Source organism: Ramlibacter paludis, assembly GCF_022012305.1.
Taxonomy (GTDB): Bacteria; Pseudomonadota; Gammaproteobacteria; order Burkholderiales; family Burkholderiaceae_C; genus Ramlibacter; species Ramlibacter paludis.
Genome location: NZ_JAKLTM010000002.1, coordinates 275,462 through 387,923, shown reverse-complemented (window position 1 = coordinate 387,923; position 112,462 = coordinate 275,462). Strand labels below are relative to the sequence as shown.

The following is a 112,462-nucleotide window of genomic DNA, read 5'->3' as shown; positions in this document are numbered from 1 at the left end:
GGCGCTGATCGGCTGCGTGCTGGGCACCGCCGTCGGCGTGCTGCCCGGCATCGGCCCGGCGACGGCGGTGGCCATGCTGCTGCCCATCACCGCCAAGGTGGACATCACCGCCTCCATGATCTTCTTCGCCGGCATCTACTACGGCGCGATGTACGGCGGCTCCACCACCTCGATCCTGCTGAACACGCCGGGCGAAACCGCGTCGATGGTGACGGCCATGGAGGGCAACAAGATGGCCAAGAGCGGCCGCGCCGGGCAGGCGCTGGCAACCGCGGCCATCGGCTCCTTCGTCGCGGGAACGATCGCGACGGTGCTGGTCACGATGTTCGCGCCGGCGGTGGCGGAGTTCGCCGTCAAGCTAGGCCCGCCCGAATATTTCCTGCTGATGGTGCTGGCCTTCACCACCGTGAGCGCGGTGCTGGGCAAGAGCACGCTGCGCGGCATGACGGCGCTGTTCATCGGCCTGGCCGTCGGCCTGATCGGCCTCGACCAGATCTCCGGCCAGGCGCGCTACACGGGCGGCGTGCCCGAGCTGCTCGATGGCATCGAGATCGTGCTGGTGGCGGTCGGCCTGTTCGCCGTGGCCGAAGTGCTGTACGCGGCCATGTACGAAGGGCGCGTGGTCGAGACGCAGAACAAGATGAGCCGCGTCTACATGTCCAAGAGGGACTGGAAGCGTTCCATCCCGGCGTGGCTGCGCGCCACCGCCATCGGCGCGCCCTTCGGCTGCATCCCGGCCGGCGGCACCGAGATCCCGACCTTCCTGTCCTATGCCGTCGAGAAGAAGCTGGCGAAGGGCGAGGACAAGGCGGAGTTCGGCACCACCGGCGCCATCGAAGGGGTGGCCGGTCCCGAGGCCGCCAACAACGCCACGGTGACCACCGCGCTGATCCCGCTGCTGACGCTGGGCATCCCGACCTCGAACACGACGGCCATCCTGCTCGGCGCGTTCCAGAACTACGGCATCCAGCCCGGCCCGCAGCTGTTCACCACCAGCGCCGCCCTGGTGTGGGCGCTGATCGCGTCGCTGTACATCGGCAACCTGATGCTGCTGATCCTGAACCTGCCGATGGTGAAGCTGTGGGTGCAGCTGCTGAAGATCCCGAAGCCGCAGCTGTACGCGGGCATCCTGATCTTCGCCACGGTGGGGGCCTACGGCATGCGCCAGAGCGCCTTCGACCTGGTGCTGCTGTGGGGCATCGGCCTGGTGGGCGTGCTGATGCGCCGCTTCGACTTCCCGACCGCGCCGGTGGTGGTGGGCATGATCCTGGGCCCGCTGGCCGAAGCGCAGATGCGCAACGCGGTGTCGATCGGAGAGGGCAGCTTCAAGATCTTCCTGCAGCGCCCGATGTCGCTGGTGCTGGTGGTGGTGATCGTGGCGGTGCTGGTGCTGCCGCGGCTTTACAAGCGGATGGCGGCGCGCCGGGAACTGGCGTCGATCTAGCAGGGTAGGGTGGGTTCGCGCTAGCGGCCCCACCGACGCGCCGCGCTAACATCCGGCGCATGAATGCTTCCCCGCAGCTGCCCCTGGACGGCCAGCGCATCCTGGAGCTCGCGGCCCGCTCCATGTTCGACCTGTTCGCCAACGCGAGCGAGGGCATGCTGCTGGTGGACCGCGCCGCGCGGGTGGTGTGGATCAACGACCAGTACAAGCGCTTCCTGCCCGCACTGGGCTTCCAGCGCGTCGAGGACTTCGTCGGCCACCCGGTCTCCGACGTGGTGCACAACACGCAGATGCACCGCGTGCTGGAAACCGGCAAGCCGATCCTGATCGACCTGCTGTCCAACAAGGCCGGCACCTTCGTCGTCAGCCGCATCCCGCTGCGCGACGAGGGCGGCAACGTGATCGGCGCGCTCGGCATCGTGCTGTTCGACCATCCCGAGACCACGCTGCAGCCGCTGATCCACAAGTTCGCCGCCCTGCAGCGCGACCTGGACGATGCGCGCCGCGAACTCGCCAGCCAGCGCAAGAGCAAGCACACCCTGGCCAGCTTCGTCGGCACCAGTCCGGCCGCGGTCGAAGTGAAACGGCAGGCGCGTCGGGCCGCCCAGTCGTCCAGCCCCGTGCTGCTGCTTGGCGAGACCGGCACCGGCAAGGAACTGCTGGCGCATGCCATCCACGCGGCCTCGGCGCGTTCGCGCGGACACTTCGTCAGCGTCAACATCGCCGCCGTGCCCGACACGCTGCTGGAAGCGGAATTCTTCGGCGTCGCACCGGGCGCCTATACCGGCGCGGACCGCAAGGGCCGCGAAGGCAAGTTCAAGCTGGCCGATGGCGGCACGCTGTTCCTCGACGAGATCGGCGACATGCCGCTCGCGCTCCAGCCCAAGCTGCTGCGCGCGCTGCAGGAAGGCGAGATCGAGCCGCTCGGCTCCAACCGGCTGGTGCCTTTCGACGCGCGCGTCATCGCCGCCACCTCGCGTGACCTGGCGGCCCTGGTGCGCGAAGGCAAGTTCCGCGAGGACCTCTACTACCGCCTGAACGTGCTGCCGATCAAGGTGCCGCCTCTGCGCGAGCGCCGCGCCGACATTCCGGCGCTGGCCGAAGTGCTGGTGGAGGACATCGCCTTTCGCAACGGCAGCGCGCCCTTCGAGCTCGGTCCCGAAGCGATGGCGATGCTGGCCGCGCAGAAGTGGCGCGGCAACACGCGCGAGCTGCGCAACGTGCTGGAGCAGGCGGCGATGCGCAGCGACAGCAACCACATCGAGGAGCACCAGCTCGCGCAGGTGCTGCGCGATGCCGGCATCGAGCGCATGCCGCCCGCGCCGCAGCCCTTGCACGCCGCAGTGGCGGGAGCGCGCGAGCCGCTACGGCCGCTGGCGGAGCAGGTCGCCGAAGTCGAGCGCCAGGCGATCGCCGCGGCGCTGGCGGCCACCAACGGCAACAAGGTGGCGGCCGCAAAGCTGCTCGGGATCTCGCGGGCCAAGCTCTACGAACGGCTGGAAATCGTCGCCTGAAAATCGGACACATGTCTGGAGTTCAGGCAAATGGTCGTGTACGATTTCCAGGCAATCCAGCCGGTTCATCCAAGGAAGAGCTTATGAATCAAGGACTTGGCGGCTGGCACGGCCCCTGCATGGCTGCACCCGGTAGTTCGAATTCAACAGGAGACAAAATGCATCGTCGCACTTGGGTTGCGGCCGCCGCCATGGCCGCCGCCACGCTCGCCTCGCCCGCCGTCTGGGCCCAGGCCAAGGAAATCCGCATCGCCCACGTCTACAGCCGCACCGGCCCGCTCGAGGCCTACGGCAAGCAGACGCAGACCGGCCTGCTGATGGGCCTGGAGTACGCCACCGGCGGCACGATGATGGTCAACGGCAAGAAGATCGTGCTGATCGAGAAGGACGACCAGGGCAAGCCGGACCTCGGCAAGTCGCTGCTCGCCACCGCCTATTCCGACGACAAGGCCGACGTCGCCATCGGCCCGTCGTCCTCCGGCGTCGCGCTGGCCATGCTGCCGGTCGCCGAGGAATACAAGAAGGTGCTGCTGGTCGAGCCCGCCGTGGCCGACTCCATCACCGGCGACAAGTGGAACAAGTACATCTTCCGCACCGGCCGCAACAGCTCGCAGGACGCGATCTCCAACGCCGTGGCGATGGACAAGCCCGGGACCGTCGTCGCCACGCTGGCGCAGGACTACGCCTTCGGCCGCGACGGCGTGAAGGCGTTCAAGGAAGCCCTGAAGAACGCGAAGATCGTCCACGAGGAATACCTGCCGCAGAACACGACCGATTTCACCGCCGGCATCCAGCGCCTGATCGACAAGATGAAGGACCAGCCGGGCCGCAAGGCGATCGAGGTGATCTGGGCCGGCGGCGTGCCCCCGTTCAACGCGCTGGCCGCGGCCAACCTGAAGCAGCGCTACGGCATCGACGTCTTCACCGGCGGCAACATCCTGCCGGCCATGGCCTCGTACAAGCAGTTCCCCGGCCTCGAGGGCGCCACGTACTACTACTTCGGCATCCCGAAGAACCCGGTCAACGAAGCCCTGGTGGCCAGCCACTACAAGCAGTTCAAGACCCCGCCGGACTTCTTCACCGCAGGCGGCTTCACCGCGGCGATGGCCATCGTCACCGCCCTGAAGAAAACGGGCGGCGACCCCAGCGCGGCGAAGCTGATTCCCGCGATGGAAGGCATGAGCTTCGACAGCCCCAAGGGCAAGATGACCTTCCGCAAGGAAGACCACCAGGCCATGCAGAGCATGTACCACTTCAAGATCAAGGTCGACCCGGCCTTCGCCTGGGGTGTGCCGGAACTGGTCCACGAGATCACGCCCGACGAAATGAACGTGCCGATCCGCAACAAGCGCTAGGTCACCACGGCGAGGCTGCATGTGCCGCCTCGCCCTCTCACTTGCAGATCGAACGACCCGGGGCTGCACCGGGCTGGATCGCTGTTGCCCGGACCGGAACCCGTCCTAGGAACGCATGAGCCTTCTTGCCACGAAAGACTTGACCATCCGCTTCGGCGGCCACGTCGCGGTCAACGGCGTCACCTGCTCCTTCGAGCCGGGGACGCTGACCGCGATCGTGGGCCCGAACGGCGCGGGCAAGACGACCTACTTCAACCTGATCTCGGGCCAGCTGAAGGCCAGCGCCGGCACGGTGTCGCTGGGCGGGCGCGACCTGTCGAACGAAAGCCCCTCGCAACGCACGCGCGCCGGCCTGGGCCGCGCGTTCCAGCTCACCAACCTGTTCCCGCGCCTGTCGGTGCTGGAGAACGTGCGGCTGGCGGTGCAGGCCACGCGCGAAGGGCCGCACCGGCGCGGCCTCAACCTGTGGAGCGTGTGGAGCGACCACGCGGCGCTGACGCAGCGCGCCGACGCGATCCTGGCCGAAGTGGCGATGAAGGACAAGGAACACGAGCTGGTCGCCAACCTTCCGCACGGCGACCAGCGCAAGCTGGAAGTGGCGCTGCTGATGGCGCTGGAACCGCAGGTCTACATGTTCGACGAGCCCACTGCCGGCATGAACCACGCCGAGGCGCCGGTCATCCTCGACCTCATCCGGCGCCTGAAAGCGGACAAGAGCAAGACCATCCTGCTGGTGGAACACAAGATGGACGTGGTGCGCGAACTGGCGGACCGCATCATCGTGCTGCACAACGGGACGCTGGTGGCGGATGGCCTGCCGGCCGAAGTCATTGCATCGCCCATCGTGCAAGAGGCTTACCTGGGCGTTGCGCCCAAGGAGGCCGCATGAACCTCCTCGAACTCCAAGGCGTCCACACGCACATCGGGGCGTACCACATCCTGCACGGCGTTGATCTCGCCGTGCCGCGCGCGCAGCTGACCATGCTGCTCGGACGCAATGGCGCCGGCAAGACGACCACGCTGCGGACCATCATGGGCCTGTGGCAGGCCTCGCAGGGCCGCGTGACCTTCAACGGCCAGGACATCACGGCCACCGCCACGCCGCAGATCGCCGGCCTGGGCGTGGCCTACGTGCCGGAGAACATGGGCATCTTCGCCGACCTCACGGTCAAGGAGAACATGCTGCTGGCCGCGCGCAGCGCCCGCAGCGCGGCCCAGATGGACACCCAGCGGCTGGAGTGGATCTTCCGCCTGTTCCCCGCGGTGGAGAAGTTCTGGAACCACCCGGCCGGCAAGCTCTCCGGCGGGCAGAAGCAGATGCTGGCGGTGTCGCGCGCGATCGTCGAGCCGCGCGAGCTGCTGATCGTCGACGAGCCGAGCAAGGGCCTGGCGCCGGCCATCATCAACAACATGATCGAAGCCTTTGCCGAACTGAAGGCGAGCGGCGTGACCATCCTGCTGGTCGAACAGAACATCAACTTCGCCAAGCGCCTGGGCGACACCGTGGCCGTGATGGACAACGGCGTGGTCGTGCATGCGGGTTCGATGAAGGAGCTCGCCGAAGACGAGGAGTTGCAGCGCTCGCTGCTGGGGCTGGCGCTATGAACTGGAAAGACTTCGACTGGAAGCCGCTGGCCCTGGTGCCGGTGCTTGCCTTGCTGGTGCTGCCCTTCATCGGCTCGGCCTCGACCTGGGTCACGCTCACCGTGGCCGGCCTGGCGATGGGCATGATCATCTTCATCATCGCCTCGGGCCTCACGCTGGTGTTCGGCCTGATGGACGTGCTGAACTTCGGCCATGGCGTCTTCATCGCGCTGGGCGCCTTCGTCGCCACCAGCGTGCTGGGAGCAATGGGCGACTACACGGCGTCCGGCAGCCTGTGGGTCAACCTGCTGGCGGTGCTGCCGGCGATGGTGGTGGCGATGCTCGTCGCGGGCGCCGTGGGCCTGGCCTTCGAACGCTTCATCGTGCGGCCGGTGTACGGCAACCACCTGAAGCAGATCCTGATCACCATGGGCGGCATGATCATCGGCGAGGAACTGATCAAGGTGGTCTGGGGCCCGCTGCAGATCCCGCTGCCGCTGCCCGAGGGCATGCGCGGCAGCCTCTACTTCGGCGACGCCGCGGTGGAGAAGTACCGCATGATCGCGGTGATCGTCGGCCTGGTCGTATTCGGCCTGCTGTTGTGGACGCTGACGCGCACCAAGATCGGCCTCCTGATCCGCGCCGGCGTGCAGGACCGCGAGATGGTGGAGTCGCTCGGCTACCGCATCCGCCGGTTGTTCGTCGGCGTCTTCATGGTCGGCAGCGCGCTCGCCGGCCTGGGCGGCGTGATGTGGGGCCTGTACCAGCAGAACGTGGTGCCGCAGATGGGCGCGCAGGTCAACGTGCTGATCTTCATCGTGCTGATCATCGGCGGCCTGGGTTCGACCACGGGCGCGCTGGTGGGCGCGCTGCTGGTGGGCTTGATGGCCAACTACACCGGCTTCCTGGTGCCCAAGATGGCACTGTTCTCCAACATCCTGCTGATGATGGCCATCCTGCTGTGGCGGCCGCAGGGCGTCTATGCGCTCAACAAGTAAAACCATGCTGAGCCGCATCCTCTCCAACGACTTCCCGCGCAGCCGCATCCTCGCGGTGATCCTGGTCGTGCTGCTCCTCGCGCTGGCCTTCACGCCATTCCTGATTCCCGGCGTCAAGGCGCTGAACGTCGCCGCCAAGGTGCTGGTGTTCATCGTGCTGGTCGCCAGCTTCGACCTGCTGCTGGGCTACACGGGCATCGTGAGCTTCGCGCACACGATGTTCTTCGGCATAGGCGCCTATGGCGTGGCGATCGCCTCCACGCGCCTGGGCGCGGGCTGGCCCGCCCTGGCCATCGGCACCGTGCTGGCGCTCGGCGTGTCTTTCGTGCTGGCGCTGGCCATTGGCCTGTTCTCGCTGCGGGTGCGGGCGATCTTCTTCTCGATGATCACGCTGGCCTTTGCCGCGGCCTTCCAGACACTCGCGTCGCAGCTGTCGGAGTTCACCGGCGGCGAGGACGGCCTGACCTTCAAGATGCCCGAAGTGCTGTCGCCCGGCTTCGAAGGCTCCTTCCTCGGCTACGCCTTCGACGGCAAGCTGGTCACCTACTACCTGCTGTTCGTGGCGACCGTGCTGCTGTTCCTGGCCCTGCTGCGCATCGTGAACTCGCCCTTCGGCCGGGTGCTGCAGGCGATCCGCGAGAACGAGTTCCGCGCCGAGGCAATCGGCTACCGCGTCGTCGTCTACCGCACGGTGTCCAGCATCCTGTCGGCGCTGTTCGCCACCCTGGCCGGCGCCATGCTCGCCATCTGGCTGCGGTACAACGGCCCGGACACCACGCTGTCCTTCGAGATCATGCTCGACGTGCTGCTGGTCGTCGTGATCGGCGGCATGGGCACCATCTACGGCGCCGCGATCGGCGCGGGCCTGTTCCTGGTGGCGCAAAGCTACCTGCAGGACCTGCTGAAGCTCGCCAGCGAGGCCGCCGCCGGGCTGCCGTGGCTGGCGGCGCTGCTTTCCCCGGACCGTTGGCTGCTGTGGCTGGGCCTGCTGTTCGTCTTGTCGGTCTATTACTTCCCAACCGGCGTCGTCGGCCGCCTGCGGTCGCTTGCGCCACCACAAAGGAGACGAGAGTGAGACAAAGCAAGAATCGCCTGCTGGCCTGGACCGCGGCCATCGCGTTGCCCCTGCTGCTTGCAGCCTGCGGCGGCGGCGGTGGCAGCGAGGACTCGCAGCTGAACCGCCAGACCCACCTGGGTGAAGTGCGCGGCTCCGCCGATCCCGCGACCCTCACGTGGTCGTGGAAAGGCATCCCTTATGCAAAGGCCCCGACCGGCGCGCTGCGCTGGCAGCCGCCGCAGGAGCCGGAAGCCTGGTCCACCGCCCGAGCGACCACCGCCTTCGGCAACGCCTGCGCGCAGTACGGCCGCATTTACGGCCCGGGCACCAACAACCGCTACGACGAGACCATCGGCACCACGCTGAACCAGGCCGTGGGCAGCGAGGACTGCCTGTACCTGAACGTCTGGCGCCCGGCCACCATCGTCGGCAACCTGCCGGTGATCGTGTTCTTCCACGGCGGCAGCAACGTGTCGGGCTACACCGCCGACCCGGTCTACGACGGCGCCGCCTTGTCCAAGGCCGCCAACGCGGTGGTGGTCACGGCCAACTTCCGGCTCGGCATCCTCGGCTTCATGAACATGCCGCAGCTGAAGACGGGCGACGCGGCCAACGACTCCGGCAACTACACGATGCTGGACAGCATCAAGGCGCTGCAGTTCGTGCGGACCAACGCCAAGGCCTTCGGCGGCAACCCGGACAACGTGACCATCATGGGCCAGTCCGCCGGCGCCATCAACGTGTGGGCGCTGCAGACCTCGCCGATGATGGTGGCCGCCAGCCCCAAGCTGTTCCACCGCAACGTGCCGCTCTCCGGCGGGATCTCGCTGGCCACCAACCTGCCGGCCGGCAGCATCCCGACGCTGTCGCCGGCGTCGACGTATCTCGCGCAGGGCAACGCGCTGCTGCAGAACCAGGTGATCGCCGACGGCCTGGCCACGGACGCGACTTCCGCCAACGCCTACATCGCAACCAAGACCAATGCGGAACTGGCGGCCTACATGCGCAGCAAGACGACGGCGCAGCTGTTCACGACGCTGCTGACACGCATGCCGGCGCTGGCAGGCTCGGGCCCGATTCCCGACGGCACGGTGGTGGCCGCCGACCCGATCAACGCGATCAAGGCGGGCAACTACGTGAAGGTGCCGGTGCTGGCCGGCAACGCGCGCGACGAAGGCAAGCTGTTCCCCTCCTTCCTGCCGCTCGTGGGCGGAACCGGCAACGCGCGCATCGTCACGGACGCGCAGCTGTTCACCAACCACTTCACGTACAACCCGAACGCTGCGCCGCAGACCACCGTGGAGCAGTGGCTTGCCGCGTCCTACCTGCCGGTCAACGCGCCCACCACGGGCTTCACCGCGCGCGCCGAGGCGCTGAACCGCGTCTTCTTCCTGAACAGCCGCGACAACGTGCTGAACGCGCTGAAGACGCAGCAGCAGGACGTCTGGTACTACCGCTTCGACTGGGACGAGCAGCCGGCGCCGTGGAACGACATCTATGGCGCGGTGCACGTCATCGACCTGCCGTTCATCTTCGGCAACTTCGGTCCCTCGCTGTTCGGCAACGTGTGGTTCAACAACGCCAACAAGCCGGGCCGCCTGGAGCTGTCGGCGGCGGTGATGCAGACGGTGGGCACCTTCGCCAACAGCGGGGATCCCAACAACACCTCGCTGGGCGTGGCCTGGCCGACCTGGCCGCGCACGCTGGTGTTCGACGCGACGCCGACGACCAAGGCGATCCGCGTCGAGTAGAGCATGCCGTCCCGCTCGAACTACGTCACCTGCGCCGGGCGCGAGATCCACTACACCGAGTGGGGCGCGCAGCATGCGCGCACCGTGATCGCCTGGCATGGCCTGGCGCGCACGGGGCGCGACATGGACGAACTGGCCGAGTCGCTGTCGGACCGCTACCGGGTGATCTGCCCCGACACGATAGGCCGGGGCCTGAGCCAATGGAGCCCGGATCCCGGCAACGAGTACCAGTTGTCCTTCTACGCGCGGATCGCGGCGGACCTGTTCGAGCAGTTGGGCGTGCAGCGCGCGCACTGGGTGGGCACCTCGATGGGAGGGGCCATCGGCATGGTGTGCGCGGGCGGTGCGCTGCAAGAGCGCATCCGCAGCCTCGTGCTGAACGACAACGCGCCGCGCCTGGCACCGGCGGCGCTGGAACGCATCAAGGCCTATGCGGGCAATCCGCCGGCCTTCGAGACGATGGCGCAGCTGGAAGGCTTCTTCCGCCAGGTCTACAAGCCTTTCGGCTGGCTGAGCGACGCGCAGTGGCGGCGCCTGGCCGAGACCTCGGCGCGCCGGCTGCCGGATGGGCGCCTGACGCCGCATTACGACCCGGCGATGGTGCGCCAGTTCATCGACCATCCCGACGACTACGCGCTGTGGTCCGACTACGACCGCATCGAGGTACCGGTGCTGCTGCTGCGGGGCGCGGATTCCGATCTCGTGCTGCGCGATGCGGCCGACGAGATGCGCACGCGCGGGCCGGGCACGAAGGGACTGCTGAAGGTGGTGGAGATCGCAGGCTGCGGGCATGCCCCGGCGCTGAACGTGCCGGAGCAGCTGGAACTGGTGCGCGCCTTCATCGACGCCGCCGACGACTAGGCCTTCGTAGCCCACCCCGCCAGGTTCTGCTCCGCGATCCCGCCCAGCGCGGCGATCCAGTCGGTCTCGTCGTTCAGGCAAGGGATGTAGTGGAACTCCTTGCCGCCGGCTTCCAGGAAGGCCTCGCGGCCTTCCTGCGCGATTTCTTCCAGCGTTTCCAGGCAATCGCTGGTGAAGCCCGGGCACACGACGTCCACGCGCTTCGTGCCCGCCTTCGCGAGCTTCTTCAAGGTCGGCTCCGTGGCCGGCTCCAGCCACTTCGCCCGGCCGAAGCGCGACTGGAAGGTCAGCGTGAACTGCGAGGGATCGAGCTGCAGCCACTCGGCCAGCAGGCGCGCCGTCTTCTGGCATTCCGCGTGGTAAGGGTCACCGAGCCGGACGGTCCGCTCGGGTACGCCGTGGAAGCTCATGACCAGGTGTTCCGCCTTGCCGTTTTCCCGCCAGTGGCGCTCGATGCGCCGCGCCAGGGCCTGCACGTAGCCGCGGTCGTCGTGGTAGCGATTGACGAAGCGCAGCTCGGGAATGCTGCGCTGGCGCGCGCTCCAGGCGTTGACCGCGTCGATGACGCTGGCCGTCGTCGTGCCCGAATACTGCGGATAGGCGCTCAGGATCACGATGCGGTTCGCGCCGGCTTGCGCCAGGGCGTCGAGGCGGCTGGCGATGGATGGCGAGCCGTAGCGCATCGCATAGCCCACCTTCACCCGGTGCCCGCGCTCGCCCAGCCAGCCTTGCAGGCGCTTGGCCTGGCGCTCGGTCCAGAACTTCAGCGGCGAGCCGTCGGGCGTCCAGATGGTGGCGTACTTGGCAGCGGACTTGGCGGCACGCAGCGGCAGGATCACCCCGTAGAGAATGGGCAGCCAGGCAAGGCGCGGGATCTCGACGACCCGCGGATCGCTGAGGAATTCCCGCAGGTAGGTGCGCACGGCGGCGGGGGTCGGCGCTTCCGGCGTGCCCAGGTTGCAAAGCAGGACGGCGGTGAAGGGCTGCGGTTCGGAGGGTTTTACGGCCATGCGGTATTCTCGCGCCCCATGCTGGACCTGGCGAAAATCAAAGCCGTCACGATCGATCTCGATGACACCCTGTGGCCGATCTGGCCCGTGATCGAGCGCGCGGAGAAGGCCTTGCATCGCTGGCTGGTGGAGCATGCGCCCATGACCGCGGCGCTCTTTTCCAACCCGCTGGCGCTGCGCGAGATCCGCGAGGCCATGACGCACCAGCGGCCGGACCTGAAGCACGACATGAGCGCCCTGCGCCGCGAATCGATCCGCTTCGCGCTCACGCGTGCCGAGGAAGATCCGGGGCTGGCCGAGCCCGCCTTCGAAGCCTTCTTTGCCGAGCGCCAGAACGTCACCCTGTTCGACGACGCACTGCCGGCGCTGGAGCACCTGGCTGCCCGCTTCCCGGTGGTGGCCCTGTCGAACGGCAACGCGGACGTGCAGCGCATCGGGCTGGGCCGCTTCTTCCGCGCAAGCATCAATGCGCGCGAATTCGGCGTCGGCAAGCCCGACCCGCGCATCTTCCTGGCCGCGGCCGGCGCGGTGGACGTGCAGCCGGAGCAGGTGCTGCACATCGGCGACGACGTCACCCTCGATGCGCTGGGTGCGCTCAATGCGGGCATGCAGGCGGCGTGGCTCAATCGCTCGGACCAGATCTGGCCGCACGAGCAGGAGCCGCATGTGACGCTGGCGAGCCTGGACGAACTGCGCGAGCTGTTTGCCTGATGGGGGATGGTGGGGTCGCTTCGCGAACCCACCTACAGGAGGCCGGCAACCGCGATGCCCGATCGCACCGCGCCTTCGATCGTCGCGGGGTAAGGGCCATCCACATAGTCCCCGCAAGCCCACAGCCGCGGCGCCACGGCTTGCGGCGGGCGCACCAGCCCCGGCACGCAGGCAAAGGTCGCGCGCTTCTCCACCACGGTCTGCAGCGGCTGCACGTGCCATCCGAGCGAGCGCGCCTGGGCCAGCACCTTCGCCTCCAGCGTTTCCTTGTCGCCTTGGCTGGCACTGACGACGAAGGCCAGCAGGCCTGCCGGCCCGCCCAGCTGCGAGCGGTCGAACACGAATTGCGCGGGCGCGTCTGGCCCGCTGCTCAAGGCCAGCATGGGGCAGGGCAGGCGCGGCCCGCCCGTGACGTAGACGGTGGCAATGGCCTCGTGGCCCAGCGCCTCGGCTTGCGCGGCCCACGCGCTGCCGGCCGGCGCCGCGCCACGCGCCAGCCGCGCGGCTTCGGGCGCGGGACAGGCCAGCACCACCGCGTCGAATCGCTCGCCGTCGACGGCGCAGCGCGCATCGGTCGCGGCCACGGCCTGCACGCGCTGGCCGAGACGCACCTCCGCGCCCTTGGCTTGCAGCCAGGCGATGGCAGCTTGGGGGAACAGGCGCCCCAGGTCCTGGCGCGGCAGCAGCAGGTTCGAGGCGCCCCAGCGGCCGTGCCCGCGCCCGAACAGGGAGTCGCGCAGCACGCGCAGGAACACCGCGCCACTGGATTGCGCGGCCGGCGTGTTGAGCGCCGAGACGCACAGCGGCTCGATCAGGTCGTCGCGCACGCGCTGCGTGAGCTTGGTGCACAGGTCCGCCACGCTGGCCTGCGGCGGGCACTGGAAGCGCGCACGCTGCCACGCCAGGGATGCGCGCAGCAGCGACCATTTGTCGGCCCAACTCCAGCCGCGCGCGGTGAGGATGCCCGCGGCCGCATCCAGCGGCGCCTGCCAAAGTGGCAGGGCCAGTCCGCTGCCATCGGGATGGCGCAGCACCAGCGGCAGGCGCAGCAAGACATCGTCGAGGCGCACGCCCACCTGCTCCATCAGCGTCAGGGTCTCGACGTAGGCGCCGATCAGGATGTGCTGGCCGTTATCGAGCAGCAGGTCGCCCACGGGCAGGGTGCGGGCGCGTCCGCCCGGCAGCCGCGCGGCCTCGAACACCGTGACCGCGTGGCCGCGCTGCGTGGCCGCGACGGCCGCCGCAAGACCGCCCCAGCCGGCGCCGACGACCGCAAGCCGCATCAGGACAGCTTGCCCAGCGCCTGCACCTTCCAGGCCAGCCAGAGCTTGCGCACCGGCGTGAGGCTGATGCGCTGGTTCAGCACCTTGAAGTCCTCGGCCTCGATCTCGCGCAGCAGCGTGCGGTAGATGCTGGACATCATCAGGCCCGGCTTCTGCGCGCGCCTGTCCTCGGGCGGCAGCAGGGCGAGCGCTTCGTCGTAGAGCGCATGCGCGCGCGCCGCCTGGAACTTCATCAACTCCACGAAACGCGGCGAATGGATGCGCCCCAGGATCTCGTGCGCCTTGACGTCGAACTGCTGCAGCTCGTTGACCGGCAGGTAGATGCGGCCGCGCAGCGCGTCCTCGCCGACGTCGCGGATGATGTTGGTCAGCTGGAAGGCCAGCCCCAGCTTGTGCGCGTAGTCGGTGGTCGCGGGTTGCGTCTGGCCGAAGATCCGCGCCGCCACCTCGCCGACCACGCCGGCCACCAGGTGGCAATAGCGCTGCAGGCCGGGGTAGTCGAGGTAGCGGGTCTGCTCCAGGTCCATCTGGCAGCCGCGGATCACCGACTGCAGGTGGTCCTGCTCGATGCCGAAGCCGGGCACGTGCGGCATCAACGCCCGCATCACCGGGTGCGAGGGCTGGCCGCGGAAGGATTGCGCCACCTCGGTCGCCCACCAGGCCAGCTTGGTCTGCGCGATCTGCGGGTCGCTCACCTCGTCGACCACGTCGTCCACCTCGCGGCAGAAGGCGTAGAAGGCCGTGATGGCCGCGCGCCGCGGCGGCGGCAGGAAGAGGAAGGCGTAGTAGAAGCTGCTGCCCGACGCGGCTGCTTTCTCTTGTACGTATTGTTCCGGCGTCATTCCCGCGATTTTCACATCCGGAGAGTGCGCCACAGCAACACCGGCATGTCGCGCGCACGCAGCTTGGGGCGCACGTGCAGCGTGTCGAAGCCGCCGGCGGCAATGCGATCGAGGATGCGCAGCCCGCCTTGCACCACCAGCCGCAGCTCCCAGCCCGCGCGTCCCGGGATGCGCTTGGCGAGCGGCGCGCCGCGCAGCATGATCGCGCGCGCCCAGTCGCATAGTTCCGCGACCATCTCGCGGGCGCGCGCGTCCTCGCCCCAGCGCTCGGGATGCGCCGGGTCCAGCCCATGCCGCAGCGCGTCTTCGGTCGGCACGTAGTAGCGGCCACGCGGAATGTCGACGCTCAGGTCCTGCCAGAAGTTAATCAATTGCAGGGCGCTGCAGACCGCGTCGCTCATTGCCAGCAAAGAATCGTCGCGTACAAGATACAGATGCAGCAGCAATCGACCCACCGGATCGGCCGAACGGCGGCAGTACGCAAGAAGTTCTCGCCGGTCCAGGTAGCCGGCGCCGGCGCGCGTCTTGGCGACGTCCTGGGCGAAGGCATCGAGCAGGTCGGCCAGGGGCTGGAAAGGCAGCTGGAAGTCCGCGATGGCGCGGCGCAGCGGCCCGAAAACAGCGGGCCAGCGGCCCGAATCAGTCGTCCCTGCAAACGCCGCCTTCAGGTCGCTTCGGTAGGCATCCAGCTCCGAAAGGCGCGTCTCGGCGGGTGCATCGCCCTCGTCGGCGATGTCGTCGGCGGTGCGCGCGAACCGGTAGATCGCCGCGATCGGCGGGCGCAGCCGGGGCGGGCACAACCACGAGGCGACCGGGAAGTTTTCGTAGTGGTCGACCCGCGCGTGCCGGTGGTCGGTGGGAGGCATCACAACAAGATTGTCGCTTGACAAGGATGAGGCATTTTTCTAGATTACTAACCGGTCAGTCATTAACTAAAACAAGAACCCCGCAAAGCTGGAAATGTTACTTGCCGTAACTCGACCGTTTTGCGAAGCTCGGACCAGCCGCCATGAAGAAACCTACCGTCCGCTCGCTGTCCTGGAGCGTCATCGCCATCTCCTCCATCCTGTTGGCCGCGTGCTCGCGCCCCGAGGCGCCGGCCGAGCCGGTGCGCGCGGTCAAGGTGATCACGGTGGGCGCCACGTCGCTGCAGGCGATGCGCGAGTTCTCCGGCGAGGTCAAGCCGCGCGTCGAATCGCGCCTGGGCTTCCGCGTGGCCGGCAAGGTGACGCGCCGCCAGGCCGAGGTGGGCCAGCGCGTGCGCGCCGGCCAGCTGCTGGCGCAGCTCGATCCGCAGGACTACCGCCTGGCCGCCGACGCGGCACGCGCGCAAGTAGCCGCAGCCACCACCAACCGTGACCTCGCCGCCGCGGACCTGAAGCGCTACCGGACCCTGAAGGAACAGAACTTCATCAGCGGCGCCGAAGTCGAGCGCCGCGAGAGCGCGCTGAAGGCGGCGCAGGCGCAACTGGAACAGGCGCAGGCGCAACTTTCGTCGCAGGGCAACCAGGCTCGCTACACCGACTTGCTGGCGGACGTCTCGGGCGTGGTCACCGCGGTGGAAGCCGAGCCGGGCCAAGTGGTGGCCGCCGGCACGCCCATCGTGCGGATCGCGCAGGACGGTCCGCGCGACGTGGTGTTCGCGGTGCCCGAGGACAAGATGGCCCTGCTGCAACCCGGCGGGCTGGTGCAGGTCAAGGTCTGGGCCGGCAATGCGACGCTCCCCGGTCGCATCCGTGAAGTCGCCGCCAGCGCCGATCCCGTCACGCGCACCTATCCCGTGAAGGTGGCGCTGGAAGGCGCGACGCAGCCCCCGCTGGGTGCGACGGTTTCGGTGATGCCGCAGGCAACCGGCCATGCGGGCCAGCAGGTGATCAAGCTGCCCACCAGCGCGTTGCGCCAGGAAGGGCAGGGCACGGCGGTGTGGGTCCTGGACAAGTCCACGATGACGGTGCGTTCGCAGCGGGTCCAGGTGGCCACCGCCGACGGCAACGAAGCCGTGATCGCCTCGGGCCTGCAGCCCGGCATGCTGGTGGTTTCCGCCGGGGTGCACGTGCTGTCGCCGGGCCAGAAGGTCACGATCTGGCAGGACAAGACCGCGGCCGTCCCGCCGCTCGCGTCGCAGCCGGTGGCCGTGCCGAAGACGGGCGTGGCGCAGACCGCGAACGTCCCCGTGACGCGCTGAGGCCGCCATGAGCGACACGACGAGCCGCGAGCGCTTCAACCTCTCGCGCTGGGCCCTCGAGCATCCCGCGCTCACGCGCTACCTGATGGTGGTGCTGCTGCTGCTGGGATTCGCTTCCTACTTCCAGCTGGGGCAGGACGAGGATCCCCCCTTCACCTTCCGCGCGATGATCCTGCGCGTGTTCTGGCCCGGTGCCACGGCGCAGCAGATGGCCGAACAGGTCACCGACAAGCTCGAACGGACGCTGCAGGAAGTGCCGTACTCGGACGTGATCCGCAGCTACTCCAAGCCGGGCGAGGCGCTGGTCGTGCTGCAGATCAAGGACTCGTCGCGCGCCGCCGAAGTGCCCAACGTCTGGTACACGGTGCGCAAGAAGGTCGGCGACATGCGCTCGACCCTGCCGCAGGGCGTGGTCGGGCCCTTCTTCAACGACGAATACGGCGACGTCTTCGGCGTGATCTACGCGCTGGAGGCCGACAACGGCTACAGCTATGCGGAGGTGAAGACCTTTGCCGACGACGTGCGCCAGCAGCTGCTGCGCGTGCCCGACGTGGCCAAGGTGGAACTGTTCGGCGTGCAGGACGAGAAGCTCTACGTCGAGATCTCGCAGAAGCGGCTGTCGCAGCTGGGCCTGGACCTGAACCAGGTGATCGCGCAGCTCGGGCAGCAGAACGCCGTGGAGGCCGCCGGCGCCATCAACACCCCGCAGGACGTCGTGCAGGTGCGCGTGGGCGGCCAGTTCGAGGCCGTCGAGCAACTGCGCGCGATGCCGATCCGCGGCGGCTCCGGCAACCAGATCCGCCTGGGCGACATCGCCGAGGTGAAGCGCGGCTACGTCGACCCGCCGCAGGTGAAGGTGCGGCACCAGGGCAAGGAAGTCGTGGCGCTGGGCGTGTCGATGGCGCGCGGCGGCGACATCATCCGCCTGGGCAAGTCGCTGCAGGCGGCCACGCACCGCATCGACGACGGCCTGCCGGCGGGCATCCGCCTGGTGCAGGTGCAGGACCAGCCGAAGGCGGTGTCGACCTCGGTCGGCGAGTTCGTGCACGTGCTGATCGAGGCCGTTGCGATCGTGCTCGCCGTGAGCTTCATCAGCCTGGGCTTCCATCGCCGCCCCGACGCCGCCACGTTGCCCGTCTGGAAGCGCTGGTACGTCGACATGCGCCCCGGTCTGGTCGTGGGCATCACCATCCCGCTGGTGCTGGCGGTCACCTTCCTGGCGATGAACTACTGGGGCATCGGCCTGCACAAGATCTCGCTGGGCTCGCTGATCATCGCGCTCGGCCTGCTGGTGGACGACGCCATCATCGCAGTGGAGATGATGGTGCGGAAGATGGAGGAGGGCTACGACAAGGTCCGCGCCGCCACCTTTGCCTACGAAGTGACGGCGATGCCGATGCTGACCGGCACGCTGATCACCGCCACCGGCTTCCTGCCGATCGGCATGGCCCGCTCCACGGTGGGCGAGTACACCTTCGCGATCTTCGCGGTGACGGTGGTCGCGCTGGTGCTGTCCTGGTTCGTCTCGGTGTACTTCGTGCCTTACCTCGGCACGCTGCTGCTCAAGGCCAAGCCGGTGGCGCCGGGGCAGGAGCACCACGAGCACTTCGACACGCCCTTCTACCGCAACTTCCGCGGCGTCGTGAACTGGTGCGTGGAGCATCGCTGGAAAACCATCGCGGCCACGCTGGCGCTGTTCGCGCTGGGCATCGTCGGCATGGGCAAGGTGCAGCAGCAGTTCTTCCCCGATTCCAGCCGGCCCGAGATCCTGGTGGACATCTGGTTTGCCGAAGGCACCTCCTTCGCCTCCAACGAGGAAACCACCAAGCGCTTCGAGGCGCGCCTGATGCGCGAGCCGGGCGTGACCGACGTCACCACCTGGGTCGGCTCCGGCGTGCCGCGCTTCTACCTGCCGCTGGACCAGATCTTTCCGCAGAGCAATGCCTCGCAGTTGATCATCCAGCCGAAGGACCTGGCCACGCGCGAAACCCTGCGCGTGAAGCTGCCGGCCCTGCTGGCCACCGAATTCCCCGAGGTGCGCGGGCGCGTCAAGCTGCTGCCCAACGGACCGCCGGTGCCTTACCCGGTGCAGTTCCGCGTGCTGGGCCCGGACCCGATCGCGCTGCGCGAGCGGGCCGACGAAGTGAAGGCCGCGATGCGGCAAAGCCCCAACACGCGCGGCGTCAACGACAACTGGAACGAAGCGGTGAAGGTGCTGCGCCTGGAGATCGACCAGGACAAGGCGCGCGCGCTGGGCGTCACCAGCCAGTCGATCGCGCAGGCCAGCAAGACCATCCTCTCGGGGACCACCATCGGCCAGTACCGCGAGGGCGACAAGCTGATCGACATCCTGCTGCGCCAGCCGCAGGAAGAGCGCAGCGCGATCACCGACATCGGCAACGCCTACCTGCCCACGGCTTCGGGCAAGTCGATTCCGCTCACGCAGATCGCCAAGCCGGTGTTCACCTGGGAGCCGGGCGTGATGTGGCGCGAGGGCCGCCAGTACGCCATCACGGTGCAGAGCGACATCATCGAAGGGATGCAGGGCGCGACCGTGACGCAGGAGTTGCTGCCGAAGCTCAAGGAGCTGGAGCGCGCCTGGCCGGCCGGCTACCGCATCACGGTGGCCGGCGCGGTGGAGGAGAGCGGCAAGGGCACGTCGTCGATCGCCGCCGGCATGCCGCTGATGCTGTTCATCACCTTCACGCTCCTCATGCTGCAATTGCACAGCTTCAGCCGCAGCGTGCTGGTGTTCCTGACCGGGTTCCTCGGCATCACCGGCGTGGCCGCTGCCTTGCTGCTGCTGAACCGGCCGTTCGGCTTCGTGGCGCTGCTGGGCGTGATCGCGCTCATGGGGATGATCCAGCGCAACTCCGTGATCCTGATCGACCAGATCGAGCAGGACCGCGCGCGCGGCGTTCCGGCCTGGGAGGCGATCGTCGAGTCGGCGGTGCGGCGCCTGCGCCCCATCGTGCTGACGGCGGCCGCCGCGGTGCTGGCGATGATCCCGCTGTCGCGGTCGGTCTTCTGGGGCCCGATGGCCGTCGCCATCATGGGCGGGCTGGTGGTTGCCACCGTGCTGACGCTGCTCGCGCTGCCGGCCATGTATGCGGCATGGTTCCGGGTGAAACGGGAACCGGCCTGAGGTTTTCTCGGGTCCCCGCCTACTCGGGGATGACCTCGTTTCGCAAGGTCAGTTAAAATCGCCTGTTGACCGGATTCGAGCGGGCGGTCGGGACTGATTCCTGGCCGTCCGCTTTCCCTTTCCAGTGACCGCGCGGGTGGCGAAATTGGTAGACGCACCAGGTTTAGGTCCTGACGCCAGCAATGGTGTGGGGGTTCGAGTCCCCCCCCGCGCACCACACACTTAGCCCTCAGAGAGATTGATCATGGCCGTGACCGTAGAAACCCTGGACAAGCTGGAACGCAAGATGACGCTGACGCTCCCCGTCACCGCCATCCAGTCCGAAGTCGATTCCCGCCTGAAGAAGCTGGCGCGCACCGTCAAGATGGACGGCTTCCGCCCCGGCAAGGTGCCGATGTCGGTCGTGGCCCAGCGCTACGGCTACTCGGTGCAGTACGAGGTGATGAACGACAAGGTCGGCGAGGCCTTTGCCGCCGCCGCCAACGAGGCCAAGCTGCGTGTCGCCGGCCAGCCGAAGATCACCGAGAAGGAAGGCGCGCCCGAGGGCGAGCTGGCCTTCGACGCCGTGTTCGAGGTCTATCCCGACGTGAAGATCGGCGACCTCGCCGGCGCCGAAGTGGAGAAGGTCTCCACCGAAGTGACCGACGCCGCCATCGACCGCACCCTGGACATCCTGCGCAAGCAGCGCCGCACCTTCGCCCAGCGCGGCGCGGCCGACACCGTGCAGGCCGGCGACCGCGTCACCGTGGACTTCGAGGGCAAGATCGACGGCGAGACCTTCGAAGGCGGCAAGGCCGAGGACTTCCAGTTCATGGTCGGCGAAGGCCAGATGCTCAAGGAATTCGACGAGTCCGTGCGCGGCATGAAGACCGGCGAGAGCAAGACCTTCCCGTTGGCCTTCCCGGCCGATTACCACGGCAAGGACGTGGCGGGCAAGACGGCCGACTTCATGGTCACCGTGAAGAAGGTGGAAGCCGCCAACCTGCCGGAAGTGAACGAAGCCTTCGCCAAGTCGCTGGGCATCGCCGACGCCTCGGTCGAGGGCCTGCGCGCCGACATCCGCAAGAACCTCGAGCGCGAAGTGAAGTTCCGCCTGCTGGCCCGCAACAAGCAGGCCGCGATGGACGCGCTGGTGGGCAAGGCCGAACTCGACCTGCCGAAGTCGATCGTGCAGAACGAGATCGACCGCCTGATCCAGGGCCAGCGCGAGGAACTGAAGCAGCGCGGCCTGAAGGACGTGGAGAAGCTGCCGATCCCCGAGGACATCGTGCGCCCGCAAGCCGAGCGCCGCGTGCGCCTGGGCCTGGTGGTCGCCGAGCTGGTGCGCGCCAACGGCCTGGAAGCCAAGCCGGACCAGATCAAGCAGCACATCGACGAGCTGGCGGCCAGCTACGAGCGCCCGGCCGACGTCGTGCGCTGGTACAACGGCGACAACCGCCGCCTGGCGGAGGTCGAGGCCATCGTGATCGAGAACAACGTCACGGACTACATCCTGTCCAAGGCGAAGACCGTCGAGAAGAGCGTCGAGTTCGACGAGCTGATGGGCCAGCAGGGCTGATTCCTGGATCCCGGCTCCAGGCCGGGATGACAAGGCTGGGGCCTGGGCGGTCTTGTGAAAGGCCGCCCAGGCCCCAACTCCATTCAGGCTAAAGTACAGCCACACAACGGAGCGATTTCCCCCATGAGCGCACTCGACACCCAAGCCCTTGGCATGGTGCCCATCGTCATCGAGCAATCCGGCCGCGGCGAGCGGTCCTACGACATCTATTCGCGCCTTCTGCGCGAGCGCGTGATCTTCCTGGTCGGCCCCGTGAACGACCAGACGGCCAACCTGGTGGTCGCCCAGCTGCTGTTCCTGGAAAGCGAGAACCCCGACAAGGACATCTCGCTGTACATCAACTCCCCGGGCGGCAGCGTCAGCGCCGGCATGGCGATCTACGACACGATGAACTTCATCAAGCCGTCGGTGTCCACCCTGTGCACGGGCATGGCGGCCTCGATGGGCGCCTTCCTGCTGGCGGCCGGCGAGAAGGGCAAGCGCTTCTCGCTGCCCAACTCGAAGATCATGATCCACCAGCCCCTGGGCGGCATGCAGGGCCAGGCGACGGACATCGAGATCCACGCCCGCGACATCCTGAAGACCAAGGCGCAGTTGAACAAGATCCTGGCGGAGCGCACGGGCCAGCCCCTCGAGAAGATCGAGCGCGACACCGATCGGGATTACTTCCTCGAAGCGGACGAGGCCAAGGCCTACGGCCTGGTCGACCAGGTCATCGCAAAACGGCCCTGAACACCACCCCGCACCGCGGTTGCAGTCCAGCAACGGCGCCTCCGGGAAACCGGGGCGCCGTTTGTTGTATGGTTATCATTGAAACAAGTTACGAAGGCACGGATCCATGGCCGACCGAAAAGGCTCCTCCAGCGAGAAAACGCTTTACTGCTCGTTCTGCGGGAAGAGCCAGCACGAGGTCAAGAAACTGATCGCGGGCCCCTCGGTCTTCATCTGCGACGAGTGCATCGACCTGTGCAACGAGATCATCCGCGACGAACTGCCCGCGGGTGACGAGCAGCGCGAGGCGCGCGGCGACCTGCCGACGCCCAACGAGATCAAGACCAACCTCGACAACTACGTGATCGGCCAGGAAGCGGCCAAGCGCACGCTGTCGGTCGCCGTCTACAACCACTACAAGCGGCTGCGCCACAAGGACAAGGCCAAGAAGGACGAAGTCGAGCTCACCAAGAGCAACATCCTCCTGATTGGCCCCACCGGCAGCGGCAAGACGCTGCTGGCGCAGACGCTGGCGCGCATGCTGGACGTGCCCTTCGTGATGGCCGACGCGACGACGCTGACCGAAGCCGGCTACGTGGGCGAGGACGTCGAGAACATCATCCAGAAGCTGCTGCAGAACTGCAACTACGAGGTGGAGCGGGCCCAGCGCGGCATCGTCTACATCGACGAGATCGACAAGATCTCGCGCAAGAGCGACAACCCCTCGATCACCCGCGACGTGTCGGGCGAGGGCGTGCAGCAGGCGCTGCTGAAGCTGATCGAAGGCACCATGGCCAGCGTGCCGCCGCAGGGCGGGCGCAAGCACCCGAACCAGGACTTCCTGCAGATCGACACGACCAACATCCTGTTCATCTGCGGCGGCGCCTTCGCCGGACTGGAGAAGGTGATCGAGCAGCGCAGCGAAGCCTCGGGCATCGGCTTCTCGGCCAAGGTGCGCAGCAAGAAGGAGCGCAGCCTCACGGACATGTTCCGCGAAGTCGAGCCGGAAGACCTGATCAAGTTCGGCCTGATCCCGGAACTCGTCGGCCGCCTGCCGGTGGTCGCCACCCTGGCGGAACTGACCGAGGACGCCCTGGTGCAGATCCTGACCGAGCCCAAGAACGCGCTGGTGAAGCAGTACGCCAAGCTGCTGGGCATGGAAGGCGTCGAGCTCGAAGTGCGGCCCAATGCGCTGAAGGCCATCGCCCGCAAGGCGCTCAACCGCAAGACCGGCGCCCGCGGCCTGCGCTCCATCCTGGAGCAGTCTCTGATCGACACCATGTTCGAACTGCCGAACATCTCCAACGTGGAGAGGGTGGTGGTCGAGGAAAGCACGATCGACGACAACAAGCCACCGCTGCTCGTGTACCGCGAAGCGGCGAAGAAAGCTTGATGAGGAAGTGGGGCCGTCGCAGCCCCATTTTTTTTGTGCCAATCCGTCCGGCCTGCCCCCGACTGGGTGCAGCCGGGTTGAAAATGGCTGCATGCCAGCCATATTCGGTTGAGTAACTTAGAGGAGCTCCATGTCCGGACATACCCCCTTGCCAGCTGAACCGATGGACCTGCCGCTTCTGCCCCTGCGCGACGTGGTGGTGTTCCCCCACATGGTCATCCCGCTGTTCGTCGGCCGCCCGAAGTCCATCAAGGCCCTGGAAGCCGCGATGGAAGCCGAGCGCCGCATCATGCTGGTGGCCCAGAAAGCCGCGGCCAAGGATGAGCCCTCGGTCGCCGACATGTTCGAAGTCGGCTGCATCTCCACCATCCTGCAGATGCTGAAGCTGCCCGACGGCACCGTGAAGGTGCTGGTCGAAGGCCAGCAGCGCGCCCGCGTGAGCCGCATCCAGGACGGCAGCGCCCATTTCACCGCCACGGTGGTGCCGGTCGAATCCGGCGACCTGGACGGCAAGAGCGCCGAGATCGAGGCCCTGCGCCGCGCGGTGCTCCAGCAGTTCGACCAGTACGTCAAGCTGAACAAGAAGATCCCGCCCGAGATCCTGACCTCGATCGCCTCGATCGACGATCCGGGCCGCCTGGCCGACACGATCGCCGCGCACCTGCCGCTGAAGCTCGACAACAAGCAGGTCGTGCTCGACCTCGCCGACGTCAAGGAGCGCCTCGACAACCTGTTCGAGCAGATCGAGCGCGAGGTCGAGATCCTCAACGTCGACAAGCGCATCCGCGGCCGCGTGAAGCGGCAGATGGAGAAGAACCAGCGCGACTTCTACCTGAACGAACAGGTCAAGGCGATCCAGAAGGAACTCGGCGAAGGCGAAGAAGGCGCCGACATCGAGGAGATCGAAAAGAAGATCAAGCAGGCCAAGATGCCCAAGGACGCCAAGAAGAAGGCGGACGCGGAGCTGAAGAAGCTGAAGCTGATGTCGCCGATGTCGGCCGAGGCGACGGTGGTGCGCAACTACATCGAGGTGCTCACCAACCTGCCCTGGGCCAAGAAGACCAAGATCAAGCACGACCTGCAGTACGCCGAAGACGTGCTGAACGAAGACCACTGGGGCCTGGAGAAGGTCAAGGACCGCATCCTGGAATATCTCGCGGTCCAGCAACGCGTCGACAAGGTCAAGGCGCCCATCCTGTGCCTGGTCGGCCCCCCGGGCGTCGGCAAGACCTCGCTGGGGCAGTCGATCGCCAAGGCGACCGGCCGCAAGTACGTCCGCCAGGCCCTGGGTGGCATGCGTGACGAGGCGGAGATCCGCGGCCACCGCCGCACCTACATCGGCGCGATGCCGGGCAAGGTGCTGCAGTCGCTCTCCAAGGTGGGGACGCGCAATCCGCTGTTCCTGCTGGACGAGATCGACAAGCTGGGGCAGGACTTCCGCGGCGATCCGGCTTCGGCGCTGCTGGAAGTGCTGGACCCGGAACAGAACCACACCTTCAGCGACCACTACGTCGAGGTCGACTTCGACCTGTCGGACGTGATGTTCGTGGCGACCTCGAACTCGATGAACATCCCGCCGGCGCTGCTGGACCGGATGGAAGTCATCCGCCTCTCGGGCTACACCGAGGACGAGAAGACCAACATCGCGATGCGCTACCTGCTGCCCAAGCAGATGAAGAACAACGGCGTGAAGGAAACGGAACTGCTGGTCGAGGAATCGGCCGTGCGCGACATCGTCCGCTACTACACGCGGGAAGCCGGCGTGCGCTCGCTGGAGCGCGAGCTGTCCAAGATCTGCCGCAAGGTGGTGAAGGGCCTGCAGCTGAAGAAGATGACGCCGCTGGTGCGCGTCAACGCTGAGAACCTCAACGACTTCCTGGGTGTGCGCAAGTTCACCTACGGCCGCGCCGAAGCGCAGAACCAGGTGGGCCAGGTGGTCGGCCTGGCGTGGACCGAAGTCGGCGGCGACCTGCTGACGATCGAGGCCGCGCTGATGCCGGGCAAGGGCGTCATCCAGCGCACCGGCTCGCTCGGCGACGTGATGAAGGAGTCGGTCGAGGCAGCCCGCACCGTGGTCCGCAGCCGCTCGCGCGCGCTGGGCATCAAGGACGAACTGTTCGAGAAGAAGGACATCCACATCCACGTGCCCGATGGCGCCACGCCGAAGGACGGCCCGAGCGCGGGCGCGGCGATGACGACGGCCCTGGTGTCGGCGCTGACCGGAATCCCGGTGCGCGCGGACGTCGCCATGACCGGCGAGATCACGCTGCGCGGCGAGGTGACGGCGATCGGCGGCCTGAAGGAAAAGCTGCTGGCGGCCTTGCGCGGCGGCATCAAGACGGTGCTGATCCCGGAGGAGAACGCCAAGGACTTGCAGGACATTCCCGAGAACGTGAAGAACGACCTCGAGATCGTGCCGGTGAAGTGGATCGACAAGGTGCTCGAGGTCGCCCTGGAGCGCTCGCCTACGGCACTGGCGGATGAAGAGCCGGCTGCCGCCGCACCGGTGGTGGAGGGCGCGCGCCCGGTCGCCATCAAGCACTGAGCGGGGTGCCGCGTGTTTTTGGGGCTCCCGTCGAGGAGCCCCAAAAACTTGGTCTATAATCTCGGCTCGATGCGGCAGTAGCTCAGTTGGTAGAGCGCAACCTTGCCAAGGTTGAGGTCGAGAGTTCGAGACTCTTCTGCCGCTCCAGATCCTTTCATGAAGGGGCACGTCCAGTGCCCCTTTTGATTAACGGTTTGGCGCGATAGCAAATCGGTTATGCAACGGATTGCAAATCCGTCTAGAGCGGTTCGACTCCGCTTCGCGCCTCCAGGAAAAGTCGATGCGGCAGTAGCTCAGTTGGTAGAGCGCAACCTTGCCAAGGTTGAGGTCGAGAGTTCGAGACTCTTCTGCCGCTCCAACGCACAAGGGGAAGCCAGCCGGCTTCCCCTTTTTGTTTGGCGCGCCTCGATGGTGAAATCGGTAGACACAGCGGACTTAAAATCCGCCGCCCCTAACAAGGCGTGCCGGTTCGATTCCGGCTCGAGGCACCATTTGGCGGACAATGAGGCACATGTCCCAATACGACGCCCCTTTTGAGATCCACGTGCACGGCGACGTGCCGCTGCGCGATGGGGTCACCTACGCCCAGCTGCAGGAAGCGCTCAAGCCGCTGTGGACCTACTCCGGCGCCAAGTCCTTGGCCGACGGCGCCGAAAGCGCCTACGAGGAAGAGCCCGGCATCAAGTTCGACGCGCAGGAGCACCTGCTGACGATGTGCTGGACGGTCGCCGGCGACGTGGACTTTCGCCAGCAGCTCGACGAGATGTGCATGTCGCTCAACGAACTGGCCGAGGAGGGCGCCGCGATCGAGGTGACCTTCTACGACGCCGAGTTCGACGAGGAAGAGGCGCCGCCGGAAGACGAGTCGCGCGACGACTTCCTGATGCTGTTCGTCGGCCCCACGCCCGCGGCCATCATGCAGGTGCAGCGCGACCTGCTGGTGCAGGACGTGGTGAACCTGATGGAACGCCACTTCGACACCAACGAACTCGATGGCGTGGTGGCGGAAGTCGACAAGCTGTTCTCGCAGCGCTTCGACGCGCTGGTGAATTCGCTCGAACTGGGCAAGCCGCCGCGCGGCAGCGGCGGCGGTTCGGGCGGCGGGCATGGAGGCGGCCGCCGGCCGCGGCACCTGCACTGAACTCAAGGGGCTAGAGGCTCGAGGCTAGAGGCTAGGGATAATGCGCCGGCGTGACGACGATTCCCCAGCCTCCAGCACCTAGCCTCCAGCCCCTATGCCACTCTTTTCCCAGGACGCCCTGAACCCCGGCGTGCGCAAGCGCGAGGTGTTCGGCTGGGCGATGTACGACTTCGCCAACTCCGGCTACACCACGGTCGTCATCACCGCCGTCTTCGCGGCGTACTTCGTCGGCGGCATCGCGCAGAAGGCGCAGTGGGCCACCTTCGCCTGGACCCTCGCGCTCAGCATCTCGTATGCGATCGTGATGCTGACCATGCCCAGCATCGGCGCCTATGCCGACCTGCGCGGCGCCAAGAAACGCGTCCTGGCCCTCGTCACGCTAGGCTGCGTGCTCGCCACCGCGGGCCTCGCATTCGCGCGGCCCGGCGAGGTCGTGTTCGCGATGCTGCTGATCATCGTCTCCAACGTGTTCTACAGCTATGGGGAGTCGCTCACGGCGGCCTTCCTGCCGGAGCTCGCGCGCGCCGAGTCCCTGGGCAAGGTGAGCGGCTGGGGCTGGTCCTTCGGTTACTTCGGCGGCATGCTCACGCTGGGCATCTGCCTGGGCTACGTGATCTGGTCGCAGGCACATGCCGTTCCCGCGGCCACCTTCGTGCCGGTGACGATGTTGATCACGGCGGTCGTCTACGGCCTCGCGTCCACGGTCACCTTCCGCCTGCTGCAGGAGCGCGCGCGTCCCAATCCGGAGGCGCTGCGCGAAGGCGGCGTCGCCGCGTCGCTGCGCCAGTTGCGCCGCACCTTCCAGGACGCGCGCCGCTACCGCGACTTCATGTGGCTGATGGCCTGCGCGGTGTTCTACCAGGGCGGCGTCTCGGTGGCGATCTCGCTGGCGGCCATCTACGCGGAGTCGGTGATCGGCTTCCAGCAGCAGGAAACGATGGTGCTGATCTTCGTGCTGAACCTCGCGGCCGCCGGCGGCGCGTTCGCCTGGGGCTACCTGCAGGACCGCATCGGCCACAAGCTGGCCCTGGGCAGCACGCTGGTGGGGTGGGTGGTCGTGTGCATCATCGCGGCGCTGTCGCAGACCAAGGGCCAGTTCTGGTGGGCCGCCACCATCGCGGGCCTGTGCATGGGATCCAGCCAGTCGGCCGGCCGGGCGCTGGCCGGCATGTTCGCGCCGCCGACGCAGCTGGCCGAGTTCTACGGCCTGTGGACCTTCGCCATCCGCCTCTCCAGCATCATCGGACCGCTCACCTACGGCGCCATCACCTGGGCCACCGGCGGCAACCAGCGCATGGCCATCATGTCGACGGCGGTGATGTTCGTGGTCGGCCTGGTGCTGCTGCTGAAGGTGGACGTGCAGCGCGGACGCGGCGCGGCGCTCGCGGGAGCCGCCGCATGATGTTCGACCCGGAACGGCACGAGCCCCTGCGCACGCTGGGCTGGGATGCCGCGGCCGCGCGCGAGATGGTGGAGCGCATCGTCGAAGGCACGGAGGAGGCCTTCCTGCCGGGGCAGGGCTGGCCCACGCACCGGCTCGACATGAAGAAGAACCCCACGCCGCTGCAAGGACTGTATTTCGGCGATGCCGGGGTGCACTGGGCGCTGCACATGCTGCAGGCGCGTGGCGCGGTGGAGCTGCACAACGACTACGCGCAGTCGATCGCCGAACTGCGCGGCCTCGACGAGAGCGAGCCGGGTTCCTACATGATGGGCGAAACGGGCGCGCTGCTCTTGCGCCAATGGTTGCAGCCCGATGCGCGCACCGCGGAGCTGCTCGCGGAGCACATCGCGGCCAACTTCGAGCACCCGGCCCGCGAGCTGATGTGGGGCGCCCCGGGCAGCCTGCTGGCGGCCCTGTTCCTCTTTCGCGCGACCGGCGATGCGCGCTGGTCGCGTCTCTTCCTGGGCGCGGCGCGCACGCTCTGGAGCCAGCTGCAATGGTCGGACAAGGAGGAGTGCCTGTACTGGACGCAGGACCTGTACGGCCGCACTTCCACCTACCTCGATGCGGTGCACGGTTTCGTCGCGACCGCGTCGCCCATCATTGCCGGGCGCGACCTGCTGCCCGCGCAGGAATGGCTCGAGTGGCAGCAGTGCATCTCCAACACCGTGGTGCGCAATGCGGAGTGGCAGGGCAGCCTCGCGAACTGGCGCGCGCAGCTGGACGCGCCGCGCGGCGGCCAGCTGCTGATGCAGTACTGCCACGGCGCTCCGGGCTTCGTGATCTGCCTGGCGGATTCCCCCGACCGCGAACTCGACGACGTGCTGCGCGCCGCCGGCGAGGCGACCTGGCAGGCCGGGCCGCTGCGCAAGGGCGCGAACCTGTGCCACGGCACGGGCGGCAACGGCTATGCGTTCCTGAAGCTCTATCGGCGCTTCGGCGAGGAAAAATGGCTGGGCCGCGCGCGGGCCTTCGCGATGCACGGCATCGCCCAGGTGGAGCAGGCGCGCGAGGAATACGGGCAGTGGCGCCATTCGCTGTGGACCGGGGACCCCGGGCTGGCGCTCTACCTGCTGGATTGCATCGAGGGGAAGGATCGCTTCCCGACGCTGGACGTGTTCTTTTCGCAGGGGTGAAGGGCAGGGCCGATCAGAGTCCCAGCCAGCGCGAAGCCGCGGCCCGCAAGGCCTCCTGCGAGCCCGTCGTCTGCCAGTGCACGGCGCCGCTGCCTTCCGGCTTCAACAGGCCCTGCGCCTCCAGCAGCCGCCGCGTCTGCCGCGCCACCGGCTCGCCCGTCTCCACCAGCTGCACCCCGGGCCCCAGCAGCTGACGGAACACCTGCGCCGCAAAGGGATAGTGCGTGCACCCCAGTACCAGCGTGTCGACCCCTTCGAGATCGCGCGTGTACTTCCGGCACAGCGAAGCGATCTGTTCCTGGTCGTCGGCCTCGATGGCTGCCGCCAGCCCGTCGCAAGGCACCAGCACGAACTCCGCCTGGTCGCGCAGCGAATCCCGCAAGGCCTGGAACTTCGCGCTGCCCAGCGTGCCGCGCGTGGCGAGCACTGCCACCTTGCCGGTCTTCGTCAGGGCCGCGGCGGGCGTGAGTGCGGGTTCGACGCCGACCACCGGCAACTGGTTGTGCCGCGCGCGCAGCAGGTGCACCGCCGCGGCCGTCGCCGTGTTGCAGGCGATCACCAGGCCCTTGATGCGATGCCGCTCCAGCAGGTCGACCGCGATGGACAGCGAGCGGTCCGACACGAACTGTTCGCCCTTCTCGCCGTAAGGGGCGTGACCGGCGTCGGAGAAGTAGACGAAGTCTTCGGCGGGCAGCTCGGCGCGCAGCGCGCGCAGCACGCTCAGGCCGCCGACGCCGCTGTCGAACACTCCGATGGGACGATCCTGATCCATCCCCGCACTGTAGAGCGTTCGGCGGCTGGTCCGGCGCCAGACAAGTTCAGGCCGATGCGACAGGAAATTTCGCCCCGCCGGCCTCAGGAGTCCTTTTTCACGCCGCTGCCGCCGATCTGCCACTTGGCGCGCTTCACCCGGCGACTCGGTACATTGTCGAGCAAGGGCTGCGCGAGGATCCCCGTCACGATCGGGTCGTTCGGCTGCAAGCCCATGGTGTCGTCCACGTACATCTCCGTGCTCCACGCGAACGAATGGACCGGCTCGATCCGGACCATCTGCTGCGAGTAGTTGATCGTCACCGGCGTCACGATGTCGATGGCGAATTGGCCCAGGACCTTGTCGGCCTCCCACTTCGACTGGCGGACGTCCCCGCAAGCTTCGAAGGCGTTGTCGAACAGGAAGCGCTTCGGCGAGGCCAGGGCCTTCAGGAGGGCCTTGTTGCGGGTTGCCTCGTCATCGCTGTTGTAGATGTTCTTCCCGATGACGCGGATCCGCGGGCTCACCTCGTCGTACTGCTTCTCGCCCCAGTTCCTGTCGACCCAGTCGTTGACCGCTTCGACGAAGACCGTGCGCGCATGCTCCAGGAGGTCGGGGTACCGCTGCTCGAACCATCGTTCGTTGCCCAGGTAGCTGGGCGCCGACTTTCCCCAGGTGGGGTGGTCCCACATCGACAGTTCGGTTCCGGTGGGGCCGGGCAGGGGCGACTCGCAGCGGCACATCGTTCCGTCGTCCAGGAACTTCGGCCTCTTGTGAAGGTTGCACAAGGGCCCTGGAATGGCACCACCCATGGCGTTCTCCTCGAACCATCCGGGGAATCGACTCTACTCCCGCCCTTCGCTGCGGCCAAGGGATAGACCCCGGCCTCTCCCCCATCAGGTTCAGGCCGCCGCGACCGGAATCTTCTTGAATTCGCCGGTCGCGATGCGCTTGGACCACTCGGCGGGGCCGGTGGTGTGCACGCTCGTACCGTGCGAGTCCACCGCCACCGTCACCGGCATGTCGACCACGTCGAATTCGTAGATCGCTTCCATGCCCAGGTCGGCGAAGCCGAGCACCCTGGACTGCTTGATCGCCTTCGAGACCAGGTAGGCCGCGCCGCCCACGGCCATCAGGTACGCCGCCTTGTGCTGCTTGATGGAAGCGATGGCTTCCGGGCCGCGCTCGGACTTGCCGATCATGCCGATCAGGCCGGTCTTCGCCAGCATCATGTCGGTGAACTTGTCCATGCGGGTCGACGTCGTCGGGCCGGCCGGGCCCACCACCTCGTCGCGCACCGGGTCGACCGGGCCGACGTAGTAGATGACGCGGTTGGTGAAGTCCACCGGCAGCTTCTCGCCCTTGGCCAGCATGTCCTGGATGCGCTTGTGCGCCGCGTCGCGGCCGGTGAGCATCTTGCCGTTCAGCAGCAGCGTCTGGCCGGCCTTCCAGGTTGCGATTTCTTCCTTGGTCAGCGTGTTCAGGTCGACGCGCTTGCTCTTCTGCGTGTCGGCCTGCCAGGCCACCTGCGGCCACAGGTCCAGGCTCGGCGGATCGAGGTAGACCGGGCCGGAACCGTCCATGGTGAAGTGCGCGTGGCGCGTCGCCGCGCAGTTGGGAATCATCGCGACCGGCTTGCCGGCGGCGTGGCAGGGGAACATCTTGATCTTGATGTCCAGCACGGTGGTGAGGCCGCCCAGGCCCTGCGCGCCGATGCCGAGGGCGTTGACCTTCTCGTACAGCTCCAGGCGCATCTCCTCGACCTGCGACAGCTTCTCGCCGCGGCCGGCCTTGGCCTGCAGCTCGTACATGTCGATGTCTTCCATCAGCGCTTCCTTGGCCAGCAGCACGGACTTCTCCGCGGTGCCGCCGATGCCGATGCCCAGCATGCCCGGAGGACACCAGCCGGCGCCCATGGTGGGCACGGTCTTGAGCACCCAGTCGACGATGGAGTCGCTGGGGTTGAGCATCATCATCTTGCTCTTGTTCTCGCTGCCGCCGCCCTTGGCCGCGACGGTCACGTCGACCCTGTTGCCGGGGACCAGTTCGACGTTGACCACCGCCGGCGCGTTGTCGTTGGTGTTCTTGCGGGCGAAGTGCGGGTCGGCCACGACCGAGGCGCGCAGGGTGTTGTCGGGGTGCAGGTAGGCGCGGCGCACGCCTTCATTGACCGCGTCTTCCAGGCTGCCGCTGAAGCCTTCCAGCTTGCAGTCCATGCCGATTTTCAGGAAGACGTTGACGATGCCGGTGTCCTGGCAGATCGGCCGGTGGCCGGTCGCGCTCATCTTGCTGTTGGTCAGGATCTGCGCGATGGCGTCCTTGGCCGCCGGGCTCTGCTCGCGCTCGTAGGCGCGGGCGAGGTGGGCGATGTAGTCGGCGGGGTGGTAGTAGGAGATGTACTGCAGCGCCGCGGCGATGGATTCGATCAGGTCGGCTGCTTTGATCAAGGTCGTCATGGTCTTCGATTATCCCAGAGCGCTGCCGAGCACCGTGGGCGACCGCGTTCGCTACCGAGCAGTCGCAGCAGCGCCCGGACGGCCGCAAGGCCAACCAGGGCGCCAAGCAGGAGGCGCGCATCGCGAAGGTCGATTGCCGGCAGGCGAACAACAAGAGCAACGCCGCCTGCCGCCATGCGCACGATTTCCGGCCGCCCTGCCGAATCCATCACGGTTAAGCGAATTCCCTCAGTAGAAACCCTAGATCGGGCTATTTGTATCCACTGGTTACAGTTGGTTTCCACTTCACCGAGGGAGGCCAGCATGAGCTTTACCGACAAATTCCGGACCCAGCACAACGAAATCCTGGTCATCGCCAAGGACATGAGCACCGAACTCAAGGGCGAGGCGGACGCCGCCGTGCTGCGCAAGCTGCTGAGCAACCTGGCGGGCAAGCTCAACTTCCACCTCGCCATGGAAGACCAGGCCCTGTATCCGCGGCTCATGGAGCGCAAGGATGCCGACGCCAAGGGCATGGCCAAGAAGTTCATGGACGAGATGGGCGGCCTCGGCAAGGTGTTCGGGACGTACAACGACAAGTGGCAGGTTTCGGCGATCCGCAAGGACCCGGCCGGTTTCGCCAGCGAGACCCAGGCCGTGTTCGCGGCGCTCACCAAGCGCATCCAGCGCGAGAACACCGAGCTCTACCCGCTGGCCGACCGCACGTCCTGACGTCCGGGCATTCCCCGCTGCCGTGAAACCGCCGGCCGCAGCCCCCACGACACCCACCCCGGCCTGTTCCAGGCGGGGCGTGGCTTGCCAGTGCGCGGGCGTGAGCTTTGCCGAGATCGAGGAAGCCGTCGCCGGCGACCCGGGCGCCAGCGTCGAATCGCTGGGGGCCGCCCTCGGCTGCGGCGTGCAATGCGGCAGCTGCCTGCCGGCGCTGCGCGAGGCGCTGGGCCAGGTGGCCTGGTTCGCGGCCACCGCGGTGGCGCGTCCCATCACCCGCTCGCGCGATCTCGCCGGCCAGGACCGGCTGATCTTCCGCGTCGACATCACGCTGGCGGGCGACGCGGCCTATCCGCGCGCGCTGCCCGGCCAGCACGTCGTCCTGCGCGCCGACACGGGGCAGGGCGTCGTCGAACGCACCTACACCGTGGTCGCCCAGGACCTGGGGGCCGGCAGGATCACGCTCGGCATCCGGCGCACGCCGGGCGGGGAGATGACGCCTTGGCTGCTCGATGCCGAGGCCGGCGCGCGCCGGATCGAAGTCTCGGTGCCTGGTGGACCGGCGCTCGGCTCGGGTGGCAAGCGCATCGACATGTTCTTTGCCGCCGGCGTGGGCATCACGCCGGCCATGGCCATGGTCAATGCGCTGCCGCCGCAGGCCGCCATGCACCTGCACTACAGCGCCAACGATGCCGACGACGCCGCGTTCCTGCCGGAGTTCGAAGCGCGCAGGAACGACCGGCCCGGCTTCACCTTCACGCTGCGCGAAACCACGACGCGCGGGCCGATCACGCAGGCCAAGATCCGCATCCTGGCCGGGCAGTACCGCGACGCGCAGTTCTACATCTGCGGGCCGGCGGGCTACGTCGAACTGGTGCACCGCACGCTCAAGCGCGCCGGCATCCCCGCGGGCCGCATCCACGTCGAGCTGTTCGCGCTGGGCAGCCAGGCGCAGGCGCACAGCTCGCGCTTCAAGGCGTGGGCGGTGGGCGCCGCGCTCGCGCTGGTTCCTTTGCTGCTGCTGTGGCCCGGGCTCGAGCAGGCGCGGCCGCATGGCCACCCGAACGTCGGCCATGCGGACCTGAAATGCATGTCCTGCCACGTCGAGTCGCCCGCCTCCACGCGGCAGGCGTTCCAGGCCAAGGTCAAGCATGCGGTCGGCCTGCGCCAGACGAGCGCCGTGCTCGGCATGCAGCCGGTGACGTCGGCCACCTGCATCCAGTGCCATGCGAATTCGGATGATCGCCACGCGCCCAACCGCTTCCTCGAGCCGCGCTTCGCGCAGGCGCGCGCGGAAACCGGCGCGCAGCAATGCGCCAGCTGCCACCGCGAGCATTCGGCCGTGCGCGTGACGGCGCCCAGCACCGGCTACTGCGTGAGCTGCCACCAGGACATGAAGGTGAAGGACGACCGCACTTCGCCCACGCACGACTTCCTCGTGCGCAACAAGCAGTGGACCACCTGCCTGCAATGCCACGACTACCACGGCAACCACAAATGGAACGCGCCGCTGCGGCTGCAGGACGGCGCGACGCTCGAAGTGCTGAACAAGTACCTGCAAGGCGGGCCTTCGCCCTTCGGCGATCCGGTCGTCAAGGCGAAGCCGGGGAGGCCCGGATGATGCGGCCCGGCAAGTCCACGCTGGTGGGCGGCGCGGTGTTCGTGCTGCTGGCGATCTACCTGTTCGTGTCGGCGCCGCCGGAGCTGCCCGACGGCGCCGCCGGCGGCAAGATGGTGCGGGCCGAAACCGTGCTGGCGCTGCTGGACGCCGAGAACGCCGCCATCCGCTCGCTCTACACCCGCGAGATCGTCGGCGAGGGCAGCAAGCAGGGGCTGGCCTTCAAGGAGGACTGGAAGAAGGACGGCGTCGCCGCCGGCCCGCTGCCGGCGCTGCTGCTGCGCGAAACCTCCAACCGGCTGCAGATGCAAGCGCCCGACATCGGCCTGTTCCTCGGCTCCGACTTTCCGCTGGTGAAGGAGAACCTGTTCAAGGGCGAACAGGCGGCGCACTACCAGGAGGTGAAGAAGACGCTGCGGCCCAAGGTCTTCTTCGATGCCGCGCTCGGGCGCACCACCGCGATGTTCCCCGACCGCGCCTCGTCGCAGGCATGCGTGACCTGCCACAACCAGCATCCGGACACGCCGAAGAAGGACTGGGTGCTCAACGAGCCGATGGGCGCGACCACCTGGTCGTATGCCGGCAAGCAGATGCCGTCCGAAACGATGCTGCGCATGGTGCGCCAGCTGCGCGGATCGGCGGTCGAGGCCTACGGTTCCTACCTGCAGAAGGTGGCGCGTTTCCCGGCCGAGGCGCGGCCCGCCGTCGGCGACAAGTGGCCGCGCGACGGCTTCTTCCTGCCGGACCTGGAGACCTTCCGCAAGGCCGTGGAAGCGCAGAACTCGGCCCGCACCTTGAACGGCCTGCTGGCCGCCGTCGAACCATGAGCGCGTTCTCGCCTTCCGCCGCCATGCCCTTGCAGGGGCTCACGCTGCCGCCGCCGGCGGCCAGGCCCGCTGCGCGTCCGCGCGCTCGCGCCGCTGCGCGGCCCCGGCAGGCGGCGCGAGCGCGCCAGCGCGCCACCCCCAGTGCGCGCCTGGCCTGGTGCGGCCTGCTGCTGGTGCTGGCGCTCGAGGTGGCGCTGCTCTTCTTCCCGCAGGCCCTGCGCCTGCATCCCGTCCAGGGCACGGGGCTTTTCAAGCAGCTCACGGGCTACACGATGTGCGCGCTGCTGGCCTTCGCGCTGGCGCTCGGCTGGCTGCGCCGCTTGCCGGGCATGGAACGGCGGGCGCGCGCGCTGACTGCATTGCACCAGGCGAGCGGGCCCGTGCTGCTGTTGCTGCTCGGCTCGCATGCCGGGCAGGCGCCCGGCGGCTTCCTGCTGTGCGTCTTCCACGGCATGGCGCTGGCCGTGGCGGCCGGCGCGCTGCGGACCGTGCTCGGCACGCGCGCGGCGCGCAAGGCGTCGGTCGCGCTGCTGGCGGTGCACATCAGCGTGTCGTGCATGGTGGCGGCCGGCGCGGTGCTGCACCTGTACTTCGTCTACGTGTACGCAGCCTGAGTTGCCGGAAACCGCGTAGCCTCGGTCCATGCGCAAGCAAGGACTGCTGGTGAGGTTCGAAGCCGCCAAGGGCCGCGACCACGAACTCGAAACCTTTCTCGTGTCGGCGCTGGATGCCGCCGCGGGCAGTTGCTTTGCGGTGCAGTTCGGGCGTTCGGAATACGGAGTATTCGCCTTTCCCTCAGCCGTCACGAGCCCCGGCACGGAGCTGCTCGCCAGCGAAGCGCGCAGCGAGACGCTGGCGGTGCTCGCGCACAAGCTGCCCAAGCTGCCCGCCCCAGCCCCCATCACCCGGGGACTGCTGCTGAAATTCTCGGCCCGGGAAGGCCGGCAATCGGAGCTCGAGCGCTTCCTGCGTTCCGCCTGCGACGTGGTGGAGCAGGAGGCCGGCACCGCCGCCTGGTACGCACTCCGGCTGGCCGGCGGCGGCTACGCCTTGTTCGCCGTGTTCCCGGACGACGCGCAGCGCTTCACGCATCTCACCGGGCCGGTGCCGCGCGCGCTGACCGAGCAGGCCCTGGCGCTGCTCGACGGCGTGCCCGACATGGACCTGCTGCAGGTGCTGGCAGCGCGTCTCGGAAGCTAGGCCGCGCCCTTCGCCGCCTGCACCATGCACTTGGACAGGCGCTCGAAATGCTTGACTGCGTCGCGCGTCAGGGCCACCTGCTTGCGCCGGGCGTCTTCGGTGTCGGCCAGGGTGATCCAGCCCTTTTCGCGCATGGACTTGAGCCGGCCGTGGATGGTGGCCGGGGCGCCGAACTCTTCCCTGGCCATCATGTCGCGCACCGACAGGCGCTCCTCGCGCTGGGCGGCGCGCGCCACCCAGGACAGGATGCGTTCTTCGAGGGGATCGAGCGGGGGCAGGCTGGGTAGGCCACGGATGGCTTCAGCCAGCTGCAGGAAGCGCAGGTAGACGTCGGGACTAGCCTTGGATTTCATGCCCGTCATTTTCATCCTTCCCGCCGATTCTCCCGGAGCTACTGCTGTGCTAGAACGCGGCCACCCGTACCGCTCCACAAAGCAGTGCAATCTTAAGCGTTACTTCATGACCCTGGCGTCCTTCCGGCTGCAACTCGCCTACGTGTTCATCACCATGGCGATGTTTGCCGCGCTGCTGGTGCTGAACGCTTGGCTGTTCGCCAGCCTGGAGTTCGTGCCGGGAATCAACTGGGTCTACCTGCCCGCCGGGATGCGGCTGCTCTGCCCGCTGCTGTTCGGCGAGGCCGGGGTGGTGGGCTTGTTGCTCGTGTCCTGGGCGGCCAGCTTCCTGTATTTCTTTCCGGGCCAGTTCGAGCGGCCGTTCTGGGGCGGCCTGATCGCCACGGCCGCCCCCTACCTCGTGTACTGCGCCGGCCGGCATGCGTGGGGCCTCGACGTCTCGCTCGCCAACCTCACGCCGCGCCGGCTGCTGTGGCTTTGCCTGGGCTGCTCGGTGGCCAGTCCGCTGCTGCACCACGTCTACTTCGCCCTGCATGGCGACACCGACCTGCTGCGCAGCTTCGTCGCGATGTTCGTCGGCGACCTGAACGGAACGCTCATCGTCCTGTACGGCGTGAAGGCGCTGCTGTCGCTCGCGCCACGCCGCGCGGCGTGATTTCCTCCTACCCCTTTGGGTGGATTGACGCTCTGCTGCTGTCCAGTTAATTTCAAAGCTCTTCTTTTCAGAGCGGTTGCGGGTCGTGCAACGGGAGTTCCAATTCATGTCTGGGTGTGACAGCTGCGGCGCACAGGTGCGGCGCGACGACAAATCCTGCCCGATCTGCGGCGCGCCGGTGCTGCCCTCCGCCGGCGCGCGGATTCCCGTGCGCCGCTTCGGCGAGGTGCCGCCCTATCCCATCGAGTACGAGCAGATGCTCGAGGAAGACGGTCCCGGCATGCCGCGGCGGTCGCGCCCCGCTTCGGCCACCTACGCGCTGTGCGCCGTGTCGGCGATCCTGCTGGCCGCCTGCGGCTACTGGCTGCGCTAGGGCCGCTCCAGCCAGGCGATCGCCTCGCCTTCATCGGTGAACACCGTCAGGTCCATCCCGGCCTGGCGCGCCGTCTTTTCGCTTGCCCGCGTGACGCGGTCGGCGGCCACCAGCGAAGCCACGCGGCGCAGGTGGCGCAGCTGGCGCGCCACCTCCTGGCCCACGGCGTAGTGCTCGGTGAAGGTGGTCAGGGTGCGGATGCCGCGCAGGTCGAACAGCACGCTGTCGCCGGGCCAGCGGGTGCTGGTGGCGCCCATTTCCTGCAGGAAGGCAATGAACTCCCCCAGTGAAGGTTCGCCGCCGGCCCGCACCACGGTGTAGCCGGGGCGATGCTCCACCTGGTGCTCCATGCTCATGGACGCAGCATACCGGGCGCCTGCGGCCGAGCAGCGGGGGCTGCCCAAAACTGCTACGGTGCGGGCATGTCCACCCGCATCGAACACGACACTTTCGGCCCCATCGCCGTCTCCGCCGACCGCCTCTGGGGCGCCCAGACCCAGCGCTCGCTGCAGAACTTCGACATCTCGGGCGAGCAGCAGCCGCGCGAGATCATCCGCGCGCTGGTCCAGGTCAAGCGCGCCTCCGCCGTCGTCAACCACCTGCTCGGATTGCTGGACCAGCAGAAGGCGGCAGCCATCGTCGCCGCGGCCGACGAAGTGCTGGACGGCAAGCTGGCGGGCGAATTCCCGCTGGTGGTCTGGCAGACCGGCTCCGGCACCCAGACCAACATGAACGTCAACGAGGTGCTGGCCAACCGCGCCAGCGAACTCCTGGGCGGGCAGCGCGGCGAAGGCCGCAAGGTCCATCCCAACGACGACGTCAACAAGAGCCAGTCTTCCAACGACGTCTACCCCACCGCCATGCACATCGCGGCGGTCGACGCCATCAGGAACCGGCTGCTGCCTTCGCTGGCGGCGCTGCGCGAGACGCTGGCGCGCAAGTCCGCGGACTTCCGCGACATCGTCAAGATCGGCCGCACCCACCTTCAGGACGCCACGCCGCTGACGCTCGGCCAGGAGTTCTCCGGCTACGTCGCCCAGCTGGAACAGGCCGACCGCCACCTGCACGCGGCGTTGCCGCACTTGTGCGAACTGGCGCTGGGCGGCACCGCGGTGGGCACCGGGCTCAACGCGCCCAAGGGTTATGCGGAACAGGTCGCGGGCGAACTGGCGCGCCTCACGGGCCTGCCGCTGGTGACGGCGGCCAACAAGTTCGAGGTGATGGCCGCTGCCGACGCGCTGGTGCACGCACACGGCGCGCTGAAGACGCTGGCCGCCAGCCTGATGAAGATCGCCAACGACGTGCGCTGGCTGGCGAGCGGCCCGCGCAGCGGCATCGGCGAGATCACCATCCCCGAGAACGAGCCCGGCTCGTCGATCATGCCGGGCAAGGTGAACCCCACGCAGTGCGAGGCGCTCACGATGCTGTGCTGCCAGGTGTTCGGCAACGACGTCGCCATCAACTTCGGCGGCGCCTCGGGCAACTTCGAACTGAACGTGTTCCGGCCGATGATCGCGCACAACTTCCTGCAAAGCGCGCGCCTGCTGGCCGACGGCATGCGCAGCTTCAACGAGCACTGCGCGGTGGGCATAGCACCGAACCGCGAGCGCATCGAGGAACTGGTGGAGCGCTCGCTGATGCTGGTGACCGCGCTCAATCCGCACATCGGCTACGACAAGGCCGCCTTCATCGCCAAGAAGGCGCACAAGGAAGGCACCAGCCTGCGCGAAGCGGCGGTCGCCTCCGGCCACCTCACGGGGGAGCAGTTCGACCAGTGGGTGCGGCCCGAGCGGATGGTCTGAACCCCTTTGTCCAGCCGGACGGTTTGTCGACGTTAGGGCCGAAACTGTTGACACTTTGAAAAGCGGGGCCCAAGATGCCCCGCAGCGGCTCGGTCGAAGCCGCGCTTCCTTTCACAGGAGACAAAGCATGTCAGGCAAGCCCGTCCTCGCCGCCCTCGCAGCCGCCGCCGCGCTGCTCGCGGCGCCCGCATTCGCCCAGGCGCCCGCGCCCTACGACGCCACGCCGCAGCTGGTCGCGGCCGCGCAGAAGGAAGGCAAGGTGGTCTGGTATTCCGCCACCGACGTCGCCGTCGCCGAGAAGCTGGCCCGCGCCTTCGAGGCCAAGTACCCCGGCATCAAGGTGCAGGTGGAGCGCTCCGGCGCCGAGCGCATCTTCCAGCGCATCAACCAGGAATACGGCAGCAGGATCTACACGGCGGACGTCGTCGAGACTTCCGACGAAGTGCACTTCCTGTACTTCAAGAAGCAGGGCTGGCTGCAGGCCGCCGTGCCCACCGACGTGGCGAAGTTCTGGCCCAAGGACGAAAAGGACCCGGACGGCCAGTTCGCGGCCTACCGCGCGCACCTCTCGGTGATCGCCTACAACACCAAGCTGGTTCCCAAGGAGCAGGCGCCCAAGTCGCACGCCGACCTGCTGGATCCCAAGTGGAACGGCAAGATGGTCAAGGCGCACCCGGGCTACAGCGGCACGATCATGACCGGCACGCAGGCCCTGAGCACCTCGCCGCTTGGCTGGAAGTACTTCGAAGCCCTGGGCAAGCAGAAGGTGATGCAGGTGCAGTCGTCCACGGAGCCGCCCAAGAAGCTCGCCGCGGGCGAGCGCGCCGTGATGGCCGACGGCAACGAATACAACGTGTTCCTGCTGAAGGAGAGCGGGGTGCCGATCGAACCGGTGTACGCGCCCGAGGGCACGCCGCTGGTGGTGGGCAACGCCGCGGTCCTGAAGAACGCGCCCAACCCCAACGGGGCGAAGCTGTTCTACCACTTCATGTTCACCCGGGAAGCGCAGCAGCTCAATAGCGACGTGGGCGGCCTGCGCTCCTTCCATCCCGAGGTGAAGGAAAAGGCCGGCCGCACGCCGCTGTCGCAGATCAAGCTGCTGCACTCCGATCCCGAGAAGCTGGATCCGGAAAACATCAAGAAGAAGTACGAAGAATTCTTCGGGACCTGAGCCCGTGACGGTCGCGCTTCCCGCTTCCGCAACGCTCGCCAAGCCCCGCCTCCGCATCGACCTGCTCAAGCCGGCGTTCGTCGCGCTGGCCGCGGTGCTGGCCGTCCTGGTGGTGCTGCCCCTGGCCTGGCTGGCCTGGTACAGCGTCGCCGACAAGAACGGCAACTTCACGCTGGGCAACTTCGCCGCGCTGCTGAACGACGCCACGCTGCGCAAGCCCTTCGTGCTGGCGATCGGCATGGCGCTGGGCGTGGGCGTGCTGTCCTGCGCGATCGCCACGCCGCTCGCCTGGCTGGTGTCGCGCACCGACCTGCCGGGCCGGCGCGCCGTGCGCATGCTGGTGCTGGCGTCCTTCGTGACGCCGCCCTTCCTGGGCGCGATCGCCTGGGAACTGCTGGCAGCGCCGAACAGCGGGATGCTCAACGTCGCGTGGCGTTCGCTGACGGGCGCGGAGCAGTACGCCCCGCCGCTCCTGAACATCTACAGCTTCGGCGGGCTGGTGTTCGCCATCGCCTGCTACACCTTTCCCTACGTGTTCACGCTGGTCGCGAACGGCCTCGATCGCGTGCCCTCCGACCTGGAAGACGCGTCGTCCATTCTCGGCGCGCGACCCTTCACCACCTTGCGCAAGATCACGCTGCCGCTGGTGCTGCCCGCCATGCTGGCCGGCTCGCTGATCGCGATCCTGCAGGCCCTGACCATGTTCGGCTCGCCGGCCATCCTGGCCTTGCCCGCCGGCTTCCACGTCATCACCACCAAGATCTGGAGCCTGTTCCAGTTCCCGCCCAAGCCGGGCCTGGCCGCCGCCGCGGCGCTGCCGCTGCTGGTGATCACGGTGCTGCTGCTGCAAGGCAAGACCTGGATCCTGGGCCGCAAGGGCTACACCGTCCTGGGCGGCAAGAGCGGCGAGCCGCGCGTGCTGCACCTGGGCGCCTGGATGCCGGTGGCCTGGCTGTTCGTGCTCGTCGTGCTGGCCCTCACCGTGCTGCTGCCTTATGCGGCGCTGCTGAAGACGGCGCTCACCAAGAGCGGCGTGGCGGGCTGGGCCGGCACCGGCCTCACGCTGCACAACTTCCACTTCGTGTTCTTCGAGTTCTCGGCGACGCGGCTGGCCATGAGCAACACCTTCCTGCTCGGCTTCGCGACCGCGACGATTGGCACCGGCATCGCGCTGCTCGCGGCCTACATGGTGTCGCGCGCGCCGGTGCGCGGCGCGTGGATCCTGGGCCTGCTGGCGACCGCGCCGGTGGCCATCCCGGGCATCGTGCTGGGCGTCGGCCTGTTCCTCACCTATTCGCACCCGCAGCTGATGCTGTACGGAACGCTGTGGATCCTGCTGGTGGCCTTCCTTACCATCGAGATGCCGGGCGGCTACCAGCAGATGTCCGCGGCCTTCCACGGCATCCATCCGGAGCTGGAAGAGGCCAGCCGCATCCTCGGCGCTTCGCGCCTGCAGACGCTGCGGCTGATCACCGCGCCGCTGCTGCGCTCCAGCGTGATCGCGACCTGGTGCTTCGTCTTCATCGGCACCATCCGCGAACTCTCCGCCACCATCCTGCTGACCACGGCCAACACCAAGCTGGTCTCCGTGATCATCTACGACCTCAACGAAAGCGGCGACATGGGCGCGATCTCCGTGCTCGGGATCATGCTGCTGGTCGTCTCGTTCTTCGTCGTCTGGCTGGCCAACCGCCTGCCGCTGCTGGGCGGCCCGCGCCTGCCCGCACTGCGCTAAGGAAACTGATGGGATTCCTCGAACTCCAGGGCCTCACCAAGCGCTATGGCGCGCAGGCGGTCGTCAAGGACGTGACGCTCTCGGTCGACAAGGGCCAGCTGGTCTGCCTGCTAGGGCCTTCGGGCTGCGGCAAGACCACCACGCTGCGCCTGATCGCCGGCTTCGCGGAGCCGGACGGCGGCGAGATCCGCGTCGGCGGCCGGCGCGTGTCCGCGCCCGGCGGCAGCGAGGCGCCCGAGCGCCGAAACATGTCGATGATCTTCCAGAGCTACGCGCTGTGGCCCCACATGACGGTGATGGAGAACGTCAGTTACGGCCTCAAGCTGCGCGGGCTCGGGAAGGCCGAAGCGCAGCAGCGCGCCGACACCATCCTGGCGGCGACCAAGCTCTCGCAGCTGGCGCAGCGCTATCCGGGCGAGCTTTCCGGCGGCCAGCAGCAGCGCGTGTCGCTCGCGCGCGCGCTGGTGGTGGAGCCCGAGACGCTGCTGCTGGACGAGCCGCTCTCCAACCTGGATGCGAACCTGCGCGAGGAGATGCGCTTCGAGATCCGCCGCCTGCACGACAAGTACCGCTACACCACGGTGTACGTCACGCACGACCAGGCCGAGGCGATGACGACCGCCGACCTGATCGTGGTGATGAACCAGGGCGTGATCGAGCAGGCCGGCTCGCCGGAAGACGTCTACCAGCGGCCGCGCACCGAGTTCGTCGCGCGCTTCATAGGTGGCACCAACATTCTCAAGGGCCGCTGGGACGGCCAGGACGGCGTGGCCTGCGGCAACGGCCTCGTCCTGCGCTGCGCCAGCGGTGACTTCTCGGCGACCGGCGAGACGGCGGTCTCGGTGCGCCACCACGACGTGCGCCTGGGCACCGCGCGGCCCGAGGGCGCGACCAACAGCGCGCAGGGCAGGGTGGCGCGCCAGATCTACCTGGGTTCGCACCGCGACTACCTGGTCGACCTGCCCGACGGCCAGAGCGTGCGCGCCGTCGCGCCGCCCGGCACCAGCGTGCCCGCGGGCGAGCAGGTGTGGCTGCACCTGCCGCCCGAGCACTGCCGCGCATTGGCCCAATGAACACGAAGGAGGAAAGTTGATGACCGACAACCTGACCCGCTACGTCGCCGAATTCATCCAGGGCACGCAGCTCAAGGACCTGCCCGCCGAGGTCGTGATCCTCGGCAAGAAGCACATCCTCGATGGCCTGGGCCTCGCGCTTTCGGGCGGCGCCAGCCATTGCGGCGAACTGGTGCGCCGGCACCTGGGCGAGCTGCACCTCGGCGCCGGCCCGGCCACCGTGATCGGCACGAGCCAGAAGATCGCGCCGCGCTTCGCCGCCTTCGCCAACGGCGTGGGCATCCACGCCGACGACTACGACGACACGCAGCTCGCGGTGGCCAAGGACCGCGTCTACGGCCTGCTCACGCACCCGACCGCGCCCGCGCTGCCGGCGGCCCTGGCGATGGCCGAAGCGACCAACGCGAGCGGCGCCGCGGCGATGCTGGCCTACCACCTCGGCGTGGAAGTGGAATGCAAGATCTCCGAAGCGATCAATCCGCGCCACTACCAGACCGGCTTCCATTCCACGGCCACCTGCGGCACCTTCGCCGCCGCCGCAGCGGCAGCGCGGCTGATGGGCCTCGACGTCGAGACCACGCAGCGTGCGCTCTCGATCGCCGGCAGCCAGTCGGCCGGCCTGCGCGAGAACTTCGGCACCATGACCAAGCCCTTCCACGCCGGCCGCTCCTCGGAGAGCGGCGTGGCGGCGGCGCAGTTCGCTTCCTACGGCTGGACCGCCACCGACAAGATCCTGGAAGCGCCGCGCGGCTTCTTCAGCGCCGCCGGGGGCGGCTACGACGCCAACGCCATCGCCGGCAAGCTGGGCAAGCCCTGGACATTCGCCGAGCCGGGCATCTCGATCAAGCCGCACCCGAGCGGCTCGCTCACGCACCCCGGCATGACCGAGATGCTGCGGCTGCTGCGCGAGAACGACATCAAGGCGAAGGACGTGGTGAAGGTGCGCGTGGGCACCAACCACAACATGCCCAATGCGCTGATCCACCACCGCCCGCGCAACGAGCTGCAGGCCAAGTTCTCCATGGAGTTCTGCATGGCGATCCTGCTGCTGGAAGGACGCGCCGGCCTCAACGAGTTCACCGACGAAGTGGTGCTGCGTCCCGACGTGCAGAAGATGATCGAGAAGGTCGACTTCGTGGTCGACGCGGAGGCCGAAGCCGCGGGCTACCACCTGATGACGACGCTGATCGACATCGAGCTGGCCAACGGCAAGCACGTGAAGGGCCGCGCCGACTTCGGCAAGGGCAGCCCCGCGATGCCGATGTCCTACGAGGACGTCGCCGGCAAGTTCCGCGAGAACGCGGAGTTCGCGAAATTCCCGTCGTCGCAGGCGGAGCAGGTCATCTCCATGGTGCGCGAGCTGGAGTCGCTGCCGCGGATTTCCACGCTCATGGGCGCGCTGGTGCGATGAAACCCGTCATCGGCCTCATGCTGGGCGATGCCACGGGCATCGGCCCCGAGATCAGCGCGAAGCTGCTCGCCAGCCGCGCGCTGGCCGATGTGGCGCGCATCGCGGTCATCGGCGACGCGCGCGTGATGGCGCAAGGCTGCCGGGACGCAGGCGTCGCCCCGGCCTGGCGCACCTATGGCAGCGTCGACGCGATCGACTGGTCGCGCGACGAGATCCCGCTGGTGGACCTGGGCAACGTCGATCCCGGGCGCATCCAGCGCGGGACCGTGTCGCCCGAATCGGGTCGGCTGACCGGCGAGACCCTGCAGCACATGACGCAGCTGGCGCATGCGGGCCAGCTCGCCGGCATCACCTTCGCGCCGCTGAACAAGGCGGCGCTGCACCAGGGCGGCTGGAAGTACCACGACGAGCACCAGATGTTCGCGGCGTTCAACGCGCACGAGGGCTTCTTCGGCGAGATGAACGTGATCCAGCAGTTCTCCACCTTCCGCGTCACTTCGCACATCGCGCTGCGGCAGGCGCTGGAACTGGTGACGCCGGAGCGCATCGCCGCGGCCGTGCGGCTGGCCGACACCACCTTGCGGGCCAACGGCCACGCGGCGCCGCGCATCGGCGTGGCGGCGCTGAACCCGCATTGCGGCGAGAACGGCCTGTTCGGCGACGAGGAGATCCGCATCATCCGGCCGACGGTGGACCGCCTGCGCGGCGAGGGCATCCACTGCACCGGACCGGTGTCGTCGGACGTGATCTTCCTGAAGGCGCTGAAGGGCGAGTTCGACGGCGTGGTCATGATGTACCACGACCAGGGCCAGATCGCGACCAAGCTGCTCGGGTTCAACAAGGGCGTGACGGTCACGGCGGGACTGCGGACGGTCTACACGACGCCCGCCCACGGCACGGCCTTCGACATCGTGGGGCAGGGCAAGGCGGACACGGGCGCGCTGGAGCAGGCGCTGCGGATCGCGGCGCGGATGGCTATTTCTCGTCCGCCGACGCCAGCAGCCGCTGCCGCCCCGCGTTGATGTGCTCCTCCGCCGCGGCCTTCGCCTTCGCGCCGTTGCCCTTCGCGATGGCCTCGTAGATGCGGCGGTGCTCGATGTTCGAGCGGCGCATGTTGCCGGGCGTGTTGAAGTTCTGCCGCCGGTACAGGTGCAGCTCCTTCACGTAGCTGTCGTACAGCTGGTGCGCCCGCGCGCTGTTGGCCAGCTGCAGGATCAGGGCGTGGAACTTCAGGTTCAGGTCGTAGTAGCGGCCGCTGTCGCCCGACTGCGAAGCCGCTTCCATGCCTTCCAGCAGGGCCTCGAACTCGCGCCGGTGGTCGTCGGTGATGTTTTCCGCCGCGCGCTGGGCCGCGAAACCGAACACCAGCGCACGCAGCTCGTAGATCTCCAGCATCTCGCGGATGGACACCTGGCGCACGAAGACGCCGCGGTTCACCACCGGCGTCACCAGCCCGGTGCCGGTGAGGATGCGGATCGCCTCGCGGATCGGGCCGCGGCTGGTGCCCATGCGGGTGGCCAGCGCGGCTTCGTTCAGGCGGTCGCCCGCCTTGAACTCACCGGCGTAGATCAGCTGCTTGAGCTGCTCCGCGATGTTGCGCGGCAGGCCTTCGACGGTGGGAATGGGGGCGAGGGACGACATGGCGGATGTCGCCAATTATAGAAATTCTGTCGACCACCCGCTCGAAATTGTCGACAGTTTCAGTGTTCGCCGTTGTGCGGCTGCGGCGTCATCAGGCGGTCGGTATAGGCGATCGCCATCGCGGACAGCAGGAAGGTGATGTGGATCGCCGTCTGCGCGATCAGCACGCGGTCGGAATAGTTGTCCGCGTTGATGAAGGTCTTGAGCAGGTGGATCGACGAGATGCCGATGATGGCCGTTGCGAGCTTCACCTTCAGCACCGAGGCGTTCACGTGGCTGAGCCACTCGGGCTGGTCGCGGTGGCCTTCGAGGTTCATCCGGCTGACGAAGGTTTCGTAGCCGCCGACGATCACCATGATCAGCAGGTTGGAGATCATCACCACGTCGATCAGCGCCAGCACCACCAGCATGATGATGGTCTCGTTCAGCCCGGTGACTTCCGCGGTGCTGCGGTAGCCGATGCTGGTGACCAGGTGCTTCAGCGCCTCCTGGCTGCCCGCGGCCGCGACCACGAGGTACCAGAGTTCCAGCAGGAAGTGGACGACGTAGACCGCCTGCGCGGCGATCAGTCCGAGGTAAAGCGGCAGCTGCAGCCAGCGGCTGGCGAAGATCAGGTTGGGCAGCGGGCGCAGCGGCGAGGCGGGGCGGAGGCCTTGTGGGTCTTGCATCGCTTCGATTGTAGATTCGGGCCCGGAGGGGTTAGATTCCCGGGGAGCTGTAAGCGCCGCGCAAGTCAGTGGCCCGTAAGTGGAAACCCGGACAGTCCACCGCAATTCAACCACCCCCGGAGACAAAATCATGAGCGCCATCGAGTCCGTCCTGGTCGAAAACCGCGTGTTCCCGCCGTCGGCGGCCACCGTGAAGGCCGCCCGCATCTCCGGCATGCCGGCGTACGAGGCGCTGTGCCGGGAAGCGGAGTCGGACTTCGAGGGCTACTGGGGCCGGCTCGCGCGCGAGAACGTGAAGTGGAGCAAGCCGTTCACGAAGACGCTCGATGAAAGCAAGGCGCCGTTCTACAAGTGGTTCGAGGACGGCGAGCTCAATGCCAGTGCCAACTGCCTCGACAAGCACGTCGGCACGCCGGTGGAGAACAAGACCGCCATCGTGTTCGAGTCCGACGACGGCGTCGTGACGCGCGTGAGCTACAAGGAGCTGCTGGCGAAGGTGAGCCGCTTCGCCAATGCGCTCAAGGCGCAAGGCATCCGGAAGGGTGACCGCGTCGTCATCTACATGCCCATGGGCGTGGAAGGCGTCGTGGCCATGCAGGCCTGCGCGCGCATCGGCGCGACGCACAGCGTGGTGTTCGGCGGTTTCTCGGCCAAGTCGCTGCAGGAACGCATCATCGACGCCGGCGCGGTGGCGGTGATCACCGCCAACTTCCAGCTGCGCGGCGGCAAGGAGCTGGGCCTGAAGTCCATCGTCGACGAAGCGCTGGACATGGGCGGCTGCGACACCATCAAGTCGGTGCTGGTCTACATGCGCACGCCGACCGCTTGCAAGATGGTGGCCGGCCGCGACAAGACCTTCGAGGAGGCGCTGCAGGGCCAGTCCGCGGAATGCGCGCCGGTGCCGGTGGGCGCGGAGCATCCGCTGTTCATCCTCTACACCTCCGGCTCCACCGGCAAGCCCAAGGGCGTGCAGCACTCCACCGGCGGCTACCTGCTGTGGGCCAAGCTCACGATGGACTGGACCTTCGACATCCGCAGCGAAGACCTGTTCTGGTGCACCGCCGACATCGGCTGGATCACCGGCCACACCTACGTGGCCTACGGGCCCCTCGCCGCCGGCGCGACGCAACTGATCTTCGAAGGCATCCCCACCTTCCCGCACGCCGGCCGCTTCTGGCAAATGATCGAGAAGCACAAGGTGACGGTGTTCTACACGGCGCCGACGGCGATCCGCTCGCTGATCAAGGCGGCCGAGACCGACGAGAAGGTGCACCCGAAGAACTGGGACCTGTCCTCGCTGCGCATCCTGGGCACCGTCGGCGAGCCGATCAACCCCGAAGCGTGGATGTGGTACCACCGGAACGTGGGTGGCGAGCGCTGCCCCATCGTCGACACTTTCTGGCAGACCGAGACCGGCGGCCACGTCATCACCCCGCTGCCGGGCGCGACGCCCACGGTGCCGGGCTCCTGCACGCTGCCGCTGCCCGGCATCATGGCGGCGATCGTCGACGAGACCGGCAAGGACGTGCCCAACGGTTCCGGCGGCATGCTGGTGATCAAGCGGCCCTGGCCCTCGATGATCCGCACCATCTGGGGCGACCCGGAGCGCTTCAAGAAGGCCTATTTCCCCGAGGAGATGGGCGGCCGCTATTACCTGGCCGGCGACGGCGCGGTGCGCAACGCGGACAACGCCTACTTCCGCATCACGGGCCGCATCGACGACGTGCTGAACGTCTCGGGCCACCGCCTGGGCACGATGGAGATCGAGTCGGCGCTGGTGTCCAAAACCGACCTGGTGGCCGAGGCCGCGGTGGTGGGCCGGCCGGACGACCTGACCGGCGAAGCGGTCTGCGCCTTCGTGGTGCTGAAGCGCTCGCGCCCGACCGGGGAGGAGGCGAAGCAGATCGCCAACGAACTGCGCAACTGGGTGGCCAAGGAGATCGGCCCGATCGCCAAGCCCAAGGACATCCGCTTCGGCGACAACCTGCCCAAGACGCGCAGCGGCAAGATCATGCGCCGGCTGCTGCGGTCCATCGCCAAGGGCGAGACCATCACGCAGGACATCACCACGCTGGAGAATCCGGCGATCCTGGAGCAGTTGGCGGAAAAGCTCTGACCCAAAGGAAAAGCCCGCCGAAGCGGGCTTTTTCCTTTCACGCGCGTTGACGCGTCACTTCTGCGTCAGCACCCAGGCGGCCAGCTTCTTGGCTTCGGCTTCGTTGACCTGCGCGTTGGCGGGCATGGGCACCGGGCCCCAGACGCCGGAGCCGCCCTTGATGATCTTGACGGCCAGCTTGTCGACGGCGTCCTTCTGGCCGGCGTACTTGGCGGCCACTTCCTTGTAGGCGGGGCCGACCAGCTTCTTGTCCACCGCATGGCAGGCCATGCAGTTCTTGGCCGTGGCCAACGCCTGGTCGGCCATCGCGGGAGCCGCCACCGCCGCCAGCGCGGCGAGCGCGAACAGGGCTCGTTTCATATCGGGGTCCTCGATTCGGTTGGGTTACAGTCCTTCAACGGCATTGTACGGACCGGCGTTGACCTCGTCCGTCGCATGAGGATTCTGGAGGACGCATGTATCTGTTGGGTATCGGCATCATCTTGCTGGCCATGAAATACCTGGAAATCGGCCCGGTCGCCATGTGGGACTGGTGGGTCGTCCTGGCCCCCTTCGGCCTGGCGGTGGCCTGGTGGACCTGGGCCGACATGTCCGGCTACACCAAGAAGAAGGCCGTGGAGCGCGAAAACGTCCGCAAGCAGGCCCGCATCGACAAGAGCCGCGAGGCGCTGGGCCTCGGGCCGAAGAAGCGGAAGTAGCCTCTGGATCCCCGCCTGCGCGGGGATGACGGCGCCGCCGCGCGTTAGAAGTCGTCGAGCACCGCGCCGCGGCTGGCGCTGGCGGCATTGAAGGCGAACTTGGCCTGCACGCCCCGCGTGTAGCGCGGCTCGGGCTTCTTCCAGGCCGCGCGGCGCTTCTCGATTTCCGCCGCCGGCACGTTCAGTTCCAGCTTCAGCGCGTGGGCATCGATGGTGATCGAGTCGCGTTCGTTGACGAAGGCGATCGTTCCGCCCGCGGCCGCTTCCGGCGCCACGTGGCCCACCACCATGCCCCAGGTCCCGCCGGAGAAGCGGCCGTCGGTGATCAGGCCCACGCTTTCGCCGAGCCCCGCCCCGATCAGCGCGCCGGTCGGCGCCAGCATCTCGGGCATGCCCGGGCCGCCCTTGGGGCCCAGGTAGCGCAGCACCATCACGTCGCCCGCCACGATCTTCCCGGCGAGGATCGCCTCCAGCGCCGACTGCTCGTCGTCGAACACGCGCGCCGGGCCGGTGATCACCGGGTTCTTCAGGCCGGTGATCTTGGCCACCGCGCCTTCGGGCGAGAGGTTGCCCTTCAGGATGGCCAGGTGGCCCTGCTCGTACATCGGGTCGGCGATGGGACGGATCACGTCCTGGTCCTTGCGCGGTGCGTCCGGCACGTCCTTCAGCACTTCCGCGATGGTCTGCCCGGTGATGGTGATGCAGTCGCCGTGCAGCATGCCGGCGTCCAGCAGCAGCTTCATCACCTGCGGGATGCCGCCGGCTTCATGCAGGTCCACGGCCAGGTACTTGCCCGAGGGCTTCAGGTCGCAGATCACCGGCGTCTTCTTGCGGATGCGCTCGAAGTCGTCGATGGTCCACTCGACGCCGGCCGCATGCGCGATGGCCAGGAAGTGCAGCACCGCGTTGGTGGAGCCGCCGGTGGCCATGATGACCGCCACCGCGTTCTCCAGCGACTTGCGGGTGACGATGTCGCGCGGCTTGATGTCCTTCTTGATAGCCTCCATCAGCACCCTGGCCGATTCCTTGGCCGAGTTCTGCTTCTCGTCGTGCGGATTCGCCATGGTGGAAGAGTAGGGCAGGGAGATGCCCAGCGCCTCGAAGGCCGACGACATGGTGTTGGCGGTGTACATGCCCCCGCAGCTGCCGGTGCCGGGAATGGCGTGCTGCTCGATGTCCTTCAGTTCCTGGTCGCTGATCTTGCCGGCCGCGTTCTGGCCCACGGCCTCGAACACGCTGACGATGTTCAGGTCCTGGCCCTTCCACTTGCCCGGCAGGATGGTGCCGCCGTAGACGTAGATGGCCGGCACGTTGGCGCGCAGCATGCCCATCAGGCCGCCGGGCATGTTCTTGTCGCAGCCGCCGATCACGACCACGCCGTCCATCCACTGGCCCTGCACGCAGGTCTCGATGCAGTCGGCGATGACCTCGCGGCTCACCAGCGAGTACTTCATGCCTTCGGTGCCCATCGCCATCCCGTCGGAAATCGTGGGCGTGCCGAAGATCTGCGGGTTGCCGCCGGCCTCCTCGATGCCTTGCACCGCGGCGTCGGCCAGCTTCTGCAGGCCCGAGTTGCAGGGCGTGATGGTGCTGTGGCCGTTGGCGACGCCCACCATCGGCTTGCCGAAGTCGGTTTCCTTGTAGCCCATGCCGTAGTACATGGAGCGGTTGGGGGCGCGGGACTTGCCCTGCGTGATGTTGTCGCTGCGCAGGTTGCGGATGGGGATGGTCTTCTTGTCCATGGCGGGGTCCTTCGGGGAAGGGCCGCAGTATGCGCCGCGCCCCTGATTCTTTCCAATCCCTTTTCCAGGGCCGATTAATATGCGCGGCATATGAGTGAACCCCTGGCGGAACTGCGGCTGTGGCGCCAGTTCGTGGCCGTGGCCGAGGAACTGCACTTCGGCCGCGCGGCGCGCCGCCTGCACATGACGCAGCCGCCGCTGACGCAGGCGATCGCGCAGCTCGAAAGGCTGCTGGCCGTGCGCCTCTTCGAGCGCAGCAAGCGCAGCGTCGAGCTGACGGCGGCCGGCGCGGCCCTGCTGCCGCAGGCGCGCGAGCTGCTGGCGCGCGCCCAGGCGCTGCCGGCGCAGGCGAGGGCCGCCGCCGGCGGCACGATCGGCCGCCTGCGCATCGCCTTCGTGTCGACGGTGGGCTTCGCGCTGCTGCCGCAGTGGCTGCGCGCCTGGCAGGCCGAGCACCCGCAGGTGGCGCTGGAGCTGATCGAGGCCACCGGCGACGTCCAGCTGCAAGCTCTCGAGCGCGGCGACATCGATGCGGGCTTCATGCTGCATTCGCCGGGCTTCGCCCCGGCCTCCTTGCAGCACCTGCCGGTCGCGCGCGAGCCGCTGGTGCTGGCGTTGCCCGAGGCGCATCCGCTCGCGGCCAGTGCGCGCCTGCCGGTCGCCGCCGTGCTGCAGGAGCCGCTGGTGATCTTCCCGCGCCGCATCGTGCCTTCGCTGCACGACGCGATCTTCGGCATGTACCACGCGGCGGGCCGCGAGCCGCGCATCGCGCAGGAGGCAATCCAGATGCAGACCATCGTCAACCTGGTCTCGGCCGGCCTCGGCCTGGCCTGGGTGCCGGAAAGCGTCCGGCAGTTCCAGCGCACCGGGGTCGTCTACCGGCAGCTCGCCGGCAAGCAGGGCGCCGGCGTGCCGGGATGCGAAACGACGCTGGTGTGGGAGAAGGGATCGCCGGTGCTCGATCGCTTCGTGGCGTTCGTGCGCGCCCAGGTCGCGTGACGTGCGCCACAATAGCCGCCCATGCTGGTCCATCCCAAGATCGATCCCGTCGCCCTGCAACTCGGGCCCATCGCCGTCCACTGGTACGGCCTGACCTACCTGGTCGCCTTCGGCCTGTTCATGCTGCTGGCGCACCTGCGGCTCAAGCACGAGCCTTTCCGCTCCATCCAGGGGCCCGGCGCCTGGACCCGCAAGGACATCGAGGACATGCTGTTCCTCGGCGTTCTGGGCACGGTGATCGGCGGCCGCCTGGGCTACTGCCTGTTCTACAAGCCCGACTTCTACCTGGCCAACCCGCTGCAGATCTTCTTCGTCTGGCAAGGCGGCATGAGTTTCCATGGCGGCCTGCTGGGCGTGATCGCTTCGCAGGTCTGGTTCGCGCGTTCGCGCCACAAGCCTTTCTGGCAGGTGATGGACTTCGCCGCGCCTTGCGTGCCCCTGGGGCTGGGCATGGGGCGCATCGGCAACTTCATCAACGGCGAGCTCTGGGGCCGGGCGGCCGACCCCGAGCTGCCGTGGGCGATGGTGTTCCCGCAAAGCGGAACCGCGATCCCGCGCCATCCTTCGCAGCTGTACGAGTTCCTGCTGGAAGGCATCGTGCTGTTCCTCGTGCTGTGGCTTTACGGGCGCAAGGAACGCAAGCAAGCCCAGGTGGCGGCGGTCTTCCTGGTGGGTTATGGCGCGGCGCGCTTCACGGCGGAGTACTTCCGCGAGCCCGACAACTTCCTCGGACTGCTGGCGCTGCACATGAGCATGGGGCAGTGGCTGTGCATCCCGATGATCCTCGGCGGCGTGCTGCTGTGGGTGTGGGCGGAGACGCGGGTCGTGCCTGCGCAGGGGCCGGCCGCGCAGCGGCGCTGACGTCGCGCTCCCTTGTCATGCCGGGCTCGTCCCGGCATCCATGGCTTGCGGATCGAGTCCGCAATGACAACGTCCCAAAAAACAACAACACGGCCGCGCCCAGCCATGCATAATTATCCGTAATTACAGGAAATTACGGGAACCCACCCATGCGCCTGGTCCACAACTCGCTGCACGACGAAGTCGCGGAACAGCTGCGTGAGCTGATCTTCTCGGGGCAGGTGGCGCCCGGCGATTTCCTCGACGAGGTGAAGCTCGCCGAGCAGCTGAAGATCTCGCGCACGCCGCTGCGCGAGGCGCTCAAGGTGCTCACGGCCGAGGGCCTGGTGCGGCACGAGCCACGGCGCGGCTGCTTCGTCAACGAGGTCACCGAGCAGGACCTGGACGAGATCTTCCCCGTGCTGGCCCTGCTGGAAGGCCGCTGCGCCTACGAAGCGGCCCGCCACGCCAGCGACGCGGACCTCGCCACGCTGGAAGACCTGCACCAGAAGCTCGCGAAGCACGCCAAGGCGCGCCGCATCAACGAGTACTACGCGGCCAACTTCGCCATCCACGAAGCCATCATCCTGCTGGCCAACAACCGCTGGCTGGCCGGCACCATCGCCGACCTGCGCAAGATCGTGAAGCTCGCGCGCCTGCAGCAGCTGCACGCGCCCGGCCGCCTGGACCAGAGCCTGTCGGAACACCTGGCGGTGTTCGCCTCGCTCAAGGCGCGCGACGCCGAGGGCGCCGACGCCGCCATGCGCACCCACATCACCCGCCAGCGCGAGGCGCTGCGCGAGCTCGCGCGTGCCCAGCGCACGCGGCTGGCATGACCCCGATTTTCCGAGAAACGACCAAGGACCCATCGTGAGTGCAGTGAACTGGATTTCGCGCGGCGTCTCCATCTGGCGCCCCGGCTTCGAGAAACCCTCCGCGGGCGCCGCTCGCGAGGCGGGCAAGCCGCGGGCTTCGGCCACCGCGGTCGCACCGCAGCCGCCCGCGGCCCGCACCACGCGCGAGCGCCTGCAGGCGACGCTGCGGCGCGGACAGGAAGCGCTGTCGCCGCGCGTGCTGCGGCGCACGCTCGCCGAGCTGCAGGCCATCGTCGACCCGCGCGTGAGCGAGGTCGAGGGCGGCAGACGGGCAATGGCGTTCGCGCAGTGGTACCGCACGGCCAGCGCGGAAGAGCGGCGCGATGCGTGGCTGCTGGCCAGCGAACAGTTCGGCCCCGACGCGAAGAAGGTCCAGAGCGCGCGCGAACACTTCGAGGCCGCGCAAGGCACGCCGGAAGAGGGCGCCGCCGAGATCCGCATGCGCCGCGCCATGGTGTCGCCGCGCACGCGGCTGCTGCAGCGCTTTGCCGCCTTTCCGGAAGGCATGCGCTTCCTGGTCGACCTGCGCGCGGAACTGCTGCCGCACCTCAAGGCCGACAAGCGCCTGCTGGCGCTGGACGCCGAACTGGAAGCGCTGTTCTCCACTTGGTTCGACGTCGCCTTCCTGGAACTGCGCCGCCTGAGCTGGGACTCGCCCGCTTCGCTGCTGGAAAAGCTGATCAAGTACGAGGCGGTGCACGACATCCGCAGCTGGTCCGACCTGAAGAACCGGCTGGACAGCGACCGCCGCTGCTACGGCTTCTTCCATCCCAAGCTGGATGGCGAGCCGCTGATCTTCGTCGAGGTGGCGCTCACCGACGAGGTGTCCGACAGCATCCCGCCGCTGCTCGACGAAGCCGCCGCGGCGGCCGACCACGGCAAGGCCACCACCGCGATCTTCTATTCCATCAGCAACACGCAGGCCGGCCTGCGCGGCGTGAGCTTCGGCGATTCGCTGATCAAGCGCGTGGTGGAGACGCTCAAGGCGGAGCTGCCCAAGCTGAAGACCTTCGCGACCCTGTCGCCCATCCCGGGTCTGCGCGGCTGGCTGGCGAAGAACGCGCCGGCCGAGTCGTTGGTCAAGTGGGAGAAGCCGCTCGAGCTCGGCCCCAAGTCGCCCGAGCGCCAGGAACTGCTGGCCTGGACCGCGCGCTACCTCGGCAAGGAACTGCAGGACGGCAAGCCCGTCGACCCGGTCGCGCGCTTCCACCTCGGCAACGGCGCGCGCGTCGAGCGCATCAACTGGGCGGGCGACCCTTCGCCCAAGGGCTTGAAGCAGTCGTACGGACTGATGGTCAACTACCTGTACGATTTGAAGCGGCTCGACAAGCACCGCACGCTGCTGTCGCAAGGAGAAATCCCCATGGCAAGCGGCATCCAGGATCTTTATCGTTAGCGGGTCCAACCCGCAGCACACCCCAAGAGGAGACAAGATGCAAGACAACCGACCCACCCGGCGCGACCTGCTGCGCATGGCGGCCGCCGGCGCCGCCGGTTCCACCCTGGCACCTTTCGCGTTCGCGCAAGGCGCCTGGCCGGCCAAGCCGGTCGTGATGATCGTTCCTTTCCCCGCCGGCGGCGGCACCGACGCCTTCGCGCGTCCGCTGGCCGCGCAGTTCGCCAAGCAGACCGGCAAGCAGCTCGTGATCGACAACCGCGGCGGCGCGGGTGGCACGCTGGGCGCCACGCTCGCTTCGCGCGCCGCGCCCGACGGCTACAACACCTTCATGGGCGCGGTGCACCACACCATCGCCCCGGCGATCTACCCGAAGCTCGACTACGACCTGCAAAGGGACTTGGTGCCGATCACGCTGGTGGCCAAGGTGCCGCAGGTCGTGGTGGTCAACCCGAACCGCATCCCGGCCAAGACCTTCAAGGAGTTCCTGGCGCTGGTGAAGGCCAACCCGGGCAAGTACAACTACGCCTCGGCCGGCAGCGGCACCTCGCACCACCTCGCGGGCGAGCTGTTCAAGCTGCAGACCAAGACCTTCATCACGCACATCCCTTACCGCGGTGCCGGTCCCGCGCTGCAGGACCTGATCACCGGCAGCGCCGACCTGATGTTCGACGGCCTGGGTTCGTCCGCCGCGCACATCAAGGGTGGCCGCATCCGCGCGCTGATGGTCTCGGGCGACAAGCGCAACCCCGCCTTCCCCGACGTGCCCTGCGCCGCCGAGATGGGCCTGCCCGACTACACGGTCACCACCTGGTACGGCACCTGGATGCCCAAGGGCACGCCGGCCGACATCCAGCAGCACATGTTCGACGAGACCCGCAAGGCGATCCAGTCGGAGGAGCTGAAGGCGATCTGGGCGCAGAACGGCGCCGAATTCCCCAACCTCACGCAGCAGCAGTTCGCCGCCTTCATCGACGGCGAGATCAAGCGCTGGGCCACGGTGGTCAAGGCCGCCAACGTCAAGCTCGACTGAAGTCGAGAGGGGCTAGGTGCTGGAGGCTAGGTTCTAGGGAACAGCCCCCCGCATCGAATCCCCAGTCTCTAGCCTCTAGCCTCTAGCCTCCAGCCCCTATGAACCTGTTCTCCGCCCTGCGCGCCGCCTTCCCCGCCGACCTCGACGCCATCGCGGTCGAGACCGACACCGGCCTCGCCTACAGCTGGCGCGACCTCGAACGCGGCACCGCGATGATCGCCAACCTGCTGCAGTCGCTGAAGCTGCCGGACGGCGCGCGCATCGCGGTGCAGGTGGAGAAGTCGGTCGAGGCGATGATGCTGTACCTGGCGACGCTGCGCGCCGGCTACGTCTTCCTGCCGCTCAACACCGCCTACCAGAAGGCGGAGATCGAATACTTCGTCGGCAATGCCGAACCCTCGGTGGTGGTGTGCAGCCCCGGCAACTTCGGCTGGGTCGGCAAGATTGCCTTCCAGGCCGGCACGCGCCACGTGTTCACGCTCGGCGACGACCGCACCGGCTCGCTGCTGGAGCGCGCCGCCCGCCATCCCGACCAGCACCAGCCGGTGGCGCGTGGCGAGGACGACCTCGCCGCCATCCTCTACACCAGCGGCACCACCGGCCGCAGCAAGGGCGCGATGCTCACGCACGGCAACCTGCTGTCGAACGCGCAGGTGCTCAAGGACTACTGGGGCTGGAAGCCGGGCGACGTGCTGATCCACGCCTTGCCGATCTTCCACGTGCACGGCCTGTTCGTCGCGCTGCATGGCGCGCTGCTCAATGGCAGCAAGATGCTGTGGCAGGCGAAGTTCGATCCCCGGCGCGCCATCGAAGCGATGCGGGAAGCGACCGTGTTCATGGGCGTGCCCACGCTCTACACGCGGATGCTGGCCGAGCCGGCGCTGACGAAGGACGCGGTGCGCAACATGCGCCTGTTCGTCTCCGGTTCCGCGCCGCTGCTGCTGGAAACCTTCACCGAATGGCAGGAGCGCACCGGCCACACGATCCTCGAACGCTACGGCATGAGCGAGACCGTGATGCTGGTCTCCAATCCCTACGAGGGCGAGCGCCGCGGCGGCACGGTCGGCTTCCCGCTGCCCGGCGTGCAGCTGCGCGTTCGCGGCGACGACGGCCAGGACGTGCCTGCCGGCGAGATCGGCGGCATCCAGGTCAAGGGGCCGGGCGTGTTCAAGGGCTACTGGCGCATGCCGGAGAAGACGAAGGAGGAGTTCACCGCGGACGGCTTCTTCAAGACCGGCGACGTCGGCAAGATCGACGAGCGCGGCTACGTCACCATCGTCGGGCGCAGCAAGGACCTGATCATCAGCGGCGGCTACAACGTCTACCCGGCCGAGATCGAGGGCTACCTCAACGACATGCCGGGCGTCGCCGAGAGCGCCGTGGTCGGCGTGCCGCACCCGGACTTCGGCGAAGTGGGCGTGGCGATCGTGATCCCCAAGCCCGGCGCCGCCATCGACAGCGACAAGCTCATCGCGACGCTGAAGTCGCAGCTGGCGAACTTCAAGATCCCCAAGCGCTGCTTCGTCGTGCCAGAGCTGCCACGCAACACCATGGGCAAGGTGCAGAAGAACCTCCTGCGCGACCAGCACAAGCAATTGTTCGCCTGAGCCTGCGCCGCGCTGCGCGTCGATGTCGCAGTGCAGCAAGGGTGTTGTCCTACAGGAGCGCCGCGGCGCTCCTCTTAACTTGGGTGTTCCGTCCCCGGCAGCCCAAAAGACAACACCCATGCGAATTGCCCAGATTGCGCCGCTCATCGAGAGCGTCCCGCCGCGCGCTTATGGCGGCACCGAACGTGTCGTCCACTACCTCACCGAAGCGCTGGTCCAGATGGGCCACGACGTCACCCTGTTTGCCAGCGGCGACTCGACCACGTCGGCGCGCCTGGTGCCTATCGTCGACCGCGCCCTGCGGCTGAATCCCGCGCGGCCCGACCCGGTCATCTGGCACACCCTGATGGTGGACCGGGTGCGCGAGCTGTGCGACAGCTTCGACGTGATCCACTTCCACATCGACACCGTGCAGATGCCGATGGCCGTGCAGTGCCGCACGCCCAGCTTGACGACCTTGCACGGCCGGCTCGACATCGCCGACCTGAAACCGCTGTACAAGCGCTTCCACGAGCATCCGCTCGTTTCCATCTCGGACAACCAGCGCACGCCGATCCCGTGGGCCAACTGGCTTGCCACCGTGCACCACGGCCTGCCGCTGGACCTGTACGACTTCCATCCGCAGGCGCAGGACTACTTCGCCTTCGTCGGCCGCATCTCGCCGGAGAAGCGCTGCGACCGCGCGATCGAGATCGCCATCGCCTGCAACACGCCGATCCGCATTGCGGCCAAGGTCGACAACGCCGACCGCGAGTACTACGAACAGAAGATCGAGCCGCTGCTGGACCACCCGCTGGTCACCTTCGTCGGCGAGATCGGCGACGCCGACAAGAACGACTTCGTCGGCAACGCCAGGGCGCTGCTGACGCCCATCGACTGGCCCGAGCCCTTCGGCCTGGTGATCATCGAGGCGCTGGCCTGCGGCACGCCCGTCATCGCCTACGGCCACGGCGCCATTCCCGAGATCGTCGACGACGGCGAGACCGGCTTCATCGTCTACGACCAGAACCAGGCCATCGCCGCGGCGCGCGAGATCCACAAGATCGACCGGCGCGTCTGCCGCGAGACCTTCGAGCGCCGCTTCGCCGCGCCCGTGATGGCGCGGCAGTACCTGCAGCACTACGAGTCCCTGATGCAGGAAGAACGCCTGGCGGCCTGAGGCCGCGCGCAACCGGAGACAGCGATGGCCAAGAAGAAGATCCAGGTCGACGACAGGTGGTACGTGCTCGCGACCTTCGCGCACCCCGAGGAACAGCCGCAGGTGCTGAAGAACGACGAGACCTTCGCGATGTTCGACCGCTTCGGCGACATCGCGGCGCTGATGCCGGGGCAGGAAGGGCTGTACCACAACGACACCCGCTACCTGTCGCACCTGGAGCTGACCATCAACGGCGCCCGGCCGCTGTACCTCGGTTCGTCCACGGAGCACGCCAACAGCCTGCTGGCCATCGACCTGATGAACCCGGACCTCACGGTGGACGGCAAGGTGGCGCTGCCCAAGGGCACGCTGCACGTCTTCCGCACCAAGATGCTGTGGCACGGCGCCTGCTACGAGCAGCTGCGGTTCTCGCACCACGGCGAAGAGGCCGCGACGGTGCGCGTCGAGCTCAGTTTCGACGGCGACTTCATCGACCTGTTCGAGGTGCGCGGCATGCAGCGCACCCAGCGCGGCGAGCGCCTGCTGCCCGAGGTGAGCGATGCGGAGGTCGTGCTGCCCTACCAGGGCCGCGACGCCCGCGCGCGCCGCACGCGCATCCATTTCGAACCGCGGCCGCGCAGCATCGACGCCGGCCGCGCCAGCTTCGACCTGCGCATCGACCCGGGCGAGGAACACTTCATCTACTGCACCGTCTCCTGCGAATGCCAGGGCGAGCCGGCGCCGCAGGTCCTGCCTTACGCGGCGGCGCTGGAGGCCAACGCGGCGGCCCGTTCGCAGTCGCAGGATGCACGCTGCGTTCTCGAGACCTCCAACCCGCTGGTGAACCTGTGGCTGGAGCGCTCGGTTTCCGACCTGGCGATGCTCACCACCGAGCTGCCCAGCGGCCCGTATCCCTTTGCCGGCGTGCCCTGGTATTCGACGACCTTCGGCCGCGACGGCATCCTCACCGCGATGGAGTACCTGTGGGTGGACCCGTCGCTGGCGCGCGGCGTGCTCGGCTTCCTGGCAGCCACGCAGGCCACCGAGTTCGATCCCGAGCGCGACGCCGAGCCCGGCAAGATCCTGCACGAGGCGCGCGCGAGCGAGATGGCGCACACGCGCGAGATTCCCTTCGGCCGCTACTACGGCACGGTCGACGCCACGCCCTTGTTCCTGGTGCTGGCCGCGGCCTACTGGCACCGCACCGGCGACGAGAAGCTGATGCGCAGCATCTGGCCCAATCTCCTGGCTGCGCTGAACTGGATCGACAGGTACGGCGACGTCGATGGCGACGGCTTCGTCGAGTACGCCCGCAAGAGCAAGGACGGCCTCACCCAGCAGGGCTGGAAGGACTCGCAGGACTCCGTGTTCCACAAGGACGGCCAGCTGGCCGAGGCGCCGATCGCACTGTGCGAAGTGCAGGGCTACGTTTACCAGGGCAAGAAGATGATGGCCGGCATGGCGCGCGCGCTCGGCGAGACGGCGCTGGCGCAGCAGCTCGACGAGCAGGCAGACACCTTGCAGCGGCGCTTCCAGTCCGCCTTCTGGAGCGATGAACTGGGCACCTACGCGCTGGCGCTGGACGGCGCCAAGCAGCGCTGCGAGGTGCTCTCGTCGAACCCCGGCCATTGCCTGTGGAGCGGCATTGCCGCGTCCGGGCACGCGCAACGGATGATCGACGGCCTGATGGGCCCGGCCTTCAACAGCGGCTGGGGCATCCGGACCATCGCGCAGGCGCAACCGCGCTACAACCCGATGTCCTATCACAACGGCTCGATCTGGCCGCACGACAACGCGCTGGCCGCCGCCGGCATGGCGCGCTACGGGCGCAACGAGGAAGCGGTGCGCCTGCTCACCAGCCTGTTCGATGCCAGCCTGCATTTCGACCTGCACCGCCTGCCCGAGCTGTTCTGTGGCTTTCCGCGCCGCGAGGGCGCGGGGCCCACGCTGTACCCAGTGGCCTGCTCGCCGCAGGCTTGGGCCGCGGCCGCGCCCTTCGCCATCCTGCAGGGTTGCCTCGGACTCGAGCTCGGCGTGGGCGAGGTCTGCCTGCACACGCCCCGGCTGCCGCCCTTCATCGACTGGCTGCGCCTCACGCGCCTCGGACTGCCGGGCGCAAGCTGCGACCTGCTGCTGCAGCGGCACGAGCGCAGCGTGGGTGTGGAAGTGCTGCGCAAGGACGCGGGCGTGAAGGTGCGGGTCGTGGCCTGAGGGCCAGGGCCAACCGTTGCCAAGGTAAGAAAGTTCACTGTCGCGCGGCACGCGCGCGCGGCAAGGGGCAAAATGCGCCCGTCGTATCCGCCGAGGTTGTCTCTTGCAGGTCCCGCTGTCCCACCAGACCGACATCGCCGGATTCCACGGAGAGGCAACGCGCCTGCTCGCGCAGCAGGTTCCGCCCGACACGGTGCAATGGACCGCGGCCAACGACCGTGACGTCTCCGAGGCGCCGGTGGAAGACGACCGCGCCACCATCCACAGCCGCGCCGCGCGCGCGATCATTCCCCAATCCTTCGTTCGCATGAGCGAGCTCGTGGTGCTGCACCGCGACCCGCAGCGCTTCGACCTGCTGTATCGCTCGCTCTGGCGGCTGGTCTACGAACCGGAACTGAAACACGATCGGCAGGACGCCGACTTGGCGCACCTGCGCCAGATGGCGCAGTCGGTGCGGCGCGACATCCAGAAGATGCGCAACCGGGTGATGTTCCGACCGCTGCAGGTGAAGGGCGCAACCGTGCATGCCGCGTGGTACGAGCCCACGCACCTGGTGACCGAAACCGTGGGCGGCGTGCTGACCCGGCAAGAGCGCCCCGCGCCCTGGATGCTGCTGACTCCCGACCGCTGCCTGCATTGGGACGGCATGCGCCTGCTGAGCGCGCCCGGCCTGGCGTCGGGCCTGCGCGAGCGGGATACCGACGACGCCTGGGTGGCCGCGATCGCGGCGCTGCCCTGGGGCTGAAGCCTCAGCCCGGCGTGGAGGGGTGCGACATCCCCATCCCGCTGGAAAACGAGAAATCGCTGCGCGTGCGCGACCAGTTCAGGTCGTCCTCGCCGATCAGCTGCCGGCTGCGCATGAACAGGCTGTCCAGCGCCGCATCCTGCAGGTCACGGAGGTGGTGGTAGCGCGGGTCGGCGTAGTAGGGCCGCAGCGCGGACTGCGTCATGCGCAGGATGTTCTCTTCCCAGAAGTACTGCATCAGCTCGCGGTGCGTCTCCAGCAGCTTCACCATCAGGCCCGAGAGTTCCGGCAGGAATTCGTCCTTGATCTGGCAGGCCTGGGCCAGGGCGGCGGGCAGGGTCAGGTCTTCCGGGCTCTGGTGCAGCAGCGGCTCGTCGCGGTGCCAGTCGATCCAGGCGGAGTAGGCCTTCAGGCAGTCCATCAGCTTGTAGGCGGCATTGCGCCGGCGCATGACGCGGCGGACGATCCGGCTGCGCAGGTACCACAGGCCGCCCAGCACCCCGCCGCCGGCGGCGAGCGACAGTGAGAACAGCAGGGTGTTGTCCAAGGTGTACCTGGGTAGAGAAAAGTGTCACATTGTGCTATTGCCCGGCCGTTATGGCGCAGCGACTGCCCGAACGGGGGCCCGCAGGTGCCCAATGCTTCACGAAACTCCGCGTCGCTTCATCATTTCGGAGGTCATGGCGGCGAGCGCCCCGGGCTCCAGCCCGGCCTGCGCGGCCGGGTAGACCCGGTCCTCCTCGGCAGCAAGGTGGTCTGCATGCAGGGCCGCGAAGGCGTCCAGGGTGGCGGCGCCGGCGGCGTCCGGCTGGCCGGGCCCCCCCTGGGCAATGGCGTCCAGCACCGGCCGGGCCGCGGCCCAGCCCGCCTCCATCTCCCGGTGGTCCTGCTGCAGGCGCCGTACCAGGGCAACCAGGGCGGGATCGCCCCGGGACAGGATCGGCGGGAACACGTGCAGTTCCTCGTCGAGGTGATGCTGCGGCGCTGCGAGGTCGAAGTAGCGCATCACGTCGCGCGCGGCCTGCCGGGCCTGCGCGTCGTTGCCATGGGTGCGCAGGTGCGCGCGCAAACGTTCCAGCAACGAGAGCATCCGCGTGATCCGCTCGTGGCACGCGGAGAGCATTTCGAAGGGTTCGGCGAAGGTGGTCATGCACCGAATGCTAGTCCTTCGAATTACATGGCTGCCTCGGCGGTAGGCACCGTCCTACCCGGGAATGCGGGTGCCACTGTCGAACCCGCGCCCCTTACAAACCCAACATCCGTTCGAGTTTGATACACATGGTGCGCCCTGTGTAAGCAGACCAGCAGGGCGGCGTAAGAACCACGTTACCAGCCGCCCTCGGATGTAACCCGGGGCCTGGGAGGGCCCCACAAGGGAGGCACCTTGGACAAGAAGATCGTCGGCATCGTCAGCGGCACCCGGCCGGAAATCATCAAGCTGGCCCCCGTCTACCACGCACTGCGCCAGCACGAGGAACTCTGCGTGCTGTGGGTCCACACCGGCCAGCACGGCGAAATGGCCGCGGACATGCTGCGCTGCTTCGGCATCACCCCCGACGAACAACTGGCGCGCAAGGGCAGTTCCCTCGAGGAATTCAGCGTCGAATGCCGCTCGCAGCTCGACGCGCTCATGGCCCGCCAGCGCTGGGACATGTGCATCGTGCAGGGCGACACCGAAAGCGCCTTCCTGGGCGCGCTCGCCGCCTTCTACCGCCGCGTGCCGGTGGGCCACGTCGAAGCGGGCCTGCGCACCTACAACCTGGAGCGGCCCTTCCCCGAGGAAGGCCTGCGCCAGATGATCAGCCGCATCACCGACCTGCACTGGGCGCCCACCGAGCGGGCCCGCCTGGCGCTGCTGCGCGAAGGCATCGCGCCCGAGAAGATCGCGCTCACCGGCAACACGGTGGTCGACGCGCAGCAGTGGATCTGCGAGCACAACGGCATCCGCCGCGAGGGCGATGCCGCCGGCGGCCACATCCTGGTGACGGCGCATCGCCGCGAGAACTGGGGCGACGAGATGGAGCAGACCTTCCATGCCGTGGCCGACATCGCCCGCGCCAATCCGCAGCGCCGCATCCTGTTCCCCGTGCACCTGAACCCCGTCGTGCAGCGTCCCGCGCACAGCATCCTGGCCGGCCTGGACAACGTCAAGCTGGTCGCGCCCCTGGATTACCTGGGCATGCAGCAGGCGCTGGTGAATGCCGCGCTGCTGCTCACCGACTCCGGCGGCCTGCAGGAAGAAGCCCCCACCTTCGGCGTGCCCACGCTGGTGCTGCGCCACGAGACCGAGCGGCCCGAGGCCGTGGAAGCCGGCTGCGCCCGCCTGGTCGGCCCCCGGCGCGAAGCGATCGTGGCGGCAGCGACCGAAGTCCTCGCCGGCGGCCCCGCGGCCGAGGCCATGCGCAAGGTCGCGAATCCCTTTGGCGACGGGCAAGCGTCCCGCCGCATCGCCCAGGCCGTGATGGCACGCCTGGTGGTCCAGGAAGAAGCGGTCGCCGAAGCGGCCTGAACGAGGAGCAGTCTTGATGCAGTCCCCCATCACCCGGCTGGTTGCTTGCGCCGCCCTCGCATGGAGCGCCACGGCGGCCCTGGCCCAGGTCACCCCGCCACCGCTGCCGCCGGGCTCGAACCTGGTGCGGCCCGAGCCGGGCATGAACGAGCCGGAGCGCAAGCGCGCCATCCGCGCCCACCACAACAAGTTCCACCATGGCCGCGACTACACGCGCGACGACAGCATCTATCCGATGACGGTCAATGCCACCGTGGCGCCTCAGCGCGCCGGCCAGCCCGCCACGGGCGCGCTGGGCGCCGGCAAGCCGGGCGTGGTCCAGGACGGCAAGGGCACGGGCCCCGCCCGCGAGAAGACCGACCGCGGCGCGAGCGGCTGGTTCTACGGCACCGACAAGAAATGAGAACCGGCACCATGAACCTGCTGCAACGTGTCTTCCTGCCCCTGCTGGCCTGTGCCGCATTCATCGCGGCGCCGCTCGCGCACGCCGACGACAAGGGCGACAAGGGCGACAAGGACAAGCTCTCCCACCTGGTCAACCAGATCCGCGACAAGCTCGAGGACCTGAAGGAAAAGGCCGAAAAGGACAAGGGCGAGAAGGACAAGGGCAAGCCCGGCAGCGGCGGCGGCACGACGGCCACCACCGCGCCCAAGGTGCTGGCGCTGTACGACGCGCCGGTCGGCACGGCCTGGGACAAGATGGGCTTCGCCTACACCATCATGCTGCGCAACCTGCTCGGGCACTTCGACGCGCAGGTCGACATGCTGCCGGTGCAGCAGTACACCGCCGGCAAGGTGAACGGCTACGACGCCACCTTCTACCTGGGCGCCTTCTACGACAACCCGGTGCCCGCGGCCTTCCTCACCGACGCCATGGCCACCACCAAGACGGTCGTCTGGTTCAAGTACAACCTGTGGCAGCTCTCGGGCAACGCGGCGTACAACTTTACCGCCACCAAGGGCATCCAGTTCAACGGCCTGCGCGGCCTGAACGGCTTGCCCTCGGCCACCGACGCCAACCCCGGCTTCTTCGACACGGTCAAGTACAAGAACCTCGACTTCGTCAAGTACTACGCCTACGACAGCGGCAAGAACCTCGTCAACGCCGATCCGGACATCGGCATGACGGCGGTGGCCGATGCGACCAAGGCCACGGTGCTGGTGAACATCACCAACCCGAAGACCGGCGAGACCGCCCCCTACGTCACGCGCTCGGGCAACTTCTGGTACGTGGCCGACCTGCCTTTCAGCTTCATCGGCCCGCGCGACCGCTACCTGGTGTTCACCGACCTGCTGCACGACATGCTGGGCATCCAGCACGCGGAGAGCCACAAGGCCCTGGTGCGGCTGGAAGACGTGGGCGCGATGGTGTCGGTGCAGGCGATGAAGACGCTGTCCGATTACCTGTCTTCGAAGAAGGTGCCGTACTCGATCGCCACCATCCCGCGCTACGTCGACGGGCTGGGCATCTACAACGGCGGCGTCCGCCAGGAGGTGAACCTGTCGCAGGCGACCAACCTGAAGAAGGCGCTGGACTATGCGCGCCAGCGCGGCGGCGAGATCGTGATGCACGGCTTCACCCACCAGTACGGCACCATGCGCAACCCGCACACCGGCGTGAGCGGCGACGACTACGAGTTCTGGAACATCGTCGACAACGCGCCGTTCCCGGAAGACTCCGCGCAGTGGGCGCTCGGCCGCCTCTACAACGGCCTGCAGGACCTGCGCGCCAACGGCCTGACGCCGGTGGCCTGGGAAGCGCCGCACTACCACACGTCCGCGCTCACCGCGAAATCGGCGCCGCTGCTGTTCCCCACCACCTACCAGCGCGTCGTCTACTTCACGGCCGACAAGCCCAACTTCTTCGCGCCGGTGGCCAAGGACTTCGGCGTGGGCCAGTTCTACCCGTACATCATCCGCAAGGACTACTACGGCCAGTACGTGCTGCCCGAGAACCTGGGCAACATCGAATACGACATCAGCACGATCGACCCGACCTCCAACTACAACTACACGGCCGACGACATCCTGACCAACGCGAAGTACGCCCTGGCGGTCCGCGACGGCTTCGCATCGTATTTCTTCCATCCCTTCTGGCTTGAACCGGAACTCGGCGTGCCTGGCTTCGAGGATTTCAAGAAGACGGTCGAGGGGATCACGCAGCTGGGCTTCACCTGGGTCGCCCCAAGCACGCTGCGCTGAGCAGGGCCGGGCCAACTATTCACAACGAGGTAATCATGAAACTCCAACGTGTCCTGAGCGCCGCCGCGCTGGCGGTACTGAGCGTACTGCCGGCGCTGGGCCCGGCGCAGACGACCCAATTGCGCACGTCCGACCAGGTGACGACGCAGAACGCGCCGCCGCCCACGACCAGCGTCTTCCGTCCGGCGGAGAACGCCGGCGTGTGGGTGCCGCGCACGGTGACGTTTGCCGACCTCGGCTTCACCGAGCCGGTCGTGCTGGGTTATCCGGACACGGTCAAGGAGATCTACCTGCCGGTGCCCCCGGGCATCGACCTCTCGGGCGGGCAGCTGCAGCTGGACGCCAGCTACGTGCGCGCCGACGGCGGCCGCACCACGCTGATCTACGCGATCGACGGCGCCCCGGTGGTGGCCAACGGCCTCACCGGCGACCGCGGCGACGCGAGCGCCACGATCCCCGTGGACGGCAAGCCGCGGCCCAGCGGCTTCGTCCGCCTGAACGTCGACTGGCGCACCGCCGTCGCCCGCGAGAACACCTGCGCGGACGCGCGCACGCCAGGCAACATCCTGCGCATCGAGCCGACCAGCCGGTTCGTCTTCAAGTACGACGGCTCGGCCATCAAGGACCTGGCCACGGCCTGGAGCTCGCTGCCGGCCACGCCGAACATCCTGATCGCCTCCAACAAGCTCTCGCCGGAAGCCTATGACGCAGCCTGGCGTGTCGGCGTCGCCCTGGAGCGTGCCGGCAAGCGCCCGCGCATCCGCACCGCCGACGGTTCCGCGCCGCCCGCACCGGTCGTGCCCGGCGCCCCCGCGGCTGCTCCCGGCTCCAACGATCCTGACATCGTGATCGGCGGCCCCGGTTCGCCGATGCCCACGGCCTCCAAGGAAATCAAGCTGGCCAACATGAACGGCCGCCCGGTGATCCTGGTCGCGCCCGACGCCGGCGCGCAGGCCGCCGGCCTGTTCACGCAGATCTGGCAGCAGGCCGCCGCGGGCAGCACGCTGACCGTGGCCGCCATCGACGAGCCGAAGAACGACTCCAGCGCCGTGTCGCTGAAGTACCTGGGCGCGCGCCCGGCGAGCTTCGACGTGCTGGCCCATGCCGACTGGAACGCCAGCTTCGACATCGGCTCCGTCGCCGCCGACGGCAAGGGTCCCGGCACGCTGGTGATCGACGTCGCCGCCTCCCCGAGCGCGGCCCGCACGCCGCCCGTGGTCTCCGTCTTCATGAACGACGTGCTGCTGGGCGCGAAGGAAATGGAAGCGACCGGCAAGCGCGAGCGCATCGTCGCCCCGATCCCGCGCTACGCGCTGCAGACCCGCAACGTGATCCGCGTGTCCTTCATCCGCCAGCTGGCCAGCGACCGCTGCCGCGAGACGCCCGAGCCGTACCCGGTGTCCGTGCTGGCCTCCAGCCACATGCTGCTGGACACCATCGAGCCGAACAGCGACTTCACGGGCCTGATGTCCAAGTTCGCCGCCGGCGGCACGCTGGTGATCCCGCAATCGCACCTGAGCAACGCCGCGACCACGCTGCCGCGCGTCATCCGCCTGGCTGCCAGCACCGGCCTGTCGCCGATGAAGGCCAAGTTCACGCCGGTCGCCGACGGCTCGCAGCCCAAGGTCGACGGTCCCTACCTGGCCGTGGACGTGACGCCCAAGGACGTGGCCGACAGCGGCATCAAGCCCGAGAAGGACCGCCTCTACCTGGCCGGCACCAAGGACCGTCCGCTGCTCGACGTGCGCGGCCTGAACCGCGTCGGCGTGCTCGAGGTCTTCGGCAAGGGCGACAACCTCGGCGCGGTCTACCGCACCCTGGGCGACACGCCGCCGAGCATGGAGAAGCCGATCGCCCTGTCGGGCGGCAACCTGGCCATCATGGGCAACAACGGCCTGCGCACCGAAGTCAACACCCGCGATCCGTCCGGACAGGGCATCATGAAGGAAGCGCGTCCCGGGCTGTTCGAGCGTGGCTACTGGTGGCTGCTGCCGATCGTGCTGGTCGCCCTGTTCGTCGGCCTGCTGGTGTTCGCGAGCCGCATGCGCCGCCGCAACAAGATGGCCGGTGATCGTTGAGGTATCGAAGCAGTAGAGGTCTGAGATGAACTGGGATCTATTGATTGCGGAGTACAACTCCGGGCTGGAGGTGCTGGCGGCCATCCTGGCGCTGGTGATCTTCGTCTCGTCGCTCGACGACATGTTCATCGACCTCTGGTACTGGACGCGGCGGATCTTCCGCCGCGCCAAGGTCGAGCGCAGCGCGCAGTACCGGCAGCTCACGGCCGACATGCTGCGCGAGCGCACCGAGCAGCCGATCGCCATCATGGTGCCGGCCTGGCAGGAGAGCGACGTGATCGCCTCCATGGTGCAGAACCTGGTGGAGGTCATGGAGTACCGGAACTACCGGCTCTTCATCGGCACCTACCCGAACGACCAACCCACCATCGACGAGGCCGACAAGATGGTGCGGCGCTTCCCGCAGGTGCAGCGCGTGGAGGTGCCGCATCCGGGGCCGACCAGCAAGGCCGACTGCCTGAACGCGGTGGTGGCGGCGATCTTCGACTACGAGCGCGAGCAGAACGTCGAATTCGCCGGCGTCGTGCTGCATGACAGCGAGGACGTGCTGCATCCGCTGGAGCTGAAGTTCTTCAACTACCTGCTGCCGCGCAAGGACATGATCCAGCTGCCGGTGGCTTCGCTGGAGCGCGAGTGGTACGAGCTCGTGGCCGGCACCTACATGGACGAATTCGCCGAGAGCCACGCCAAGGAAATGGTGGTGCGCGAAAGCGTCTCGGGCATGGTGCCGTCCGCGGGCGTCGGCACCTGCTTCTCGCGCAAGGCGCTGCTGGGACTGGTCGGCTCGACCCGCAACAAGCCCTTCAACGTCGACAGCCTCACCGAGGACTACGACGTGGGCATGCGGCTGTCGCAGCTGGGCATGACGTCGATCTTCGGCGTGTTCCCGGTCACCTTCCACATCAGCCGCACGGCCTGGGGCCGCAAGCAGCCGCGCGAGCTGCTGCTGGAAATGCCGCTGTGCGTGCGCGAGTACTTCCCCGACAACTTCCGCCAGGCCTACCGGCAGAAGGCGCGCTGGGTTCTGGGCATCGGCCTGCAAAGCTGGGAACAGATCAAGTGGCAGGGCCGCACCACGGCGGCGCGCTACCTGCTGCTGCACGACCGCAAGGGCGTGCTCACCTCCTTCGTGAGCATCTTCGCGTACATCCTGGTGGCGCACTTCATCATCTTCCACGTCGGCCTCGCGACCGGCTGGTGGCACGCCTACTACCCCTCGCTGTTCTCCGAGGGCAGCATCTGGCGCAAGATGATCTACATCAACGCCTTCTTCCTCGCGCTGCGGGCCGCACACCGGGTGTACTTCACCTCCGTGCTGTACGGCTGGGAGCACGGGCTGATGGCGCTGCCACGCATGGTGGTGGGCAACTTCGTCAACTGCATGGCGGTGGCCCGCGCCTGGCGCATGTACCTGGGCTACCTGTTCAAGGGCAACCGCCTGGCCTGGGACAAGACCGCGCACGAATTCCCGAGCAGCACCCAGCTGGCGCGCCGCCGCCAGCGCCTGGGCGAACTGCTGCAGTCCTGGAACGCCGTGGAGCAGGGCACCCTGCAGCGCGCGCTGGACAAGCAGGCGAGCAGCGACACGCCGCTCGGCCGCGTGCTGGTGTCCAACGGCTGGCTGGACGAGGAGACGCTGGCCGAAGCCATCGCCTACCAGGCCGACTTGCCGCGGGCGCATCTCACCGCCGACCTGGTGCGCGCCCACGCCAAGGACATGCCGCCGGAGCTCGCCGTGCGGCACCGCGCGGTGCACATGGGCCGCAACAAGAACAACCGTCCCATCCTGGCGGTGACCAGCCCGCTGACGCCCGAAGCGCTGGCCGACATCACGGCCGCCATCGGCGAGGAGCCGGTGCAGCGCATCGCCCGCGAAGGCGAGCTGGCCGTGGCCCTGCGGCTGCTGCGCGAAGGCGACACGGATTCCAAGGCGCCGGCGGTCCCGAGCGGGCCGCTGCTGGGAGACATGCTGATCGAACGGGGCCTGCTGCGGCAGGACCAGTACGAGGAAGCGATGCGCGACTACAAGCCGGCCCAGCACGGCAGGATCGGTGACTACCTGGTGGAGCGCAGGGTGATCCCGCGCGAAATGGTCGAACAGGTGGTCCAGGAACAGAGAAGCATCTTCGCGCGTGCCGAGGCCCAGCCGGGGCACGTGCGGGGCGGCTTCTTTGGCAAGCCCGCAGCCCAACCCACGTAATCACGTGATGAGAGACCATGACACAACAACAACGAAAAGCGCTGGCGCTTGCCGCCGTGCTGGCGCTTGCTTCCTCCTGCGCGTCCGCTGCCCCGGCCGCGCGCGGCACCCAGGCTGCCAATAGCGCAGCCGACGCCGGCTACAAGGCCTACGCCCGCCGCGACTACGCGGCGGCAGTGGAGGCCGCGCAGCGCGCGGTGCAGATCAATCCCAACCGCCGTGACTGGTGGCTGCTGCTGGCGCAGGCACAGCTGGCCAATGGCCAGTCGGACGCCGCCGAGCAGTCACTGGCGCGCGCCGCCGCCGTCAAGGGCGACGACGCGGCGCTGGCACGCGCCCGCGCCGACTTCGGCCGCGTGCGGGCGCAGGGAGCGGGCGACGCCATGTACAAGGCCTTGGCCGCGGGCGACGTCAAGGGCGCGATCACGAGCGGCACGCAGGCCGTGGCGCTGGCGCCGGAGAACGCGGGCTACCGGCTTGTGCTGGTGCACGCGCTGCTGCGCGACTCCCGCTACGCCGACGCCGACCGCGTGGCCGGCGAGACCCTCGCGCTGCTGCCGGATAGCGCCGCGCCGCTGGCGCTGCGCGCCTATGCGCGCCAGGGGTTGAACCGCCCCGCGGACGCCACCGCCGACATCGACCGGGCCCTCACGCAACGCGGGCTGACGCCGGCGATGCAACGCCAGTTGCGCCTGCTGGCCGCCGACCTCGCCCTGGCGCAGGGCGACGGCGGCCGTGCGCTCGCCGCGCTGCAGCCGCTGCCGGAAACCGACAACGACGCGGCCCCCCGGCGCGAGCTCGCGCGCCGCCAGCAGGCCTCGCGCACTGCGCCGGCCTTCGCGCTGCGCGCGCCCGGCATCGACTGCAGCAATGTCGACGCGGCGCAGACCTGCTCGCTGCAGGCGGCCGCGCTGCCGGCGCTGCCCGGTTTCGTCAACGCCACCGCAGGCTATGCCGCGATGCAGGCCCGCGACTACACGCGCGCCCTCGACCAGGCCCGCCTGGCGACGGCGGCGGCGCCCGCGCAGCGCGACTGGCAGTTGCTGCTCATGAGCGCGGCGCTGGCCAACAACGAGTACGCCGAAGCCGACCGCGCAGCGACCACCGCCCTGCAACTGGGCGGCGCGCCCGATGCGACCGTCCTGGCGCAGCGTGCGACCATCCGCCGCCGCCTGGGCGACACGCCCGGCGCCAACGCCGATGCCGAAGAGGCGCTGCGCGTGGGCGGCCTGCCGACCGCCACGGCCGCGGGCCTGCTGGCCGACCTGGGCCGCGCCCGCGAGGCGCGCGCGCTGCTCGCGTCCGCGCCGGAAGGCACGCAGACGCCGCAGACCCGCCTGGACATGGCCTACCTGTCCACGCGCATGGGCGATGCCGAAGGCGCGCGCCAGGCCTTCGGCGCGGCCGATGCCGCCGGCGGCCTGCCGCCCACGTCGCTGCTGGACGCGGGTTACGCCGCCATGCACAGCAAGCACGACGACGAGGCCGTCGCGTACTTCAAGCGCGCCATCGATGCGGCCAACGGCCTGCAGCTGAAGATGGAGCCGCAGATGCTGTACGACACCCGCCGCACCGTGGCGGACGTGTCGCGCAAGTGGGGCGTGCTGGCTTCGCTCACCTCGCGCAACGGCGCGGGCGTGCTCCCCGGCTTCGGCCTGACGGGCGGCCCGGTCAACGAGCGCACCACGCAGGCCGGCGCCGAGGTCTACTACCGGCCCTGGGGCTACCGCAACGGCGAGTTCGTCGAGCTGTTCGCGCGCGGCTTCATCACGCTGGACAACGGCAACAGCACCGGCTTCAGCGGCGGCGACAGCTTCGTCGGCGCCGTGGGCGCGCGCTACAAGCCGTTCAGTGCGCAGAACCTGGTGCTCTCCTTCAGCCGCGTGTTCGGCCCCAACATCGACGGCGACTGGCTGGCGCAGATCGGCTGGTCCTGGGACCGCGGCACCGACCTGCGGGTCGACCGCGCCTCGTGGTGGACCACGCAGCTCTATGCGGAAGCGGGCCACTACCTGGAGGCCGGCACCACCTACGGCATCGCGCAGGGCCTGTTCGGGCGCAGCTACGTGGTCAGCGACGACGGCAAGACGGTGGTCTTCCCGCACCTGTTCGTCGGCGCCGAGTACAACTCGGACGATGCCTCGGCCAAGACCGCGTCGGGCATCGGCCCCGGCGTGAGCCTGCGCCGCTGGTTCCGCGACGACGTCTACAACGCCCCGCGCTCCTACTGGGACGTGACCTTGCAGTACCGCGCCCGCCTGAGCGGCGACGACCGCATGAAGGGCTTGTTCTTCAACACGCTCCTCAATTACTGAAATGGGCAAGTTCCTTCCGGGCCTGCTGGCGGCTGCGGCGCTGCTGGCCGGCTGCGCCGCCACGGTCCCGCCCATCGAGGGCGTGGTCTGGCAGATCGACAACGCCACCACCGAACCGAAAGGCGACTGGCAACGCCTGGGCGTGCGGCGCCTGCTGGTGCAGTGGACCGTGGTCGACGGCACGGCCTTCATCGGCGGCACCAGCCTGCCGGCCGGCGAGAAGATGCCGGACTGGCAGAACATCGCGGCGCAGCCCTGGGCGCAGGAGGTCATCGTCGGCCTGGCCGGCAAGTTCGACGAGCGCGGCGCGCGCGGCGACATCGAAGGCCTGGTGACGCTCTCCGAGCAGGTGGCCAAGACGCCGCCGCCGGTCAAGGTGGCGGGCTGGTACTTCCCGATCGAGATCGACCCGACCTGGACCGAGGCGCCCAAGCTGGGCCCGCTGCTGGCCAAGCTGCCGCGCCCGCTGTGGATCAGCGTGTACGACAGCGCCAACGTCGGCCCGAACGAACTGGCCGGCAGCCTCGCCAAGTGGCTGCCGAAGGACGTCGGCGTGTTCTTCCAGGACGGTGTCGGCGTGCACGCGCGCGAACCCTACGTGGCGGTCGACTACATCAAGGCGCTCACGCGGCAACTGGGCAAGGAGCGCGTGCGGGTGATCGCGGAAGCCTTCCGGCCGCAGGTGGGCGGTGGCTTCCGGCCCGCGACGCTGGAGGAGTTGAAGCCGCAGCTGGCGACCTACGCGGGTTATCCGATCTACCTGTTCGAGGGGCCGCGCTACGTGTCGCCGCAGCTGGTCCAGGGCCTGCGCTCCGCCCAACAGCAGTAGTAGGCCGGGTCCTACACGGGTTGCGCGACGATTCCGACAGGGTCGTTTCTGCCGAGCTTCTTACAGTGCGTAAGGACATGAAAAAACTTCTTGCGCTCGCCACACTTGGCATCGCCACCTGTGTTTCATCGCAGTCGCTGGGCGATCCGCGTGCCGAGGCCTGGATCGGCCAAGCCCTGATGGTGACCGTGCCGGCCGGGCTGGAGCTGGGGGGCAAGGAGGACTGCGTCTACGCCGACGTGTTCTACGGCGACAACCGCGTGAGCGCCGCGCAGGTGCGCGCCGCGCTGGTGGGGCAGGGCTCGGCGCGCCGGGTCCGCATCGAGGCCGACCAGCCGATCGACGAGCCCGTCGTCACGGTGACGGTGCGCGCGGGCTGCGGCAACACGCTCACGCGCAGCTACACGCTGCTGCCCGAACTGCCTTCGGCCACGATGCTCGCCGCGGCGCATCCGCCGCCCGCGCCCTTCCAGCCGGGCGGGCGCGCCAGCCTGGCCCTGGCGACGCAGATGGCCGGCGCGCCGGCCGCGCGCGCCGTGCGTGCCGCGCAGGAGGTGGCGAATCCGCGGCCCGCGGCGCCCATGGTCATCAAGCGGCGCACGCGCGAAGTGCAGCCTGCGCTTGCCACGCGCGGGCCGCGCCTGCAGGTGGAGGCCTGGGAGCCCGATGCGGCCACGCTGCTGCGGGTGTCCTCGACGCTCTTGTCGCCGGTGCGGGACAACGAGCGCGCCACCGCCGCCCTGATGTGGCAGGCGATCAACGCCGGCCCCGAGCAGATCCTGCGTACGGCCGCCACGCTGCAGCAGCTGGAAGGCGAGATGGCGCAGCTGCGGCAGGTGGCGGGGCAGACCCAGTCCGAGATGCTGGCCCTGCGCCGCGACCTGGAGCAGCCGGCCGTGTTCGGCGTGCCCGCGCGCGCGATGCAGATGCTCGCCCTGGTGCTGGCGCTGGCCGCCGCCACCGCTGCCTTCCTCTGGTACCGCGCCGCGCGCGGCGGCTCCGGCCGCTGGTCGGGCGCGCCCATCGATGCGATGCTCGATGGCCTCGGCCAAGGTCAACAACCGGCCGCCAACCACGCCGCGTTCGCGCCGGCAACGGTGGACCAGCCCGTGCTGCCGGTGCCCGCATCCGGCCCGGCGCCGGAGCAGCGCGCCCCGGCCAGCCGGGCGCCGGCGGCCGCACCCGCGCCGGCGGTGCAGCGTCCCCCGCTGCCGGTGCGTTCGCCCTCCGCCACGATGCTGCGGGTGGAGACGCTGTCGGCCACCTTCGAGGAAGTCGACTTCCTGGCCTCGCTGGGGCTGTGGAACGACGCCATGGACATCCTCAAGACCTACCTGGAAGACAGCGCCGCGCCGGCGCCGATCGCCTACTACGAGCTGATGCGCCTGTGCGTGAACCTGGACGATGCCGCCAGCCTGGTGCAGGTGCGCAAGCGCTACGCGCAGGTGTTCGGCGTGGAGTCGCCGAAGTTCGAGCAGATCAACACGCCGCTCGGCCTGGAGAACTACCCCGACCTCGTCAAGCGCATCTGCGGCGCCTGGGGCACGCCGGAAGCGCTGGATTTCATCGAGTTGAGCCTCTTCACCGTGGCGCCCGCCGGCAAGGCCTATTCGCTGCAGGCCGGCCGCGACCTGCTGTTCCTGCACGACCTGGCCATGGCGCAGGCTCGCGAGTCCGGCACCGGCGCCGGCGCCGAGGACGACCTCCATGCGATCGCGCCCTGGGCCCGCTCGGAAGACCCCGAGCAGGTGCGGCTGGGCGCCGAGGAAGCGGGCGAAGCCGCCGGCGGCCACCGCTTCGGCCTCGACCTCGACTTGTCCGCGGAGGCGCCGCCCGAAGCGCAGCGCGCACCGAGCGAACTGGCGCCGCTGGAACTGACCCTCGAGCCGCCGGATGCGCCCGCATCCCGGCTCGACCCGTTCCACACCGGCGCCGCGGCCTTGCCCGGCGACGACGACGATCCCTTCAGTGCGGCCGTCGCCTCCGAGCGCATCATCCGCCGCAACTAGGAAGCAACTGGCAATGGCCGCAGTACACCCCAGCTCCGCCCTGGCCGACGCCGCGCCGGCGCTGCTGGACGCCCCGATTTCCGCACCGCGCCGGCCATCGCCGGCCGAGCGCACCGCCTGGCTCTACACCGCGGCGCTGCAGCCGCCCGACGAAGCGCAGCGGCTGGCCGACCTGCGTGCCTTCGGCATCCTCGACACCGATCCCGACGACGACTACGACCGGCTGGTGCAGCTGGCCACCGTGCTGTGCGGCGCGCCCATGGGCGCGCTGACCTTCGTCGACGGCCAGCGCCAGTGGTACAAGTCGCGCGTCGGCGTGCCGGTGCAGCAAATCGCGCGGGACAAGGGTTTTTGCGCCCACGCCATCCTGGAGCCGGACCGCGTGCTGGAGGTCCCGGACGTGGCGCGCCTGGGCTGGGCCGACCCGCAGCCCTGGGGCGCGCAAGGCCCCACGCTCGGTTTCTATGCCGGCGTGCCGCTGCGCGCGCGCGACGGCAGCGCCATCGGCACGCTCTGCGTGATGGATTCGGTGCCGCGCCGCCTGACCGAGGCGCAGCGCGACGGCCTTTCGAAGCTCGCCAAGGCCGTGGCCAGCCAGCTGACGCTGCGCCGGCAGCTGCGCATCGCCACCGAGACCGACCGCCTGACGGGCCTGCCGAACTGGTTCCACTTCGAGCACGAGTTCGACCACGGCAAGCCTTCGTGCGGCATGGTGTGCTTCGTGCGGCTGAAGACCATCAACCAGATCAACACGGCGCACGGCTTCCGCGTGGCCGACGGGCTGATCAAGCAGACTGCCGACCGCCTGCGCGAATTCAGCAAGGAGGGCGCCTTCATCGGCCGCATCAAGCGCGGGCTCTTCATCCTGTTCTTTCCCGAGGCCAGGCCGGAGCGCTTCGCGACCGAGATCGTGCCGCGGCTGTCCAGCAGCCTGGGCGAGCCTTATTCGGTGAACCAGCTGTCGCTGGTCTGCCCGGTGAACCTCGGCTTCGCGTCCTATCCCGACGACGGCAAGACGCTGGACGAGGTGGTCAACGCCGCGGACACCGCGCTGCAGGTCGCAATCGAGCGCGAACAGTCCATGGCCTTCTTCGACCGCAGCGTCGACAACGTGCTGAGCACCCATTTCCGGCTCGAGCCGCAGCTGCGGCGTGCGCTGGAGCAGAACGAGTTCGTCAACTACTACCAGCCCAAGGTGGAACTCGCCACCGGCCGCATCGTCGGCGTCGAGGCACTGGTGCGCTGGATGGACCCGGGCCGCGGCCTGGTGCCGCCGGGCGAGTTCGTGCCGGCGCTGGAAACCACCAACCTGATCGGCGACGTGGCGCAGAAGATCATGGAGCGCGCCATCGCCGACTGGAAGGGCTGGCGCGACGCCGGCCTGGTGGCGCCGCGGATCGCGGTCAACGTGGCCGCGGCGCAATTGCGCAACGACGACTTCGTGCAGTCGCTGCAACGGGCGCTCGCGGCGCTGCAGGGCGACCCGGCGGCGCTGGGCATCGAAGTGACGGAAAGCATCCTGATCTCCAACATGGAGCGCGCCATCGAGGTGCTGCAGCAGGTGCGCTCGCTGGGCATCCCGGTCGCCATCGACGACTTCGGCACCGGCTATTCCTCGCTGGCGTACATCGTGACCCTGCCGATCGACGAGCTGAAGATCGACCGTGCCTTCGTCAAGAAGATCACCGCCGATGCGGCGTATGAAGGGATCGTGCGCACCTGCGTGTCGCTGGCGCGCGGCCTGAACCTGAAGGTGGTGGCCGAAGGCGTGGAGACGCAGGCCCAGGCGGCGGCGCTGCGGGGGCTGGGCTGCGACCAGGCGCAGGGCTTCTTCTACAGCCCGCCGGTGCCGGCCGAAGATCTCGTTCGCATGTTGAAGGCCGGGCCCTTCGAGATGTGACGCCACCCCCGGTTTCCCGGGGATGGCACCTCCCTCAGACGATCTTCACCAGCTCGAACAGCACCGTCGGCGGCAGTTCCGCCGTCAGCTGTTCGCGTCCCACCTTCGGCGTCTCGAAGCGGTCGAAGCCGCTGAGGTGGAACGAAGGCAGTTCGCGCGTGATCTCCACCAGCGGGCAGCGGTCCTCGCCGCCCAGCACTTCCTGGCGGAAGGCCGCGATGTCGGCGGGCCGGATGTCGTACGCGGTCACCAGCACGTTGGGCCGGCTGTCGGCGATGACGGACTTCGCGGCGACGGTGTCGGCGGCGGCCACGGCATCGATGCCCATCTTGCGCAGCGCATCGACCGCTTCGCCGCGGATGCGGTCGTCCTGCGAGATCACCAGCACCCAGGTGTCGCGCAGCGGCGCGGCCTGGTTGCTGTCGTCGGTGAGTTCCAGGCAGGCCATGCCCTCGGTGCTGAGGAAGGTCTTGGGGAAGTCGATCGTCAGCAGCGCGGCGCCGTCCTCGCGCGAACGCGTGACTTCGAGGCTGGACGAGGCGGCGATCTGGCGCAGCATCATCCAGTGCAGGCCGTCGTTCAGGCGGCGGCCGCGCGGGCGCACGGTCCAGCCGACGCCACCGGCATGCGGGGAAGAGGGCGGGGGCGTCTTCACGCGCACCTTGAGCTGCGCCGGGCCGGGCCACTCGGAAGGCACCAGCGTGATCGTCATCTCCTTGCTGAAGCTCAGGCCCCAGTCGAGGATCGCGTTCAGCAGGCTGATCGCCACGGGCGGGTCCAGCAGCACGTCGACCGGCTGCAGCTCGGAGCGCACCGCCGCGGAAGCGGCTTCGACTTCGGACTTGCGCTCGTCCAGCACGTGCCGCACGAGTTCGGCCAGGTCGACGCGCTCGCGGGCCTGGCGGATGCGGCCGCTGGCCAGGCGCGTGATCTGCTGGGCGCGCAGGCTCGTGGCGCGCAACTGGTGCATCGCATCGCTCAGCGCCTTGGCTTCGCTGCGGCGCAGGCGCCCGGCGCCCACGAGGTAGTTCAAGGCGCGCAGCAGCAGGTTGCTGCTTTCGACCGCCTGCTCGGACAGCGCGGCGACCAGGTTCGGCCACTGCTGCGTCATCGACCAGGGCGCGTTGGGATCCACCGGGGCAAAGCTGCCGGCGCCGTCGGACCAGCGGCGGCCGGTGGCCGGCGCGGCGGCAACGGCCGCGGGCGCCGCCACTTCCTCGGCCAGGGCCTCGCGCTCGACGAGCGAGAGGGCGGGGAAATCAAGGGTGTTGCTCATGGCGAATCTCCGGTGGTCCGTTCTGGGGTCAGCGCGGCGCGCGGGCCGAGCAGGGTGCACTGGTGGGCGCAGTAGTCCACCAGCGCGTCGATCTCGGTGGACTTGTCGAAGACGGCGTCCACGCCGAGCTGGGCGCAGCGCTTGCGCACGCCCGCATTCACGTAATTGCTGAAGACGATGACCTTCTGCTCGGCCCGGGCGCGCTGCACGCGCTGGACAAGCCGGATCCCGCTGCCGCCCTTGAGGAACAGGTCGACGATCAGCATGTCCCAGCCGGTCGGGTTCTGGGCCACCCAGGCCATCGCGCCGTCTTCCGACACGCTGCCCCCGACGACCTTCACGCAAGTCAGCTCCTCGAGGGCGCCCACGAGGTTTTCATGGATGTCCGCGTTGTCTTCGACGACAAACACTGCAAGTTGCACGGGAGCTCAATCGGTAAGGTTCGGTGTCAAGGCGTTAGTGAGGCATTCTGGTGGCGCGGCTGCTGGGTCCATTCGGATGGGCTCGCGTTTGCTTGTAGGAGCGAACCTACCGCTGCCCCCACGCGGAGGCGCGGCCACTTAAGATGCCGTCAACACCTGGAAACAATGGATAGAGCAAGCGCCCACGGCAACCTGCTGCAACTCGTCGAACGCAGCGCCTTCATCGGCTTCTGGCAGCTCGATGCGAAGAACGGTCGCCTCTACTGGTCGGATCAACTGGCACGCCTGCACGGTGCGCCCCCCGGTTTCACGCCCACCTTCGAGCACGCGCTGGAGCACTACGCGCGCGAGCACCGTGCCGACCTCGAAGCGAAGGTGCGGGCCTGCCAGCAGGACGGCACGCCCTTCGACGTGGAGGTGCAGGTGGACACGCTGCAGGGCCGCCGCCTGTGGGTGCGCTGCGTCGGCCAGCCGCTGCGCGACGAGAGCGGCGCCATCACCGGCGTGGAGGGGCTGGTGCAGGAGATCGCGCCCGCCGGCTACGAACACGGCACGCTGCTGCGCCACACGGTGAGCATGGGCGGTGCCCTGGGCAGCGGCGAGGCGTTCGCCACCATCGACCGGCAAGGCCGCATCAGTTACGTCAACGAACAGGCCGAGCAGCTGCTCGGGCTCGACGACGAGAGCCTGATCGGCCGCAAGATCTGGAGCTTCTTCCAGAAGCGCGTGCGGCTGCAGCTGGAAGAGAAGATCCGCCACGCGCTGGAGCAGCGCCGCCCGCTGGAGCTGGAGGAGCAGGACGCCCAGCTGCTCCACTGGCTGGAAGTGCGGGCCTTTCCCTTCGGCGCGGGCATGGCGCTGCACATGCGCGACGTCACGCCGCGGCGCGAGGCGCAGAAGCACCTGATGCTGCTGGAGGGCAGCATCGCGCGCTTGAACGACATCGTGATCATCACCGAGGCCGCGCCTTTTCGCGCGCCCGGCCCGCGCATCGTGTTCGTCAACGAGGCCTTCGAGCGCCGCACCGGTTACACCAAGGAGGAGGTGATCGGCCATTCGCCGCGCTTCCTGCAGGGCGCGGAGACGCAGCGGCCGCAGCTCGATCGCATCCGCGCCGGGCTGGAGCAGTGGGAGCGCGTGCGGGTCGACCTGATCAACTACACCAAGAGCGGCGAGCCCTACTGGGTGGACCTGGACGTGTCGCCGGTGTGGGACGAGTCGCGCCGCCTCACCCACTGGGTGGCGGTGGGTCGCGACATCACCGAGCGCAAGACGGCGGAAGAGAAGATCCAGTACCTGGCCTTCTACGACCCGCTCACGCAGCTGCCGAACCGGCAGCACCTGCTGGACCGCTTGAACCAGGCGGTGGGCGACGGCATGGCGCACGAAGGCGCGCTGATGTTCATCGACCTCGACAACTTCAAGGTGCTGAACGACACGCTGGGCCACCAGAAGGGCGACCTGCTGCTGCAGCAGGTGGGGCGCCGCCTGCGCAACTGCGTCGCCAAGGGCGACCTGGTGGCGCGGCTGGGCGGCGACGAGTTCGTGGTGCTGATCGAGAACAAGCCCGACAAGCCGCTGGACCCGTTGAAAGCCGCGCAGGTCGTCAGCCAACGCATCCTCGAAGCGCTGGGTGAGCCTTACGTACTACCCGGCTACCTGCACCACAGCACCTGCAGCATCGGCGTGACGCTGTTCGGCAAGCTGCCTTCCAGCGTCAGCGAGCTGCTGAAACAAGCGGACCTGGCGATGTACCAGGCCAAGGCCGCGGGCCGCAACGCGGTGCGCTTCTTCGATCCCGAGATGCAGGCGGTGGCGACGGCCAATGCGACGCTGGCCGCGGACCTGCGCCAGGCCTGGCGCGAGAACAATCTGCGGGTGGAGTACCAGCCGCAGGTGGGGCCGGACGGCGCGATGGTGGGCGTGGAGGCGCTGCTGCGCTGGGAGCACCCCGAGCGCGGCATCGTCAGCCCGGCGCAGTTCATTCCGACCGCGGAGGAAACTTCGCTGATCATCCCCATCGGCCACTGGGTGCTGGAACAGGCCTGCGCGCAGCTCGCGGCCTGGGCGCACCGGCCGGAGCGCAAGCACCTGGCAATCTCGGTGAACGTGAGCGTGCGCCAGTTCCGCCATCCGGAGTTCGTCAACGACGTGATCATGTCGGTCGCCAAGGCGAACATCGGGCCCGGAAAGCTCAAGCTGGAGCTGACGGAAAGCCTGCTGGCCGACGGCCTGGATGCCACGGTGGCGAAGATGCGCAACCTGAAGGAGATGGGCGTCGGCCTGTCGGTCGACGACTTCGGCATCGGCTACTCCTCGCTCTCCTACCTGAAGCGCCTGCCGCTGGACGAACTCAAGATCGACCGCGAGTTCGTCAAGGACATCCTCACCGACCGCAACGACGCGGCGATCGCCAGCACCATCATCGGGCTGGGGCACAGCCTGGGGCTGCAGGTGATTGCGGAAGGCGTGGAGACCGAGGAGCAGCGCGAGTTCCTGGCGCGCCTGGGCTGCGACCGCTACCAGGGCTTCCTGTTTTCGCGGCCGCTCACCATCGAGAAGCTGGAGGAGCTGATGTCCCGGCTGGCCGACGGCGCCGGCTCGCTTACACCGGAACCATCTTCAGTGGCGTCGTGACCACCGCGCGCGGCATGCGCAGGATGATGTTGCTGCCGCTGCGGATCAGCTCGACGCCCTCGACGTCCGCCAACGCCTGGACTTCGGGCCAGGACAACGGCGCGTCGCCGGATTCGTGCAGCTGCGTGAACACGCCGTCGGGCATGGCCTGGTAATCCACGGCAACCACCGCGTGCGTGGACGAGAGTTCGGTTCGCACGACGATTTCGCCGGGCGCCGCGGCCGCATCCACGAGGGTGAAGATCGCGCCCGGCAGCAGGAAGCGCAGGGCGAAGCGAGACACGTCGAACTCTCCATCACCGAGTTCGGTGCGCAGGTCGAGGCCGCGGAAGTTGAGGCTGGTGGACAGCAGGCGCACGCATTCGTTCACGCCTTCCTGCAGGTTCACGCCGTCGTCTTCCGAGGGCTGCATCCAGGTGGACACGTCGACGCAGGTCGCCACCGCCTGGCGCGAGAGCCGGTTCAGCTTGGAGACCATGGCCTGCAGGTCGTCCTGGCTGATCGTTCCGCGTTCCAGCCGCGCGCTCAGCGCCTCGGCCACCATGCCCAGCGACTGCAGCGGCACCACCATGTCGTGGCGCAGCGGCGGCGCGAGCCGGCGCAGGATGTCGTGCCGGGCCGCCCGGGCCAGGCTGCGCTGGCGCTGCGGAGCCGGGTCCGTTCCGGGCGCCGGCGCGGGGCCGGTGGTCGCGATGATGGGGTGGTCGATGGCCAACACTGCTTCGATGATTGATTTCAGGATGACGGGAGTCTGTTCCCTGCCTCATGCCAAAAATGTCAGGTCCTGCGGGGGAGCGATGTAGGAAGAGGGAGGCTGAGCCCGCACGCCTTCCCTACGTCTCCTCTTGCAGCTCGAGGCCGGCATCACCGCGCAGCGCGAAAGCCGTCATGCGGGCGCCGCGGTCGACGATGTAACTCTGGTCCTGCCTCAGCACCACGTCGCGCGGATCGCCGTCGTGCGTGATCCAGACTTCGCCGCTGCGGCAATGAACCACCATGCGGCCCTTGCCCATCGGCAGTTCCCGCAGGCGGCCCGCCTTCACGCCGACGGCGAGCAGGCGCCTGATGCCCGCCGGTGCCGGTTGCGGACGGTCCTCGCGCCCGAGCAGGCGCGTCATGAAGTTGGCGGGGTGGAAGAGGGCGGTCAGCATGGGCGGGATGATGCGAGCACAGCCATGCGCTCTGCCGTAGGACGGTGGCGGCCACTGCTGTAGGTCCGCCATGTGCAGGCGGGGCCTTCCGTTCTCAAGGGCCAAAGCGCGCTCCCGCATCGCGTTGCCGTCCTACAGTCGCGCCCTAGCCCAGCCGCCTAGATTTGCGCGATCACGAGGGAAGAAGACATGAACGAGAGATTCGCGCGGCTGGGAGAACGCATCGGACACGGTGCGCATGCGACCTGGGGGGCCATCCGCCGCCATCCATGGAAGACGGTGCTGGCCGTGCCGCTGGCGGTGGTGGTGTACGTGGCGGCCCTGATCCCCTTCACCCCCAGCATCGGCGACATCAAGAAGTCGAAGCAGGAGTCGCCCAGCGTGGTGCTGTCGGCGGACGGCAAGGAGCTGGCGGTGTTCAAGCGCGCCAACCGCGACTGGGTGAAGCTTTCCGACATTTCGCCCAAGGCGGTGGAAGCGCTGCTGGCCACGGAGGACAAGCGCTTCTACGACCACCACGGCATCGACTTCACCCGCACCGCGAAGGCCGCCCTCAACACCTTCAAGGGCGACGTGCAGGGCGGCTCCACCATCACGCAGCAGCTGGCGCGCAACCTGTATCCGGAGGACGTGGGCCGCGAGCAGACCATCACCCGCAAGATCAAGGAGGCCATCACGGCGCTGAAGATCGAGGCGGTGTACAGCAAGGACGAGATCCTGGAGAGCTACCTCAACTCCGTCTCCTTCCTCTACAACGCGTGGGGCATCGAGATGGCCGCGCGCACCTACTTCGACAAGCCGGCCAAGCAGCTGAACGAGCTGGAAGCGGCCACGCTGATCGGCATGCTCAAGGGCACGAGCTACTACAACCCGGTGCTCAACCCCGAGCGCGCGCGCGAGCGGCGCAACACGGTGCTGGCGCAGCTGGTCAAGGCCGACAAGCTGAGCGAAGGCGACTACGAGAAGCTGAAGGCGCAGCCGCTGAAGCTGAACTTCGAGCGGCAGCCGGAAGTCCTGGGCCCCGCGCCGCACCTGGCCGAGTACCTGCGCCGCTGGCTGCTGGAGTGGGCCGACAAGCACGACTACAACATCTATGCCGATGGCCTGGTCGTGAAGACGACCATCGATTCGCGCCTGCAGGAGTTCGCCAACGAGGCCGTCAAGCGGCAGGGCGAAGCGCTGCAGGCCGTGGCGGACGTTGAATGGAGCCGCTCCAGCGCCGGCAGCTTCGGCACCGATCCGCAGAACTACGTCGCCCAGCGCAGCAAGTCCGCGGCCTTCGACTACTTCTGGGCCACGCACAAGGACCTGCTGGACGAATACGTGCGCGAGTCCGCCGAGTTCCAGAACCTGCGCCAGCAAGGCAAGGATGCCAAGGACGCGTACGCGGAACTGGTGGCCGACAGCCGCTTCATGGCCGAACTGAAGAAGCAGAAGACCACGCTGCAGGCGGGCTTCCTGGCGATCGAGCCTTCCACCGGCCACATCAAGGCCTGGGTGGGCAGCCGCGACTACGCCGACGACAAGTTCGACCACGTGCAGCAGGCGCGCCGCCAGCCCGGCTCCACCTTCAAGCCCTTCGTGTACGGCGCGGCCTTCGAGATGGGCCACCAGCCGACGGAGACGCTGATGGACCAGCCGGTGGCGATCCAGATCGACAGGAACCAGGTCTGGCGCCCGGGCGACATCGAAGGCGCGCCCACCAACATGCCCATGACGCTGCGCGACGGCCTGGCGAAATCGAAGAACACGATCACCGCGCAGCTGATGATGCAGGTCGGCCCCTCGCGCGTGGCCAGCCTGGCCCGCGCCATGGGCGTGCGCCAGAGCAAGCTCAACGAAGTGCCTTCGCTGGCCCTGGGCACCAGCCCGGTGACCCTGAAGGAAATGGTGACCTCGTTCAGCACCATCGCCAACGGTGGCGCCTACATCCAGCCGACGATGATCCTCGCCATCGAGGACCGCCAGCACAACCAGCTCGAAACCTTCGCGGCCCCGGCCTCCGAGCCGGCGCTGTCCAACCAGGCGGCGCAGACGCTGCTGGACGTGATGCGCGGCGTGATCGACGGCGGCACGGCCGCCGGCCTGCGCCCGCGCTTCCAACTCACCGGCGACCTGGCCGGCAAGACCGGCACCACCCAGGACAACACCGACGGCTGGTTCATCCTGATGCACCCGAACCTGGTGGCCGGCGCGTGGACCGGCTTCAACGACAACCGCGTGGCCATGCGCAGCAGCTACTGGGGGCAGGGCGCGCACACCGCGCTGTTCCTGGTGGGCGATTTCATGCAGCGCGCGCAGAAGGCCAGCGTGGTGGACGCCAAGGCACAGTTCTCGGCGCCGCGCCTGAAGGACCAGGAGCAGTCGATCCTGCAGGGCGCCAAGGACTGGTGGAACAGCGTGTTCAACACGCCGCCGGCCAACCCGGACAACCCCGAAGTCGCGGCCATGCCGCCGGTGAAGATCGATCCGCCGGTGCTGATCCCCGCGCCCTCGAGCATGCCGTCGTCCGCTGCTGCCGCGCAGGACGTGGTGCCGCTGGAAAGCACCCGGCCCAACCCGAACGTCACTGCCAATGCGCCGGTGCTGGTGGACCCGCAGCGCGTGCCGGCCTTCCCGCGTCCGCTGGAGACGGCCCGGCCGGCCGAGACGGTCCCCGGCACGCAGGTGTATCCGGTGCCGCAGGCGAGCTCGCGGAATTACGACACGGTGCCGAGCGCGCCGGCGCGCGTGGCGCCCACCGCGCCGTCCACGCCCCCGGCCACCGGCAGCACGTCGGCGATGGGTGCCCCGAGTTCGCCGCCCGCCACGACCTATACGCCCGCCCCGGCAGCGCCCGCCGCTCCCGCGCGCGAAGCTTCGCCCAGCGCGGCGTTCGAGCGCGCCACCGCGCCGACGGCGACCGAGCCCACCGGCGCGGCCACCGGAAGCGCGCAGTAAAGCGCGCGGGCAAGAAAAAAGGCCGGGAAGTCCCGGCCTTTTTCATTGGATCGCTGGCTTAGTGATCGAGGTTCTTGCCCGTCAGGTCTTCCAGCTTGTCCTTGGTGGCTTCCTTGGCGTCGCCCAGGTCCTTCTGCAGCTTGCCTTCCTGCTCCTGCGCGTGGCCGCGGGCTTCCAGGTCGCGGTCGCCCAGGGCGCGGCCCACGTGTTCCTTGATCTCGCCGGTGGCTTCCTTGGTGCGGCCCTTGATCTGGTCCTTGTCCATTCGTTTGCTCCTTTGCAGTTGGTCGATGGTTCTCATCTTGGGCCACGCAATGGGGGATTGAAGTGCCGCGACGCCGAGTTGGCCGTGCGCCACGTCCTACATCGTGCTTTCGCGGGCTGGCTGAGCGGGACTTGCTATAAAGCCGACACGATGAAGTTGCGGGTGCCGCGTGTGTTGTTGCTGGTGGTGTGCGCAGAGCTCACTGCCCTGGCCTACTACCTGATCCTTTTCACCAATTTCGGGAACGTGTACCTGGGCCGCAGCTACGGCGGCACGCTGGTGACCCAGGCGGTGGCGGTGCTGGCCATCTTTGCCTGCGTGGAAGTGATGCGCACCGAGAAGCTGATGCCCTTGCGGGCATTGGCGGGCGCCCTGGGCGCGCCGCTGGCGGCCGCGACCCTGCTGATGTTCTGGATCGGGCTGCGGCGCTACCTGCAGATGTGAGTCGCGTGGCATGCTGGTTGCTTGGAAGCAGGCACGATGAAAGCCTTGCCCCGGTCGCCCTCCGAGCTGCGGGGCGCGCTCGTGTCCATTTTCCCCGCGCTGCCGCGTGACTTCGGCGAGCAGGGCGAGTCGGTGTTCGAGGACGCGGGTCCGACGTACCAGTCGGTGCTGCGGGACTTCGCAGCCTTCTTCGCCCGCGACGTCGCCCATTCCAGTGACCGGCAGCTGGCGCGGCTGGCGGCGCTCGTGGCGGGGGCGCTGGAGACACCCGATCCGCTGGGTGTCGCGATGCAGGAGTGCTTCGTCGACGAACTGCGGCAGCTCAAGGTCCTCCAGCGGCTGGAGCCCTTCCTGGCGGCGGCGCGGAAGTGAGCGTCATCCGCATCGCGTCGGTCATTCACGGCGACCCGGCGATCGCCCGCCAGATCCATGCCGTGCAGATGCGCGCCTATGCGCAGGAAGCAGCGCTGCTGGGGGCCACCTGGTTCCCGCCCCTGGAGCGCACGGTGGAGGACGTGCAGTCCTCGAAGGAGCATTTCCTGGCCGCTCGCGCGGATGGCCGGATCGCCGGCGCCATCGGCGTGGAGCCGGATCCCGAAGGCCTGGGCATCACCATCGCATCGCTGGTGGTGGATCCGTGCTTCCAGCGCCAGGGCATGGGCCGGAAGCTGCTGGAGGCCGTGCTGGCCGCGCATGGTGACGCCGGGCTCACGGTGCAGACCGGCGCGCGCAACGCACCGGCACTCGCGCTGTACGAGGCGAAGGGCTTCGTGGTCACCCGCCGCTGGCTGGTGGGCCGCGAACCCCTGGAACTGGTGAGGCTGCGGCGCCTGCCGGATTAAAGTGGGGGCATGAACCAGCCCGCCCTCGCCACCGTCGAAATCAAGGCCTTCGTTCCCGCGCGGGACTTCGCGCGCTCGATGGAGTTCTACCAGGCGCTCGGCTTCACGCGCGCCTCGGTCTTCGAGGGCATCGCCTACTTCCATTGCGGCGCGTCCAGCTTCCTGCTGCAGGACTTCTACGTCCGCGAGCATGCGGACAATTTCCAGATGCACCTGCTGGTGCGGGACGTCGAGGCCTGGCACGCGCAGGCCAGGCCGGTGGCGGAACGCTTCGGCGTGCGGGTCGGCGAGCCGCAGGACCAGCCGTGGGGCATGCGGGACTTCGTCCTGTTCGATCCGAGCGGGGTGCTGTGGCGCATCGCGCAGAACCTGCCGGTGCCGCCGGTCGGCAGGGAGTGAGCCGGCCCCCGCGCCAGGGGTGACGACAGTCCGCGCAGCGCATACAGTCGCGCCATGCAGCTGATCGCCAACATCGTCGTTGCCCTCGTGGCCTTGCTTCACGCCTACTTCCTGGTGCTGGAGATGTTCCTCTGGGACAAGCCCGCCGGCCTGCGCGCGTTCGGCCAGAGCCTGGAGCAGGCGCAGGCCTCCAAGGTGCTGGCAGCCAACCAGGGCCTGTACAACGGCTTCCTGGCCGCGGGCCTCGTCTGGGGCCTGACGCTGGGAACCGCCGGCTTCGGCGTCAAGGTGTTCTTCCTCGCCTGCGTGCTGGTGGCCGGCCTCTACGGTGCGGCCACCGCCAGCAGGAAGATCCTGTTCGTGCAGGCCTTGCCCGCGGCGGTGGGGCTGGCCTTGCTGCTGCTGTCCTGACGGGGCGCGCATGTTCGCCGGCCACGTGGGCGTTGCGCTGGCGATCGGTCGGGTCGAGCGGCGCGTGAACGTCGGCGTGCTGGCCCTGGCGGCGCTGGGCTTGGATCTCCTGCTGTGGGCCTTCGTGCTGGCGGGCTGGGAGTCGGTGGTGATTCCGCCGGACTTCGCCAGCCGCCACCAGCCACAGTTCACCTTTCCCTGGTCGCATGGGATGCTGCCCGCTGCGGGCTGGTCATTGCTTGCAGGGGCATGGGCCTATGCCGGCCTCTCGAAGCCTGCGGGACGGGCCGCAGTGTGCGTCGCCGCCGCGGTGTTCTCCCACTGGTTGCTGGATGCCCTCGTGCACGTTCCCGAGATGCCGCTGGCCGGGGCCGGATCCCCCAAGGTGGGCCTGGCTCTGTGGAACGCCATGCCGGTGGCACTGGGCCTGGAATCGCTGGTCGTCGTCGCGGGCTTGTGGCTGTTCCTCTCCGGCGCCGGCCTGTCACGCGCCAAGGCCGCAGGCCTGGTCGGCTTGTGCGGCAGCGTGCTGGCCATGACAATCGCCGGCATGACCGTCGCGCCGCCTCCGCCTTCGGCGGCGGCCATGGCGGCGAGTTCGCTGGGGGCGATCGTGGTGGTCGTCGCGTTGCTGGCGTGGCTGGGAACACGAAGGCGCTGAAGCAGGGGGAAAGCATGGGAACCTTGGACGACGAGATTCGACGGCACCTCGAAGCGGCGGCTGCGTCGGGCGAACTCCGGGCGGCGCCCAGCTATGGCAAGCCCCTGGCCCGGCCCGAGGGTTGGGACGAAACCCCCGAGGAGTTCAAGCAGTCGTTCAAGATCCTGAAGGACGCAGGGTTCGCACCTCCCGAGGTCGCGCTGTTCCACGAACGCGCACGCCTGCGCGGCCTGGTCGGGGAAGCGATGACGGCCGCAGAGAAGAATGCATTGCTGCAGCAGCTCAGTGCGCTGGAGCAGAAGATCGCCTTGCGACTGGAAGCCATGCGCACGAGCGCTTCCCTGTGAGCGCCGTGCCCCAGCTCCTGCCCGAGTCCATCCTCACCCCCCGCCTGCGCTTGCGCCGCCCGGTGGCCGCGGACGCCGCCGCGCTCTTCGCTGCCTACACGCAGGACTCCCGCGTGTGCCGCTACATGATCTGGACGCCGCACGCGTCGGTGCGCGTCACCGAGGACTTCATCGCGTCCTTCCGCGTGCATGCAGCCTGCGACGTCGAGAACCGGCCCTCGCAGCGCGCGCTGGAGAAGGCCGGCTTTATGCGCGAAGGGCGGCTGGAACGCTTCACCGTGCACCCGAACATCTCGCCCGAACCGCGGGCCTGCTACATGTACGCCCGATGCCGCTGAAGCCTTCGCTCCCCGTCCCCGGCCTGCTGCAGGACGGCGCGCAGATGGTCGCGCACATCCGCCACTCGCACGGGATCAAGGCGACGATGGCGGTGCTGGCCCTGGCGGACCGCTATCCGCAGTGGACGCCGGAGTTCTGGAAGTCAGCCCTGGCCCGCGCCCGGTGGGATGCCGAGCCAAGGACGCGCGAGCGCGTGGCCGCGCCCACAGCCGACGTGCCGCCGGCCCGGGCCAGGACGATCCTGGCCCGCAACGTCGTTCCTTACAGCTATTCCGCCGTGCGCAGCTGGGCGGCGCGGGACGGCGGCGGCGCCGTTGCCGCCTGGTATCTCGAACAGGCCTGCGCGGATCCTGGCTACCTCGGGCATCGCCTGTCCATCCTGCTGGCCTTCCTGGTCTCCTGGCCCGTCTACGCGCAGACGGAGCACGAAGGACTCTGGCTCGACCGCCTCTGCGAATACCTGCTCGCCTGCGGGTTCGAGCCGCAGGCCGCGGCCGCGGATGGCCCGGCGCCGCAGCTCGATGCGGTGCTGGGGGACGTGCTCGAGCGCCCGGGCTTCTTCGGCCACCACGCGATCACGCTGGCCTGGACGCTGCGCCTGCGCGACCAGCTATCACGCACCCAGTTCGGCAATGCGCTGCGCTGGGCCGCCCACGCCGCCGCAACGACCTATGACGACGCCGAAGACAACGTCGTCGTCACGGCCTCGCAAGACACGCCATCCTCCCCCGCCGCGCTGGAGCAGGCCTTGCAGCGCCTGCTGACCGCCGGCCAAGCCAACATCCACCTGCTCACGCTGGCGGATGCCATCGCGCTGCTGTGGGACCATGCTTCCGACGCCCAGCGGCCTTACCTGCTGGCGCTGGCCTCCTCCACCTGAAGAATCACCGATGTCCGACCTGCCAACCTTGCCTGCCACGCCACTGGGACGCTACCGCCACTACAAGGGCGGCGAGTACGAAGTGATCGGCGTCGCGCGCCATAGCGAGACCCACGAACCGCTGATCGTTTACCGGCCGCTCTACAACGACACCGGCTGGTGGGTGCGCCCCCATGCCATGTTCTTCGAAGACATCGCCGTGGACGGCCGCACGCAGCCGCGCTTCGCGCGCATCGAGGAGCCGCAGCCATGACGCCCTTCGGCAACGACGACGCCATCGGCTTCATCGGCCTGGGCGTCATGGGCAGCGGCATGGCTCACTGCCTGCTGCGCGCGGGCCACCGCTTGCACGTGCATGCGCGCAAGCCGCAGGTGCTGCAAGCGTTCGCCGATGCGGGCGCGACGGCCGCTGCATCGCCGGCCGCGCTCGGACGCAGCGCCCGCCTCGTGTTCCTGTGCCTGTCCGACGCCGCCGCCGTGGAGGAAGTCCTGTTCGGCCCCGAAGGCCTCTCCGTAGGCCTGGCCCCCGGCAGCTGCGTCGTCGACACCAGCACCATTGCCGCGGCATCGGCGCGCGCCTTCGGCGAGCGCCTGCGTGCGCGCGGCGTGTCCATGCTCGACGGGCCCGTCAGCGGCGGCCAGCAGGGCGCCGTCGCCGGCACGCTCAACACGATGATCGGCGGCGAGGCCGACGTGGTGGCAGCCTGCCGCGCGCCGATGACGGCGTTTTGCAAGACGCTCACGCACGTGGGCCCGCTGGGCGCCGGCCAGACGGTGAAGGCATGCAACCAGGTCGCAGTGGCGGGCGCCTTGCTGGGCGTGGCGGACGCGATCGCGCTGGCGACGGCGCAGGGCGTCGACCCGGCCATCATGCGCGAGGTGCTGCTGGCGGGCACCGCGCGCAGCTTCGCGCTGGAAAAGCACGGCCAGCGCATCATCGACGCCGACTTCGCGCCGGGTTTCCGCGCCGTGCTGATGCGCAAGGACCTGCGGATCGCCCTGGCCACCGCGCAGGATGCCGGCGCGGCACTGCAGGGCGCACCCGTGGCGGAGGCACTGCTCGACGAACTGGTGCAGGGCGGCCAGGGCGAACTGGATTGGTCGGCCCTCGGGCGCCTGGTGCAGCACAAGCGCAAGCCCTGAGCCGCGCCCGGCGGACGCGTGCCGTTCGCCTTTTTCCTACACCGGAGTCCCCGCCCGCGCGTGAGGATAGGCGCTGCCTCTACCATGGACGCCTATGCCTGACACCGACCGCCGGCTGACCGAGCAGCGCAATCCGCGCAGCGCCCGCATCGACCAGATGGAGTCGCTGGCCATCGTGGACCTGATCAATGCCGAGGACCGGCTCATCGCCGGCGCCGTGGCCGCGCAGCGCGAGCAGATCGCGCGCGCCATCGACCTCATCGTCGACGGTTTCCGCGCGGGCGGCCGGCTGATCTACGTCGGCGCCGGCACCTCGGGCCGGCTCGGCGTGCTCGACGCTTCCGAAATGCCGCCGACCTACGGCACCGAGCCCGACATGATCCAGGGCGTGATCGCCGGGGGCTACGAAGCGCTGCTGCGCGCGCAGGAGGGCGCGGAGGACCATCCGGAAGACGGCGGCCAGGCGATGGAAGACCGCCAGGTCGGGCCCAACGACTTCGTGCTCGGGATCGCGGCTTCGGGCACCACGCCTTACGTGCACGGCGCCTTGCAGCGCGCGAAGGCGCGCGGCGCGCGTACGGGCTTCCTGCTGTGCACGCATCCGTCCGAAAAGCTCCTGAAGGAGCACGACGTGGTGATCGCGCTGCTGGTCGGCCCCGAGGTCATCACGGGTTCCACGCGCATGAAGGCCGGCACGGCCACGAAGATGGTGCTCAACATGCTGAGCACCGGCGCGATGGTGCAGACCGGCAAGGTCTACGGCAACCTGATGGTGGACCTGCAGGTCACCTGCCAGAAGCTGCAGGACCGCGGCGAGCGCATCCTGGTGGACACCGCGGGCGTGTCGCGCGAAGAGGCGGTGGAACTGCTGGACGCGGCCGGCGGCCACGTGAAGACCGCCATCGTGATGGCGCGCCTGAAGCTCGATGCCCACGAAGCGCAGCGCCGGCTGGAAGAGGCCGGCGGCTCGCTGGGCGCGCTCTTTACTTCACCGTGACCGACAGCGGTGCGCGCACGAAGCGCGCCTGCGTGGTCAGGTCGAACAGTTGCGCGAGGTGGTGGTTCGCCAGCCGGAAGCTGCCCGGCGCGCGGAACTGGTAGCGCGCGGGCTGCGTTTCCAGGAAGAAGCCGGCGAGGCCCGGCGACAGGGCCGGCTTCGCGAAACCGCCGAATACCGGGCCGCGGCTGCCGTGGATGCCGAAGCTGCTGTAGCGGCCGCTGGCCGCGTCGAGCAGCGGCAGGAAGAACGGGCCGTCCGGATGGGCCCACGGGTCTTCCATCGGGTCCTGCAGCCACCTGCCGCCGGCATAGCTGCCGCGCGCCAGTCCGGCGTCGTCGCAGCCGGCGAGGATCGGCGCTTTCAAGAGGAAATCGAGCGAGCCGCCGCTGGACGCCGCCAGCGTCAAGGTGTGCTCGGAACGGGTGATGAGGATCTGCAACGACGTCAAGGGGCCTCCCGGGATTCAAGGGCTCCTTGCAGTCTGGAAAAGCCGGGCGCCCTATGCAAGGCTGCGCGGGAGGCAGTTCCGGTAGGACAAACCTCTGGCCGAGGACCCGCCTCCTAGTACGGCGGCGCGAAACCGTTGCGCCCCGCGCTGATGCGCGTGGCCGTCGGCTGGCCTTCCACCAGCTGCGCGCTCACGGACACCGCGCCGCCCACCGCGAGCAGCCCACGGTCGCCGGGCCGCAGGCTCACGACGGGCGCCTCCGGCGGCACGACGATGGTCTTGCGGCCATCGGGGTAGGTCAGCTGCAGGCGCTGGCCGTCGGGCGCGACCGCGACGTCGGCCACCGTGGCATTGGTCATGGTGCTTTGCGGCAGGAAGTCGAACGGGCGGTGGCCTTCGCCGGCGCCGCGCATGGCCTCGGGAAAGAGCGTGACGGCGATCGCGCGCTGCGTGCCATCCGCCTGCGGCATCGCCCCCACGCCGACGAAGCTGCCGGCCTTGATGTCCGACAGCTGCACCGGGTAGACCTCCGTCACGGTGAGCCTGGGATCGAGCGCCAGCTCCACGCGTTCGCCATTGCGCTGGCGCAGCGTGAGGCCGGTGGGCGAGAGCGCTTCGATGGTGCCGCGCAGGCGCACCGTCGATGCGGGCTGCGCAGCGGCCGCGAGGGGCGCGGCCGCCAGGGCCAGCAAAAGGGAACGCCGTTGGATGGTCATGGGGTCTCGGTCCTTCAAGTCTTCGGGATGTGTTCGTCGATCACCGCGAGCAGGACGTCGGGGGGCGCCGGCTTCACCAGGTGGCGGGCAAAGCCGGCCTCCTGCGCCTTCTGGACATCGGCCCGCGTGCCGTAGCCGGTAAGCGCCACCAGCACGGCCCCGCGGCCGTTGGGGTGCTCGCGCAGATGCTGTGCCAGCTCGTAGCCGTTCATGCCCGGCAGGCCGATGTCCAGCAAGGCCACCTGCGGCTCGAAGGCTGCGAGCACGCGCAGCGCCGCCTGCGGGTCGTAGGCCACCTGCACTTCGTAGCCGGTCAGGCGCAGCAGCGTCGCGGCGGTGTCGGCGGCGTCCTGGTTGTCGTCCACCACCAGTACGCGGCCGCGGCGGCCGGCCGCCTCGGCGCCTGCGTCCGGCGCCAGGTCCTGTGCCGGCGCGGCGACCAGGGGCAGGCGCACGATGAAGCTGCTGCCACGGCCTGCGCCGGCGCTTTCGGCGAGCACCGTGCCGCTATGCATCTCCACCAGGCTGCGCACGATGGCCAGGCCCAGGCCGAGGCCGCCGCGCGAGCGGTCGGTCTCCTGCGGGGCCTGGTAGAAGAGATCGAACACACGGGCCAGAACCTCGGGCGGCATGCCCGGGCCGTCATCGGCTACGCGCACCTCGGCGCTGTCGCCGACGCGCCGCAGCCGCAGCCCGACCTGCGCGTGCGAGCCGGCGAACTTGATCGCGTTGCCCAGCAGGTTGTTCAGCACCTGGCCCAGCCGCACGTCGTCGCCCGAGACCCACAGCTGTTCGGCGTCGGGCGCGATGTCGACGCTGAAGCGGCGCGCACCCAACACCGGTTGCAGGCCGGCGGCGGCCTGCCGTACCACGTCGGCCAGGCGCAGCGGGGTGAAGCGCATCTCCAGCCGCTGGCTGGTGATGCGCGAGACATCCAGCAGGTCGTCCACCAATCGCTTCATGTGGCCCACCTGCCGCTCCATCACCTCGCGTTCCAGGCGCGTGCGCTCGTCGCCCTTGCGTGCCATCAGGTGCAGCGCGGTCGCCATCGGCGCCAGCGGGTTGCGCAGCTCGTGGCCCAGCATGGCCAGGAATTCGTCCTTGCTGCGGCCCGCGTCCTCGGCCAGGCGCAGCGCCTCGGTCGCGCGCGCCAGCAGGCGTTCGCGCTCGGCTTCGGCGTCGTGGCGTTCCAGCGCCGCCGCGCGCAGGGCGGTCGCCACTTCCTGCAGTTCGGCAATCTCCAGCGGCGGCAGGTCCACGGGTTTGCCGCGGCCCAAGGCGCCGGCCGCAGCCTTGAGCCGGTCGATCGGCCCGATCACGCCGCGGGCGAAGTACCAGGCGAAGAAGGCGGCCAGCGCCAGCGAGGCCAGCAGGCCGCCGCCCACCGCGCCCAGCATGCCGTAGAGCGCGCGGCCGGCGTCGGCCGGCGCAATGCCCGTGGCCACCACCCAGCCGGACCACGGCAGGCGCACGAAGCCGGTCTGGCTCGGCACGCCTTCGAGCGTGCGGGTCGGGCCGCTGCCTTCGGCCGCGCCGGTGTCCAGCAGCTTCTGCAGCGAAGGCGAGGGCCGCGCACTCGTGTGTTCCAGCGAACGCGCGACCCGGTTGTAGTCCTGGTCGAACACCCCCACCACCGAGGTGACGGGCAGGCGCTGGCGCTGCACCAGCGCCAGGACCCGCTCGATGGGATTCACCGCCGACAGCACGTAGACGAGCTTGCCCTCGCGCAGCACGGGCACCCGCACGGCGAAGGCCGGTCCGCGCTGGTTCGGGCCTTGCGCCACGCGGCCCACCACCGGCTCGCGCGTGGCGATCGCGCGCGCCATGCTCGCGGGGTCGACCGGTTGCGGGCTGGCGACGTCCAGCTCCCGCGTGGAGCTCTGGAGCACCTTGCCCGTGGCATCGGCCAGCACGATGCTGCGCCAGCCCTGGCCGTCGGCCACGCGGCGCGCCAGGGCGTGGAAGTCGGCCAGCCGCTGCGGCTGCAGTTCGTCGGACAGCGCAATGCTTTGCAGCACGCTGGCGGTGGCGCGCAGTTCGGCGTCGAGCGCGGAAGCCAGTGCGCGCGACACGGCCAGCGCTGCCTGCTGCGCGTCGCGTTCCCGTTCGCCGTTCAGGTAGGCCAGCACCACGCCGGCGACGAGCGCCAGCGGCAGCAGTCCGCAGGCCGCGAGAAAAAACAGTCGCAGGCGAAGCGGACCGGCGAGGTTCATCTCTGCTTGATGACGTACCGGACGAAGTCGTCGGCCTGCGCGAAGCGGTCGTAGAGGCGGCGCGCGCGCGTGTTGTCGGCGCGGGTCATCCAGTAGAGGCGGGCCCAGCCCTCGGCGCGCATCGCGTTGCGCAGCCATTCCAGCAGCGCGCCGCCCACGCCGCGTCCGCGCACGCCCGGCGTCACGTACAGGTCTTCCAGGTAGCAGATCGCCTGGGTTTCCCAGGTGTTCTCGTGCACCACGCAGTTGGCGAAGCCGACCACCTGGCCCTCGACCTCGGCAACGATGCACATCACCTGTGCGTCGGGATCGAGGATGCGCTTCCAGGTGCGGTCGGTGACCGCCTGGGGCACTTCGGCTTCGTAGAAGTCGCAATAGCCGCGCCACAACTGGCGCCACACGGGCTCGTCGGAGGGGAGGGCGGCGCGGATGATGCAGGGCGTGGAACTCACCACGCCATTTTGCACGCCACGAGCCCTTTTCTCTGCCGCCCAGGCGCCTAGTCGCGCATCGCCATCCGGAGGAACACGGCCGCGTGAATTGCTTCCCGCTGCGCACCGTCGTGGATCTGGTGGCGGCAGCTGGTGCCGTCGGCCACGACGATCGCGTCGGGTGCCGAACGCACCGCGGGCAGCAGGCTCAGTTCGGCCATCTGCATGGACACCGCGTGGTGGCTCGCCTCGTAGCCGAAGCTGCCCGCCATGCCGCAGCAGCTCGACTCGATGAGCTGCGGCTGCACGCCGGGCACCAGCTTGAGCACCTCCAGCACCGGAGAGACCGCGCCGAACGCCTTCTGGTGGCAGTGCCCGTGCACCAGCACGGGTTGCGCCATTTGCTTCAGCCGCGAGCGCAACGCGTCCAGGCGGCCCGCTGCGGCTTCGCGCGCCAGGAATTCCTCGAGCAGCAGCGACTGGGCGGCCAGGGCCTGCGCCGGGGCGCCGAAGCCCATCGCGGTCATCTCGTCGCGCAAGGTCAGCAGGCAGGAGGGCTCCAGGCCCACCACCGCGATGCCCTTGTCGACGAAGGGCTGCAACGCCTGCAGCAGCTCGCCGGCCTTGGCCTTGGCCTCGTCGACCATGCCGCTGGCGAGGTAGGTGCGGCCGCAGCACAGGTGCTTGCCGTCGCCGCCCTGCTTGGCGGCCACGTGCATCGTGTAGCCGGCGGCCTGCAGCACGTCGAAAGCGGCCCGCGCGTTGGCGGATTCGAAGAAGCCGTTGAAGGTGTCGACGAACAGCACGACCGGCTTGGCGGCGGCAAGCACTTCATCGCGGCTCGCGCCTTGCACGCCGCCGTTGAAGAAATGCTGCGCCTGCCATTCGGGCAGCGACCGCTCCGCCGAGAACCCCAGCATCTTCTCGCCCAGCGTTGCCAGCAGGCGGCTGCGATTGCGCAGGTTCAGCAGCCCGGCAAAGCGCGAGGCGCTCGCCGCGTAATCCGGCAGGCGCGCGATCAGCCGGTCCTTCAGCGACCAGCCGTTCTTCTTGCGATCGGCATGCAGGAACTCGATCTTCATGCGGGCCATGTCGACGCCGGTCGGGCAATCGCGCTTGCAGCCCTTGCAGCTCACGCAGAGGTCCATGGCCTCGCGCACGGCCTCGCTGGCCAGGCCGTCGGGACCGAGCTGGCCGCTGACGGCCAGGCGCAAGGTGTTGGCGCGGCCGCGCGTCAGGTGCTGCTCGTCGCGCGTGACGCGGTAGCTCGGACACATCGTGCCGGCGTCGAACTTGCGGCAGTGCCCGTTGTTGTTGCACATCTCCACGGCCTTCGCGAAGCCCTGTGCCGGGTCGCCGCCGGTGCCCGGCGCGGTGGTCTGCTCGGTGGCGGGATCGTTCTGCACGTCCCAGGCGCGCCAGTCGAGAGCGGGCGTGAGCGGGATCACCTTGTACGTCGGCGGAAAGCGCATCAGCCGCGTGTCGTCCATGCGCGGCGGATCGATCATGCGCCGCGGGCACAGCAGCCCCAGCGGGTCGAAGGCGCGCTTGATCTCGGCAAAGGCGGTGGTGATGGCCGGGCCGAACTGCCACTGGATCCATTCGCCACGGCACAGGCCGTCGCCATGCTCGCCGCTGTAGGCGCCCTTGTACTTGCGCACCAGGGCCGAGGCTTCCTCGGCGATCTGCCGCATCTCCGGCGCGCCGTTGCGCCGCATGTCGAGGATGGGGCGCACGTGCAGCGTGCCGACCGAGGCGTGGGCGTACCAGGTGCCCTTGGTGCCGTGCTTGCGGAACACCTGCGTGAGCGCATCCGTGTACTCTGCCAGGCTTTCCAGCGGCACCGCGCAATCCTCGATGAAGCTCACCGGCTTGCCGTCGCCCTTGAGGCTCATCATGATGTTGAGGCCGGCCTTGCGCACTTCCCACAGCGCCTTTTGCGGGCCTTCGTCGGGCATCAGCACCACCGAGCCGGGCAGGCCCAGGTCGCCCATCAGCGCCTGCAGGTCCTTCAGCTTGCGCAGCAGGGCGGCCTTGTCGGCGCCGGCGAATTCCACCAGCAGCACCGCGTCGGGCTGGCCGATCAGCGCCGCGCGCACCGTGGGCGCGAAGGCCGGGTTCTGCAGCGACAGCTCGATCATGGTGCGGTCGACGAGCTCCACCGCGGTGAGCGTGCCGTCGCCACCCAGCTTGACGATGTGCTGCGCCGAGTCCATCGCCTTGTAGAAAGTCGGGAAGTTGACCACGCCCAGCACCTTGTGCGCCGGCAGCTCCGAGAGCTGCAGCTTCAGGCTGCGCGTCAGGGCGAGCGTGCCTTCGCTGCCGACCAGCAGGTGCGCGAGGTTGACGCTGCCGTCGCTGGTGTAGGGCCGCTCGTTCTGGTTGTGGAAGACGTCCAGGTTGTAGCCGCCCACCCGGCGCAGCACCTTGGGCCAGCGCGCCTCGATCTCGGGCCGCAGCGACTGCGCGAGATCGCGCACGCGTTCGCCCAGCGCGCGGGCCGCGCCGGTGGCGTCCTCGAAGCGGCCGAAGTCGTGCAGCGCGCCGTCGGAGGTCCAGGCTTGCGCGCCCAGCACGTTGTGCACCATGTTGCCGTAGGCGATGCTGCGGCTGCCGCAGGAGTTGTTGCCGGCCATGCCGCCCAGCGTGGCCTGCGCCGCGGTGGAGACGTCGACCGGGTACCAGAGCTTGTGCTTCTTCAGCGCCGCGTTCAGGTGGTCGAGCACGATGCCCGGCTCCACCGTCACCGTGCGCGCCGCCGGGTCGACGTCCAGCACGTTGCGCACGTGCTTGGAGAAGTCGATGACGAGACCAGCGCCCACGGTCTGGCCGCACTGGCTGGTGCCGCCGCCGCGCGGCACGATGGGCACCTGCAGGTCGCGGCAGATGGCGAGCGCGATGCGCGCGTCCTCGGCGCTGCGCGGCACGAACACGCCGACCGGCATCACCTGGTAGATCGAGGCGTCGGTGGCATAGCGGCCGCGGTCGGCCGCGGAGAACAGCACTTCGCCCTGCGTTTCGGCGGCCAGTCGCTGCGCCAGCCGGCCGGCCACTTCGTTGCTGGCGCGCGCGACCTGGTCGTAAGCCTGCTGCGCGGCTTCGCGCGTCACCTTCAAGGGCAGGGGGGCGTTCATGCGGCATTCCCCCGCTGCGACTTGCCGGCTTCGCGCAGCTGCTCCAGCACCACGTCGCGCTTGTTGCGCAGGTGCGTGAGCAGCACCTCGCGCATCGCGGCGCCGTCGTGGGCGGAGAGCGCCTCCACCATCTTCTCGTGTTCCTTCACCGCACGCTTCCACTTCTCGCCGTCCTGGTTGGAGCGGAAGCGCAGGGCCTGCAGCCGCGCGTTGACCTGCTTGTAGACGGTGGTCAGCACCGGGTTCTTGGCCGCGGCGCTGATGGCCGTGTGGATGCGGGAGTTGATCGCGTAGTAAGCCGAGAGGTCGCCGCGCGTGTAGGCCGCCATCATCTCGAACTGCATCGCCTGGATCTCCGCCAGCTCGGCGGGCGTGATGCGTTCGGCCGCTAGCTCGCCGGCCTGGGCCTCGAGTCCCGCCATCACCTCGAAAGTATTCAGCACGTCGGCCTCGCTCAGGGAAACCGCTATCGCGCCGCGGTTCGGCAGCAGTTCCACTAGGCCCTCGGCGGCCAGCATCTTGATGCCTTCCCGCAAGGGCGTGCGGGACACGTTCAGCAGTTCGGCGAGTTCGCGCTCGTTGAGCTTGGCGCCCGGGGCGATGCGGCCTTCCACCAGCATCTGGCGCAGGCGTTGCGCCACCTGCTCGTGCAGGGCGGCGCGCGGGATGGAGATCACTTCGGCAGTCATGGTCGCCATTTTGTATGCAAATTTGTTTGTGTGCAAACGTAAATTACAGGGTGGGCGCAGTTGACACTTGAATTTTGTATGCAAAAAATAGCGCCCATGCTGACCCTCGACTACCACCCCACCGGCCGCCATTTCCTGCAGATCCCCGGGCCTTCGCCCGTGCCCGACCGCATCCTGCGGGCCATGAGCCTGCCGACGATCGACCACCGCGGCCCGGAGTTCGGCGCGCTGGGCCTGCGCGTGCTCAAGGGCATCCAGCAGATCTTCCAGACGAAGCACCCCGTGGTGATCTACCCGGCCTCCGGCACCGGCGCCTGGGAAGCGGCGCTGGCCAATACGCTGAGCCCCGGCGACCACGTGCTGATGTACGAGACCGGCCACTTCGCCACGCTGTGGCAGAAGATGGCCACGCGCCTGGGCCTGAAGACCGAGTTCCTGGGCCTGCCCGGCCTCGAAGGCTGGCGCCGCGGCGTGCAGGCGCACCTGATCGAGGAGCGCCTGAAGAACGACAAGGAGCATTCGATCAAGGCCGTGTGCGTGGTCCACAACGAGACCTCCACCGGCGCCACCAGCAACATCCTGGCGGTGCGCAAGGCCATCGATGCGGCGAAGCATCCGGCACTGCTGCTGGTCGACTCCATCTCCGGGCTGGCCTCGGCCGAATACAAGCACGACGAGTGGGGCGTCGACGTCACCGTCAGCGGCTCGCAGAAGGGCCTGATGCTGCCCCCGGGCATCAGCTTCAACGCGCTGTCGCCCAAGGCGATCGAGGCGAGCAAGGGCGCCAAGCTGCCCAAGGCCTTCTGGGCCTGGGACGAGATCATCGAGATGAACAAGACGGGCTACTGGCCCTACACGCCCAACACCAACCTGCTGTACGGCCTGGCCGAAGCCTGCGACATGCTGCTGGACCCCACCTTCGGCGGCCTCGAAGGCACCTTCGCGCGGCACAAGCGCTGGGCCGAAGGCGTGCGCGGCGCGGTCAAGGCCTGGGGCCTGGAGATCCAGTGCCTGGAGACGGCCAGCCAGTCGCCGGTGCTGACCGGCGTGATGATGCCCGAGGGCGTGGACGCCGACGCGGTGCGCAAGCTGATCTACGAACGCTTCGACTGCTCGCTGGGCACCGGCCTCGGCAAGGCCAAGGGCCGCATGTTCCGCATCGGCCACCTCGGCGACTGCAACGACCTGACCCTGATGGCCGCGCTTTCGGGCTGCGAGATGGGCCTGAAGCTGTCGGGCGTGAAACTTGCAGGCTCCGGCGTTGCCGCGGCCATGGACTATTTCGCCGGCCATCCGGTACAGCTGCCCATGAAGAAGGCGGCGTAAAAGCAGTGCGGGGCGAGTTGGGGCTCCGCTGAATTTCAAAACGCTCAGGAGATACCACCATGCAACGCAGAACCTTCCTCACCGGCGCCGCAGCGACGCTGGCCTTGCCCACGCTGCGCGCCCAGGGCTTGCCCAGCGGGCCCGTTCGCATCATCGTCGGCTTCGCGCCCGGCGGCGGCACCGACCTGCTGGCGCGCGTCATCGGCCAGAAGCTGGCCGACATGTGGCGCACCACGGTGATCGTCGAGAACAAGGCCGGTGCATCGGGCGTCATTGCCTCCGAATACGTTTCCAAGCAGACCGGCGACGGCACCGTGCTGCACATGGCGCACATCAACAGCCATGCCATCGTGCCCAACCTGCAGCGGGTCGGCTACGACCCGATCAAGGACTTCGCGCCGATCGCGCTGGTGGGCGTGACGCCCAACCTGCTGATCTGCAACCAGCAGCAGCCCGCCAAGACGGTGAAGGACCTGGTGGAGCTGTGCAAGAAGAACCCGGGGGCGGTGAGCTTCGGTTCCGCCGGCACCGGCTCGGCCCAGCATCTGGCGCTGGAGATGTTCATGCTGCAGGCCGGCGTGAAGGCGATCCACGTGCCGTACAAGGGCTCCGGCCCGATGCTGACCGACCTGATCGGCGGCCAGGTGCAATACAGCTTCGACACGATGACGGCTGCCACGCCGCACGTGAAGAGCGGCAAGGCGCATGCGATCGCGCAGACGCGCCTGAAGCGCGCGGCCGGCCACCCCAACGTGCCGACCATGGCCGAATCGGGCTTCCCCACCTTCGAGGCCACCACCTGGTACGGCCTGGTGGGCCCGGCCAAGTTGCCGCTGGCCCTGGCCAGGCGCATGAACGAAGACGTGAACAAGGCGCTCCAGATGCCGGACGTGATGGAGAAGCTGGAAGCCTCCGGCGCCGAAGACGGCGGCGGCTCGGTCGAGAAGTTCGCCCAGTTCATGGTCACCGAGCAGGCCAAGTGGGGCAAGGTCATCAAAGAAGGCGGCGTGAAGGGCGAAGCCTGATGGGCGATGCCGGAAAGGGCCAGCGGCCGCTGCCGCTGGCGGGCGAGAACCAGAAAGCACGCCTTCCGTTGGAAGGCGTGCGGGTCCTGGACATCAGCCAGGTGATGGCAGGGCCTTACACGTGCATGCTTCTCGGCGACATGGGCGCCGACGTGATCAAGATCGAACCGCCGGGGACGGGCGACCAGACCCGCGGCTCGATGGGCTTCAAGATGAAGGGACCCGACTCGCTCGGCTTCCTGAACATGAACCGCAACAAGCGCAGCATCGCGCTGGACCTCAAGTCCGAGGCCGGCAAGCAGGTGCTGCTGGCGCTGGCCAAGGACGCGGACATCCTCGTGGAGAACTACCGCCCCGGCGCGCTGCGCCGCATGGGCCTGGGCTACGAGGTGCTGAAGGACGTGAATCCGCGGCTGGTCTACACCAGCATCTCGGGCTTCGGCCAGACCGGCCCCTGGGCGGACCGCCCGGGCTTCGACCTGATGGCGCAGGCCATGTCGGGCGTGATGAGCGTGACCGGTTATCCCGACAGCCCGCCCGTGAAGGCCGGCGTGCCGGTGGCCGACATCGGCTGCGCGCTGTTCGCGGTGTACGCGACGCTCTCGGCCTACATCGGCGCGAAGAACACGGGGCAGGGCCAGTACATCGACGCTTCGCTGTTCGATTCGGCGATCGCCTTCGGCGTCTGGGACATCTGCGACTGGTGGGGCACCGGCAAGGAGCCGCAGCCGCTGGGCACGTCCAACAAGATGACCGCGCCCTACCAGGCCATGGCTTCGTCGGACGGCCACTTCGTGATGGGCGCCAACAACCAGAAGCTGTGGGTGCAGCTGTGCACGCTGATGGAGCGCACCGAACTGCTGCAGGATCCGCGCTTCTCCACGATCGCGTTGCGCCTGGCGAACCGGCCGGCGCTGCAGGAGGAACTGGAGAAGACCTTCCGCCAGCACACCAAGGACTACTGGGTCGATACGCTGCTGGCCAACGGCATTCCGGCCGGCCCCATCCTGAGCTACCCGGAGGCCTTTGCCAGCGAGCACGCGAAGGAACGCAAGATGCGCATGGAGATCGACCATCCCATCGAGGGCAAGGCGCCCAACATCGGCTTCGCCGTCAAGCTCTCGGGCACGCCGCAGCAGGTGCGCCGGCATCCGCCGCTGCTGGGCGAGCACACGGAAGAAGTGCTGGCCGAAGCCGGCTTCGCCGCCGGCGACATCGCGCGCATGCGGGAAGAGGGCGCCTTCGGCGTGGCACGATGAGCGAAACGCACGTCCACCTCGTCATCGACAAGGGCATCGCCCGCGTCACCTTCGACCGGCCCGAAGCGCGCAATGCCATGACCTGGCAGATGTACGAGCGGCTGCATTCGATCTGCGAGCGGCTGCGCGAGGACCCCACGGTGCGCGTGGCCTGCTTCCGCGGCGCCGGCGGCCAGGCCTTCGTGGCCGGCACCGACATCGCGCAGTTCCAGAGCTTCACCGGCGGCGAAAGCGGCATCGCCTACGAGCGCGGCATCGATGCCGGCGTCGCGCTGCTCGAGTCGCTGCCTTTTCCCACGGTGGCCGTGGTCGAAGGCTGGGCGGTCGGCGGCGGACTGGCCATCGCGACGGCGTGCGACTTCCGCATCGCCACGCCGGGCACCAAGTTCGGCGCGCCGATCGCGCGCACCCTCGGCAACTGCCTGTCGATGGCCAACATCGCGCGCCTGGTGGCGGCCTTCGGGCGCCCGCGGGCCGAGCGCCTTCTGCTGCTGGCCGAGATGGTGACCGCCGAGGAGGCGCAGGCCTGCGGCTACGTGCTGAAGGTGGCCCCCGCCGAGGCCATCACCGACGAGGCGCAGCAGCTGTGCGAGCGCCTCGCCGCGCTGGCGCCGGTGACGCAGCGCGTGAGCAAGGAGGCGTTGAACCGCCTGCTGCGCCACGGCCTGCCCGACATCGAGGACCTGATCCGCACCAGCTACGGCAGCGAGGATTTCCACGAGGGCGTGCAGGCCTTCGTGGCCAAGCGCGCCCCGGTGTGGAAGGGCCGCTGAGCGGCGGCATCGTCCTACGCGACCGTCGCCGGGCGCTGCCTACGATGGGGAATTCCCCGGAGGCAGCACCATGGGCAACCCGCCAGCACCAAAGCAGCAACCCGTCGCCAAGCCCGACGACCCGATCGACCTGAGCGAGTCGGTGGCCGGCGAGGAAGACCCGGGCGCGTCCATCGACATCTCCGGAACGCCGACCGGCCCCGGTTCGCGCGCGAAGCCCAACCCCGCGCCGGACAAGGACCGCCCGGGCGGCGCCAGCTAAGGATCGTGCAGGTCCTGCAGACCCGCAGCGGCCGGCTCGGCTACACGGTCGCAGGCCAGGGCGCTTCAACCATCCTGCTGTTCAACGGCGCCGGCGTAGTCCTGGAAGGCTGGCACGCGCTGTATCCCGGGATCGAAAAGCTCGGCACCGTCTTTGCCTGGAACCGCTTCGGCATGCAGGGCAGCGACGGGCCGCGCGCGCGCCAGACCGGTGCGGCGGTGATCGCATCGCTGCGCGAATTGCTTGGCTACGCCGGCCTGCGGCCGCCTTACCTGCTGGTCGGGCATTCGCTGGGCGGCCTCTATGCCAACCTGTTCGCGCGCCTGTATCCGGCCGAGACGAGCGGCGTCGTGCTGCTGGAGGCGACGCATCCGGCCGACCACGCCTTGCTGAAGCAGCACCAGCCGCAACTGGTGCGCGCCCTCGCCAACGTGCTGTCGCTGCCGCGCCGCCTGTTCCAGCGCAACGTGGAGGCGGAGCTGGCCTGCGTCGAGGACACCGTGCGCGAGATCGCAGCGGCCGGCGAATTTCCGCCGGTGCCGTTGCGCGTGGTGACCGGCGGCATGTCGCCCAAGGGCTGGCTGCATTCACCGGCCACCGTGGCGGCCAAGCGCATGCACCAGCAGGAGCTGGCGCGGCTGTCGCCCTTGGGCGAGCAGGTGATCGCGCACCGCAGCAGCCATTTTCCGCAGCTGACGGAGCCGGATCTGGTGCTCGATGTCATTGCGGGCTTGGCCCGCCATCCGGCCCCGGCCGTCAGCGCATCCGCAGCCACTTCTCCAGCGTGACGCCGTCCAGCACGCCGCTGTACATCGCGGTGCGGATCAGCTGCTCGTGGTAGCCGTGTTCGTTGTAGAAGCTGCGCGCCGCCTCGTTGTCGCGCCGTGCCTCGACGCGGATGCGCTTGGCGCCCGCGGCGCGCGCCACGTCTTCCAGCCAGGCCAGCACCTTGCTGCCCAGGCCCTCGCGCCGGTGTTCGTGGTGCACGGCAAAGAGCAGCAGGTGCGCATCGTCGTCCAGGTAGCCCATGATGCCGAAGGCCAGCAGCGCCTCGGGCGGGCCGACCACCACGACGTTGGTGTCGGGCGACTCGATGGCACGCGCGACGCGCCCCGCGCGCCAGCTCCAGGGCAGGCCCTGCTCGATGTAGGCGCGGGACATCTGCGCGATGGCGGCGGCGTCGGCGCGGGTGGCGATGCGGATCGTGGGCGCGGCAAGCATGGAGATCGCACCTTGCCATACCTGCCTTAGCCAATGCGACACTGGGGGCATGGACGACCCCCGCAGCGTGCTGGCCGCGCCCAGCCATCCTTCTCCCTACGCCTGGTATGCGCGCCTGCCGGCCATCGCCTTCGATGCTTCCATCGGCCTCTGGGTGCTTGCGGACCCTGCGCTCGTCGCCCAGGCGCTCGAAGAGCCGGCACTGCGCGTGCGGCCGCCGGCCGAACCCGTGCCTGAAGCGCTACGGGGCCGCCCCACCGGCGAGGTGTTCGCGCGGCTGGTGCGCATGACGGATGGCGACTTCCATGCGCGGCATCGGCCGGCGGTGGCGGCTGGGGCTGCACGCTTGGCCCGGGCGGCGGTGGAACAGGCTGCCGCGGACGCCACGCGCGACCTGGCGCCGCGCACGCCGATCGATGCCCTGCTGTCGGCCATTCCGGTGCAGGCGATGGCGCGCTTGCTCGGCGTGGCCGCCGCCGACCTGGATCGGACCGTCGCCTGGGTCCACGACTTCACGCGCGGCATTGCCGCCGGCGCATCGTCCGATGCGCTGGACCGCTCCGATGCCGCCGTCGCCGGACTGCTGGCGCAGGCCGAGGGGCTGGAGCCCGCACTGGCCGCCAATCGCATCGCCTTCATGCAGCAGGCGCTGGACGCGACGGCGGGACTGATCGGCAACGGCATCGTGGCCTGGCAGGCGCGGGCGGCTTCGCTGGAAGGCACGGCCTTCATCGCGCACGTGGCGCGCACCGACCCCGCCGTCCACAACACGCGGCGTTTCGCCGCGCAAGACCTCGTGCTGGGCGACGCGCCCATTGCTGCCGGCCAAGGCCTGGTGCTCTTGTTGGCGAACCCGCAGGCCAAGCTGCAGTTCGGCGCGGGCGCCCATGCCTGTCCCGGCGAGCGCATTGCGCTGGCCATCGCGGCGACGGCGCTGCGGACGCTCGCGGAACTGGGCGCGCTGCAGCGCCTGGCCCCACCGCAGGGCTATCGCCCCCTGCCGAATGCGCGGATCCCCGTTTTCGCCGCCGCCTAACGCAGCCGGTCGAACTCCGCCTTCAGCTCGGGCGACAAGGGCCGCTTCAAGCCCGCGGCGCTGGCGGAATTGGGCTGCACGAACCACTTGTCGTGCAAGGCCTCGAGCCGGCCCGAGCGGACCGCGTCCGCCAGGGCTTCGTTGACCACCTTGCGCAGCTGCTCGTCGCGCGGCATCGCGATGGCGATGACTTCCTTCGACAAGGGCTCGGGCAGCAACGCGAACTGCCCGGCATCCGTTTCGCGTCCCAGCGAACCGGCGATCAGCACTTCGTCGCGCGCCCAGGCGTCCGCCTGTTTCAGGCGCAGCTGCGACAGCGCCGCCTCCGGGCTCACCACGCGCGCCGCCTTGAGCTGCAGCGCGCGCTGCCGGTTCGCGTCGGCGATCGCGTCCTCCGCCGTGGTGCGGCCGATCACCGCCACGGTCCGGCCCTTCATGGCGTCCAGGCTTTGCGGGCCGTCCGCACGCACCAGCAGCTTGACGGCCGAGAGGTAGATCGGCGCCGAGAAATCCATGCTCTGTCGGCGCTGCGGGGTGTCGGAGATGCCGCCGCACAGGAGGTCGACCGAGCCGGCCCTGAGCAGCCGCGCCACGTTGTCCTGGTCCACCGGCACGAACCGCGAGCGCAGGGCGGCCTGCCCGAGCACGCCCCGGAGCCGCTGTGCGACGTCGGCGCACAGGTCGACGGCGTAGCCCACCGGCTTGCCGGCCTCCAGGAAGGAGAAGGGCGCGGCGGTCTCGGTGTAGCCGATGGTGACCTGCTGGCGGTCGGCGATGCGCTTGAGCACGGCCTGCGCCCCGGCGCTGCCTGCGCTGGCGGCCAGGGCCAGCACGAGCAGGAACTGCGCGGCTCGAGGATGGACCATGGAAACTCCCTGGGCCGCAACGGGCGGCCGGCTGGTGCCGAGGTTGCGGGGGCGGACCCGCGCTGTCCATTGGACCAAGGGCCATCCGGGCGCCATGCGCTAGAGTCCCGTGATGAACTGGCTGCGCTCCTTCGTCAACCGCTCTCCCCGGCAAGCGCTGGTGGCCGGCAAGATCCTGTTCCTGGCCGGGAGCATCCTCGTGTTGGCGGCCGTGTTCGCAAGGGCCGGGGCGGCCAATGCCGTGCCCGCATTCCTCGCCTGGCTGGTCCCGCAGGGCCCGGCCGGCTTCATCGTCGCGGCCCTGCTGGTGCTGGCGGGCATGACGCTGATCCTGCTGGCGGAGAAGGCAGGCAAGGGACGCCGCTGAAGCGATGCCGTACACGGTCGCCGTCCGGGCCCTCTGCGAATTCACCGCCAAGCGCGGCGACCTCGACCTGCGCTTCACGCCGACGCCGACGGCGCAGGAAGGCATGCTGGGCCACCAGCTCGTGGCGAGCCGCCGCGGCCCGCTTTACGAGACCGAGATCAGCCTGCAGGGCGAATACGGCGCGCTGGCGGTGCGCGGCCGCGCCGATGGCTACGACGCCGGGCTGAACCGGCTGGAAGAGATCAAGACCCACCGGGGCGACCTGGGCAAGCAGCCCGCCAACCACAGGCAATTGCACTGGGCGCAGGCGCGCATCTACGGCTGGCTGCTGTGCGAGGCGCGGGGACTCGACGCCATCGAGCTGGCCCTGGTCTACTTCGACATCGCGAGCCAGCAGGAAACGGTGTTCGTCGAGAAGCACGGCGCCGCGGCCTTGCGGGAGTTCTTCGAGGCCAGCTGCCGCGACTTCCTTGCCTGGGCCGAACAGGAGCTGGCCCATCGCGCGCGTCGGGACGAGGCGCTGGCGGCGCTGGCCTTTCCCTATCCGAGCTTCCGCACCGGCCAGCGCGGACTGGCGGAGTCGGTCTACAGGGGCGCGGCCAGCGGCCGCTGCCTGATGGCGCAGGCGCCGACCGGCATCGGCAAGACGGTGGGCACGCTGTTCTCGATGCTGAAGGCGGTGAAGCCGCATGCGCTGGACAAGGTCTTCTACCTCACCGCGAAGTCGACCGGGCGGCAGCTGGCGCTGGACGCCAGCACGCTGCTGGCCCCGGCCTTGCCGCTGCGCGTGCTGGAGCTGACCGCGCGCGACAAGGCCTGCGAGCACCGGGACAAGGCCTGCCATGGCGACTCCTGCCCGCTCGCCAAGGGCTTCTACGATCGCCTGCCGGCAGCGCGTGCGGAAGTCCTGGCGGAGCGTCAGATGGACGCGCCCGCGCTGCGCCGGGTCGCGCTGAAGCATGCCGTCTGCCCGTACTACCTGGGCCAGGAAGCGTCGCGCTGGTCCGACCTGCTGGTGGGCGACTACAACTACTACTTCGACGGCAGCGCGATGCTGCATGCGCTCACCACGGGCAGCGAGCTGAAGGTGGGCGTGCTGGTGGACGAGGCGCACAACCTGGTCGAGCGCGCGCGGGCCATGTACTCGGCCGACCTGAGCCAGGTCGCGGTACGTGCCGCGCGCACGCTGGCGCCTGCCGAAGTGCGCAAGGCGCTCGACAAGGCCAGCCGCGCATTCACCGCGCTGCGCAAGGCGGAAGGCGCACTGGATTCGCTGCCCACCGCATTCCTCACCGCGCTCAAGAACGCGGGCGCCGCGCTGGAAACGCATTTCGCCGAAGCGCCCGCCGCCGCCCCCGGCGGCGCGCTGCAGCAGCTGTACTTCGAAATCCTCGCCTTCCTGCGCCTGGCCGAATCCTTCGGGCCGCATTCGGTGATCGAGCTCACCGACGTCGCCGGCGCGGCGGGCAAGCCGGCGATCGCGGTCCGCATCCAGAACCTGATTCCCGCGCCCTTCCTCAAGCCGCGCTTCGGCATCGCGCGCACGGCGACGCTGTTCTCGGCCACGCTCAGCCCGGCGCGCTACTACATGGACATGCTGGGACTGCCGGAGAGCACGGCGTGGATCGACGTGGAGTCGCCCTTCCATCCCGACCAGCTGAAGGTGCAGGTGGTGAGCCGCATCTCGACGCGCTTTCCGGACCGCGCGCGTTCCGCCGCGCCGATCGCGCGCCTCATCGCCGACCAGTACGCGGCCAAGCCGGGCAACTACCTGGCCTTCTTCAGCAGTTTCGACTACCTCGACCTCGTGGCATCCGAATTCCAGCTTGCGCATCCCGGCGTGCCGGCCTGGACGCAGCAGCGCGGCATGGACGAAGCGGCGCGCAAGGCTTTCCTGGAGCGCTTCCAGCCCGGTGGTGCGGGTGTCGGCTTCGCGGTGCTGGGTGGCAGCTTCGGTGAAGGCATCGACCTGCGCGGCGACCGCCTG

103 protein-coding genes and 5 tRNA genes (2 of these 108 cut by a window edge) are annotated in these 112,462 nt (G+C 68.7%); 80 read left to right on the top strand and 28 right to left on the bottom strand.

From position 1 onward, the window contains the following. The 9 genes from LZ009_RS08545 to LZ009_RS08505 all read left to right on the top strand — a co-directional run. On the top strand, window positions 1–1,444 hold the 3' portion of the coding sequence (locus LZ009_RS08545; RefSeq protein ID WP_275697481.1) for a tripartite tricarboxylate transporter permease. 65 nt of this gene lie to the left of the window's left edge; the window shows 1,444 of its 1,509 coding nt (coding positions 66–1,509); the start codon falls outside the window, past its left edge; the stop codon is at window positions 1,442–1,444. Between the two features lie 59 nt (window positions 1,445–1,503). Continuing rightward, on the top strand, window positions 1,504–2,958 hold the full coding sequence (locus LZ009_RS08540; RefSeq protein WP_275697480.1) for a sigma-54 interaction domain-containing protein: 1,455 nt from the start codon (window positions 1,504–1,506) through the stop codon (window positions 2,956–2,958). 158 nt (window positions 2,959–3,116) lie between these two features. Further along, window positions 3,117–4,313 (top strand): substrate-binding domain-containing protein, encoded by a 1,197-nt coding sequence (locus tag LZ009_RS08535; RefSeq protein ID WP_275697479.1) that lies wholly within the window; start codon window positions 3,117–3,119, stop codon window positions 4,311–4,313. Between the two features lie 115 nt (window positions 4,314–4,428). Beyond that, window positions 4,429–5,202 (top strand): ABC transporter ATP-binding protein, encoded by a 774-nt coding sequence (locus LZ009_RS08530; protein ID WP_275697478.1) that lies wholly within the window; start codon window positions 4,429–4,431, stop codon window positions 5,200–5,202. Beyond that, window positions 5,199–5,918 carry an ABC transporter ATP-binding protein gene (locus tag LZ009_RS08525; RefSeq protein ID WP_275697477.1) on the top strand — a complete coding sequence of 240 codons (720 nt, stop codon included), beginning with the start codon at window positions 5,199–5,201 and terminating at the stop codon, window positions 5,916–5,918. Before LZ009_RS08530 ends, LZ009_RS08525 begins: the two co-directional genes overlap by 4 nt. Beyond that, window positions 5,915–6,895: a branched-chain amino acid ABC transporter permease gene (locus LZ009_RS08520; RefSeq protein WP_275697476.1), complete on the top strand. Its 981-nt coding sequence runs from the start codon at window positions 5,915–5,917 to the stop codon at window positions 6,893–6,895. Before LZ009_RS08525 ends, LZ009_RS08520 begins: the two co-directional genes overlap by 4 nt. 4 nt (window positions 6,896–6,899) lie before the next feature. Then, window positions 6,900–7,970, top strand: coding sequence for a branched-chain amino acid ABC transporter permease (locus tag LZ009_RS08515; protein ID WP_275697475.1), 1,071 nt, complete (start codon window positions 6,900–6,902; stop codon window positions 7,968–7,970). Further along, window positions 7,967–9,703 (top strand): carboxylesterase/lipase family protein, encoded by a 1,737-nt coding sequence (locus LZ009_RS08510; RefSeq protein ID WP_275697474.1) that lies wholly within the window; start codon window positions 7,967–7,969, stop codon window positions 9,701–9,703. Before LZ009_RS08515 ends, LZ009_RS08510 begins: the two co-directional genes overlap by 4 nt. 3 nt (window positions 9,704–9,706) lie before the next feature. Beyond that, entirely contained in the window at window positions 9,707–10,564 is an 858-nt protein-coding gene (locus LZ009_RS08505; RefSeq protein ID WP_275697473.1) for an alpha/beta fold hydrolase, read from the top strand. On the opposite strand, the gene hemH is transcribed toward LZ009_RS08505, so the two are convergent. Then, the gene (gene hemH / locus LZ009_RS08500; RefSeq protein ID WP_275697472.1) at window positions 10,561–11,574 is read right to left on the bottom strand and encodes a ferrochelatase; all 1,014 of its coding nucleotides are present in this window, start codon (window positions 11,572–11,574) and stop codon (window positions 10,561–10,563) included. The two genes, LZ009_RS08505 and hemH, sit on opposite strands and share 4 nt — an antisense overlap. A gap of 18 nt (window positions 11,575–11,592) precedes the next feature. Here hemH and LZ009_RS08495 point away from each other — a divergent pair, with 18 nt between their 5' ends. Next, window positions 11,593–12,285 carry an HAD family hydrolase gene (locus LZ009_RS08495; RefSeq protein ID WP_275697471.1) on the top strand — a complete coding sequence of 231 codons (693 nt, stop codon included), beginning with the start codon at window positions 11,593–11,595 and terminating at the stop codon, window positions 12,283–12,285. A 32-nt stretch (window positions 12,286–12,317) separates the two neighbouring features. Here LZ009_RS08495 and hpnE read toward each other — a convergent pair whose 3' ends face one another. From hpnE to hpnC, 3 genes are read right to left on the bottom strand one after another with little or no spacing between them, the layout of a single operon-like run. Beyond that, complete coding sequence (gene hpnE / locus LZ009_RS08490) at window positions 12,318–13,568, bottom strand: hydroxysqualene dehydroxylase HpnE (protein WP_275697470.1); 1,251 nt, start codon at window positions 13,566–13,568, stop codon at window positions 12,318–12,320. After that, the gene (gene hpnD / locus LZ009_RS08485) at window positions 13,568–14,410 is read right to left on the bottom strand and encodes a presqualene diphosphate synthase HpnD (protein WP_275697469.1); all 843 of its coding nucleotides are present in this window, start codon (window positions 14,408–14,410) and stop codon (window positions 13,568–13,570) included. Before hpnD ends, hpnE begins: the two co-directional genes overlap by 1 nt. Before the next feature lie 11 nt (window positions 14,411–14,421). Beyond that, window positions 14,422–15,276, bottom strand: coding sequence for a squalene synthase HpnC (gene hpnC / locus LZ009_RS08480; RefSeq protein ID WP_275697468.1), 855 nt, complete (start codon window positions 15,274–15,276; stop codon window positions 14,422–14,424). A gap of 143 nt (window positions 15,277–15,419) precedes the next feature. Between hpnC and LZ009_RS08475 the strand changes: the two genes are divergently transcribed. From LZ009_RS08475 to LZ009_RS08410, 14 genes are all read left to right on the top strand, one after another. Continuing rightward, window positions 15,420–16,595, top strand: coding sequence for an efflux RND transporter periplasmic adaptor subunit (locus LZ009_RS08475; protein ID WP_275697467.1), 1,176 nt, complete (start codon window positions 15,420–15,422; stop codon window positions 16,593–16,595). Window positions 16,596–16,602: 7 nt separating this feature from the next. Continuing rightward, window positions 16,603–19,740, top strand: coding sequence for an efflux RND transporter permease subunit (locus LZ009_RS08470; protein WP_275697466.1), 3,138 nt, complete (start codon window positions 16,603–16,605; stop codon window positions 19,738–19,740). Window positions 19,741–19,870: 130 nt separating this feature from the next. Continuing rightward, window positions 19,871–19,957 (top strand) — tRNA-Leu (locus LZ009_RS08465). 27 nt (window positions 19,958–19,984) lie between these two features. Further along, a complete protein-coding gene (tig, locus tag LZ009_RS08460; protein WP_275697465.1) occupies window positions 19,985–21,298 on the top strand; it encodes a trigger factor in 1,314 nt (437 codons plus the stop codon). Window positions 21,299–21,421: 123 nt separating this feature from the next. After that, a complete protein-coding gene (clpP, locus tag LZ009_RS08455; protein ID WP_275697464.1) occupies window positions 21,422–22,030 on the top strand; it encodes an ATP-dependent Clp endopeptidase proteolytic subunit ClpP in 609 nt (202 codons plus the stop codon). A 106-nt stretch (window positions 22,031–22,136) separates the two neighbouring features. Then, a complete protein-coding gene (gene clpX / locus LZ009_RS08450) occupies window positions 22,137–23,402 on the top strand; it encodes an ATP-dependent Clp protease ATP-binding subunit ClpX (protein WP_275697463.1) in 1,266 nt (421 codons plus the stop codon). A 130-nt stretch (window positions 23,403–23,532) separates the two neighbouring features. Further along, entirely contained in the window at window positions 23,533–25,947 is a 2,415-nt protein-coding gene (gene lon, locus LZ009_RS08445; protein WP_275697462.1) for an endopeptidase La, read from the top strand. 71 nt (window positions 25,948–26,018) lie between these two features. Beyond that, window positions 26,019–26,094, top strand: a tRNA-Gly gene (locus LZ009_RS08440). 49 nt (window positions 26,095–26,143) lie between these two features. Further along, a tRNA-Cys gene (locus tag LZ009_RS08435) sits at window positions 26,144–26,217 on the top strand. Window positions 26,218–26,229: 12 nt separating this feature from the next. Beyond that, window positions 26,230–26,305: transfer RNA gene (locus LZ009_RS08430), tRNA-Gly, on the top strand. 44 nt (window positions 26,306–26,349) lie between these two features. Then, window positions 26,350–26,438, top strand: a tRNA-Leu gene (locus LZ009_RS08425). A 20-nt stretch (window positions 26,439–26,458) separates the two neighbouring features. Continuing rightward, window positions 26,459–27,088: a DUF6806 family protein gene (locus LZ009_RS08420; RefSeq protein ID WP_275697461.1), complete on the top strand. Its 630-nt coding sequence runs from the start codon at window positions 26,459–26,461 to the stop codon at window positions 27,086–27,088. A 94-nt stretch (window positions 27,089–27,182) separates the two neighbouring features. Further along, entirely contained in the window at window positions 27,183–28,490 is a 1,308-nt protein-coding gene (locus tag LZ009_RS08415; RefSeq protein ID WP_275697460.1) for an MFS transporter, read from the top strand. Further along, window positions 28,487–29,668 carry a lanthionine synthetase C family protein gene (locus LZ009_RS08410; protein WP_275697459.1) on the top strand — a complete coding sequence of 394 codons (1,182 nt, stop codon included), beginning with the start codon at window positions 28,487–28,489 and terminating at the stop codon, window positions 29,666–29,668. Before LZ009_RS08415 ends, LZ009_RS08410 begins: the two co-directional genes overlap by 4 nt. Window positions 29,669–29,681: 13 nt before the next feature. On the opposite strand, the gene murI is transcribed toward LZ009_RS08410, so the two are convergent. The 3 genes from murI to LZ009_RS08395 all read right to left on the bottom strand — a co-directional run bounded on the left by murI (window position 29,682) and on the right by LZ009_RS08395 (window position 32,875). Next, window positions 29,682–30,440 carry a glutamate racemase gene (murI, locus tag LZ009_RS08405; protein WP_275697458.1) on the bottom strand — a complete coding sequence of 253 codons (759 nt, stop codon included), beginning with the start codon at window positions 30,438–30,440 and terminating at the stop codon, window positions 29,682–29,684. 83 nt (window positions 30,441–30,523) lie between these two features. Then, window positions 30,524–31,207, bottom strand: a complete 684-nt coding sequence (locus LZ009_RS08400; RefSeq protein WP_275697457.1) for a hypothetical protein — start codon at window positions 31,205–31,207, stop codon at window positions 30,524–30,526. Window positions 31,208–31,321: 114 nt separating this feature from the next. Continuing rightward, window positions 31,322–32,875 (bottom strand): fumarate hydratase, encoded by a 1,554-nt coding sequence (locus LZ009_RS08395; RefSeq protein ID WP_275697456.1) that lies wholly within the window; start codon window positions 32,873–32,875, stop codon window positions 31,322–31,324. Between the two features lie 303 nt (window positions 32,876–33,178). On the opposite strand from LZ009_RS08395, the gene LZ009_RS08390 reads away from it, so the two are divergent. The 5 genes from LZ009_RS08390 to LZ009_RS08370 all read left to right on the top strand — a co-directional run bounded on the left by LZ009_RS08390 (window position 33,179) and on the right by LZ009_RS08370 (window position 37,228). After that, window positions 33,179–33,586, top strand: a complete 408-nt coding sequence (locus LZ009_RS08390) for a hemerythrin domain-containing protein (protein WP_275697455.1) — start codon at window positions 33,179–33,181, stop codon at window positions 33,584–33,586. 79 nt (window positions 33,587–33,665) lie between these two features. Next, window positions 33,666–35,204 (top strand): cytochrome c3 family protein, encoded by a 1,539-nt coding sequence (locus tag LZ009_RS08385; RefSeq protein ID WP_275697454.1) that lies wholly within the window; start codon window positions 33,666–33,668, stop codon window positions 35,202–35,204. Next, window positions 35,201–36,028 (top strand): hypothetical protein, encoded by an 828-nt coding sequence (locus LZ009_RS08380; protein WP_275697453.1) that lies wholly within the window; start codon window positions 35,201–35,203, stop codon window positions 36,026–36,028. Before LZ009_RS08385 ends, LZ009_RS08380 begins: the two co-directional genes overlap by 4 nt. Further along, entirely contained in the window at window positions 36,025–36,642 is a 618-nt protein-coding gene (locus tag LZ009_RS08375) for a hypothetical protein (RefSeq protein WP_275697452.1), read from the top strand. Before LZ009_RS08380 ends, LZ009_RS08375 begins: the two co-directional genes overlap by 4 nt. 28 nt (window positions 36,643–36,670) lie before the next feature. Beyond that, a complete protein-coding gene (locus LZ009_RS08370) occupies window positions 36,671–37,228 on the top strand; it encodes a putative quinol monooxygenase (RefSeq protein ID WP_275697451.1) in 558 nt (185 codons plus the stop codon). Here LZ009_RS08370 and LZ009_RS08365 read toward each other — a convergent pair. Next, complete coding sequence (locus LZ009_RS08365; RefSeq protein ID WP_275697450.1) at window positions 37,225–37,581, bottom strand: winged helix-turn-helix domain-containing protein; 357 nt, start codon at window positions 37,579–37,581, stop codon at window positions 37,225–37,227. The two genes, LZ009_RS08370 and LZ009_RS08365, sit on opposite strands and share 4 nt — an antisense overlap. 106 nt (window positions 37,582–37,687) lie before the next feature. Here LZ009_RS08365 and LZ009_RS08360 point away from each other — a divergent pair, with 106 nt between their 5' ends. Beyond that, the gene (locus tag LZ009_RS08360; protein WP_275697449.1) at window positions 37,688–38,236 is read left to right on the top strand and encodes a hypothetical protein; all 549 of its coding nucleotides are present in this window, start codon (window positions 37,688–37,690) and stop codon (window positions 38,234–38,236) included. Window positions 38,237–38,342: 106 nt separating this feature from the next. Further along, window positions 38,343–38,609: a zinc-ribbon domain-containing protein gene (locus LZ009_RS08355; RefSeq protein WP_275697448.1), complete on the top strand. Its 267-nt coding sequence runs from the start codon at window positions 38,343–38,345 to the stop codon at window positions 38,607–38,609. Here the strand turns inward: LZ009_RS08355 and LZ009_RS08350 are convergent. Further along, window positions 38,606–38,965, bottom strand: a complete 360-nt coding sequence (locus tag LZ009_RS08350; protein ID WP_275697447.1) for a SpoIIAA family protein — start codon at window positions 38,963–38,965, stop codon at window positions 38,606–38,608. The genes LZ009_RS08355 and LZ009_RS08350 overlap by 4 nt on opposite strands. Window positions 38,966–39,031: 66 nt before the next feature. Between LZ009_RS08350 and fumC the strand changes: the two genes are divergently transcribed. The 6 genes from fumC to LZ009_RS08320 all read left to right on the top strand — a co-directional run bounded on the left by fumC (window position 39,032) and on the right by LZ009_RS08320 (window position 46,823). Continuing rightward, window positions 39,032–40,411, top strand: coding sequence for a class II fumarate hydratase (gene fumC / locus LZ009_RS08345; protein ID WP_275697446.1), 1,380 nt, complete (start codon window positions 39,032–39,034; stop codon window positions 40,409–40,411). A 127-nt stretch (window positions 40,412–40,538) separates the two neighbouring features. Next, window positions 40,539–41,582 (top strand): ABC transporter substrate-binding protein, encoded by a 1,044-nt coding sequence (locus LZ009_RS08340; RefSeq protein ID WP_275697445.1) that lies wholly within the window; start codon window positions 40,539–40,541, stop codon window positions 41,580–41,582. A 4-nt stretch (window positions 41,583–41,586) separates the two neighbouring features. Then, window positions 41,587–43,317 carry an ABC transporter permease gene (locus LZ009_RS08335; RefSeq protein ID WP_275697444.1) on the top strand — a complete coding sequence of 577 codons (1,731 nt, stop codon included), beginning with the start codon at window positions 41,587–41,589 and terminating at the stop codon, window positions 43,315–43,317. A gap of 8 nt (window positions 43,318–43,325) precedes the next feature. After that, a complete protein-coding gene (locus tag LZ009_RS08330) occupies window positions 43,326–44,390 on the top strand; it encodes an ABC transporter ATP-binding protein (protein ID WP_275697443.1) in 1,065 nt (354 codons plus the stop codon). Between the two features lie 19 nt (window positions 44,391–44,409). Further along, window positions 44,410–45,801: an MmgE/PrpD family protein gene (locus LZ009_RS08325; protein ID WP_275697442.1), complete on the top strand. Its 1,392-nt coding sequence runs from the start codon at window positions 44,410–44,412 to the stop codon at window positions 45,799–45,801. After that, complete coding sequence (locus LZ009_RS08320; protein WP_275697441.1) at window positions 45,798–46,823, top strand: PdxA family dehydrogenase; 1,026 nt, start codon at window positions 45,798–45,800, stop codon at window positions 46,821–46,823. The genes LZ009_RS08325 and LZ009_RS08320 overlap by 4 nt, the downstream gene beginning before the upstream one ends. Here the strand turns inward: LZ009_RS08320 and LZ009_RS08315 are convergent. After that, a complete protein-coding gene (locus LZ009_RS08315) occupies window positions 46,777–47,442 on the bottom strand; it encodes a GntR family transcriptional regulator (protein WP_275697440.1) in 666 nt (221 codons plus the stop codon). The genes LZ009_RS08320 and LZ009_RS08315 overlap by 47 nt on opposite strands. A 59-nt stretch (window positions 47,443–47,501) precedes the next feature. Continuing rightward, a complete protein-coding gene (locus LZ009_RS08310; protein WP_275697439.1) occupies window positions 47,502–48,110 on the bottom strand; it encodes a YqhA family protein in 609 nt (202 codons plus the stop codon). A gap of 130 nt (window positions 48,111–48,240) precedes the next feature. Between LZ009_RS08310 and acs the strand changes: the two genes are divergently transcribed. Further along, window positions 48,241–50,226, top strand: a complete 1,986-nt coding sequence (acs, locus tag LZ009_RS08305; RefSeq protein ID WP_275697438.1) for an acetate--CoA ligase — start codon at window positions 48,241–48,243, stop codon at window positions 50,224–50,226. Between the two features lie 54 nt (window positions 50,227–50,280). On the opposite strand, the gene LZ009_RS08300 is transcribed toward acs, so the two are convergent. Then, complete coding sequence (locus LZ009_RS08300) at window positions 50,281–50,586, bottom strand: c-type cytochrome (RefSeq protein ID WP_275697437.1); 306 nt, start codon at window positions 50,584–50,586, stop codon at window positions 50,281–50,283. Between the two features lie 95 nt (window positions 50,587–50,681). On the opposite strand from LZ009_RS08300, the gene LZ009_RS08295 reads away from it, so the two are divergent. Further along, complete coding sequence (locus LZ009_RS08295) at window positions 50,682–50,924, top strand: TIGR04438 family Trp-rich protein (protein ID WP_275697436.1); 243 nt, start codon at window positions 50,682–50,684, stop codon at window positions 50,922–50,924. A 44-nt stretch (window positions 50,925–50,968) separates the two neighbouring features. On the opposite strand, the gene ilvD is transcribed toward LZ009_RS08295, so the two are convergent. Beyond that, window positions 50,969–52,666 (bottom strand): dihydroxy-acid dehydratase, encoded by a 1,698-nt coding sequence (ilvD, locus tag LZ009_RS08290; protein WP_275697435.1) that lies wholly within the window; start codon window positions 52,664–52,666, stop codon window positions 50,969–50,971. A gap of 90 nt (window positions 52,667–52,756) precedes the next feature. Here ilvD and LZ009_RS08285 point away from each other — a divergent pair, with 90 nt between their 5' ends. From LZ009_RS08285 to LZ009_RS08245, 9 genes are all read left to right on the top strand, one after another. Next, window positions 52,757–53,665 (top strand): LysR family transcriptional regulator, encoded by a 909-nt coding sequence (locus LZ009_RS08285; RefSeq protein WP_275697434.1) that lies wholly within the window; start codon window positions 52,757–52,759, stop codon window positions 53,663–53,665. A 21-nt stretch (window positions 53,666–53,686) separates the two neighbouring features. Further along, window positions 53,687–54,526 carry a prolipoprotein diacylglyceryl transferase gene (gene lgt, locus LZ009_RS08280; protein WP_275697433.1) on the top strand — a complete coding sequence of 280 codons (840 nt, stop codon included), beginning with the start codon at window positions 53,687–53,689 and terminating at the stop codon, window positions 54,524–54,526. Between the two features lie 149 nt (window positions 54,527–54,675). Further along, window positions 54,676–55,341 (top strand): GntR family transcriptional regulator, encoded by a 666-nt coding sequence (locus tag LZ009_RS08275; RefSeq protein ID WP_275697432.1) that lies wholly within the window; start codon window positions 54,676–54,678, stop codon window positions 55,339–55,341. Between the two features lie 31 nt (window positions 55,342–55,372). After that, entirely contained in the window at window positions 55,373–56,776 is a 1,404-nt protein-coding gene (locus LZ009_RS08270) for a malonyl-CoA decarboxylase (protein WP_430300253.1), read from the top strand. A gap of 37 nt (window positions 56,777–56,813) precedes the next feature. Then, window positions 56,814–57,809 carry a Bug family tripartite tricarboxylate transporter substrate binding protein gene (locus LZ009_RS08265; protein ID WP_275697431.1) on the top strand — a complete coding sequence of 332 codons (996 nt, stop codon included), beginning with the start codon at window positions 56,814–56,816 and terminating at the stop codon, window positions 57,807–57,809. Window positions 57,810–57,907: 98 nt separating this feature from the next. Then, window positions 57,908–59,416 (top strand): malonate--CoA ligase, encoded by a 1,509-nt coding sequence (locus LZ009_RS08260; protein ID WP_275697430.1) that lies wholly within the window; start codon window positions 57,908–57,910, stop codon window positions 59,414–59,416. Between the two features lie 118 nt (window positions 59,417–59,534). Continuing rightward, window positions 59,535–60,575: a glycosyltransferase family 4 protein gene (locus LZ009_RS08255; protein WP_275697429.1), complete on the top strand. Its 1,041-nt coding sequence runs from the start codon at window positions 59,535–59,537 to the stop codon at window positions 60,573–60,575. Between the two features lie 24 nt (window positions 60,576–60,599). Next, window positions 60,600–62,765, top strand: coding sequence for an amylo-alpha-1,6-glucosidase (locus LZ009_RS08250; RefSeq protein ID WP_275697428.1), 2,166 nt, complete (start codon window positions 60,600–60,602; stop codon window positions 62,763–62,765). Between the two features lie 103 nt (window positions 62,766–62,868). Then, window positions 62,869–63,510, top strand: coding sequence for a DUF4130 domain-containing protein (locus tag LZ009_RS08245; RefSeq protein WP_275697427.1), 642 nt, complete (start codon window positions 62,869–62,871; stop codon window positions 63,508–63,510). A gap of 4 nt (window positions 63,511–63,514) precedes the next feature. Here LZ009_RS08245 and LZ009_RS08240 read toward each other — a convergent pair whose 3' ends face one another. Further along, entirely contained in the window at window positions 63,515–64,057 is a 543-nt protein-coding gene (locus LZ009_RS08240; protein ID WP_275697426.1) for a hypothetical protein, read from the bottom strand. A 96-nt stretch (window positions 64,058–64,153) separates the two neighbouring features. Further along, window positions 64,154–64,660, bottom strand: coding sequence for a hemerythrin domain-containing protein (locus LZ009_RS08235; protein WP_275697425.1), 507 nt, complete (start codon window positions 64,658–64,660; stop codon window positions 64,154–64,156). Window positions 64,661–64,894: 234 nt separating this feature from the next. Here LZ009_RS08235 and wecB point away from each other — a divergent pair, with 234 nt between their 5' ends. The 9 genes from wecB to LZ009_RS08190 all read left to right on the top strand — a co-directional run bounded on the left by wecB (window position 64,895) and on the right by LZ009_RS08190 (window position 79,552). Then, the gene (gene wecB, locus LZ009_RS08230) at window positions 64,895–66,019 is read left to right on the top strand and encodes a non-hydrolyzing UDP-N-acetylglucosamine 2-epimerase (protein ID WP_275697424.1); all 1,125 of its coding nucleotides are present in this window, start codon (window positions 64,895–64,897) and stop codon (window positions 66,017–66,019) included. Between the two features lie 16 nt (window positions 66,020–66,035). After that, window positions 66,036–66,422, top strand: a complete 387-nt coding sequence (locus tag LZ009_RS08225; RefSeq protein WP_275697423.1) for a hypothetical protein — start codon at window positions 66,036–66,038, stop codon at window positions 66,420–66,422. An 11-nt stretch (window positions 66,423–66,433) separates the two neighbouring features. Further along, window positions 66,434–68,221 carry a DUF2334 domain-containing protein gene (locus tag LZ009_RS08220; RefSeq protein WP_275697422.1) on the top strand — a complete coding sequence of 596 codons (1,788 nt, stop codon included), beginning with the start codon at window positions 66,434–66,436 and terminating at the stop codon, window positions 68,219–68,221. A 35-nt stretch (window positions 68,222–68,256) separates the two neighbouring features. Then, a complete protein-coding gene (locus tag LZ009_RS08215) occupies window positions 68,257–70,299 on the top strand; it encodes a hypothetical protein (RefSeq protein ID WP_275697421.1) in 2,043 nt (680 codons plus the stop codon). A 25-nt stretch (window positions 70,300–70,324) separates the two neighbouring features. Then, the gene (locus tag LZ009_RS08210; protein WP_275697420.1) at window positions 70,325–72,499 is read left to right on the top strand and encodes a glycosyl transferase family protein; all 2,175 of its coding nucleotides are present in this window, start codon (window positions 70,325–70,327) and stop codon (window positions 72,497–72,499) included. A 17-nt stretch (window positions 72,500–72,516) separates the two neighbouring features. Next, window positions 72,517–74,814 (top strand): NfrA family protein, encoded by a 2,298-nt coding sequence (locus tag LZ009_RS08205; protein WP_275697419.1) that lies wholly within the window; start codon window positions 72,517–72,519, stop codon window positions 74,812–74,814. 1 nt (window position 74,815) lies between these two features. Next, complete coding sequence (locus LZ009_RS08200) at window positions 74,816–75,643, top strand: alpha-amylase family protein (RefSeq protein WP_275697418.1); 828 nt, start codon at window positions 74,816–74,818, stop codon at window positions 75,641–75,643. 77 nt (window positions 75,644–75,720) lie between these two features. Next, entirely contained in the window at window positions 75,721–77,652 is a 1,932-nt protein-coding gene (locus LZ009_RS08195) for a hypothetical protein (RefSeq protein ID WP_275697417.1), read from the top strand. A 13-nt stretch (window positions 77,653–77,665) separates the two neighbouring features. Further along, window positions 77,666–79,552, top strand: a complete 1,887-nt coding sequence (locus LZ009_RS08190; protein WP_275697416.1) for a putative bifunctional diguanylate cyclase/phosphodiesterase — start codon at window positions 77,666–77,668, stop codon at window positions 79,550–79,552. A 34-nt stretch (window positions 79,553–79,586) separates the two neighbouring features. Here the strand turns inward: LZ009_RS08190 and LZ009_RS08185 are convergent, their stop codons facing one another. Continuing rightward, window positions 79,587–80,828 carry a histidine kinase gene (locus tag LZ009_RS08185; RefSeq protein ID WP_275697415.1) on the bottom strand — a complete coding sequence of 414 codons (1,242 nt, stop codon included), beginning with the start codon at window positions 80,826–80,828 and terminating at the stop codon, window positions 79,587–79,589. Continuing rightward, window positions 80,825–81,250, bottom strand: coding sequence for a response regulator (locus LZ009_RS08180; RefSeq protein ID WP_275697414.1), 426 nt, complete (start codon window positions 81,248–81,250; stop codon window positions 80,825–80,827). The genes LZ009_RS08185 and LZ009_RS08180 overlap by 4 nt, the downstream gene beginning before the upstream one ends. A gap of 165 nt (window positions 81,251–81,415) precedes the next feature. Between LZ009_RS08180 and LZ009_RS08175 the strand changes: the two genes are divergently transcribed. Further along, complete coding sequence (locus tag LZ009_RS08175; protein ID WP_275697413.1) at window positions 81,416–83,887, top strand: sensor domain-containing protein; 2,472 nt, start codon at window positions 81,416–81,418, stop codon at window positions 83,885–83,887. On the opposite strand, the gene LZ009_RS08170 is transcribed toward LZ009_RS08175, so the two are convergent. Both LZ009_RS08170 and LZ009_RS08165 read right to left on the bottom strand, forming a co-directional pair. Continuing rightward, window positions 83,856–84,602 carry a sensor histidine kinase gene (locus LZ009_RS08170; RefSeq protein WP_275697412.1) on the bottom strand — a complete coding sequence of 249 codons (747 nt, stop codon included), beginning with the start codon at window positions 84,600–84,602 and terminating at the stop codon, window positions 83,856–83,858. The genes LZ009_RS08175 and LZ009_RS08170 overlap by 32 nt on opposite strands. Window positions 84,603–84,720: 118 nt before the next feature. Further along, window positions 84,721–85,038, bottom strand: coding sequence for a DUF2917 domain-containing protein (locus LZ009_RS08165; protein ID WP_275697411.1), 318 nt, complete (start codon window positions 85,036–85,038; stop codon window positions 84,721–84,723). Between the two features lie 189 nt (window positions 85,039–85,227). Between LZ009_RS08165 and LZ009_RS08160 the strand changes: the two genes are divergently transcribed. Next, the gene (locus LZ009_RS08160; protein WP_275697410.1) at window positions 85,228–87,978 is read left to right on the top strand and encodes a penicillin-binding protein 1A; all 2,751 of its coding nucleotides are present in this window, start codon (window positions 85,228–85,230) and stop codon (window positions 87,976–87,978) included. Window positions 87,979–88,036: 58 nt separating this feature from the next. Here the strand turns inward: LZ009_RS08160 and LZ009_RS08155 are convergent, their stop codons facing one another. Beyond that, window positions 88,037–88,243, bottom strand: coding sequence for a CsbD family protein (locus LZ009_RS08155; RefSeq protein WP_275697409.1), 207 nt, complete (start codon window positions 88,241–88,243; stop codon window positions 88,037–88,039). A gap of 150 nt (window positions 88,244–88,393) precedes the next feature. Here LZ009_RS08155 and LZ009_RS08150 point away from each other — a divergent pair, with 150 nt between their 5' ends. The 12 genes from LZ009_RS08150 (at window position 88,394) to murQ (ending at window position 94,706) form a co-directional block, all read left to right on the top strand. Continuing rightward, window positions 88,394–88,687, top strand: a complete 294-nt coding sequence (locus LZ009_RS08150; RefSeq protein ID WP_275697408.1) for a hypothetical protein — start codon at window positions 88,394–88,396, stop codon at window positions 88,685–88,687. Window positions 88,688–88,723: 36 nt separating this feature from the next. Then, window positions 88,724–89,059, top strand: a complete 336-nt coding sequence (locus tag LZ009_RS08145) for a hypothetical protein (RefSeq protein ID WP_275697407.1) — start codon at window positions 88,724–88,726, stop codon at window positions 89,057–89,059. Beyond that, the gene (locus LZ009_RS08140; RefSeq protein WP_275697406.1) at window positions 89,056–89,529 is read left to right on the top strand and encodes a GNAT family N-acetyltransferase; all 474 of its coding nucleotides are present in this window, start codon (window positions 89,056–89,058) and stop codon (window positions 89,527–89,529) included. Before LZ009_RS08145 ends, LZ009_RS08140 begins: the two co-directional genes overlap by 4 nt. A 9-nt stretch (window positions 89,530–89,538) precedes the next feature. Beyond that, on the top strand, window positions 89,539–89,928 hold the full coding sequence (locus LZ009_RS08135; protein WP_275697405.1) for a VOC family protein: 390 nt from the start codon (window positions 89,539–89,541) through the stop codon (window positions 89,926–89,928). A gap of 54 nt (window positions 89,929–89,982) precedes the next feature. Next, window positions 89,983–90,339, top strand: coding sequence for a DUF1304 domain-containing protein (locus LZ009_RS08130; protein WP_275697404.1), 357 nt, complete (start codon window positions 89,983–89,985; stop codon window positions 90,337–90,339). A gap of 10 nt (window positions 90,340–90,349) precedes the next feature. Then, complete coding sequence (locus LZ009_RS08125; RefSeq protein WP_275697403.1) at window positions 90,350–91,000, top strand: hypothetical protein; 651 nt, start codon at window positions 90,350–90,352, stop codon at window positions 90,998–91,000. A gap of 14 nt (window positions 91,001–91,014) precedes the next feature. Next, entirely contained in the window at window positions 91,015–91,347 is a 333-nt protein-coding gene (locus tag LZ009_RS08120) for a DnaJ family domain-containing protein (RefSeq protein WP_275697402.1), read from the top strand. 5 nt (window positions 91,348–91,352) lie between these two features. Then, on the top strand, window positions 91,353–91,685 hold the full coding sequence (locus tag LZ009_RS08115; protein ID WP_275697401.1) for a GNAT family N-acetyltransferase: 333 nt from the start codon (window positions 91,353–91,355) through the stop codon (window positions 91,683–91,685). Further along, entirely contained in the window at window positions 91,676–92,566 is an 891-nt protein-coding gene (locus LZ009_RS08110; protein ID WP_275697400.1) for a hypothetical protein, read from the top strand. The genes LZ009_RS08115 and LZ009_RS08110 overlap by 10 nt, the downstream gene beginning before the upstream one ends. 10 nt (window positions 92,567–92,576) lie before the next feature. Continuing rightward, window positions 92,577–92,819, top strand: coding sequence for a DUF1653 domain-containing protein (locus LZ009_RS08105; protein ID WP_275697399.1), 243 nt, complete (start codon window positions 92,577–92,579; stop codon window positions 92,817–92,819). Continuing rightward, entirely contained in the window at window positions 92,816–93,709 is an 894-nt protein-coding gene (locus tag LZ009_RS08100) for an NAD(P)-dependent oxidoreductase (protein WP_275697398.1), read from the top strand. The genes LZ009_RS08105 and LZ009_RS08100 overlap by 4 nt, the downstream gene beginning before the upstream one ends. Before the next feature lie 94 nt (window positions 93,710–93,803). Next, entirely contained in the window at window positions 93,804–94,706 is a 903-nt protein-coding gene (gene murQ, locus LZ009_RS08095) for an N-acetylmuramic acid 6-phosphate etherase (protein ID WP_275697397.1), read from the top strand. Here murQ and LZ009_RS08090 read toward each other — a convergent pair. From LZ009_RS08090 to LZ009_RS08065, 6 genes are all read right to left on the bottom strand, one after another. Continuing rightward, window positions 94,693–95,157, bottom strand: coding sequence for a hypothetical protein (locus LZ009_RS08090; protein WP_275697396.1), 465 nt, complete (start codon window positions 95,155–95,157; stop codon window positions 94,693–94,695). The two genes, murQ and LZ009_RS08090, sit on opposite strands and share 14 nt — an antisense overlap. A gap of 113 nt (window positions 95,158–95,270) precedes the next feature. Continuing rightward, window positions 95,271–95,873, bottom strand: a complete 603-nt coding sequence (locus tag LZ009_RS08085; protein WP_275697395.1) for a hypothetical protein — start codon at window positions 95,871–95,873, stop codon at window positions 95,271–95,273. A 14-nt stretch (window positions 95,874–95,887) separates the two neighbouring features. Beyond that, a complete protein-coding gene (locus LZ009_RS08080; protein ID WP_275697394.1) occupies window positions 95,888–98,086 on the bottom strand; it encodes a hybrid sensor histidine kinase/response regulator in 2,199 nt (732 codons plus the stop codon). Beyond that, window positions 98,083–98,538, bottom strand: a complete 456-nt coding sequence (locus LZ009_RS08075; protein WP_275697393.1) for a GNAT family N-acetyltransferase — start codon at window positions 98,536–98,538, stop codon at window positions 98,083–98,085. The genes LZ009_RS08080 and LZ009_RS08075 overlap by 4 nt, the downstream gene beginning before the upstream one ends. 47 nt (window positions 98,539–98,585) lie before the next feature. Continuing rightward, window positions 98,586–101,651: an FAD-binding and (Fe-S)-binding domain-containing protein gene (locus LZ009_RS08070; protein ID WP_275697392.1), complete on the bottom strand. Its 3,066-nt coding sequence runs from the start codon at window positions 101,649–101,651 to the stop codon at window positions 98,586–98,588. Next, window positions 101,648–102,340: a GntR family transcriptional regulator gene (locus LZ009_RS08065; RefSeq protein ID WP_275697391.1), complete on the bottom strand. Its 693-nt coding sequence runs from the start codon at window positions 102,338–102,340 to the stop codon at window positions 101,648–101,650. The genes LZ009_RS08070 and LZ009_RS08065 overlap by 4 nt, the downstream gene beginning before the upstream one ends. Before the next feature lie 96 nt (window positions 102,341–102,436). Between LZ009_RS08065 and LZ009_RS08060 the strand changes: the two genes are divergently transcribed. From LZ009_RS08060 to LZ009_RS08035, 6 genes are all read left to right on the top strand, one after another. Further along, window positions 102,437–103,666 (top strand): pyridoxal-phosphate-dependent aminotransferase family protein, encoded by a 1,230-nt coding sequence (locus LZ009_RS08060; RefSeq protein WP_275697390.1) that lies wholly within the window; start codon window positions 102,437–102,439, stop codon window positions 103,664–103,666. A gap of 59 nt (window positions 103,667–103,725) precedes the next feature. Next, window positions 103,726–104,691, top strand: coding sequence for a Bug family tripartite tricarboxylate transporter substrate binding protein (locus LZ009_RS08055; RefSeq protein WP_275697389.1), 966 nt, complete (start codon window positions 103,726–103,728; stop codon window positions 104,689–104,691). Continuing rightward, window positions 104,691–105,950, top strand: coding sequence for a CaiB/BaiF CoA transferase family protein (locus LZ009_RS08050; RefSeq protein WP_275697388.1), 1,260 nt, complete (start codon window positions 104,691–104,693; stop codon window positions 105,948–105,950). The genes LZ009_RS08055 and LZ009_RS08050 overlap by 1 nt, the downstream gene beginning before the upstream one ends. Next, window positions 105,947–106,723 carry an enoyl-CoA hydratase/isomerase family protein gene (locus LZ009_RS08045; RefSeq protein WP_275697387.1) on the top strand — a complete coding sequence of 259 codons (777 nt, stop codon included), beginning with the start codon at window positions 105,947–105,949 and terminating at the stop codon, window positions 106,721–106,723. Before LZ009_RS08050 ends, LZ009_RS08045 begins: the two co-directional genes overlap by 4 nt. A gap of 70 nt (window positions 106,724–106,793) precedes the next feature. Then, the gene (locus LZ009_RS08040) at window positions 106,794–106,985 is read left to right on the top strand and encodes a hypothetical protein (protein ID WP_275697386.1); all 192 of its coding nucleotides are present in this window, start codon (window positions 106,794–106,796) and stop codon (window positions 106,983–106,985) included. 5 nt (window positions 106,986–106,990) lie between these two features. Then, on the top strand, window positions 106,991–107,773 hold the full coding sequence (locus LZ009_RS08035) for an alpha/beta fold hydrolase (protein WP_275697385.1): 783 nt from the start codon (window positions 106,991–106,993) through the stop codon (window positions 107,771–107,773). Here LZ009_RS08035 and LZ009_RS08030 read toward each other — a convergent pair. Beyond that, the gene (locus LZ009_RS08030) at window positions 107,742–108,206 is read right to left on the bottom strand and encodes a GNAT family N-acetyltransferase (protein WP_275697384.1); all 465 of its coding nucleotides are present in this window, start codon (window positions 108,204–108,206) and stop codon (window positions 107,742–107,744) included. The genes LZ009_RS08035 and LZ009_RS08030 overlap by 32 nt on opposite strands. A 49-nt stretch (window positions 108,207–108,255) precedes the next feature. On the opposite strand from LZ009_RS08030, the gene LZ009_RS08025 reads away from it, so the two are divergent. Further along, window positions 108,256–109,242 carry a cytochrome P450 family protein gene (locus LZ009_RS08025; protein WP_275697383.1) on the top strand — a complete coding sequence of 329 codons (987 nt, stop codon included), beginning with the start codon at window positions 108,256–108,258 and terminating at the stop codon, window positions 109,240–109,242. Here LZ009_RS08025 and LZ009_RS08020 read toward each other — a convergent pair. Further along, the gene (locus LZ009_RS08020) at window positions 109,239–110,108 is read right to left on the bottom strand and encodes an amino acid ABC transporter substrate-binding protein (protein ID WP_275697382.1); all 870 of its coding nucleotides are present in this window, start codon (window positions 110,106–110,108) and stop codon (window positions 109,239–109,241) included. The genes LZ009_RS08025 and LZ009_RS08020 overlap by 4 nt on opposite strands. A 112-nt stretch (window positions 110,109–110,220) precedes the next feature. Between LZ009_RS08020 and LZ009_RS08015 the strand changes: the two genes are divergently transcribed. Together LZ009_RS08015 and LZ009_RS08010 are read left to right on the top strand one after the other, a co-directional pair. After that, window positions 110,221–110,475, top strand: a complete 255-nt coding sequence (locus LZ009_RS08015; protein WP_275697381.1) for a hypothetical protein — start codon at window positions 110,221–110,223, stop codon at window positions 110,473–110,475. Window positions 110,476–110,479: 4 nt separating this feature from the next. After that, on the top strand, window positions 110,480–112,462 hold the 5' portion of the coding sequence (locus LZ009_RS08010) for an ATP-dependent DNA helicase (protein ID WP_275697380.1). 267 nt of this gene lie beyond the right edge of the window; 1,983 of the gene's 2,250 nt are visible here — the first part of the coding sequence; it begins with the start codon at window positions 110,480–110,482; its stop codon lies off the right edge, out of view.

Coding starts and splice junctions, on each gene's coding strand:
- LZ009_RS08285 (WP_275697434.1), top strand. CDS start 52,757: ATGAGTGAACCCCTGGCGGAACTGCGGCTGTGGCGCCAGTTCGTGGCC.
- LZ009_RS08380 (WP_275697453.1), top strand. CDS start 35,201: ATGATGCGGCCCGGCAAGTCCACGCTGGTGGGCGGCGCGGTGTTCGTG.
- LZ009_RS08150 (WP_275697408.1), top strand. CDS start 88,394: ATGAAGTTGCGGGTGCCGCGTGTGTTGTTGCTGGTGGTGTGCGCAGAG.
- hpnC (WP_275697468.1), bottom strand. CDS start 15,276: ATGCCTCCCACCGACCACCGGCACGCGCGGGTCGACCACTACGAAAAC.
- LZ009_RS08250 (WP_275697428.1), top strand. CDS start 60,600: ATGGCCAAGAAGAAGATCCAGGTCGACGACAGGTGGTACGTGCTCGCG.
- LZ009_RS08225 (WP_275697423.1), top strand. CDS start 66,036: ATGCAGTCCCCCATCACCCGGCTGGTTGCTTGCGCCGCCCTCGCATGG.
- hemH (WP_275697472.1), bottom strand. CDS start 11,574: ATGGCCGTAAAACCCTCCGAACCGCAGCCCTTCACCGCCGTCCTGCTT.
- LZ009_RS08020 (WP_275697382.1), bottom strand. CDS start 110,108: ATGGTCCATCCTCGAGCCGCGCAGTTCCTGCTCGTGCTGGCCCTGGCC.
- LZ009_RS08235 (WP_275697425.1), bottom strand. CDS start 64,660: ATGACCACCTTCGCCGAACCCTTCGAAATGCTCTCCGCGTGCCACGAG.
- LZ009_RS08525 (WP_275697477.1), top strand. CDS start 5,199: ATGAACCTCCTCGAACTCCAAGGCGTCCACACGCACATCGGGGCGTAC.
- LZ009_RS08155 (WP_275697409.1), bottom strand. CDS start 88,243: ATGGACAAGGACCAGATCAAGGGCCGCACCAAGGAAGCCACCGGCGAG.
- LZ009_RS08205 (WP_275697419.1), top strand. CDS start 72,517: ATGACACAACAACAACGAAAAGCGCTGGCGCTTGCCGCCGTGCTGGCG.
- LZ009_RS08200 (WP_275697418.1), top strand. CDS start 74,816: ATGGGCAAGTTCCTTCCGGGCCTGCTGGCGGCTGCGGCGCTGCTGGCC.
- LZ009_RS08420 (WP_275697461.1), top strand. CDS start 26,459: ATGTCCCAATACGACGCCCCTTTTGAGATCCACGTGCACGGCGACGTG.
- LZ009_RS08165 (WP_275697411.1), bottom strand. CDS start 85,038: ATGCTGACCGCCCTCTTCCACCCCGCCAACTTCATGACGCGCCTGCTC.
- LZ009_RS08315 (WP_275697440.1), bottom strand. CDS start 47,442: ATGTCGTCCCTCGCCCCCATTCCCACCGTCGAAGGCCTGCCGCGCAAC.
- LZ009_RS08495 (WP_275697471.1), top strand. CDS start 11,593: ATGCTGGACCTGGCGAAAATCAAAGCCGTCACGATCGATCTCGATGAC.
- LZ009_RS08160 (WP_275697410.1), top strand. CDS start 85,228: ATGAACGAGAGATTCGCGCGGCTGGGAGAACGCATCGGACACGGTGCG.
- LZ009_RS08390 (WP_275697455.1), top strand. CDS start 33,179: ATGAGCTTTACCGACAAATTCCGGACCCAGCACAACGAAATCCTGGTC.
- LZ009_RS08310 (WP_275697439.1), bottom strand. CDS start 48,110: ATGCAAGACCCACAAGGCCTCCGCCCCGCCTCGCCGCTGCGCCCGCTG.
- LZ009_RS08130 (WP_275697404.1), top strand. CDS start 89,983: ATGCAGCTGATCGCCAACATCGTCGTTGCCCTCGTGGCCTTGCTTCAC.
- LZ009_RS08040 (WP_275697386.1), top strand. CDS start 106,794: ATGGGCAACCCGCCAGCACCAAAGCAGCAACCCGTCGCCAAGCCCGAC.
- LZ009_RS08535 (WP_275697479.1), top strand. CDS start 3,117: ATGCATCGTCGCACTTGGGTTGCGGCCGCCGCCATGGCCGCCGCCACG.
- LZ009_RS08350 (WP_275697447.1), bottom strand. CDS start 38,965: ATGAGCATGGAGCACCAGGTGGAGCATCGCCCCGGCTACACCGTGGTG.
- LZ009_RS08515 (WP_275697475.1), top strand. CDS start 6,900: ATGCTGAGCCGCATCCTCTCCAACGACTTCCCGCGCAGCCGCATCCTC.
- LZ009_RS08185 (WP_275697415.1), bottom strand. CDS start 80,828: ATGAGCAACACCCTTGATTTCCCCGCCCTCTCGCTCGTCGAGCGCGAG.
- tig (WP_275697465.1), top strand. CDS start 19,985: ATGGCCGTGACCGTAGAAACCCTGGACAAGCTGGAACGCAAGATGACG.
- lgt (WP_275697433.1), top strand. CDS start 53,687: ATGCTGGTCCATCCCAAGATCGATCCCGTCGCCCTGCAACTCGGGCCC.
- LZ009_RS08260 (WP_275697430.1), top strand. CDS start 57,908: ATGAACCTGTTCTCCGCCCTGCGCGCCGCCTTCCCCGCCGACCTCGAC.
- hpnE (WP_275697470.1), bottom strand. CDS start 13,568: ATGCGGCTTGCGGTCGTCGGCGCCGGCTGGGGCGGTCTTGCGGCGGCC.
- LZ009_RS08220 (WP_275697422.1), top strand. CDS start 66,434: ATGAACCTGCTGCAACGTGTCTTCCTGCCCCTGCTGGCCTGTGCCGCA.
- LZ009_RS08300 (WP_275697437.1), bottom strand. CDS start 50,586: ATGAAACGAGCCCTGTTCGCGCTCGCCGCGCTGGCGGCGGTGGCGGCT.
- LZ009_RS08120 (WP_275697402.1), top strand. CDS start 91,015: ATGGGAACCTTGGACGACGAGATTCGACGGCACCTCGAAGCGGCGGCT.
- LZ009_RS08045 (WP_275697387.1), top strand. CDS start 105,947: ATGAGCGAAACGCACGTCCACCTCGTCATCGACAAGGGCATCGCCCGC.
- LZ009_RS08470 (WP_275697466.1), top strand. CDS start 16,603: ATGAGCGACACGACGAGCCGCGAGCGCTTCAACCTCTCGCGCTGGGCC.
- LZ009_RS08415 (WP_275697460.1), top strand. CDS start 27,183: ATGCCACTCTTTTCCCAGGACGCCCTGAACCCCGGCGTGCGCAAGCGC.
- LZ009_RS08060 (WP_275697390.1), top strand. CDS start 102,437: ATGCTGACCCTCGACTACCACCCCACCGGCCGCCATTTCCTGCAGATC.
- LZ009_RS08330 (WP_275697443.1), top strand. CDS start 43,326: ATGGGATTCCTCGAACTCCAGGGCCTCACCAAGCGCTATGGCGCGCAG.
- LZ009_RS08135 (WP_275697405.1), top strand. CDS start 89,539: ATGAACCAGCCCGCCCTCGCCACCGTCGAAATCAAGGCCTTCGTTCCC.
- LZ009_RS08190 (WP_275697416.1), top strand. CDS start 77,666: ATGGCCGCAGTACACCCCAGCTCCGCCCTGGCCGACGCCGCGCCGGCG.
- ilvD (WP_275697435.1), bottom strand. CDS start 52,666: ATGGACAAGAAGACCATCCCCATCCGCAACCTGCGCAGCGACAACATC.
- LZ009_RS08395 (WP_275697456.1), bottom strand. CDS start 32,875: ATGACGACCTTGATCAAAGCAGCCGACCTGATCGAATCCATCGCCGCG.
- LZ009_RS08065 (WP_275697391.1), bottom strand. CDS start 102,340: ATGACTGCCGAAGTGATCTCCATCCCGCGCGCCGCCCTGCACGAGCAG.
- LZ009_RS08255 (WP_275697429.1), top strand. CDS start 59,535: ATGCGAATTGCCCAGATTGCGCCGCTCATCGAGAGCGTCCCGCCGCGC.
- LZ009_RS08070 (WP_275697392.1), bottom strand. CDS start 101,651: ATGAACGCCCCCCTGCCCTTGAAGGTGACGCGCGAAGCCGCGCAGCAG.
- clpP (WP_275697464.1), top strand. CDS start 21,422: ATGAGCGCACTCGACACCCAAGCCCTTGGCATGGTGCCCATCGTCATC.
- LZ009_RS08375 (WP_275697452.1), top strand. CDS start 36,025: ATGAGCGCGTTCTCGCCTTCCGCCGCCATGCCCTTGCAGGGGCTCACG.
- LZ009_RS08365 (WP_275697450.1), bottom strand. CDS start 37,581: ATGAAATCCAAGGCTAGTCCCGACGTCTACCTGCGCTTCCTGCAGCTG.
- fumC (WP_275697446.1), top strand. CDS start 39,032: ATGTCCACCCGCATCGAACACGACACTTTCGGCCCCATCGCCGTCTCC.
- LZ009_RS08475 (WP_275697467.1), top strand. CDS start 15,420: ATGAAGAAACCTACCGTCCGCTCGCTGTCCTGGAGCGTCATCGCCATC.
- LZ009_RS08055 (WP_275697389.1), top strand. CDS start 103,726: ATGCAACGCAGAACCTTCCTCACCGGCGCCGCAGCGACGCTGGCCTTG.
- acs (WP_275697438.1), top strand. CDS start 48,241: ATGAGCGCCATCGAGTCCGTCCTGGTCGAAAACCGCGTGTTCCCGCCG.
- LZ009_RS08320 (WP_275697441.1), top strand. CDS start 45,798: ATGAAACCCGTCATCGGCCTCATGCTGGGCGATGCCACGGGCATCGGC.
- LZ009_RS08085 (WP_275697395.1), bottom strand. CDS start 95,873: ATGACCATCCAACGGCGTTCCCTTTTGCTGGCCCTGGCGGCCGCGCCC.
- LZ009_RS08215 (WP_275697421.1), top strand. CDS start 68,257: ATGAAACTCCAACGTGTCCTGAGCGCCGCCGCGCTGGCGGTACTGAGC.
- LZ009_RS08015 (WP_275697381.1), top strand. CDS start 110,221: ATGAACTGGCTGCGCTCCTTCGTCAACCGCTCTCCCCGGCAAGCGCTG.
- lon (WP_275697462.1), top strand. CDS start 23,533: ATGTCCGGACATACCCCCTTGCCAGCTGAACCGATGGACCTGCCGCTT.
- LZ009_RS08530 (WP_275697478.1), top strand. CDS start 4,429: ATGAGCCTTCTTGCCACGAAAGACTTGACCATCCGCTTCGGCGGCCAC.
- LZ009_RS08125 (WP_275697403.1), top strand. CDS start 90,350: ATGTTCGCCGGCCACGTGGGCGTTGCGCTGGCGATCGGTCGGGTCGAG.
- LZ009_RS08210 (WP_275697420.1), top strand. CDS start 70,325: ATGAACTGGGATCTATTGATTGCGGAGTACAACTCCGGGCTGGAGGTG.
- LZ009_RS08145 (WP_275697407.1), top strand. CDS start 88,724: ATGAAAGCCTTGCCCCGGTCGCCCTCCGAGCTGCGGGGCGCGCTCGTG.
- LZ009_RS08110 (WP_275697400.1), top strand. CDS start 91,676: ATGCCGCTGAAGCCTTCGCTCCCCGTCCCCGGCCTGCTGCAGGACGGC.
- LZ009_RS08340 (WP_275697445.1), top strand. CDS start 40,539: ATGTCAGGCAAGCCCGTCCTCGCCGCCCTCGCAGCCGCCGCCGCGCTG.
- LZ009_RS08370 (WP_275697451.1), top strand. CDS start 36,671: ATGCGCAAGCAAGGACTGCTGGTGAGGTTCGAAGCCGCCAAGGGCCGC.
- LZ009_RS08410 (WP_275697459.1), top strand. CDS start 28,487: ATGATGTTCGACCCGGAACGGCACGAGCCCCTGCGCACGCTGGGCTGG.
- LZ009_RS08355 (WP_275697448.1), top strand. CDS start 38,343: ATGTCTGGGTGTGACAGCTGCGGCGCACAGGTGCGGCGCGACGACAAA.
- hpnD (WP_275697469.1), bottom strand. CDS start 14,410: ATGACGCCGGAACAATACGTACAAGAGAAAGCAGCCGCGTCGGGCAGC.
- LZ009_RS08195 (WP_275697417.1), top strand. CDS start 75,721: ATGAAAAAACTTCTTGCGCTCGCCACACTTGGCATCGCCACCTGTGTT.
- LZ009_RS08080 (WP_275697394.1), bottom strand. CDS start 98,086: ATGAACCTCGCCGGTCCGCTTCGCCTGCGACTGTTTTTTCTCGCGGCC.
- LZ009_RS08505 (WP_275697473.1), top strand. CDS start 9,707: ATGCCGTCCCGCTCGAACTACGTCACCTGCGCCGGGCGCGAGATCCAC.
- LZ009_RS08025 (WP_275697383.1), top strand. CDS start 108,256: ATGGACGACCCCCGCAGCGTGCTGGCCGCGCCCAGCCATCCTTCTCCC.
- LZ009_RS08540 (WP_275697480.1), top strand. CDS start 1,504: ATGAATGCTTCCCCGCAGCTGCCCCTGGACGGCCAGCGCATCCTGGAG.
- LZ009_RS08100 (WP_275697398.1), top strand. CDS start 92,816: ATGACGCCCTTCGGCAACGACGACGCCATCGGCTTCATCGGCCTGGGC.
- LZ009_RS08295 (WP_275697436.1), top strand. CDS start 50,682: ATGTATCTGTTGGGTATCGGCATCATCTTGCTGGCCATGAAATACCTG.
- LZ009_RS08265 (WP_275697431.1), top strand. CDS start 56,814: ATGCAAGACAACCGACCCACCCGGCGCGACCTGCTGCGCATGGCGGCC.
- murI (WP_275697458.1), bottom strand. CDS start 30,440: ATGGATCAGGATCGTCCCATCGGAGTGTTCGACAGCGGCGTCGGCGGC.
- clpX (WP_275697463.1), top strand. CDS start 22,137: ATGGCCGACCGAAAAGGCTCCTCCAGCGAGAAAACGCTTTACTGCTCG.
- LZ009_RS08030 (WP_275697384.1), bottom strand. CDS start 108,206: ATGCTTGCCGCGCCCACGATCCGCATCGCCACCCGCGCCGACGCCGCC.
- LZ009_RS08275 (WP_275697432.1), top strand. CDS start 54,676: ATGCGCCTGGTCCACAACTCGCTGCACGACGAAGTCGCGGAACAGCTG.
- LZ009_RS08325 (WP_275697442.1), top strand. CDS start 44,410: ATGACCGACAACCTGACCCGCTACGTCGCCGAATTCATCCAGGGCACG.
- LZ009_RS08105 (WP_275697399.1), top strand. CDS start 92,577: ATGTCCGACCTGCCAACCTTGCCTGCCACGCCACTGGGACGCTACCGC.
- LZ009_RS08360 (WP_275697449.1), top strand. CDS start 37,688: ATGACCCTGGCGTCCTTCCGGCTGCAACTCGCCTACGTGTTCATCACC.
- LZ009_RS08520 (WP_275697476.1), top strand. CDS start 5,915: ATGAACTGGAAAGACTTCGACTGGAAGCCGCTGGCCCTGGTGCCGGTG.
- LZ009_RS08175 (WP_275697413.1), top strand. CDS start 81,416: ATGGATAGAGCAAGCGCCCACGGCAACCTGCTGCAACTCGTCGAACGC.
- murQ (WP_275697397.1), top strand. CDS start 93,804: ATGCCTGACACCGACCGCCGGCTGACCGAGCAGCGCAATCCGCGCAGC.
- LZ009_RS08050 (WP_275697388.1), top strand. CDS start 104,691: ATGGGCGATGCCGGAAAGGGCCAGCGGCCGCTGCCGCTGGCGGGCGAG.